Here is a 111,987-nt window from a genome sequence, read left to right as displayed (position 1 = left end):
GCGATCAGCCCGCCACCGCCCACCGGCACGAATATCGCGTCCAGCGGCCCTGGATGCTGGCGCAGAATCTCCATCGCCACGGTGCCCTGCCCGGCAATCGTGTGCGGATCATCGTAAGGGTGAATGTAGACGTAGCCTTTTTCGTCGACCAGTTTCAGCGAATACGCCAGGGCCTCTGGGAAAGAATCACCGTGCAGCACCACTTTGCCGCCACGGGAGCGCACGCCTTCGACCTTGATCTCCGGGGTGGTCTTGGGCATCACGATAGTGGCCTTGACCCCCAGCACCTTGGCCGCCAGGGCCAGGCCCTGGGCGTGATTGCCAGCCGAAGCAGTGACCACGCCGCGAGCGCGCTCTTCGGCCGTCAGTTGGGTCAGCTTGTTGTAAGCGCCGCGAATCTTGAAGGAAAACACCGGCTGCAAGTCTTCGCGCTTGAGCCAGACCTTGTTGCCCAACCGCTCGGAGAGCTGGCGGGCGGTCTGCAACGGAGTTTCTACGGCAACGTCATAAACGCGCGATGTGAGGATCTTCTTGACGTACTGTTCGAGCATCGGAAAGGCTCACTGAGCGGGTTGGGCAGGGCCAAGGAGTCTAACCCAGCGTTTGGCCGGGCGACCACACGAATGCAGAGGTTTTGTTAGGTTATACTCGCGCCCCTCTTTACTCCCCGCCCGTTCCGGAGCCCGCATGACCCAGGATCAACTCAAACAGGCAGTGGCCCAGGCCGCTGTCGATTTAATCCTTCCCAAACTCGACGACAAAAGCATCGTCGGTGTCGGCACCGGCTCCACCGCCAATTGCTTCATCGATGCGCTGGCCCGGCACAAAGGTGCGTTCGACGGTGCGGTGGCCAGTTCCGAAGCCACTGCTGCACGGCTCAAGGGGCACGGTATTCCGGTATATGAGCTGAACACAGTCAGCGACCTGGAGTTCTACGTCGACGGCGCTGATGAAAGCGACGAACACTTGAACCTGATCAAGGGCGGCGGTGCTGCCTTGACCCGCGAGAAGATCGTCGCGGCCGTGGCCAAGACCTTCATCTGCATCGCCGATGCCAGCAAATTGGTACCCGTCCTCGGCGCGTTCCCGTTGCCGGTGGAAGTGATTCCCATGGCCCGCAGCCACGTGGCCCGCGAACTGGTGAAACTGGGCGGCGACCCGGTGTACCGCGAAGGTGTGCTGACCGACAACGGCAACATCATCCTCGACGTGTTCAATATGCAGATCACCAACCCGGTGGAACTGGAGACACAGATCAATGCCATCGTCGGCGTGGTCACCAATGGTTTGTTTGCGGCGCGCCCGGCCGATGTGTTGCTGCTGGGTACTGCTGAAGGCGTGAAGACCCTCAAGGCGTGACGTGTAGGAGCGAGTTCGCTCCTACAGGGGGGCGGGCTTTTTGAACACGTAGAACAGGTTCGGCTCGCTGACCAGGTACAACGTACCCTCGTTATCCATCGCAATACCTTCGGCCTGGGGCACGCGTTTGCTCAGGCCATGGCGCCCGTTGAGCAGGGACAAACTGCTCAACGGGCGACCGTCGATATCCAGTTCCAAGACCAGGAATGACTCATCGGACAGCGCCAGCAAATGGCCGCTGCGCTCATTGTATTGCAGGCTCGACAGGTCACGGACAAACAGTCCGGCATCACGCTTGGGGTTGTTGATGACATGCACAGAGTAGGTTTTTTCCGGTTTGAAGTGGGGAAAGCCGTGTACCTCATAGATCAGCATCGGATCCCGTTCCTTGGCGACAAACAGCCGCTTGCCCACCGAATCGTACGCCAGGCCTTCGAAGCCCTTATTGCCGCCGAGGTGTACACCGATGGTCATTTGTTCGGCGTCGGCGGCATCGAGGAACTGTGTGCCTTCCTCCAGATGGATCTTGATCAGGCGCTGTTCACCCTCGTCACTGATGACGTAGATATCCTCGCTGATGAATTCTATTGCTTCGGCATCGCCAAACCCGATCAGCGGGATACGCCGCAGGAGCTTGCCATCCAGGGACAGTTCGATCAGCTCGGCATTCTTGTTGGTCACGGTAAACAAGCTATTGCGCACCGGATCATAGGTCAGTGCCGATACATCATCATCCAGGCCCTCGATGACCTGCGCTTGCAGAGTGACCCGGTAATCCGTCAGGCCAATAGATCGCGCATCGGCCGGATGGCGCCAGACCTGCCAGTTGAACCAGGCGCGTTCAAATAAACGAAATTGCTGCGCGGCCATCCCTGAGGCACCCAGGGCAATCAATAGAAGAATAAAAAAAATGGGTTTGGGGCGGGCAAATCGACGCATTAAGGTGGGCTCAAGGTTAGAACTGGCAAATAAATATCACACACTTCTGAATTTAAACTTAAACGCACCCAGGTACCCGGCGAATGCCGCCGATAGAGAAAAGTGGGCCGCAATCGCCTCTTACTTCTGCTTCTCAAACCGATAAAACAGGTTCGGTTCGCTGACTATGTACACCGTGCCATTCTCATCCATAGTCACCCCCTCCGCGCGTGGAATGGTTTTTTTCAGGCCGTTGAAACCACCCAGCAGCGTCATGAAACTGACTTGCTCGCCGCTTTCATCCAGCTCCAGCAGCAAATGAGAGTCAGCCGACAACGCCAGCATGTGGCCGGTACGCGAATCGACGCTCAGGGCCGAAAGGTTGCGCATATCGAGTTCGTCGCTGGGCTGTTTTTGCTTGTTGCCGGTCAGCGTCTGGCTGCCGTCGCTTTTCCAGGTGAACAAGGCCGGCGGACGCTCTTCTCCCAGCACCAACTGCTGGTTGCGCTTATCCCAGGCAATCGCCTCGAAGGCTTTGTTCTGGTCCTTGGATGGGCCAAGGTCATACGTTGGGAAGTCGGCAAAAGTCAGTTGCCGGGTGTTCGCATCAATCTTGACCAGGGTGAGGGTGTGCATGCGCTCATCCACAATGGCCATCACGCCATTCTCCATCACCGTCAGGCCTTCCGGGTTGCTCCAGCCCACCAGCGGCATCTTTCGCAGCACGTCACCTTGCAGGGTCAGTTCCACCAGGAACGGATTTTTGCCCATGACCGAGAACAAGGTTTTAGTCTGCGGGTTGTAGGCCAGGTCCGACGCTTCGTCCTTCTCCATGCCGGGCAGCAACTTGGCGTCAATCACGGCATGGTAGTCAGGGAGCCAGACACTTTCCTGGCGCTCGGCGGGGCTTTCGAAACGCTCAAGTATCCACAATGCGCCGCGGTCGTCCCAATGCATGGCCCAAGAAACGCCATAGATGATTACTCCGGCCAGAAACAGCCACGAATACCAACGCATGGCAAACCGGGAACGACGAGTGGGCTTTACGGAGGGAAGTGTCACGGCCATTGAGAGAGCTTTCCAGAAAGTCAGCTATAGGTGATAGCACAGGATCAACACCCCCGCGCAGGAGGCCGTCGATTATCCGGGTAGCGTGTGAAAAAAATGCAAAAAGATATGACGAGGAAATGATCGTTCCCACGCCGAGCATGGGAACGAGCGGAGTCGCGGGGGGGTTAGCGAACGCTGCTTTCGAAGCGGCTGACGCCCGGCAGTTCCAACACCACCTCGTCACCGACATTCAACGGCCCCACACCCACCGGCGTGCCGGTAAGGATCACGTCACCCGCCTGCAGCGAGAAGCAGCCGGCCATGTACTGGATCATCGGGATGATCGGGTTGAGCATGATCGCGCTATTACCATCCTGGCGCACTTCACCATTAATAGTCAGGCGAATGCCGATGTCCTTAAGGTCCGGGAAGGTGCTGCCCACCACGAAAGGGGCGATCACTGCCGCACCGTCGAACGACTTGGCGATTTCCCAAGGCAGACCCTTGGCCTTGAGTTCGGCCTGCTTGTCCCGCAAGGTCAAATCCAGGGCTGGGGCGAAACCGGAGATGGCATCCAACACCTCCTCACCGCTTGGCTTGGTGGACAGCGGCTTGCCGATCAATACCGCGATTTCCGCTTCGTAATGCACCGAACCGCGCTCGGTCGGAATAGCGAACCCCCCTTCCAGCGGCACCACGCAACTGCCCGGTTTGATGAACAGCAGGGGCTCGGTAGGCACCGGGTTGTCCAGCTCCTTGGCGTGTTCGGCGTAGTTACGCCCAATACACACCACTTTCCCCACTGGAAAGTGGATATTGGTCCCGTCGACATACTTGTGCTGATAGCTCATTGACCAACTCCTCTGGCGTAACCGTTAAACAGCGAAGATTTTGCCCGGGTTCATGATCCCGTTGGGGTCGAACACTGCCTTCACTGCTTTCATGTATTCAATTTCTACTGGCGAGCGGCTATAGCTCAGATAATCGCGCTTGGTCATGCCCACGCCATGTTCGGCGGAGATCGAACCGTTGTATTTCTCGACGGTTTCAAACACCCACTTGTTGACGGTGGCGCATTTGGCGAAGAACTCATCCTTGGACAGGTTATCCGGCTTGAGGATGTTCAAGTGCAGGTTACCGTCACCGATGTGGCCGAACCAGACGATTTCAAAGTCCGGATAATGTTCACCGACGATGGCGTCAATTTCCTTCAGGAATGCCGGCACTTTCGACACGGTGACCGAAATGTCGTTCTTGTATGGCGTCCAGTGGGAAATGGTCTCGGAGATGTATTCGCGCAACTTCCACAGATTATGCAGTTGGGTTTCGCTTTGGCTCATCACACCGTCCAGCACCCAGCCCTGCTCGACACAGTGCTCGAAAGTTTCCAGGGCGTGGTTGGCCACTTCCTCAGTGGTCGCTTCAAATTCCAGCAGCGCGTAAAACGGGCATTCAGACTCGAACGGGGCTGGCACGTCACCACGGGCGAGGACCTTGGCCAGGGCCTTGTCGGAGAAGAACTCGAAGGCTGTCAGGTCCAGCTTGCTCTGGAAGGCGTGCAGCACCGGCATGATCGAATCGAAGTCAGCGGTACCAAGCACCATGGCGGTGAGGTTTTTCGGCGCGCGGTCCAGACGCATAGTCGCCTCGACCACCAAGCCCAAAGTGCCCTCGGCGCCAATAAACAGCTGCCGCAGGTCGTAGCCGGTGGCGTTCTTGATCAGGTCTTTGTTCAGTTCCAGCAAATCCCCCTTGCCAGTGACTACTTTCATGCCGGCCACCCAGTTACGGGTCATGCCGTAGCGAATTACCTTGATTCCGCCGGCATTGGTGCCGATATTGCCGCCAATTTGGCTTGAACCGGACGATGCGAAGTCCACCGGGTAGTACAGGCCGTGTTCTTCAGCGACGTTCTGCAATTGCTTGGTGACAACACCCGGCTGGCACACGGCAGTGCGGTCGGTGAGGTTCACGTCGAGGATCTGGTTCATGTAATCGAACGACACCACCACCTCGCCATTGGCAGCAACGGCTGCAGCCGACAGACCGGTACGACCACCGGACGGCACCAATGCCACCTTGTGCTCATTGGCCCAACGGACAATGGCCTGCACCTGTTCGGTGGTCTTCGGGAAGACAATGGCGACGGGAGCCGGGGCGAAATGCTTGGTCCAATCCTTGCCGTAAGCATTCAGGGAGTCGGTGTCGGTGAGTACCTTGCCAGGCTCAACCAAGGTCTTCAGCTCATCAATCAGGGCAGGATGGGTCATTGACAGAACTCTCGAACAATTCATGGTCATCCTGAGAACGCTTCACGTCGCAGGAATGGGTGTTTAGCGGGGCACGTATGCTAGCATACCGCCCCCGCAGGACAGAGCCCAAGGGCGTTCTGCGGTGACGGCTTTCCTGCCGTCCGGGTCAGCTCTTGTGCACTGGTTCAGGGCACTAACTGCTCGATTCCCTGCCATTTTTCTCCGGGATACAGGTTTACGCAGATGAGCAAGACTTCTCTCGATAAGAGCAAGATCAAGTTCCTTCTTCTGGAAGGCGTCCACCCATCGGCCGTCGACGTCCTGAAGGCCGCCGGGTACACCAGCATTGAGTACATCACCAGTTCTCTGCCGGAAGCCCAGCTCAAGGAAAAGATCGCCGACGCGCACTTTATCGGCATTCGCTCCCGCACCCAGTTGACCGAAGAGATCTTCGATCACGCCAAGAAGCTCGTGGCTGTCGGCTGTTTCTGCATTGGCACCAACCAGGTTAACCTCAATGCAGCCCGCGAGCGCGGCATCGCGGTGTTCAACGCACCCTATTCCAACACCCGTTCCGTAGCGGAGCTGGTGCTGGCTGAAGCGATCCTGCTGCTGCGCGGCATCCCTGAGAAGAACGCTTCCTGCCACCGTGGCGGCTGGATCAAGAGCGCGGCCAACTCCTTCGAAATCCGTGGCAAAAAGCTGGGTATCGTCGGTTACGGCTCGATCGGCACGCAATTGTCTGTCCTGGCCGAAGGCCTGGGGATGCAGGTGTTCTTCTACGACACTCTCACCAAGCTGCCATTGGGCAACGCCACTCAAGTGTCCAGCTTGACCGAACTGCTGGGCATGTCGGACATCGTCACCTTGCACGTTCCGGAAACCGCTGAAACCCAGTGGATGATCGGCGAGAAGGAAATCCGCGCCATCAAGAAAGGCGGAATTCTGATCAACGCCGCGCGCGGCACCGTGGTGAAACTGGATGCCCTGGCCGACGCAATAAAGGACAAGCACCTGATCGGCGCCGCCATCGATGTGTTCCCGGTGGAGCCGCGCTCCAACGACGACATCTTCGAAAGCCCGCTGCGTGGCCTGGACAACGTGATCCTGACCCCGCACATCGGCGGTTCCACTGCTGAAGCCCAAGCCAACATCGGACTGGAAGTGGCGGAGAAACTGGTCAAGTACAGCGACAATGGTACGTCGGTGTCCTCGGTCAACTTCCCGGAAGTGGCACTGCCGGCTCACCCTGGCAAGCACCGCCTGCTGCACATCCACCAGAACATTCCGGGTGTGATGATGGAGATCAACAAGGTCTTCGCGGAAAACGGCATCAACATTTCCGGTCAGTTCCTGCAGACCAACGAGAAGGTCGGCTACGTGGTGATCGACGTCGACGCAGAATACTCGGACCTGGCGCAAGAGAAGCTGCAGCACATCAACGGCACCATTCGAAGCCGCGTACTGTTCTAGGAACCCGCGACACTGTAGGAGGGGTTTGCCCGCCAAAGACGCCAGCGATGACGCGGATATCCTGGATGAATGCGCCGCCCTTGGGATTTTCGCGAGCAAGCTCGCTCCTACAACAAGCAGATTAAAAAACGGGAACCCCGCAAAGGGTTCCCGTTTTTTTATTTCACATCAACCGTGATGACTTTCGAGGCTACAGTCGGGTTGAACTGCATGTGCAGTTTGTCACCCGCCACCAGTTGCAAGGTGTGCTTGCCCGGAGTGAGGGTCAGTTCGGTTTCGGTCTGGGCCTTGCCGTAGTGGATCACGGTGTCGGTGGCCGGGATAGGCAGGCTGGCGTCCGGCAGTGCTTTCTGGTCCACCAGCAGGTGGTGGTGGCCGGTGCCTGGGGCCTGGTCGGTGGCTGGCGCCAGCGTCAAACCTTCCATGCCGAACTTCACGGTGAACGTCTTATCCACGGTGGCGCCATCCTTCGGCGAGACGATGAACACCTTGGCATCTTCCGGGGGAGCGCTACGGGGGATGCCGTCGGCAGCAGTTGCCAGCATCGAAGCACCCAGCAACAGGCTGGCCAGCGTTGTACGACATAAGCTTGCACGAGACAAAAGGGCTTTCATTAACTTCTCCAGTTTTTCCGTGAAATATGTAGGGTTATGACAACTTAGTGACGAAACGTTGTCCAAGGCACTCAACACCATAGCAAAGCGGGCCTGAACAGCGCTTCGCTCATTCGAATTCTTTAGGAGTGACCATGCGGTTTCTGCCTGGCCTGTTACTTTTGCTTTCCCAGGTGAGCCCCTTGGCCCACGCCGAACTGATCGATGACGTCTTTGATCGCGGCGAGCTGCGTATCGCCCTGGAAGCCAACACGCCACCCTTCAACTTCAAGGAAGACGGCAAACTCGTAGGTTTCGAAGTGGAACTCGGTGAGCTGCTGGCCAAAGAAATGGATGTACGCACCTCCTTCCTCACCACCGATGACACCGACTTGCTGTCCGGTGTGGAAAGCGGCAAATACGATGTCGCGATCAACCATATTGCTCTGACTGCCGAGCTGCAGGATCGGTTCGATTTCAGTGAGCCTTATCGCCAGGCGCCAGACTTGGTCATAGCGTTTCAGAAGGGTAATCCGGCGTTCAAGACCAGCCTGGACAAGGCGCTGCAGCGGGTGAAGGCTGATGGCCGGCTGAAGGCGTTGTCGAATAAATGGCTGGAAGAGGACCGGAGCAAGCCGGTGGCCAAGGCTGAGTAAAGTTTCTCTGGGGCTCAAGTCCCACATTTGACGCATGTTGTCGACCCGCTGACGCCACCGTCATAGCGCCCCTATGCCCCGGCAGGCAGCGATGCATCAGGCTCCATTCCTTAGAACGGTTCGTTACCCCGCCGGCGAAACCAGCCTGTCAACGACAGGCGCTCGCGAGTGGCGGGCAGGACTTCGTGGGGCATTTCTCCCGACAGGAACACCACCAGGCACCCCCCTATTGGGACCACATCGTATTCAACGTTGCCCTTGAGGTACATGCGCAACTGGCCGCCGTGCTCGGGCAGCCAAGCCTCGTTCAGGTAGATCACCGCTGACACTATGCGCCGGTCATCGTCGCGAAAGCGGTCGACGTGCTTAAGGTAAAACGCCCCTGGCGGATACATCGCGAAGTGGCTTTCAAAGTCCTCCAGGCCCAGGAACAGGCCACGGTTCATCGACAACCGCAGGCTGTCCATCAACCCCAGATAAGTATCACAAATCGCCGCTTGGCCAGGCTCCAGCCACTGGATATGGTCCCCTCGAATCCCTTCCCGAACCTCCTGGAATGGCCCGCGCCCGACAGCCGCCGGCGCTAATTCACCTTCGGCGGCGCGTTTATGGCACTCAGCCGCCAATTCGAGGGTCAGAGCCTCGGGCAGGAAGATATTCTGCTGCGACCAGCCTTTCACGGCCAGGTCGTCGACGATGCTTAGCAGCAGCGGGTGATCGTAGGGTATTTGCATGGCGCGCATAGTATCCATACGCCTGTAAATACGACAGAGCCGCCGAGCGTCTGAATACACTTTAATCAGCTTACTGATGGGACTTCTCGACAAGTCCTACGCCCGACACGGACAATAGTGGCCGACTGACAGGAGTCCATATGCGTCGATTGTTTTTTTCCTTGCTGATGTTCTGCGTTTTGCCCGCCTGGGCAGACAGCCATGACCAGTTGTACGCGGTCGCCGGGTGGCCGGAGCAGCGCGCGCATTTCAATGACGCGTTGAGTGCTGCCCAGCAACGCTACCGCAACAGCTTGCCGCCCGCCGTGTACCAGGCGCTGGTGGACAACAGTAATAAACGCTTCGCGCCAAAAGCGATGGATCAGCGAGCCGCGACTCAGTTACGCAAGAACCTGACAGACCCAGTACCTGCCCTGGCATTTTTCCAATCGCCCCTGGGGCGCAAGGTTGTCGCCGCCGAGTTGCTGGCGACCCGTCGTGATCAACTGGCGAAAAATACCCAGGGACTGCCGCAGATGGAAGCGCAGGCCACCCGCAGCCTGATCATCGGTCACCTGGCCCAGGCGCTGCCCGCCCGTGAAGCCGGCGCGGAAGTCAGCCTGGCGATTGCCGGCGTGGCGGCCGACAGCTTGAGCCAGATGATTCCCGGCTTGCTCGGTAGCGGCCAGGCCCAAAGCATGCTGAATGGCCAGCGCGAGCGCTTGATGCAGCAGATCGGCAATGACCTGAACAACACGTTGTTGTATGTCTATCGGGACTTGTCCGACCCGGAGTTGGAAGAGTTCGCAACGTTTGCGGAATCGCCGGAGGGCAAGGCTTACTATCAGGCGGCGCTGGCGGCGATCCGCGCAGGGTTGGCGGTCGGCCAAAGTACCTCAAGCCTGGCACCCTGATTACCTGCCGCCGCTGCCGAGGCACGAGGCTGCGATGCGTGTCCGCAGGACCGCCCCCGGGGGTCGCTTCGCAACCCATCGCAGCCTCGTGCCTCGGCAGCGGCTACAAGTGGCCAGTGAGGAATTTGAAGTATTCCTGGCGGATCTCCAGAGTTTCATTGGCCAAATGATGCCGGCCCTTGGGCAACATCAATATCGGCGGCTGATCAAACTTCCCTCGCAGCACCTGCAAGTTGTGCTGCCAGTCCACCGTCATGTCCTCCTCCCCCTGCACAATCACCGGCCGCCGCGTGCTGCGCGGCGCGGCTTCTATACGCTTGATCCACCGCGCCAACGCTCCCACCCAGGCGGTAGGCAATTGCCGTGGCTGCAATGGGTCAGCCTCAAGGAACGGTTTGAATTGCGGGTCGTTGCTGTTATCGCTGAAACGTCGGGCGATCCCTTTGACGAAGGGCCTGAGCACGTGATAACTGAGCTGCGACCAACCCCAGGCACGCGGGCGAACCAAGGGTGACAACAGCAACGTCTTGCCCTGTGCCGGGCTGTCGGCGCCGTGGCTGAGCAGGTGATCGACCACAATCGCCCCGCCGGTACTTTGCCCGAACAGATGCCAGGGTTGCGGCAGTTGCAACGCCTTGGCCTGGGCAAACAACCCCTGCACCACATTCTGGTACACCGCAAAATCATCGATGCTCGCCCGTTCGCCACTGGACAGGCCATGGCCCGGCAAGTCGCAGGCAATCACCACGAACCCCTGCTCCAGCGCCCACGCCACCACATGACGGTACAACCCCATGTGGTCGTAGAAGCCGTGGAACATAAACAAAGTGGCCACCGGTTGCGGTGGCCACCAGACCTGGCTGACCACCTCGAACCCATCGACCTCAAAACGCCCCAGGCGGCTGATCACCGCTACCTTGCACTCGGGCAGGTCCAGGCCATAAAAACGCTGGTAGACCCGAGCCTCGGCCGAAAGCGGCTGCGCATCCACCAGGGGCCGCAAGCTTTCGCGTAGGTGATCAGGGTCAAAGGTAACGGGCATAAGAGGTTCCAGACTGAGGCTCATTGCACTGAACAGGTTTTATCGACCTGCGATATTCATCTGTCGGGGCAAGCATGGCAAGCTACGCGATCCTCGAGGACTGATCCAAATGCGACAGCCATACCGTACAACCCTGTTCGCCAGCTTGCTCGTGCTTATCTGCGCCGGCGTGCTGTGGATGGCGTATGACTGGTTCCAGGGACGTTATCTGCGGGTGTTCAGCGAGCACACGGCGGTATTTTCCGGAGACCTGCTGACACTGCCCCCGGACCTTGCCGGCCCCGGCCCCATTCGCCTGGTGCACTTCTGGGACCCGGCCTGCCCGTGCAACGTCGGCAACCAGCAGCACCTGGGCGAACTGATCGAACACTACGCGCCTCAGGGCGTCGAATTCTATGCGCTGCAAAAAGCCGGTAGCAGCGGCCAACTGCCTGAGAACCTGCGAGCGATGAAACCCCTCGCCGCCCTGCCCGGCGCCGAGCAAGTGCCTGCCAGCCCCGCGGTAGGTATCTGGGACCGCACCGGCAAGCTGGCGTATTTCGGGCCCTATAGCGAAGGGCTGAGCTGCAACTCCAGCAACAGCTTTATCGAACCGATCCTGCAAGCCCTGGAAAACAACCGCGAGGTCAATGCGACCCATACCCTGGCGGTGGGCTGCTATTGTTCGTGGCCGGAAGGATTGTAGATCGCCATCACTTATTGTAAGGAATCTTCATGAAGCGCGTCTTGCAGGTCCTCCTGGCTCTGGCAGTGCTGATCGCCCTCGGCGCCGGCTGGTATGTGTACAGCAAGCAGCCGACCCGTCAGGGCACGGTGACGCTGGCCCACCTGCAAGGCTCGGTCAGCGTGCGCTACGACGACCGTGGTGTACCGCACATTCGCGCCGAGAACGAGACCGACCTGTATCGCGCCCTCGGCTACGTGCATGCCCAAGACCGGCTGTTCCAGATGGAAATCATGCGTCGCCTGTCCCGTGGCGAGTTGGCCGAAGTGTTGGGGCCAAAGCTGCTGGAGACCGACAAATTGTTTCGCAGCCTGCGCATCCGTGAACGCGCCACTACCTATGTGGCCCGCATGGATCACCAGTCAGCCTCCTGGAAGGCCCTGCAAGCCTACCTGGACGGTATCAACCAGTATCAGGACAACCACGCCCGGCCCATGGAGTTCGATGTATTGGGCATCCCCAAGCGTGCGTTTACCGCTGAGGACACCATCAGCGTTGCCGGCTACCTGGCCTACAGCTTTGCCGCCGCCTTTCGCACCGAGCCATTGCTGACATACGTACGGGATCAGTTGGGCGACGATTACCTGAAGGTCTTCGACCTCGACTGGCAGCCCAAAGGCGGGCTGAACCTGACCACGGACGACTGGAAGGACCTGGGCGCCATCGCTGCCTTGAGCGCGCAGGCCCTGGCCGACAATGGCCTGCCGCAATACGAAGGCAGCAACGCCTGGGCTATCAGCGGCTCGCGTACCAAGAGCGGCAAGCCGCTGCTGGCGGGTGACCCACATATCCGCTTCTCGGTACCGTCGGTGTGGTACGAGGCGCAGTTGTCAGCACCCGGTTTTGAACTCTACGGCTATCACAATGCCTTGGTGCCGATGGCATTCCTGGGCCACAACCAGGATTTCGGCTGGAGCCTGACCATGTTCCAGAACGACGACGTCGACCTGATCGCCGAGAAAGTGAACCCGGACAACTCCAATCAGGTCTGGTACCACGGCCAATGGGTCGACATGACCCATAGCGAGCAGCAGATCGCCGTCAAGGGACAAGCCCCGGTGACCCTGGCCTTGCGCCAATCACCCCACGGCCCGATCATCAATGACGTGCTCGGCAAAAACGCCGGCAAGACGCCGATTGCCATGTGGTGGGCATTCCTCGAAACCGAGAATCCGATCCTTGAAGGTTTCTATCAACTCAATCGTGCCGACACCCTGGCCAAGGCTCGCAGCGCCGTGGCCAAGGTCCAAGCACCGGGGCTGAATATCGTCTGGGCCAATGCCAAGGGCGATATCGGCTGGTGGGCGGCAGCGCAGTTACCCATCCGCCCGGCAGGGGTCAACCCGGGTTTTATCCTCGACGGCAGTACCGCCCAGGCGGACAAACTCGGCTTCTACCCCTTCAGCGTCAACCCCCAGGAAGAGAACCCGGCGCGCGGTTATGTAGTGTCCGCCAATGCCCAACCTGTATCACCCAGTGGCATGGAGATCCCGGGTTATTACAACCTGTCGGATCGCGGCCAGCAGTTGAACGCACAGTTGAGCGACAACCCAGTGAAATGGGATGTGGACAACAGTCAGGCGTTGCAACTCGGCACCACCACCGCCTATGGCCCACGCCTGCTGGCGCCGCTGCTGCCGGTGCTGCGCGAGGAGGTGAAAGATCCCGCGCAATTGAAGCTGGTGGAACAACTGGCCGCCTGGAAAGGCGACTACCCGCTGGACGCTACCAGCGCCACGCTGTTCAACCAGTTCCTGTTCAACCTCACAGATGCGGTCTTTCTTCCCAAGCTGGGCGACGAGATGTTCAAGACCCTGCTCGGTACCCGCGTGATCGACGCTGCGCTACCACGCCTGGCTGCGTCCCCGGACTCGCCATGGTGGAACGGCCACCGTGCCGAAACCGTCAAGCTCGCCTGGGAAAACAGCCTGACGCACCTGAAAGCGACCTTCGGCGATGATCCGACACAATGGCAGTGGGGCAAGGCGCACACCCTGACCCACGGCCATCCCCTGGGCTCGCAGAAGCCGTTGGACCGGCTGTTTAATATCGGCCCGTTCGCCGCACCCGGTAGCCACGAAGTGCCAAACAACCTCTCCGCCGCCATCGGCCCGGCGCCATGGCCCGTCACCTATGGCCCGTCGACCCGAAGGCTGATCGACTTCGCCGACGCAGCCCACGCCCTGACCATCAACCCGGTGGGGCAAAGCGGTGTGCCGTTTGACAAGCATTACGGGGATCAGGCGCAAACCTACATTGAAGGTGGGTACGAGCAGGCGCACTTCACCGATGAGGAAGTGACAGCCAATACCCGCAGTACGCTCAAATTATTGCCGGCCCGGACACCGCAATAAAACCCGCTGCCAAGCTTCAGATCGGCGCCGCAAAATTCAACCTGAACTGTTGCGGCGTCACCCCCAAGCGACGGCTGAACACGCTGCGCATGTGCTGGGCATCGCGAAACCCGCATTGATAGGCCACTGTTTTCAGCGGTGCATGGCTGCTTTCGAGCATCACCCGCGCCGCATCCACCCGCGCCCGCTCGACAAACTCGGCCGGGGTGATGCGCGCCTCACGGGCAAACACCCGGGAGAAATTGCGCGCGCTCATGTTGGCGGCCTTGGCCAGGTCGGCGATGGTCAGGTCTCCCGTCAGGTTCGCCAACACGTACAGCTGCACCAATGCCACCGCCGAAGTCGATTCGGCGTGAGGCGTAAGGAATGGACTGAACTGCGACTGCCCGCCAGAGCGCTGGGTGAATACCACCAAGCGCTTGGCCACGCTGAGGGCTACTTCCGGCCCGTGATCCTGGGCCAGCAAATACAGCGACAGGTCGATGCCCGCCGTCACCCCGGCGGACGTGTAGAGGTTGCCATCCTGCACGTAGAGACGATCGGCTTCCACCCGAGCCAATGGACATAAATTTGCCAGTGCAGCGGCATCGCCCCAATGGGTGGTGACCGTGCGATTGTCCAGCAACCCGGCGCGGGCCAGCATGAAGGCGCCATTGCAGATCGAACCGAAGCGGTTGGCCCTCGCGCTGGCGTTGCGCAGCCAGTCATCGAACGCCCGGCCGAAATCCCGAAACGGCAGTTGCGGCCCCCCGGCTATCAGCAGCAAGTCATAAGGCTGCAAGGCTTCGCTGAAGTGCCGATGGGCCTGCAACGACAAGCCGTTGGAGCACGCCATGCTGCCGTGTTCCAGGCCAATCACCTGCAACTGGTAATGATCCTCTGGCGGCAGAAAACGGTTGGCCTCGCAGAACACATCCATGGGGCCGGTCACGTCCAGCGATTGGACGCCGGGGAAAATCAGGATGGCGACGGTTTTGCCCATAGGAAGCAAGCCTAGTGATGACCCTACAGAAAAGCCGCCAACATACCATCTGGCACGATGTGGCGGTACATTGGCCGGCATTGCACCCTCGCCACAGTGGTCCCTTCGCCGGCACGCGACCAGACTGGGCTCATCGGCGCCACCCCGGCGCTTCTTGAGGATCACGACCATGAGCAGCACCATCGCCGGCATCAACATCCCCGACAGCGCCTTGGCCAAGGCCACCACCGAATATATCCGCGACGTTGAATCCGATCTGCTGTACCACCACTCCCGCCGGGTGTTCCTGTTTGGCGCCTTGAGCGGTGAGCGTCAGCAATTGGCCTACAACCCGGAGCTGCTTTACGTCGGCGCGATGTTCCACGATCTGGGGCTGGTGGAAGGACACCGCAGCGATGAGGAGCGTTTTGAAGTGGATGGCGCCAATGCCGCCGCGGACTTCCTCAAGCCTTACGGGCTGAGTGACGACGATATCGAGCAGGTGTGGCTGTCCATCGCCCTGCACACCACGCCTGGCGTGCCCAAGCACCTGCGCCCGACTGTGGCGCTGGTGACCGCTGGCGTGGAAATGGACGTGCTGGGCATGGAGTACGAAGCCTTTACCCCCGTGCAGCGCGAAGCGGTGGTGCATGCACATCCACGGGGTGAAGGATTCAAGGAATGCATCATCTGCGCGTTTGCCGACGGCTTGCGCCATCGTCCGCAGACCACGTTTGGCAACGTGAAGACCGATGTACTGGTAGATCAAGAGCCAGGGTTCAAGCCGATGAACTTTGTCGAGGTGATTCGCCAGTCGCCGTGGGTGGCCTAGCGAGATCGTCCCCACGCTCTGCGTGGGAACGATCATCATCGTTAGACCGGTGCTTGCGCCCGACGCGCATCCGGCTGTTTCCAGCCGTCCGCCGCCGCTTCTTCGATCGCTTGCTGGATCGCTTTCTTGCGGCGCTCTTCGGCACGGCGGCTGAAGAACCATACCAGGAAGGTCACCAACGACACTGCCAACAGGATCAGGCTGGCCACAGCGTTGATCTCCGGCTTAACCCCCAGGCGCACCGCCGAGAAGACCTCCATCGGCAAGGTGGTCGAGCCCGGCCCCGACACAAAGCTGGCCAGTACCAAGTCATCCAGGGACAGGGCGAAGGACATCATCGCGCCGGCCGCCAACGACGGCGCAATCATCGGGATGGTAATCAGGAAGAACACCTTCCACGGCCGCGCCCCCAGGTCCATCGCCGCTTCTTCGATCGACAGGTCCAGCTCACGCAAGCGCGCCGACACCACCACCGCCACATACGCCGAACAGAACGTTGTGTGGGCGATCCAGATGGTGACAATGCCACGCTCCTGGGGCCAGCCGATCATCTGCGCCATGGCCACGAACAGCAGCAACAGCGACAGCCCAGTGATCACTTCAGGCATCACCAATGGCGCCGTCACCAGGCCACCGAACAGCGTACGGCCCTTGAACTGGCTGATGCGCGTCAGCACGAACGCCGCCAACGTACCCAGTGCCACCGCGGCCACCGCCGTGTAGCAGGCAATTTCCAGGGAGCGGGCCACCGAGCCCATCAATTGAGTGTTATCCAGCAGGCCGACGTACCACTTGATCGACCAGCCGCCCCATACCGTCACCAACTTGGATTCGTTGAACGAATAGATCACCAGGATCAGCATCGGCAGGTAGATGAACACCAACCCCACCACCAGCATGAAGCTTGAGAAACGAAAGCGCCTCATATCTTGCCCTCCATCTCTTTGGCTTGGCTGCGGTTGAACAAGATGATCGGCACAATCAGGATCGCCAGCATCACTACCGCCAGGGCAGAGGCCACCGGCCAGTCACGGTTGTTGAAGAATTCTTGCCACAGCACTTTACCGATCATGAGGGTTTCCGGACCGCCCAGCAGCTCCGGAATCACGAACTCGCCCACCACCGGGATAAACACCAGCATGCAGCCAGCGATGATGCCGTTCTTGGACAGCGGCACGGTGATTTTCCAGAAACTGTTGAAGGTACTCGAACCCAGGTCCGACGCCGCTTCCAGCAGGCTCTGGTCATGTTTGACCAGGTTGGCGTACAGCGGCAGGATCATGAATGGCAGGTAGGAGTAGACCACGCCGATATACACCGCGATGTTGGTGTTGAGGATCTGCAACGGCTCGTTGATCAGCCCCATGGACATCAGGAAACCGTTGAGCAAGCCGTTATTGCTCAGGATACCCATCCACGCATACACGCGGATCAGGATCGCCGTCCAGGTCGGCATCATGATCAGCAACACCAGCACGGTTTGCATTTCCTTGCGGGCACTGGCGATGGCGTAGGCCATCGGGTAGCCGATCAGCAGGCACAGCAGCGTGCTGAAAAATGCCATTTTCAGCGAGCCCAGGTACGCGGCGATGTACAACTCGTCGCCCGCCAGCAAACTGTAGTTGCCCAGGTTCAGCACCAGTTGCAGCTTCTGTTCAACGTAGGTGTAGATCTCGGTGTAAGGCGGGATTGCCACATCGGCTTCGGCAAAGCTGATCTTCAAGACAATGAAGAACGGCAACATGAAGAACAGGAACAACCAGAGAAAAGGGATCCCGATGACCACATGCCGGCCACCGGGGGTTATTCGTTGCAGTTGGCGTTTGAGCTTCTTCATGTTCATGAGCGAAGTACCACGCCGCTATCGTCTTCCCACCACACATAGACCTGGTCGCCCCAGGTCGGGCGTGCGCCACGGCGCTCGGCGTTGGCGACGAAGGACTGCACCAGCTTGCCATTGGGCAGTTCCACGTAGAACACCGAGTGCCCGCCAAGGTAGGCGATGTCGTGCACTTTGCCGCTGGACCAATTGTGTTCGCAGGTCGGCATCTCAGAGGTCACCAGCAGCTTTTCAGGGCGAATGGCGTAGGTCACCGACTTGTCTTCCACCGAAGTGGCGATGCCGTAACCCACGTAGATGTCTCGGTCCAGGTCGGCACACTTGAGCACCGCGTGACCTTCGGCGTCATCCACCACCTGGGTTTCGAAGATGTTGACGTTGCCGATGAACTCGCACACCAGGCGGCTGGTGGGCGTCTCGTAGATGTCGATCGGGCTGCCGATCTGGGCGATCCAGCCCAGGTGCATGATCGCAATGCGTTCGGCCATGGTCATGGCCTCTTCCTGGTCGTGAGTCACCATCACGCAGGTCACGCCGACGCGCTCGATGATTTCCACAAGTTCAAGCTGCATCTGCGAGCGCAGCTTCTTGTCCAGGGCGCCCATTGGCTCATCGAGCAGCAGCAGCTTCGGACGCTTGGCCAGGGAGCGTGCCAGGGCCACTCGCTGACGCTGGCCGCCAGACAGTTGGTGCGGCTTGCGCTTGGCGAACTGACTCATCTGTACCAGCTTGAGCATCTCGGCCACCCGGGCGTCGACTTCCGCCTTGGGAATCCTGTCCTGCTGCAGGCCAAAGGCGATGTTCTGGGCCACGGTCATGTGGGGGAACAAGGCGTAGGACTGAAACATCATATTGATCGGCCGCTCATAGGGCGGCATGTCGGTGATGTCTACACCGTCGAGGTAAATGCGTCCTTCCGTTGGGCGCTCGAAGCCTGCAAGCATGCGCAGCAAGGTGGATTTGCCCGAACCCGATCCACCAAGCAAGGCGAAGATCTCGCCTTTCTTGATTTCCAGGGACACATCGTCCACGGCAATCGTCTCGTCGAACTTCTTCGTGACCCGGTCGATTTTGACCAGCACCTTTTTCGGTGTCTGGTCGCCCTCGAGGGCTTTCTTATAGGCGCCGGAGGCAACTGCCATTTACGAAACTCCCAACAAAATTTGCAGGTCATCCACTGCGGACGAACCCTGGATAGTTTGAGCCTTGAGTCTTATTTGCCCGACTTGACCTTGGTCCAGCTGCGGGTCATCAAACGTTGCACCTTCGGGGGTAGCTCGCCGTTGACAAAAGTCCGGTCGAGAACCGCCTGCGGTGGGTAAACCGCTTCGTCGGTGCGTATCGACTGCTCCATCAGTTTGTCCGACCCCGGGTTAGGGTTGGCGTAACCGACGTAATCACTGACCTGAGCGATCACTTCAGGTTGCAGCAAATAGTTGATGAAGGCGTGGGCTTCCTTGACGTTGTCGGAATCCTTGGGGATCGCCAGCACATCAAACCAGAGGTTGCCGCCTTCCTTGGGAATCACGTAGGCGATGTTTATGCCCTTGCCCGCCTCGGCCGCACGAGCCTTGGCCTGGAACACATCCCCGGAGAACCCGGCGGCCACGCAGATGTTGCCATTGGCCAGGTCCGAGATGTATTTGGAGGAGTGGAAGTAGGTCACGTAAGGACGCACTTTCAATAATTTTTCTTCGGCCTTCTTGTAATCGGCCGGGTTCTGGCTGTTGGGGTCCAGGCCCATATAGTTGAGCACCGCCGGCAACATTTCATCGGCCGAATCCATAAAGGAGACGCCACAGCTGGACAGCTTCTTCATGTTTTCCGGCTCGAACAGCACGGCCCAGGAGTCGATCTTGTCCACGCCCAGTACTTCTTTGACTTTATCGACGTTGTAGCCAATGCCGTTGGTGCCCCACAGATAAGGCACAGCGTATTGGTTACCCGGATCGTTCTTTTCCAGGCGCTTGAGCAGCGCCGGGTCAAGGTTGGCGTAGTTGCTCAACTGCGCCCTGTCGATTTTCTGGAACGCCCCAGCCTTGATTTGCTTGCCGAGGAAGTGATTGGACGGCACCACCACGTCATAACCGGTATGGCCGGCCAGGAGTTTGCCTTCCAGGGTTTCGTTGGAATCGAACACGTCGTATACGGGCTTGATGCCGGTGGCCTTCTCAAAGTTGGCCAGTGTGTCGGGGCCGATATAGTCCGACCAGTTGTAAACATGCACGGTTGAAGCCGCTTGCACGTTGACTGCCAACGTAAGGCTTGCGCCTACCAGCAAGGCTTTGCGAAATAAGGAAATTGGCAAGTGGAGGTCCTCTCAAATAGTTGGGCCCAAGTTGTTGCCCGAATTGCAGGGCCGTTTGACCGCCCGACAACAAAACCGGCGCGCAACTTACCCTCGATAAACCGATCCGGCAAAACTTTATGTCATTTAATTATGTCGTTAACCACCGCGCGCGCCGTGGTGGTTAACGAACACTGCCTCAAACCGACTTATCTGCCCGATTTGATCTTGGTCCAACTACGCGTCAGTACCCGCAAGGTAGTGGGAGGCAGATCGCTGATGGCGTACAGCTTGGCCTTCACTTCATCCGTTGGATAGATGCTCGGGTCGCCCGAGATATCTTTGTTCACCAGCGGCGTGGCAGCCTTGTTACCGTTCGGGAAACGTACGCTGTTGGTGATTTCGGCCATGACGTTAGGCTCCATCAGGTAGTTCATGAACTGATAGGCAGCGTCGAGATTCTCGGCATCTTTAGGAATGGCAACCATGTCGTAGAAACTGCCTGCGCCTTCCTTGGGAATGACGTAAGACACTTTGACCTTGCCGCCGGCTTCAGCAGCACGGGATTTGGATTGTTCCACGTCGCCCGAGTAACCCACGGCGACGCAGATGTTGCCGTTGGCCAGGTCCGAGATGTACTTGGAGGAGTGGAAATAGCCCACCGAAGGGCGGATTTTGAGGAACAGCGCTTCGGCTTCAGCCAACTGCTTCTTGTCGGTGCTGTCGGTCGGGTAGCCCAGGTAATGCAGGGCCGCGGGAATCATTTCTGTCGGCGAGTCGAGGAAGCTCACGCCACAGCTTTTGAGTTTCGCGATGTTCTCGGGCTTGAACAGCACATCCCAAGAGTCGATCTTGTCGACGCCCAGCGCAGCCTTGACCTTGTCAGGGTTGTAGCCAATGCCGATGGTGCCCCACATGTAGGGAAACGCATGCTGGTTGCCCTTGTCACTGGCGTCGCCAACCGCCTTGAGCAGGTCGGCATCAAGGTTCTTCCAGTTCGGCAACTTGGACTTGTCCAGTTCCTGATAAACGCCGGCCTTGATCTGCTTGGCGAGGAAGTTGTTCGACGGAATGACGATGTCGTAACCGGACTTGCCTGCCAGCAACTTGGCTTCCAGGGTTTCGTTGCTGTCAAAAACGTCGTACACCACCTTGATACCGGACTCTTTTTCAAAGTTGGCAATGGTGTCCGGTGCGATGTAGTCGGACCAGTTATAGATGTGCAGCACTTTATTGTCGGCCTGTGCCGTGCCCGCCGCCATAGCACCCATCAAGGACAAGGCCAGGAGGGTCTTGCCAGCGGTCTTCAAACCTAATGCCTTCATTTGGTCATGCTCCAATTTTTTCTTTTTTTGGGCCACGTTCTTTATCTATAGATCTGCAATGTTCCGTGGCCGGTCGAAGGCCGACAAAACAGGGCGACAGTCTGGCAAGTTCAAGGGCCGGCTTTCAACCAAAGCACTCTTTTTTATCAATGCGTTTCTTTATCAATGTGCTTTATCACTGTGCTTTATCACTGCGCTTTTAGCACTGCCCGGCGGAGCGCCCGAAGGCGACTCCGATCTGAGCCTAGCACTTAGCCCTGCAACGCCGCCAAGGTCAGGTCCAGGCAGTGACGCGCCTTGGTCACCAACTCGTCAATCTCGGCCTTGCTGATCACCAGCGGCGGCGAAATGATCATGGTGTCACCCACGGCACGCATGATCAGGCCATTCTCGAAGCAGAAGGTGCGGCAGATCATGCCAACACCTTTGCCTTCGTAACGCTTGCGTGTCGCCTTGTCCTGTACCAGTTCAATCGCACCCAGCATGCCGACACCGCGCACTTCACCCACCAGTGGATGATCCGCCAGCTCACGTAGACGTTTCTGCAAATACGGTGCCGTTTCTTCCTGAACACGGCTGACGATTTTTTCATCGCGCATGATGCGGATGTTTTCCAGGGCTACCGCAGCGGCTACCGGGTGACCGGAATAGGTGAAGCCGTGGTTGAAATCGCCGCCTTCGTTGAGTACCGCTACCACTTCGTCACGTACGATCAAGCCACCCATCGGGATGTAACCGGAGGTCAGGCCCTTGGCGATGGTCATCATGTCGGGCGCAAGGTCGTAAAAATCGCTGCCGAACCATTCGCCGGTGCGACCGAAACCGCAGATCACTTCATCGGCGACAAACAGGATGTCGTACTTGGCAAGAATTTCCTTGATGCGCGGCCAGTAGCTGTCTGGCGGCACGATCACACCACCGGCGCCCTGGATCGGCTCGGCAATAAAGGCACCGACGTTGTCCACACCCAGTTCCAGAATCTTCTCTTCCAGTTGGTTGGCGGCCCAGATACCGAACGTTTCTGGGCTCATCTCGCCACCTTCGCCGAACCAGTACGGCTGGGCGATGTGGACGATGCCCGGGATCGGCAAGTCGCCCTGCTCGTGCATGTAGGTCATGCCGCCCAGGCTGGCGCCCGCCACAGTGGAGCCGTGATAGCCGTTCTTGCGGCTGATGATGGTTTTCTTGTTCGGCTGGCCTTTGATCGCCCAATAGTGGCGGACCATTCGCAGCATGGTGTCGTTGCCTTCGGAACCGGAACCGGTGAAAAACACATGGTTCATGCCTGCCGGGGCGATGTCGGAAATGGCCTTGGCCAGTTCCAATACCGGCGGGTGGGCGGTCTGGAAGAACAGGTTGTAGTAAGGCAGTTCTTTCATCTGCTTGGCGGCGGCGTCAGCCAGTTCATCGCGACCGTAGCCGATCGCCACGCACCACAGGCCAGCCATGCCGTCGAGGATCTTGTTGCCTTCGCTATCCCACAGATAAACGCCGTGGGCTTTGGTGATGATCCGGGGGCCTTTCTCTTTCAATTGCTTGAAGTCGCTGAACGGCGCCAGGTGGTGACCATTGCTCAAGGCTTGCCATTCACGGGTTTGCGGGTTGTTGCTGGACATACCAATCTCCTAAAATATTCAGGTGAGGGCGCGGCGCTTGGCCACCGCGCCCGGCGCATCAGACGGCAAAGAGCAGGAATTCCCGCTCCCACGAACTGATGACGCGCTTGAAGTTCTCATGCTCGGCCCGCTTGACCGCGACGTAGCCTGTGATGAATTTTTGACCCAGGTATTTCTCGATGGTCTTGCTGTTTTCCATCCGCTCCAGGGCGTCTTCGATAGTCAACGGCAGGCGCAGGTTGCGTCGTTCGTAACCACGGCCGACCACCGGCGCACTTGGGTTGATGCCTTCAACCATGCCGATGTAGCCGCACAGCAGGCTGGCGGCAATCGCCAGGTACGGGTTGGCGTCGGCGCCCGGCAGGCGGTTTTCCACCCGGCGGTTCTGTGGGCCGGCGTCCGGTACCCGCAGGCCGACGGTGCGGTTTTCTTCACCCCACTCCACGTTCACCGGTGCCGACGTGTCCGGCAGGAAGCGGCGGAACGAGTTGACGTTGGGGGCAAACAGCGGCAACAGCTCGGGAATGAACTTCTGCAGACCACCAATGTGGTGCAGGAACAGTTCGCTCTTGGTGCCGTCTTCATTAGAGAACACGTTCTTGCCCGTCGCGATATCAATAATGCTCTGGTGCAGGTGCATGGCGCTGCCGGGCTCGCCGGTCATGGGCTTGGCCATGAAGGTGGCCGCCACATCATGCTTGAGCGCCGCTTCACGCATGGTGCGCTTGAACACCAGGATCTGGTCGGCCAGGGACAGGGCATCACCGTGACGGAAGTTGATTTCCATCTGCGCCGTACCGTCCTCGTGGATCAGGGTGTCGAGGTCCAGCTCCTGCAGTTCACACCAGTCGTAAACGTCTTCGAACAGCGGGTCGAATTCGTTGGCTGCTTCTATAGAGAAAGATTGGCGACCGGTTTCCGGACGCCCGGAACGGCCAATCGGCGGTTGCAGCGGGAAGTCCGGGTCTTCGCAGCGCTTGGTCAGGTAAAACTCCATCTCCGGCGCCACGATGGGCTGCCAGCCTTTATCGGCGTAGAGCTTGAGGACCTTCTTGAGCACGTTGCGCGGCGACAGCTCGATGGGGTTGCCTTGCTTGTCGTAGGTGTCGTGGATCACCTGGGCCGTAGGTTCGATGGCCCAGGGCACGAGGAATACCGCGTTCTCGTCCGGGCGGCAGATCATGTCGATGTCGGCCGGGTCGAGCAGTTCGTAATAGATGTCGTCTTCGACATAGTCGCCGGTCACGGTCTGCAACAGAACGCTCTCGGGCAGGCGCATGCCTTTTTCGGCGATGAACTTGTTGGTCGGCGAGATCTTGCCCCGGGTGATGCCGGTGAGGTCGCCAATCATGCATTCGACTTCTGTGATCTTATGGTCTTTCAACCAATCGGTGAGCTGGTCGAGGTTGTTACTCATAAATGCCTCTGGGCTGGGTTTCCTGACATCCATTAAAGGTCAGGCGTTGGTTGACGCAGCATCCGCGTCGTTTTGTCGATCCGGGTAGGAGCTTACCTGCCATTTGCGATGACGTTGTACTCATCAAGCAAAACCCGTGCAGAATCACGAGCGGCACCCCGAATGGGGGCGGCTCTGCGAGCAGATGGGGATTGCAGGTGAGAAGGTGATCCGATAAAGACAATAGCGGCCAGGCCGTCAAGAATATTGGCCGGATCGAGCACTGGCGCCAGGGACGGAATTATCATTGACCTGCCCTTGGCAGCGATGGCCACTGCACGGACGCATTTGTCGCCACTGATGTGATAAGCATGCAAACCGACCTGTCTGGAGCAGGCGGTGACGCCGATTAACGGCAGGCGAGACATGAAGCACCCCGGTATTATTGCTGTTATGGGTTTAAATCGAGCTTAGCCTTGTTCATTTTTTTACACAACACCCCCGTAAAAAATACAACACGGCCCGCTCAAGCCTGCAAGATCCAAGCGCCTCATTCACAAGAAACCGCCCCAAAAAGCCTCAAAAATGCCCTCGTGGCGCTTTTTTAGGGCAAAAAAGGCCTCGCTTGACTTCGGCATGCCGTTCGGGTTGACTGAAACCCGAAGAGATCAATGATTGATATTTTTAACAACAAAGGTGTTGCATCATGTCGGTACCCCCGCGTGCCGTTCAGCTGAATGAAGCGAACGCGTTCCTTAAGGAACATCCTGAGGTTCTGTACGTTGACCTTCTAATTGCGGATATGAATGGTGTGGTGCGCGGCAAGCGCATCGAACGCACCAGCCTCCACAAGGTTTACGAGAAAGGCATCAACCTGCCGGCCTCTTTATTTGCCCTGGATATCAATGGCTCGACGGTGGAAAGCACCGGCCTGGGCCTGGACATCGGTGATGCTGACCGAATCTGTTATCCAATCCCCGACACCCTGTGCAATGAACCCTGGCAAAAGCGCCCAACCGCGCAGTTGCTGATGACCATGCACGAACTCGAAGGTGAACCTTTCTTCGCCGATCCTCGCGAAGTGTTGCGCCAAGTCGTAAGCAAGTTCGATGACCTCGGCCTGACCATCTGCGCCGCATTCGAGCTGGAGTTCTACCTGATTGACCAGGAGAACGTGAATGGCCGGCCACAACCACCGCGCTCGCCGATCTCCGGCAAACGCCCGCACTCGACACAGGTCTACCTGATCGACGACCTCGACGAATACGTCGACTGCCTCCAGGACATTCTGGAAGGTGCGAAAGAGCAAGGCATCCCTGCCGACGCCATCGTCAAGGAAAGCGCCCCGGCGCAGTTCGAAGTGAACCTGCACCACGTTGCCGACCCTATAAAGGCCTGCGACTACGCGGTACTGCTCAAGCGCTTGATCAAAAACATCGCCTACGACCATGAGATGGACACCACCTTCATGGCCAAGCCTTACCCAGGCCAGGCAGGCAACGGTTTACACGTACACATTTCGATCCTGGACAAGGACGGCAAGAACATCTTTGCCAGCGAGGATCCCGAGCAGAACGCCGCATTGCGTCACGCAATCGGCGGTGTGCTGGAGACCCTACCCGCCCAAATGGCGTTCCTGTGCCCCAACGTCAACTCCTACCGTCGTTTCGGTGCACAGTTCTATGTGCCGAATTCGCCGTGCTGGGGCCTGGACAACCGCACCGTGGCGATTCGTGTGCCGACCGGCTCTTCAGATGCCGTACGTATCGAACACCGCGTGGCCGGTGCCGATGCCAACCCGTATCTGCTGATGGCTTCGGTCCTGGCAGGCGTGCACCACGGCCTGACCAACAAGATCGAACCGGGTGCTCCGGTGGAAGGCAATAGCTACGAGCAGAACGAACAAAGCCTGCCGAACAACCTGCGCGATGCGTTGCGTGAGTTGGACGACAGTGAGGTGATGGCCAAGTACATCGATCCTAAATACATCGATATCTTCGTCGCCTGTAAGGAAAGTGAGCTGGAGGAGTTCGAACACTCCATCTCCGACCTTGAGTACAACTGGTACCTGCATACCGTGTAAGCGGTTGCAACAGTAAAAGGAACGCCGCAGGCTTTTGGCTTGCGGCGTTTTTTTATGGCTGTTGCAGGAGCGAGCTTGCTCGCGAAGAACTCAAGGGCGCTGCGTTTATCCTGGTTTCCCGCGTCATCGTTGACGACCCTCGCGAGCAAGCTTGCTTCTACATAGATCAAGGTATGGATCATCCCAAAGCTCTGCGTACAATGCCCGCAGCCCTGTAGGAGACTTCGATGACCCGTCCCGCCCCCCCTCGTAAACCCCGCGCTCGCAGCCAGGCCCGGATCGACGCGATCCTCGACGCGGCCCGCACCTTGCTGGCCGCCGAAGGCGTGGCCAGTTTGTCGATCTACGGCGTGGCTGAACGGGCACAGATTCCGCCGTCGTCGGTGTATCACTTCTTCGCCAGCGTACCGGCGCTGCTGGAGGCATTGACGGCTGACGTCCACGCCGCCTTCCGCGCAGCCATCCAGGCACCCATCGATCACCACGCACTCACACACTGGCGCGACCTCTCCTACGTGATCGAACAACGCATGCTCAACATCTACAGCAACGACGCCGCCGCCCGCCAGTTGATCCTCGCCCAGCATGGCCTCACCGAAGTCACCCAGGCTGACCGTCAACATGATCTGGAGTTGGGCGACCTGATGCTGGAGGTATTCAACCACCACTTCGAAGTCCCGACCCTGCCCAGCGATGTCGATGTGTTCGCCTTGGCCCTGGAGCTGAGCGACCGCGTCTATGCGCGCTCGGTGCATCAACACGGGCAAATTACCCCACGTATGGCCGAGGAAGGGATGCGGGTGTTTGATGCATATGTGGGGCTGTATCTGCCGGCGTTTTTGCCTAAGCGCGTGGTCTGATCGTTCCCACGCAGAGCATGGGAGCGATCAGTAGGCACTCACAACTTGGCGATCGAGACTTCGGTGGATTTCACGAAGGCAATCACTTCACTGCCGATCACCAACTCCAGCTCCTTGACTGAGCGGGTGGTGATGACAGAGGTGACGATACCCGATGCGGTCTGCACATCGATTTCCGACAGTACATCGCCTACGACGATTTCCTTGATGGTGCCTTTGAACTGGTTACGCACGTTGATGGCTTTAATGGTCATACGATTTCTCCTGGGGTCCAAATAGCTGCACGTTTCAAGCTTCACGCGGCAAGCAAAGCGTTCTGCTTCCCCTTGCAGCGTGAAGCTAAAAGCTTGCCGCTGTTTTTATTGCGCCCAACGCAATTGCGTAGGCAACGGTGAAACAGGTTCGGGTTCCGGCGGCGTGCCAGGTAGCGACAGCACACGGTTAAGCACTTCAGTTTCAAGGGCCGCCAGGCGATGGGAGCCACGGACTCGCGGACGTGGTAGTTCAACCTGCAGGTCGAGGCCGATTTCGCCGTCCTCGATCAGAATCACTCGGTCAGCAATAGCCACGGCTTCGCTGACGTCGTGGGTCACCAGCAATACGGTGAAACCGTGCTTCTGCCAGAGGTGCTCGATCAGTTGCTGCATCTCGATCCGGGTCAGGGCATCCAATGCTCCCAGCGGTTCGTCCAACAACAGCAAGCGGGGTTGATGAATCAAGGCGCGGGCCAGGGCTACGCGCTGCTTTTGACCACCGGATAAGGCGGCGGGCCATTCATTGGCGCGCTCGGCAAGGCCCACCGCTTCCAACGCCTCCAATGCCTTGGGCCGCCAGTTGCCCTTGAGGCCCAGACCCACGTTGTCGATGATTTTTTTCCACGGCAGCAGACGCGCTTCTTGAAACATCAGCCGTGTGTCTTCAGTGGCCTCACTCAGTGGCGCCGAACCAGCCAGCAATTCGCCGCCGCTGGCCTTATCCAAACCGGCCAACAGCCGCAGCAAGGTACTTTTGCCACAACCGCTACGGCCGACGACGGCGACGAATTGGCCTGCCGGAATGTGCAGGTCAATGTCCTTGAGCACTTCCCGTGTACCAAAAGACTTGCGCAACTTGCGTACCGCCAGCGGAATACCCCGCAGCAGGCGTGGAGGTTGTTGAGCGGTCATGCCGCACCTCCTTTATTCACTTGATAGGCAGGATGCCAACGCAACCAGACCCGCTCCAGGCCGCGAGCCGCCAGGTCAGCGAGTTTGCCGAGCACTGCGTACAACATGATCGCCAGGACCACGACGTCGGTTTGCAGGAATTCACGGGCGTTCATCGCCAGGTAGCCGATACCGGAGCTGGCGGAGATGGTTTCCGCGACGATCAAGGTCAACCACATGAAGCCCAAGGCAAAGCGCACGCCCACCAGGATCGAAGGCAAGGCGCCAGGCAGAATCACTTGGCGAAACAGACTGAAACCGGACAGGCCATAACTGCGGGCCATTTCCACCAGCGCCGGGTCGACGTTGCGAATGCCGTGATACGTGTTGAGATAGATCGGGAACAACGTGCCGAGGGCGACCAGGAATATCTTCGCCGTTTCATCGATGCCGAACCACAGGATCACCAGTGGAATCAGCGCCAGGTGCGGCACGTTACGGATCATCTGCACCGAGCTGTCCAGCAGGCGCTCGCCCCATTTCGACAGGCCGGTGATAAAGCCCAGGGCCAGGCCGATACCACCGCCGATGACAAAACCCAGGCCCGCGCGCCAGCCACTGATCGCCAGGTGCGTCCAGATTTCACCGCTGCGGACCAAGTTGATACCGGCCTCGATCACCGCACTGGGAGCGGGCAGGATACGCGTCGACAACCAGCCCGCCGACACCGACAACTGCCATACCGCCAACAACAGAATCGGCAACGCCCAAGGCGCCAGTCGATGGCTTAGCTTCTCAAGATTCATGGTGGCGCCTCAGCTCTGGGACGCAGCTTTGGGAAGAATATCGTTGGCTACCATCTCACCGAACGGGCTGACATACCCGGCGCCTTTCGGCAGTTCGGGACGCTCGACATCCAGGTGCGGGAACAGCAGTTCCGCCACCCGATACGACTCTTCCAGGTGTGGATAACCAGAGAAGATAAAGGTGTCGATGCCCAACTCCGCGTATTCCTTGACTCGTGCGGCCACAGTCGGCCCATCGCCCACCAGCGCCGTGCCCGCACCGCCGCGCACCAGGCCAACGCCGGCCCACAGGTTGGGGCTGACCTCCAGGTTGTCGCGGCTACCGCCGTGCAACGCAGCCATCCGTTGCTGGCCCACAGAATCGAAGCGCGCCAAGGAAGCCTGGGCGCGGGCGATGGTGTCGTCATCCAGGTGGGAAATCAGTTTGGCGGCCGCTTGCCAAGCTTCGTCGTTGGTCTCACGCACGATCACATGCAGGCGAATACCGAAGCGCACGGTGCGACCGAGCTTGGCAGCCTTGGCGCGCACCTGTTCGATTTTTTCCGCTACTGCTGCCGGAGGCTCGCCCCAGGTCAGGACCATTTCCACCTGTTCGGCTGCCAGGTCCTGGGCCGCTTCGGAGGACCCGCCGAAATACAGCGGCGGACGCGGTTGCTGGACCGGTGGATAAAGCAATTTGGCGCCTTTGACGCTGATGTGTTGACCGTCGTAATCCACGGTTTCGCCTTCCAGCACGCGACGCCAGATGCGAGTGAATTCCACCGAGGCCTGGTAGCGCTCTTCATGGCTCAGGAACAAGCCATCGCCGGCCAGTTCGTCCGGGTCGCCACCCGTCACCAGGTTGAACAGTGCCCGCCCGCCAGACAAGCGATCCAGGGTCGCCGCCTGACGCGCGGCCACCGTCGGGGAAATGATCCCGGGTCGCAGTGCGACAAGGAATTTCAGTCGCTGGGTCACGGGAATCAGCGACGCGGCCACCAACCAGGAGTCTTCGCAAGAACGCCCGGTGGGAATCAACACCCCGCCGAAGCCGAGGCGGTCAGCTGCCTGGGCCACTTGTTGCAAATAACCGTGGTCAACGGCGCGAGCGCCTTCGGTGGTACCAAGATAATGGCCATCGCCGTGGGTAGGCAGAAACCAGAAAATATTGAGGCTCATGGAGTTGTCTCCTGAAGAAGTCGGATTACGGCGCTTTGGCAACGGCGGCTGGCGGGGTCCAGATCACGCTCTTGATGTTCAAGGGTTTCGGGATCAATTTGAGTTGGTAGAAGCTGTCGGCGATCTTCTGTTGTGCCGCGACTACTTCCGGGGTCAGGAACAGCGCGCCGTAGCCCTGGCGTTTCACCGAGGTCAGGGTGATGTCGGCGGGCAGACCCAACAGCGGAGCGACCTGGGCGGTGACGTCTTCCGGGTTGGCCTTGGACCACTCCCCCACGGCACGCACCTCTTCCACCAGCGCCTTGATTACTTCCGGGTGGTTTTCGACGTAAGGCCTGGTGGCCAGGTAAAACTGATGGTTATCGGCGATGCCGGTACCGTCACGCAGGGTCCGGGCTTGCAGTTGCTTCTCGGCGGCGGCCTGGTACGGGTCCCAAATGACCCAGGCGTCGACACTGCCCCGCTCGAAGGCGGCACGGGCATCGGCGGGCGGCAGGAATACGGTCTGCACGTCGGTGTATTTCAGGCCGGCATCTTCTAGGGCGCGCACCAGCAGGTAATGTACGTTGGAGCCTTTGTTGAGGACGACTTTCTTGCCCTTGAGCTCTTGCACCGATTTGATCGGTGAGTCCTTGGGCACCAGGATCGCTTCACTGGTAGGCGCGGGTGGCTCATAGGCGACGTAGAGCAGATCGGCGCCGGCGGCCTGGGCGAATACCGGTGGGGTTTCGCCGGTGACACCGAAGTCGATAGAGCCGACGTTCAACCCTTCCAGTAACTGCGGGCCACCGGGAAATTCAGTCCATTGCACCTGCACGCCTTGCTCGGCCAGGCGCTTTTCCAGCGAACCCTTGGCCTTGAGCAGCACCAGGGTGCCGTATTTCTGATAACCGATCCGTAGGGTCTCGGCTGCTTGAGCTTGAACAATCGCACCGAAAGACACAGCCGCAGCAAAGAGTGCGACCAGGCTCCGACGCAAGATGACAGTGCGCATGGCGCTCTCCAAATGTGCGAGTAGGGTTTTGGCTGCACCTGCTTGGCCGTTGGCGGCTGAGTAAGGTGAGTACTTCTTGGGTTCGGGGTAAGGCTCAAATGCTCCAGCGAGCGCTCAACAAACGTTCATTCAACACATGGGGATCAAGGGGCTTGGGCCGGCGCGCCATGGCGCTGAAGAGCTGCTCCAGAGACTCGCTCAAGCGTTGCTCGAGGATCGGCACCAACTGCGCCTGGGCACTGCCTTCGCCGTAAGCGATCTGGCTGTCTTCGGCGAAAATCCCGTGGAGCAATTCCTGGGCTTTCAGCGCCGACAGCACCGGCTTCAAGGCGTAGTCCACCGCCAGCATGTGGGCGATGCTGCCGCCGGTGGCCATGGGCAATACCACTTTGTGGGCCAGGGCGCGCTCGGGCAACAGATCGAGAATAGTTTTCAGTGCACCGGAAAATGAGGCTTTATATACCGGCGTAGCAATCACCAGGCCATCGGCGTTTTCCACTTGCTGCAACAGATCAATGACCTTCGGGCTGTCGAAACGTGCATGCAACAAGTCTTCGGCCGGGAAGTCCCGTATCTGATAACTCACGACTTCCACGCCCTTGTGCTGCAACCAGCGCCGGGAATGCTCCAGCAAGACCCCGGAGCGAGAGCGCTGGCTAGGACTGCCACCAAGTGTTACGACCAGCATGTAGGAAATTCCTTGAGCAAGTGTCAGCGGTTCGCGGTGTGGCGATGGCGCTAAGGTTGAACAGACCTTATCAGCAGATTCATATATCTATAAATCTCATTTATTCATTTGTTTATTCTTTAAATGCATATATGGATATTCAATCGCCAAACGAAAAAAAAGGCCGTAAAAACGGCCTCAAACCCCCTGCTTTGGAAATACATAGTGCAAACCTGTAGGAGCGAGCTTGCTCGCGAAGAACCTGAGGGCGCCGCGTAAACCAGAAGCCCGCGTAATCGTTAACGACCTTCGCGAGCAAGCTCGCTCCTACAGGTGGTTAACGGCCCTCAACGGTTGGGTTGAGGTGTCAGCCGCAGGTACGGCTTCACCGCCCGATAGCCCTTTGGAAAGCGCTGCTTGATCTCTTCCTCATCCTTGAGCGACGGCACGATCACCACTTCATCACCGTCCTGCCAGTTAGCCGGCGTGGCGACTTTGTAGTTGTCGGTCAACTGCAGCGAGTCGATCACCCGCAGGATTTCGTGGAAATTGCGACCGGTACTGGCCGGGTAGGTAATGGTCAGGCGAATTTTTTTGTTCGGGTCGATCACGAACAGCGAGCGCACAGTGAGGGTGTCGTTGGCGTTCGGGTGGATCAAGTCGTACAGGTCAGAAACCTTGCGGTCGGCATCGGCAAGGATCGGGAAGTTGACGCTGGTGTTCTGGGTTTCGTTGATGTCTTCGATCCACTTGTGGTGCGAGTCCACCGGGTCTACCGACAGGGCGATGACCTTGACACCACGCCTGGCGAATTCGTCCTTGAGCTTGGCAGTGAAACCCAACTCGGTGGTGCATACAGGGGTAAAGTCCGCCGGGTGGGAAAACAGCACACCCCAGCTATCGCCCAGCCATTCGTGGAAACGAACCTTTCCGGCACTGGAGTCCTGCTCGAAGTCGGGGGCGATGTCGCCCAGTCTTAGGCTCATGGTGTAGCTCCTGATGAGTGCTTATGGATCCTACTGTGCCTGTGTGGGGAATAATTTAAAAAGAATAAATATCGATTTATTTAGACGATAAATGAATATAACAGTCTATTCGTGGGAGCGACGGACAGGCGCAGGCCACTATTCTCTACACGATACGAGAAGGCCCTAAGACGCTATAGGAAAGAGGCGCTGGTTTGCGGGGTTGAGCCCAGCGTGAGAAAAAATACGCAAAAAAAACCTCGCACAGAGCGAGGTTTTTTTTCAACTGGGCTTACAGGAAGCTGTAAGTGTAGTTGAAGATCAGGCGAGTCTGATCCTGGTCCTGAATACCGGTACCGTTGCCACGATAGGTACCGTGACGCAGCGTGGTACCAAAGCCTTTGAGCGCGCCCTCTTGAATGGTGTAGTCAACGCGCATGTCGCGTTCCCACTCGGACTGGTCGCTGCCGCCGTTCTTGGCTTTGATGTTGTCACCGCGCAGGTAAGCAATCGAGGCTTTCAAACCTGGAGCGCCCAATGCCGCGAAGTCATAGGAGTATTGACCGAAGGTGGTGTTCTCACCCGCACGCACGAAGGAGTTAACCATGCTATCGGTGAACAGGTAGAAGCTTGAACCACCGGCGCCTTCGTTACGACCATTGCCGTCGACAACGCTGCCCTGGTTCAACCAGACGAAACCGCCATCATCATTCACGCGCTGGTGACCCAGCAGGAACGCACTGCCACCCAAGGTGTAAGTGAACATGGCGCTCCAGGTCTTGTTATTAACCTCGCCAGCGTCCTTCGCGTAACCGCCGTTGTTGTTGAACTGATAGCCAGCCTGACCGTTCTTGCCGTCGGAGCTGCTGTCAAAGTAGCGCAGGTCGGTTTTGAACGACTGACCTTCGGTGATCGGGTAGACGTGAACCAGGCCCAGGAAGTGTTGCTTATAGAAGTCTTCCAGGTTGGCGTAGTAGTACTGCAGTGTCAGGTCTTTGGTGACTTTCCAGTCAGCGCCGCCAAAGCGGAACTTGTTGCTTTCCTGGGTCGCGCCGTTAACCGACAGGCCAGTGCTGTTGCTCGAAGCACGGCCAGTGGCATGCTCAAGTTGACCGGCATTGATGGTCACGTTGTCGATTTCTTTGGAGGTGATAGTGCCGCCTTCAAAGGTTTGTGGCAGCAGACGACCATCACTTGCGATCAGGATTGGCAGGTTCGGTGCCAGCGCGCCACCCAGGTGGGCCTCGGTCTTGGAGAAGCGGGCTTTCACGTTGGCACTCGCGCTGCTCCAGCTACTTTCGGCCGAGCCGTCGGTGTCGCTTGGAACAAAGGAGTTGCTGTCTGGGTGATGGCCACGGCCACCGTCCAGGTGAAGACCGACCAATGCTTGAGCATCAATACCAAAGCCAACCGTGCCTTGGGTGAAACCAGACTGGTAATTGAACTTCAGGCCTGTGGCCGTTTCGCGCTGGTCAGCTCCCCCGTCACGCTGATCATTATCAAAATACAGGGTCCGAGAACTCACGGATGCCTTGCTGTCTTCGATAAAGCCTGCTGCGCCAGCGTGCTGAGCCATCGCAGCTACCGTAATAGCCAGCGCCAATGTGGACTTCTTCATGTACCGCTCCTCTCGTTTCTAATTTTTGTAGTTCTTTGGTCCTGGTTCTAACGCCCCGGATCCACAGATGCGCGATTAGCGCCAGATAGTGACTGACAAGTCAATCGTAACCTTGCGTGTCTACTACCTTCGTCTAATCGCAGTGATTTAATCCTTGCAGGGTAATGAGTTTTTCATACGTCTAAAAAGAATTATTTCATCATTTTTCATACGATTAAGGAATAAGACTTTCCAAAAAACAGAAACCTATGAAAGGCAGCACCCATTCTTTGATTAATTCCTAAAGGGTATTTTTGGCCATTTTTTAGATCGTTTAGTGTGGTCGTACGTCTGCATACGTCACACACGATCAAAAAGGCGACGCCATCATGGCCAAACGCACATCCTCTCGTCAATTTGTTACAGTTTTTGTATCGCTAATAATTTCTTTTGCTGCACCGCGAGCCGATTTCACGATCGGCTGCCAAACCGGCATCGTTCCAGCAAAGTGGAAGGTTGCGAGGGTACTGTCGGACTATTCGGCGTATGTCACCGGGCAGCCATAAAGGCTGCCCGGCCAGGCAGCTGTCGAGATGCGCAGTTATAAGGTTTTTTCGAAGATCTTCGAGTTGCGCTGATAGTTGTACAACGAAGCTCGCGCCGACGGCAGGCGGTCCACACTGCTGGGCACAAACCCGCGCTCGCGGAACCAGTGGGCGGTACGCGTAGTGAGGACGAACAACGTCTTCAAACCCTGGGCCCGGGCCCGGGTTTCGATGCGTTCGAGCAACTCATCGCCGCGCCCGCCGTGGCGGTACTCGGGGTTGACCGCCAGGCAGGCCAGCTCCCCCGCATCCGAATCCGCGATCTGATACAGCGCTGCACAGGCGATGATCATCCCTTCGCGCTCAACAACACTGAACTGCTCGATCTCCCGCTCCAGCACCTCCCGGGAGCGACGCACCAGAACGCCCTGCTCTTCCAGCGGGCTGATCAGGTCCAGCAAGCCGCCGACGTCTTCAATCGCCGCTTCACGTACCAGCTCAAACTGCTCCTGGGCCACCAGCGTACCGCCGCCGTCCCGGGTGAACAATTCGGTGAGCAAGGCACCGTCTTCAACGTAACTGACGATATGGCTGCGTCCTACGCCGCCACGGCAAGCCTCGGCCGCTGCATCGAGCAATTCGGCCTGGTAGTTGTTGCCCAGGCGCTGCAAGTGCGCGGGCACCTGCTGTGGACGCAGCTCCCGCACCAGCCGCCCGCTTTCATCGATCAGGCCCAGGTCGGCGCCAAACAGCAGCAGCTTGTCCGCGCTCAGGTCGATGGCGGCGCGGGTGGCAACGTCTTCGCAGGCGAGGTTGAAGATCTCGCCGGTAGGCGAGTAACCCAACGGCGACAACAGCACAATGGAGCGCTCGTCCAACAGGCGATTGATACCCTTGCGGTCGACCCGGCGCACTTCGCCGGTGTGCTGGTAGTCGATGCCGTCGAGCACGCCGATAGGTCGTGCTGTCACCAGGTTGCCGCTGGTCACCCGCAAGCGTGAGCCCTGCATCGGCGAGGACGCCATGTCCATTGACAGCCGCGCCTCGATGGCGATGCGCAAGTGGCCGACCGCATCGATCACACACTCCAGGGTTTCGGCATCAGTAATGCGCAGGCCCTCATGGTAATGCGGGGTCAGGCCACGACCAGTGAGACGGGTTTCGATTTGCGGGCGCGAGCCATGGACCAGTACCAGCCGCACGCCAAGGCTGTGGAGCAGCACCAGGTCATGGACGATGTTGCCGAAGTTCGGGTGCTCAACACCATCGCCCGGCAGCATGACGACAAAAGTGCAGTCCCGGTGGGCATTGATGTAGGGCGAAGCGTGACGAAGCCAATTGACATATTCGGGCATAGAACCTGGGCCTGTAATAAAAAGCAGCCGAAAAAGGGTAGTCGTGAAAACGCACAGCGGGCTGATGGTTATCGTCGGAACAGGCTTGGCGACACGCTCGCTCTCCTTTTATGTACGGGATGGGTCGTGGTTAATTTATGCAGGTTTCAGGCAGTAATGCCCGATCAGTTCTCGCAATAGACGCACTGTAGGCGTCAAGCGTGACATTTCGAGGTACTCGCCAGGCTGGTGGGCACAGGCAATATCGCCGGGGCCGAGCACCAGGGTTTCGCAACCAAGGCCCTGAAGATAAGGTGCTTCGGTGCCAAACGCCACTGCTTCGGCACGATGCCCGGTAAGTCTTTCTGCGACTCGCACCAGTTCAGCGTCTTCGGGTTGCTCGAAGGCGGGCACTTCCGGGAACAGCGGCGCGTAATCAATCTTCACCTGATGTCGCTCGGCCAAGGGTTCCAGCTTCTGCCGGATAGCGGCCCGCAACACCTGGGGGTCCATGCCGGGCAAGGGCCGCAGGTCGAACTCCAGGGAGCACTGGCCGCAGATCCGGTTGGGGTTATCGCCGCCGTGGATGCAGCCAAAGTTCAGGGTCGGCTGAGGCACGCTGAATTGCGGGTTGCGATACTCACGCTGCCAGGCCAGGCGCAGGCCACGCAGTTCACCGATAGCATCGTGCATGGCTTCCAGGGCGCTGTGGCCCAGGCTTGGGTCGGACGAATGGCCGCTGCGCCCGAGGATGTCGATGCGCTCCATCATCACGCCCTTGTGCAAGCGGATTGGCTTGAGGCCCGTCGGTTCGCCGATCACTGCCGCGCGCCCCAAGGGGCGGCCGGCCTCGGCCAGCGCACGAGCGCCGGCCATGGAGCTTTCTTCGTCACACGTGGCAAGGATCAGCAGCGGTTGCTTGAAAGGCTGATCCAGCAATGGCTGTACGGCTTCAATCACCAGGGCGAAAAACCCCTTCATATCACAGCTGCCCAGGCCGACCCAGCGCCCATCCACCTCTGTCAGCTTGAGCGGATCGGTCTGCCACAACGCGCCGTCGTATGGCACGGTATCGCTATGCCCGGCGAGCACCAGGCCGCCAGGTCCGGTGCCAAAACTGGCCAACAGGTTGAACTTGCCGGGGCTGACTGTCTGGATGTCACAGGCAAAGCCCAAGTCCCCCAGCCAGGTGGCGAGCAAATCGATCACCGGGCGGTTGGATTGATCGAGCGACGCTTGGGTGCAACTGACCGAAGGCGCGGCAATCAGCGCAGCGAACTGATCTTTCATAGGCGGTAACGGCATGCGCAGCCTCTCAACTTCCCAAGTGAAGCCCATCATAGAGCCATCTGCATCGCACAATAAACCGTTGCGGCGCGTTGCCGGGCTCAGTCCTGTACACTGCACGGCCTTGGCAGCCACACATTTCCCCGGCTGCGCTCCCGATCCTGGATTTTCCGGCCATGCAGAAAGAAACCGAAATCAAACTCCGCGTTAGCCGCGAAACCCTCGCCGCGCTGCGTGAACACCCGTTACTGAAAAAACGCAACAAAAGTGGCTGGGAACGCCGTGAGTTGACGAACCAATACTTCGACACCCCCGAGCGCGATCTGGCCCAGGCCAAAGTCGCCCTGCGCCTGCGTAAAGACGGCGACGAAGTCATCCAGACCCTCAAGACCCGCGGCCAGAGCGTTGCCGGTTTGTCGGAACGTAATGAATACGACTGGAAACTGCCCAAAGCCAAACTCGACGTGAAGAAACTCGACGGCGAATGCTGGCCCGAGCAACTGGCCGAGCTGGACAAGAAGACCCTCAAGCCGATTTTTACCACCGACTTCGTCCGTGAACGCGCAGAAATCGCCTGGGGCCGTGGCAAAGCCAAGGTAGTGATCGAAGCCGCCCTGGACCTGGGCCAGGTGATTGCCGGCAAACAGAAAGAAGAAATCTGCGAACTGGAACTGGAACTGCGCGAAGGTGAGCCTGCCGCGTTGCTGGAACTGGCCGCTGAACTGGCTGCGACCCTGGCCCTGATGCCTTGCGATATCAGCAAGGCCGAGCGTGGTTATCGCCTGTTCGACGCCAACAGCTACTCCCTGAGCCTGCCGGCACCAGTGCTGCACGCTGAAGTGCCGTTGGACGATGCATTCGCGGCGGTAATGTGGCATCTGCTGGGCAGCAGCCAGCGCCTGGCTGAGCAATACCGTTTCAACGGCCACTGGCGCCTGCTGCAAGACTGGGTGGAAAACCTTGGCGAACTGCGTGCCCTGGTGGGCAGCCTTGGCCAGGCCGCTCCGCGTCAATCCACCAGCGAACTGCGCAGCGCACTGGATGCATTGCTGGAAGACTGGCGCCCGCTGGTCCAGGCCGGTGACGATGATGAAGACATTCGTAAAGCCGCACCGGAACAGTTCGCTGAAGAACTGAACGACGTGCGCTGGGGCCTGTTCTCACTGAACACTTCCCGCTGGCTGCTGGCTCGTGCCTGGACCGCAGACCGCAACGTACGTGGCAACCGCCAGGGTGCTGCGCAAATCGCCAACTGGCTGCCGCGCCTGCTGGCCGACGACGCCGTTGCCCTGCAACTGCCGCGCTACCAGCAACAGCCGGAAGACCTGGCCGAGCAACTGCCGCGTATCGAACGCATCCTGGCCTGGTTGCACCATGCACGCCAGGTGCTGGAGATCGCCGAGTTGGATCGTTTGTATGGCGAGCTGAACAAGCTGGCGCACCTGGCCAACCAGCCGATTACCGATGAGTCGCTGGATGCGCGGATGCATCAGGCGATTGCGGTTTATCAGAATCGCGCGTGGAAAACCCTGCTGCGCCTGTAATACCTGGGGCGAGGGCGATTGTCTCCCTCGCCCTCAGCGCAACACCGGCAAACTCGTGGTGGATTTGATTTCCGACAAGGCCACTATCGAGTTGACCTCTTGAATCCCCGGTACCATCGACAGCTTTTCGAAGAAAAACCGCTCATACGCCTCGATGTCCGACGTCACAATCCGCAGCAAAAAATCCACCGCCCCCATCAGCACAAAACACTCCAGCACTTCCGGAAAGCCGCGTATCGACTCGGTGAACTCGGTGAAGTTGGAACGGCCGTGGGCGTTGAGTTTGATCTCGGCGAAAATCTGCGTGTTGAGGCCGATTTTCTTGCGATCCAGCAGGGTTACCTGGCCACGAATCACCCCCTCCTCTTTCAGCCGCTGAATCCGCCGCCAACATGGCGATTGCGACAATCCAACCTGTTCAGCGATCTGCGCGCTGGAAAGCGAAGCGTCTTCCTGCAACAGCGCCAGGATGCGCCGGTCGTACACGTCCAACTCACTGTGCATAAAAACACCCGTCAATCATACTTTCTAGAATTGTATGATTCTCTTATAAGCCAATACGGGCTTTTTTAGATAAGAAATCTCCCGCACCGAATGTAAAAATTTCTCCAGCCAAATCCGGAGAATCATCATGCATGTCGTCGAAGCCGCCAGCCCCGCCCCACGCGTCGACGCCTGGGCCGTCAGCAATGCCCACTGCCAGGCGCATTATCAAATACTCGCCGAAGCTGAACCCGACGTGTTGTGCCGAGTGCTCAACTATTTTGCCCTGCAGTTCCTGGTACCCCAGCACATGAACATGCAGCGCGAAGACGACCTGCTGACTATCGATATCGTGATTGATGGCCTGAGCTGGCACCGGGCCCAAGTGATCGGTGAAAAACTTCGTAACCTGATCAGCGTGTGTTCGCTGGAACTGTGTCCGGCTGATGTTGCGCGGTCTCTGGCGGTGCAGACGGCCAGTCAGTAAAAGCCTGCAATAAACCCCGGAGGCTGAAGCTCAAGGGGTGACTAGCCTGAGGTCTACGCCTAACCGTTGCCCAGGAAAACCACCATGCCCGTTGCGCCAAATACCCAGGATCGCTGGCTGGAAATCCATCAGTTGCTGCCTGCCCTGATCGACCAGGGCCTGGTGCCCGTCGACATGAAAGTGCCAGTGAACAGCACGCTGCATCCGCTGGAATGCTTCGCCGGTGATGGGCAATCCCTTGAAGCCTTGACCGAATGGCTTGCCCGTTATGCCGGCCAGCCCTATCTGCGTATTGACCCATTGAAAATTGATGTTGCGACGGTAGTGCCGCTGATGTCCTACGCATTTGCCCAACGGCACAAGATCCTTGCCGTCGCGGTCGACGCCCACAGCGTCACGATTGCCAGCGCCCAACCGTATGTGAACAGTTGGGAGGCCGGGTTGGCCCAGGTGTTGAAACGCTCCATCAGGCGTGTGGTCGCCAATCCCCAGGATATTCAGCGCTGCACCGTGGAGTTTTACCGGCTGGCGAAATCGGTAAGCGGCGCCGCCCAAAGTGATCAAAAAAACCTTGGCGCCCCCAATATCGAGCAACTGCTCAACCTCGGCGCCAGCGATCAAGAACCCGACGCGAACGATGCGCACATCGTCAATATCGTCGACTGGTTACTGCAGTACGCCTTCGGCCAGCGGGCCAGCGATATCCATATTGAGCCCGGTCGCGATCAGGGCCGCGTACGTTTTCGCATTGATGGGCTGCTGCACGATGTCTATCAATTCCCGTCCCAGGTGACGATGGCGGTGGTCAGCCGCCTGAAAAGCCTCGGCCGGATGAACGTGGCAGAAAAACGCAAACCCCAGGACGGCCGGGTGAAAACCAAAAACCTGTCAGGCGGTGAAGTGGAGCTGCGTCTGTCGACCTTGCCTACGGCTTTCGGCGAAAAACTGGTGATGCGGATTTTCGACCCCCAGGTGCTGCACAAGGATTTCCAGCAACTGGGGCTCTCCAGCGATGACCTGCAACGCTGGCAATCCATGACTGGCCAGGCCAATGGCATCATCCTGGTCACCGGTCCCACCGGCTCGGGCAAAACCAGCACCCTTTACACCACCCTCAAGCAGTTGGCGACCCGGGAGGTCAACCTGTGCACCGTCGAAGACCCGATCGAGATGGTGGAGCCGGCCTTCAACCAGATGCAGGTCCAGCACAACATCGACCTGACCTTCGCCAGCGGCATCCGTGCCCTGATGCGCCAGGATCCAGACATCATCATGATCGGCGAAATTCGTGACCTGGAAACTGCAGAAATGGCGATCCAGGCCGCCCTGACCGGGCACTTGGTGCTGTCGACGCTGCACACCAACGACGCCCCCACTGCCATCAGCCGCTTGCTGGAACTGGGTATTCCCCATTACCTGATCAATGCGACGCTGCTGGGGGTGATGGCCCAGCGACTGGTCCGGCTGTTGTGCTCGCACTGCAAGCGCCCCGAGGCTTCGTTGGAAGAGGATTGGCTTGCCTTGACCCAACCTTGGTCTGTTTCGCGCCCCGTGCAGGTCCACCAAGCCACCGGCTGCCCGGAGTGCCGGGAAAGCGGCTACCGGGGACGGGCGGGGGTTTACGAAGTCATGCTGATGGATGACCGCTTAAAGGCGCTGATCGGCCCGAATACCGATCTACAGGCTCTGCGTCGTGAAGCACTGAAGAATGGAATGCACAGCTTGCGGCTGTCAGGCGCGCAGAAGGTGGCGCAAGGGCTGACCACGATAAAGGAAGTGCTGCGAGTGACGCCGCAGTGAAGCATGGCAACATCAGCACACTTAATCGGCAGGACGAGCGCAGGCTCAGTGAATGCACGACGTAGAGGGCGTCGGCGGCCCTCAAACGGCTTGATGCGGCCCCAGCCCTTATTTGTACACAGAGTAAACCGTTCTTATCTCTGGCAAGCCCGTTACAATCAGGCAAACCTAGCTTCAATGTCATCACCAGACAAGGAATCGTTATGCAGATCGGAACCGTACTGCTTCTTTTTGTAGGCTTGGCCGTCGCCATCCTCTTCATGGGTTTCAAGGTCGTACCACAGGGCTACCAGTGGACGGTCGAGCGCTTCGGCCGCTACACCAACACGCTCAAGCCAGGCCTGAACATCATCATTCCGGTCATGGACCGTATCGGTCGCAAGATCAACGTGATGGAAAGCGTGCTGGATATTCCACCCCAGGAAGTGATCACTGCCGACAACGCTACGGTGCAGATCGATGCCGTGTGTTTCTTCCAGGTCGTCAACACCGCCCAGGCCGCCTATGAAGTAAACAACCTCGAACATGCCATCCGCAACCTGCTGCAAACCAACATCCGTACCGTGCTCGGCTCCATGGAGCTGGATGCGATGCTCAGCCAGCGTGACGGTATCAACGAGAAGCTGCTGCGCACTGTCGATGAAGCAACCGCACCATGGGGTATCAAGATCACCCGTATCGAGATCAAGGACATCAGCCCGCCGGCCGATCTGATGGCGGCCATGTCTGGCCAGATGAAGGCCGAGCGGATCAAGCGCGCCCAGATCCTGGAAGCCGAAGGCCTGCGGGCCTCGGCCATCCTGACCGCCGAAGGCAAGAAACAGGCGCAGATTCTTGAAGCTGAAGGTAGCCGCCAGGCAGCGTTCCTTGAGTCTGAAGCCCGTGAACGCCAGGCGGAAGCTGAAGCCCGAGCCACCCAGGTGGTGTCCGAGGCAATCGCCAGCGGTAACGTACAGGCCGTGAACTACTTCGTTGCCCAGAAGTACATTGACGCCCTGGGCAAGCTGGCCTCGGCCAATAACAGCAAAGTGATCCTGATGCCGTTGGAAGCCAGCCAGGTGATCGGCGCAGTGGGCGGCATTGGCGAGATCGTCAAGGCAACCTTCGACAACAAGAAAGCCTGAGGCACCCGCCATGTGGGAATTCCTGCAGCATCTGTCGTTCTGGGACTGGTTGGCATTGGGCACCGTGCTGCTGATCCTTGAAGTGTTCGGGACCGGCGGCTACCTGTTGTGGATGGGTATTGCGGCAGCAGCAGTGGGCGTCATCAAGTTCCTGATTCCGGGACTTGGGCTGGAGTGGCAATTGCTGTTGTTCGCCGTGCTGTCGATCCTGACGGCCGTGTATTGGTGGAGGCGCCAGCGCAGTAGCGCCAAGGTCAGCGATCAGCCGGGATTGAACATGCGTGGCTCGGAGCTGGTCGGACGCACCTTTGTGGTGCATCAGGCGATTATCGAGGGCCGAGGAAAGATAAAAGTCGGCGATGGCGTATGGATGGTGACAGGTCCTGACGCGCCTATAGGCGCTCACGTCCGGGTCATTGGTCAAAACGGCGTGATATTGCAAGTCGAAACTGTTTAGTCGTCCATGGAACTAGCCTGGGTTATCTATAATCAAACCGTTCAGATAACCCAGTCGGAGTCACCCATCATGCGTCTCAAATATGCTGTCGCAACCCTTGCCGTGCTATCCCTTCCTGTCGGTTCAGCCATGGCCGACAGTTTCTGGCGTAACGTAATTTCGTCCGGCGCCACCACTGGCTCGACTTACCTGACCTTCAAAGACCACAAACTGGTGGTCGCCGCCCAAGACGACGCCGGCAGCTTCGTTGCCAGCGACGGCGGGATCCGGGGCCCATACCTGGAAGCGGCCATGCAGAAGGTGCGAGCCGACAACCCAGGCATGAAAGCCACCGACATGGAGTTGGCCAATGCCATCCTGGCGAAAAACGCCATTGCCTCCGAGTAAAATCGCCTCATGAAAAAATGCCGCTTTCAATAGCGGCTTTTTTTGCCCGCAGGATGACGATTAGTTCACAGGCGACAGGCTATATTCAGTCGCTTCGTGCAATCATGCCCGGCATTGATGTGCCTCTTTACTCATCGCCTATCTGAAATGGATGCCTTCATCGTCATGAGTCCACTGCCTTTTCTGCCGTTTTCCAAACCTGTCATTGATGAAGCCACCATCTCGGCGGTCGGTGATGTGCTGCGCTCTGGCTGGATCACCAGCGGGCCGAAAGTACAGGCGTTCGAAGCGCAGTTGTCGGAGTATTTTGGCGGCAGGCTGGTGCGTACCTTCAACTCGGGCACCTGCACCATGGAGATTGCCTTGCGCATCGCAGGCATCGGGCCAGGAGACGAAGTGATCACCACACCGATCTCTTGGGTCGCCACCGCCAACGTTATTCTCGAAGTAGGCGCCACGCCAGTGTTTGCCGATATCGACCCGGTGACCCGCAATATCGACCTGGCCCAGGTTGAGGCGGCCATCACACCCCGCACCAAGGCGATCATTGCGGTGTACCTGGCAGGCCTGCCGCTGGACATGCCAATGCTTTATGCACTGGCCAACAAGTACAACCTGCGTGTCGTCGAAGACGCCGCCCAAGCCCTGGGTTCCACCTGGAATGGCAAGCGCATCGGTGCCTCCGGCGATTTTGTGTCGTTCAGTTTCCAGGCCAACAAGAACGTCACATCCTCTGAAGGCGGCTGCCTGGTGTTGAACAATGCCGAAGAGGCACGCCTGGCGGAAAAGTATCGTCTGCAAGGCGTCACCCGCAGCGGTTTCGACGGCCTGGATGTAGACGTCCTGGGCGGCAAATTCAATATGACCGACATTGCGGCAGCCATCGGCCTGGGTCAGTTTGCCCACATCGAGACAATCACTGCCCATCGCCAGGCACTGGCCCAGCATTATTTCGAGTGCTTGGGCAGCGATTTTGAAGCGAAGTACGGTGCGCAACTACCGCCCGCGGATTTCGCAAACAGCAACTGGCACCTGTTTCAACTGGTGTTGCCGGAGCGTCAGGACGGGCTGCCGGCCCGCGCCACCTTCATGGAGCAGATGCAGGCCCATGGCGTAGGCATTGGCTATCACTACCCGCCTATTCACCTGCTGAGCCTGTATCGGGCACAGGGGTTCAAGGAAGGCATGTTCCCGGTGGCGGAAAAAGTCGGGCGTTTGATTGTGTCGTTGCCGATGTTTACGGCGATGACCAAGGCGGATGTGGAGCGAGCGGTAGCTGCGGTAAAAGCGGTATTGAAGCGCTGATCAAACTTTTGCGGGAGCCGGTTGCCGGCTCCCGCAGCAGGATCACTCGCCGATGGCAGCCTTGTAACCGGCAGCGTCCAGCAGTTTTTCCAGCTCAGCCGGGTTGCTTGGCTTGAGCTTGAAGATCCAGGCGCCGTAAGGGTCGGAGTTCAACAGCTCTGGCTCACCGCTCAAGGCTTCGTTCACCGCGATCACTTCGCCAGCAATGGGCGAGTAGATATCCGAAGCGGCCTTCACCGATTCAACCACGCCGGCCTGCTGAGTCGCCTCAAACACGTTGCCGACTTCGGTCAACTCAACGAACACCACATCCCCCAATGCTTCCTGGGCATGGTCCGAGATCCCGACGGTCACGGTGCCATCGGCTTCCAAACGGGCCCATTCGTGACTTTCGGCAAAACGCAGGTCGGCAGGGATATTGCTCATAGTCTGTGTCCTCAAGAAGAAATGTCAGCGGCCATTGGCCCGCCGGAAAAGATTAGATCAAGGTTTTGCCATGGCGCACGAAGGTCGGCTTGACCACTCGAACCGGGTACCACTTGCCGCGGATTTCCACTTCGGCCCGATCGGCAGTCGCCGTCGGTACACGCGCCAGGGCAATGGATTTGCTCAGCGTGGGAGAGAAACTACCACTGGTGATCTCTCCTTCGCCAACATTGGCGATACGAACCACCTGGTGAGCACGTAAAACCCCGCGCTCTTCCAGCACCAGCCCCACCAACTTGAGCTTCACCCCCGCCGCCCGCTCCGCTTCCAGGGCGGCGCGGCCGATGAAGTCGCGGCTGGCAGGTTCCCAGGCGATGCTCCAGGCCATATTGGCCGCCAACGGCGACACGGCCAGGTGAATATCCTGGCCATAGAGGTTCATGCCAGCCTCCAGCCTCAGGGTGTCGCGCGCGCCAAGGCCAATGGGCGAGATGCCAGCGCCAACCAAATCGTTGAAGAACGCCGGGGCTTGATCTGCGGGCAAGACAATTTCCAGGCCGTCCTCGCCGGTGTAGCCGGTGCGGGCAATGAACCAATCGCCGTCGGCCTGGCCTTCAAAGGGCTTGAGCTGATGAATCAAGGTGGCGCGGGATTGGGTCACCAGTTCGGCGATCTTTTGCCGGGCATGAGGGCCCTGAATAGCGAGCATGGCCAATTCGGACCGCTCGTGGAGCTGCACCTGATAGTTGCCGAGTTGAGCCTGCATCCATGCCATGTCCTGGTCGCGGGTGGCGGCATTGACCACCAACCGATAACCGCTTTCAGTGCGATAGACAATCATGTCGTCCACCACGCAGCCCTGCTCGTTGAGCATGGCGCTGTACAACGCTCGGCCGCAGCCGTGCAGACGGTCAACATCATTGGCCAGCAAATGCTGGAGCCATTCCTTGGCCTGGGGGCCTGTGACATCGATCACGGTCATATGAGATACATCGAACACACCGCAGTCACGTCGCACCTGATGGTGCTCTTCAACCTGCGAGCCGTAGTGCAGAGGCATATCCCAACCGCCAAAATCGACCATTTTCGCGCCGAGGGCGAGATGCAGGTCATACAGAGGCGTACGCTGTCCCATGGGTTTCTCCTTCCGGGCGTGGCGAAGATGCGGACGGTTGCCGTTCGGGATACACACCTTGAAATACAAGGCCTGCAGCCACGTTCAGCCACCGATCTGAAAGATGGACCGCACCGAATGCCGCGCATTGTAGCCGCAAGCCGTAGGACTGACACCTAACCGATGCGTTGAGCCGAACGTCGGATCAGTCCGACGACGGGCAACAGCCCCACCAACACCAGCGTCAGCGCCGGCAACGAGGCCCGCGCCCACTCCCCTTCACTGGTCATTTCAAAAATCCGTACTGCCAGCGTATCCCAGCCAAACGGGCGCATCAGCAGGGTGGCAGGCATTTCCTTGAGCACATCGACAAATACCAGCAGCGCCGCGCTCAAGGTCCCGGGCAGTAACAGCGGCAGATACACTTTGAAAAACAGTCGTGGACCGCTCACCCCCAGACTGCGGGCCGCTTCCGGCAAAGAGGGCCGGATTCGCGCGAGGCTATTCTCCAAAGGGCCGTAGGCTACCGCCATGAATCGCACCAAATACGCCAATAACAGTGCCCAGAGACTGCCCAGCAACAGCGGCTTGCCGGCCCCACCCAACCATCCCGACAGCGGGATCACCAATTCACGATCCAAGTAGCTGAACGCCAGCATGATCGACACGGCCAGCACCGATCCCGGCAAGGCGTAGCCCAGGTTGGCCAGGCTGATCCCGGAGCGAATGGCCCGGGTGGGCGCCAGGCGGTGGGCGAACGCCAGCACCAGCGCCACACTGACGGTGATCAGGGCGGCCATGCCTCCCAGGTAGAGGGTATGGACGATCAGGCCGGCGTAGCGCTCGTCCAGGTCGAACCGGCCGCGCTGCCAGAACCAGGCCACCAGTTGCAGTATCGGAATCACGAAGGCACAGGCAAAGACCAAGCCACACCAGCCACTGGCCGCTGCCGCCTTGAAACCATGCAGGTGGTACAACGCCTTGCCGCGAGGCCGCTCATTACTGGGCCGGCTGGCGCCTCGGGCGCGACGCTCGCCATACAGCACCAGCATCACCACCAACAGCAATAGGCTCGCCAGTTGCGCTGCGCTGGAAAGGCTGAAAAAGCCGTACCAGGTCTTGTAGATGGCGGTAGTGAACGTGTCGAAATTGAAGACCGAGACTGCGCCGAAGTCCGCCAGGGTCTCCATCAGTGCCAACGCGACGCCAGCGCCGATGGCGGGGCGCGCCATGGGCAAGGCCACGCGCCAGAAGGCCTGCCATGGCGATTGCCCCAACACTCGCGCCGCTTCCATCAAGCCTTTTCCCTGAGCCAGAAACGCCGTACGCGCCAACAAGTAGACGTAGGGGTAGAACACCAGCACCAAAACGATGATCACGCCGCTGGTAGACCGCACACGAGGCAGGCGCAAGCCCGTACCGAACCATTCGCGCATCAGGGTTTGCACCGGCCCGGAGAAGTCCAGCAGACCGACAAAGACAAACGCCAGGACATAAGCAGGAATGGCAAACGGCAACATCAGCGCCCAGTCCAACCAACGCCGACCGGGGAATTCGCAAAGACTGGTCAGCCAGGCCAGGCTGACGCCCAGTAATGTGACACCCACGCCGACGCCCAGCACCAGGGTCAGGGTGTTGCCCAGCAGGCGTGGCATCTGGGTGTCCCACAGGTGGGACCAGATCTGTTGGTCAATGGTCTGCCAGGACAGCAACAGAACGCTCAGCGGCAGCAGCACCAGGGCGGCGACGGTGAAGACCGGCAGGTACCAGCGGCGTTGGGCGGGGTGGGCCAAGAAACAACTCTCTCTAAAAATGATTGTGCCCACGCTCTGCGTGGGCACACGACCTGTGACGTTCTGCGCCACGCTTCACAGCGCGACGCAGAACGTTGAGGGCGGCATTCCCACGCAGGGCGCGGGAACGATCAACCCCATAGACACGGGGCGCAGTATAACGGGTGACTTAGTTCCAGCCAGCCCGATCCATCAGGCGAATGGCTTCAGCCTGACGTTTGCCGGCCACTTCGACCGGCAGGGTGTCGGCCACGAATTTGCCCCACCCCTTCACTTCTTCTGAAGGTTCTACCGCCGGGTTGGCTGGAAACTCCTGGTTCACGTCAGCAAAGATCTTCTGCGCCTCAGGCGTGGTCATCCACTCAACCAGGGCCTTCGCCGCTTCCGGGTGCGGTGCGTACTTGGTCAGGCCGATGCCTGACAGGTTGACGTGAACCCCACGGTCGCCCTGGTTCGGCCAGAACAGTTTGACTGCCAGGTCCGGCTTCTGCTTGTGCAAGCGACCGTAGTAGTACGTATTGACGATACCGACATCACACTGCCCGGCGTTGATGGCTTCCAACACGGAGACGTCATCGGAGAACACGTCGGTGGACAGATTGTTGACCCAACCCTTGACGATTTCTTCGGTTTTGTCCGCACCGTGGGTTTCGATCAAGGTCGCGGTCAACGACTGGTTGTAGACCTTCTTGGCTGTACGCAGGCACAAACGGCCTTCCCATTGCTTGTCAGCCAGGGCTTCATAGGTGGTCAGGTCGCCTGGCTTCACCCGGTCAGTGGAATAAGCGATGGTCCGCGCCCGCAGGCTAAGGCCGGTCCAGGCGTGGGCCGATGAGCGGTATTGCAGGGGAATGTTGGCGTCGATCACCTTGGAGGTGAATGGCTGCAGGATGCCCATTTGCTCGGCCTGCCAGAGGTTACCGGCGTCGACAGTCAGTAGCAGGTCGGCGGTGGCGTTTTCACCTTCGGCCTTGATCCGCTGCATCAGCGGCGCTTCCTTGTCGGTGATGAACTTGACTTGCACACCGGTCTTTTTGGTGTAGGCGTCGAATACGGGCTTGATCAGTTCGTCGATGCGCGAGGAGTAGACCACAACTTCATCGGCCGCCTGTACGGTGGTGGTGCCGATAAGGGTGAGTGCCAGAGCACTCAGGAGGCGCTTGGGTACCAACATGGGTGCGGTCTCTCGTAGCGAAATGAGCGCAAATGATAAGGACTCACATTTACCTTCTCAACCGAACACTCAGCGCAGGCGTTACGAGATGTTGCACCAGCGACTCAAGCCTTGGCCAGTGCCGGTAAATCCCCGGTCAACCCCAACGCTTGGCGTACAAACAGTGCCTTCGCCTCGGGCATTTGATCCACCACCTTCAACCCGGTATTGCGCAACCAACGCAACGGCAGTTGGTCGGCCTGAAATAACCGCTCAAACCCTTCCATCGCAGCCATCAGCGCCAGGTTGTGCGGCATGCGCCGACGCTCGTAGCGACTGAGCACCTTCACATCCGCCAGCCGCTCGCCCCGCTCGGACGCTTGCAACAGCACCTCGGCCAGCACCGCGGCATCGAGGAAGCCCAGGTTCACGCCCTGCCCCGCCAGCGGATGGATCACGTGGGCGGCATCGCCGATCAATGCCAGCCCTTCGGCCACATAACGTTTGGCGTGGCGCTGACGCAAGGGCACGCACAACCGTGGGTCGGCGCTCAAGACGGTACCCAGGCGGCCTTCAAAGGCGCGCTCCAGCTCACGACAGAAGCTTTCATCATCCAGCGCCATCAAGCGTTCAGACTCGCCGGGGGTGGTCGACCAGACGATGGAACACCAGTCTTCCTGCCCATCCCGCGAAAGCGGTAGAAATGCCAATGGACCATGATCGGTAAAACGCTGCCAGGCGGTCTTCTGATGCGGCTGGCTACTGCGCACGCTTGTGACGATGGCGTTATGCAGGTAATCCCACTCGCGGGTCGCTATGCCGGTCAGGCGACGCACCGCCGAGTTGGCACCGTCAGCCGCGATCACTAAAGGTGCGCGCAAGGTGCGGCCGTCGGCCAGGGTCAGCAGCCAGTCATCGCCGGAGCGGCGCATCTGCTCCAGGCGCGCATTGGCCAACAGGCCCAAGTCGCAGCCATGCAGGCGATCGAGCAAGGCGTCCTGAACCACACGATTTTCAACAATATGCCCCAACGCCTCGGCATGCACGCTGGCCGCCGAAAAGTGGATATGTCCAGTGCCACTGCCATCCCACACCTGCATTTCGCCATAGAGACTGGCGCGACGACCGAGGATGCCGTCCCACACACCCAGGCGCTCGAGAATACGCTGGCTGGCAGCCGACAAGGCGCTCACTCGCGGTTCGAACGGTGCATCACCGTCGAACGGCTTGACGCTCAACGGGCTGCCGTCGAGCAGCAGCACTTGCAGGCCGCTGCCTTGCAACGCCAGCGCCAGGGCACTTCCGACCATTCCGGCCCCGACAATCAGCAGATCTGCGCGCATGTCCATGCTTTAAGCCTTGTCTCGCGTGCGGCGTACGCCACAGGTAAAGGAATAAGTAAATCTTGAGGGCTGTTCAAACATCCGGGCGCGTGCCCAGGCCCATGGCTTGACGAGCGAACCAGCGCTTGGCCGGCGGGAGCAGATCCAGGCCCAGCAATCCCATATTACGGCCCATGGCCACCAGTGGCTGAGCGCTGCCAAACAGCCGCGTGACCTGATCGGAGAAGCCCACGGTCAGCTTCTGATCCAAACGCTGGCGCTCACGATAGGCCTGCAAGGTCGCCAGGTCTCCCGGCACCGCCGGCCCGGCCAATAGAGTCTCGGCCAGGGCATAGGCATCCCGCAGGGACAGGTTGAAACCCTGCCCGGCAATCGGGTGCAGGCTATGCGCCGCGTTACCCAGCACCACTAGATGTGAGCGCACCTGCTCCTCGGCTTCCACCAGGGTCAACGGGTACAAGTGACGGGCACCGACCTGCTTCAGGGTACCCAGGCGATAGCCGAATACGCCCTGCAATTCGTCGAGGAAACTGCGCTCATCCAGGCTGGCCAGGCGTTGGGCATCCATCCCGACACGAGTCCAGACCAACGCACAGCGGTTATCCGGTAGTGGTAACAAGGCCATCGGACCTTCATCGGTGAAGCGCTCGAAGGCCTCGCCGTTATGAGATTCGCTCGGGGTGATGTTGGCAATCAACGCGCTCTGGTTATAGGGCCGCTTTTTGACACCGATGCCCAATTGCTCCCGCAGACCGGAGCGGCCCCCATCGGCCAATACCGCAAGGTCGCATTCCAAAACGGTTTCGTCATTGAGGCCCAGGCGATAGCCGTCTACCAGAGGCTCCATGCGCGTGACTTCGGCCGGGCAGCGCCAACTGACCACGTCCTTGTCCAGGCCTTGCCACAGGCATTGGCCAAGCCAGGCGTTTTCCACCACATAGCCAAGCGCGGGAACACCCTCCTCCATGGCCGACAGCCGGGCAGTGGAAAAGCGTCCACGGTCCGACACGTGAATCTGCTTGATCGGCTCCGCGCGGCGGGAGATGTCCTGCCACACGCCCAAGCGCTGGTAGATCTGCCGGGCGCCGAATGATAATGCCGAGGAACGGGCGTCATAGCTCGGCTGGTAGCTGTCGCCGGGGGCAAAAGGCTCGATCAGCACGATCTTCCAGCCGCGAGCCTTAGCCCCGGCCTGCAACGCCAACGCCAGGCTGGCGCCTACCAGGCCGCCACCGATAATCGCCAGATTGACCCGGCTCATCGTGAGCCCGCCATCAGGGCTTCGATCTCGGCGACGGACTTGGGCACTCCACCGGTGAGCATTTCACAGCCTTGCTTGGTCACTACCACGTCGTCCTCGATGCGTACGCCAATGCCACGCCATTTCTTCGCCACGCTCTGGTTGTCCGGGGAAATGTAGATGCCGGGCTCCACGGTCAAGGCCATGCCGACTTCCAAAACCCGCCATTCACCGCCCACCTTGTACTCGCCCACATCATGCACATCCATTCCTAGCCAATGGCCGGCACGGTGCATGTAGAACGTCTTGTAGGCTTCACTGGTAATCAACTCGCCCACATCGCCCTTCAGCAACCCCAGCTTCACCAACCCGGCGGTGATGACTTGCACTGTCGCCTCATGGGCCTGATTCCAGTGTTTGTTCGGCGCAATCTGGGCAAAAGCCGCTTCCTGCGACGCCAATACCACTTCGTAGATGGCCTTCTGTTCTGCGGAAAACTTACCGTTGACCGGCCAGGTACGGGTGATATCGCTGGCGTAGCAGTCGATCTCGCAGCCGGCATCGATCAGCACCAGGTCGCCATCCTTGAGCACCGCGTCATTCTGCTGGTAATGCAGGATGCAACTGTTGCGCCCCGAAGCGACGATCGAACCATAGGCCGGCATCTTCGCCCCACCCTTGCGAAACTCATAATCGAGCTCCGCTTCCAGACTGAACTCATGCAAACCGGCGCGACTTGCCTGCATGGCTCGCACATGAGCCGCGCAAGAAATCCGTGCGGCTTCGCGCATCACCTTCACTTCTGCCGCCGACTTATACAGGCGCATGTCATGAAGCAGGTGATCCAGGGCAACAAATTCGTTCGGTGGCTGGGCGCCCAGATGGGCCTTGGAGCGGATCACGTTGATCCATTCCATCAGGTGCCGGTCGAATTCGGCATTGCTGCCCATGGCCGAATACACCCGGTCGCGACCTTCTATCAGGCCAGGAAGGATGTCGTCGATATCGGTGATGGGAAAGGCATCGTCGGCGCCAAAACTACGAATCGCGCCTTCGGTGCCGGCCCGCAGGCCGTCCCACAATTCGCGCTCGGCATTGCGTTCGCGGCAGAACAGCACGTATTCGCCATGCTGGCGACCGGGCATCAGCACGATCACTGCTTCGGGTTCGGGGAAACCGCTCAGGTACTGGAAATCGCTGTCCTGGCGGTAGACGTGCTCAACGTCGCGGTTGCGAATCGCAACTGCAGCAGCCGGCAGGATGGCGATGCTGTTGGGTTCCATCTGCGCCATGAGCGCCTTGCGGCGACGGGTGTATTCCGCTTTCGGGATATGGATCATGGGCAGATGGGCATCCTTTCTCAGTGCAGCGACGGCTTGGGTGCTACTGGCTCAACCGATTTACGGGTCTCGGTGAACAGCAGCAGCGGCGCGACGCGCAGGTATTCCATGACTTCCATGTAGTCGCTTTCGCCGTCTTCGGACTCTTCAAGGGCGTCTTGCACCTGAGAGATGGCGGCGAGGTCTTGCAGCACTTCCTTGGCGTCAGTGCTCAATTCCAGGCCGGCGGAGTTCACGCCAAAACCGTGGAGGAAACCCTGGCACCACTGGCCCAGTGCAGCGGCGCGCTCGGTGAGCGGCGCGTCATCGGTAGGCAGTAGCAGGACAACGGTCACATCGTCGCCAGTCAGTTCGCCTTTGACCATCTCCTGCAAACCGATAAGAGCGTTGCGAACGTTATCTAGTGGCTCGGTTTCCAGCAGCTCAGCCACATCGGCCAACCAGTTATCGGCATCAAACCCGACACCGGTACAACTGCGGCCCAGCAACACACCGTGAAGCTCGGCGGGCGAGCAAGGATGACCGCTGGAACTCAGCAGTTTGGAAAAAGCGTCGTACGGGGAATTCTGAATAGGCATGGTGAGCTAGGCGCCAGGCGGCGCAATGTCTAGAATGAAGCGCTGTATCCTAGCATCGGCAGACGTACCAAGACTATCGAGGGCGTCAGATCGTTTATCCAGCAGTTGCCATTCATCAGACAAAACCAGTGGAACCCAATGGAAGACACCGACCTGCAAGCGCTGATGGCCAGACTCGAATTGCTAATTAACCGGGTCGAGCAACTAAAGAGTCAAAATGGACTCCTATTAGCTCAGGAAAAGACCTGGCGCGAGGAACGCGCGCACCTCATTGAAAAAAACGAAATCGCCCGGCGTAAGGTCGAATCGATGATTTCGCGCCTGAAGGCCCTGGAGCAAGACTCATGAGTTCAAGCAATAGCGTCACCGTGCAGATTCTCGACAAAGAATATTCGATCATCTGCCCACAGGAAGAACGCAGTAACCTGGTGAGCGCCGCGCGCTACCTGGATGGCAAGATGCGCGAAATCCGCAGCAGCGGCAAAGTGATCGGTGCTGATCGGATTGCCGTGATGGCCGCCCTGAATATCACCCACGATTTACTGCATAAGCAGGAACTCCCGGACGTGCAGGCCAGCGGGTCGACCCGTGAGCAAGTGCGTGACCTGCTGGAACGCGTTGACCTGGTGCTTTCCAGCGACACAGAGCAACCCAAGGGCTGATTGCCGCGCCTGTTTGGGGTATACTCGCCCCACTCCCTGGCGTGCTTGCCAGTCGGCGATGTCCCTGAGCCGATTCGCACTACCCTGGAAGTTGCACGTTGGGCTGGTGTGCATGTCCGCTAGACGGAAAGCCTTAAAGCCTACTGCTTCTTCCACCTTGAACTTTCGGGTTCAAGGGCTAAGTCGACAGCGGTTCTGTCGGGGAGCCTGATTCCCTATCCAATGCCAGTCTCTTGACTGGCATTGTTTTATCACTTGCAAAAAGCCGACACCCATGACCGAGCCTGCGCCGCTTTCCCGCCCGCAACTTCGACGCATGTTGCGCAAAGCCCGCCGAGCCCTCACGCCCAGCGAGCAGCGCCGGGCCGCCCATGGCCTGTATCGGCAACTGGCACAGCACCCGCTGTTTCGCCGGGCCAACCATATCGCTCTATATCTACCGACGGACGGTGAAATCGATCCGCGCCTGCTGCTGCGAGCCGCCCAGCGTCGGGGCAAGGCCACTTACCTGCCGGTACTCAGCGCGTGGCCACGGACCAAGATGGTGTTCCAGCGGGTGCGCCCAGGGGAAAAGCTGACCCCCAATCGTTTTCGCATTCTTGAACCACGGATCAATGTCACACGGCAACGCAAGCTGTGGGCATTGGACCTGGTGCTGTTACCGCTGGTGGGGTTCGATGACACGGGTGGACGACTAGGGATGGGTGGCGGCTTCTATGACCGCAGCCTGGCGTACCTGGCGCGCAGAAAAACCTGGCGCAAGCCGAGGCTGTTGGGCCTGGCCCATGAATGTCAAAAAGTCGAACGCCTGGCGCAGGCAAGCTGGGATGTACCACTTGAAGGTACGGTCACCGATAGGCATTGGTATATTGCAGAGGGGGCGCCGTCAGAATAGACGGCACCAAAGTAGCTTCAACGCTTGAAGAGTTGTGGCGGCTGCTGTGCAAGTTCAACGGGGGCATCCGTCTTGTTTGTCCACAAGCTCTGCGCATAGCCGGTGGTCACGACACCCAGACCAAACAAAATAACCAAAATCCATAGTAAATCCGGTTTGCGTTGCATCGATTGCCCCCCTTCAGGCATCTCGTACACGATGACAGCAACGTTCCTAAGTAGTCCGTTGTAGCTGCGTCAAGCTTAAAATCCCGGCATTCTGCGTTAACGTGAACCAACACGCAAACCTTGACGTCAACCGACTGTCGGTTTGTCGTGTAATTGTCAGGCAACTTGCCCAACCCCCTTTTTGAGGAGCCAAAACATGGCCTATTGGCTGATGAAATCCGAGCCCGATGAACTGTCCATCATGGGTCTGGAAAAGCTCGGCGAAGCACGTTGGGATGGGGTGCGTAATTATCAGGCACGCAACTTCCTGAGGGCGATGGCGGTGGGCGACGAATTCTTCTTCTACCACTCCAGTTGCCCGGAGCCTGGGGTTGCCGGGATCGGAAAAATCGTCGAGGCAGCCTATCCGGATCCGACGGCGCTGGAGCCTGACAGCCATTACTTCGACGCCAAGGCCAGCCCCGAGAAAAACCCATGGAGCGCAATCAATGTTGCCCACGTCGAGACATTTCCCAAGGTGCTGGGATTGGGTTATCTGAAACAACAGACCGCACTCGCCGAATGGCCCCTGGTACAAAAAGGTAGCCGCCTCTCGGTGATGCCAGTCACCGCTGAACAGTGGGGCGCCATACTCGAGCTGCGTTAATGGGCAAGCTTGTTCGCGAAGAGGTTTCGGTTCGCCTGTCCGCCGCGAGGCTTGCGCCTGGAAGCCGTTTTTCCGGTACTGCTGGCCCGTCCCAGGAAAAGCCTGGCCTCAGGATTGGGTAATACCCTCACACACACACCTGGCCGAACGGCCAGTCGTGCTTGGTTGCCGATCTTGGCAGAATGATTTTTTCGAGCACACCGCCTCGACCTCTGCGGCCAACACCCCCAAAAAGGACAGGCCCCCGTGCCTCAGCCAACCTCTGCCTACGTTCCTGCAATTGATGGCTTACGTGCCATCGCCGTTCTCAGCGTGCTCGTCTTTCATCTCGACTTTCTGGACCTGCTGCCTGGGGGCTTCACCGGCGTAGACATGTTTTTCGTGATATCCGGCTATGTGATCAGCCAATCCCTCAGCGCACGGAGCAAGCTGGGATTTGGCGCTTACCTGATGGACTTTTATCGCCGCCGCCTGCTGCGTATCCTGCCCGCGCTACTGACGGTCCTGTGTGTCAGCTTTGTTGTCTCGGCGATGTTCATGCCGCAATTCTGGCTCAGCGAGTTGATCAATCGCACTGGGCTGGCAGCGTTCTTTGGCCTGAGTAATTTCGTACTGGCCTGGAACAACGACACTTATTTTTCTCCGAGCGCAGAACTCAACCCTTACCTGCATACGTGGTCGCTGGGCGTCGAAGAGCAGTTCTACATCATCTTTCCAGCGCTTTACTTTCTCTGGCTTCGTTACCGGCAACATAGTTTTTTGGTCCGGGCCGCACTCCCGGTCATGGCATTGGCCTCCCTGACCATCAGCGCATGGCTGACACGCACTGAACCGCTCTCTGCGTTCTACCTGCTCCCCGGCCGATTCTGGGAGTTGGCAGCCGGCGCCTTGCTCTTCCAGGCCATTGGTAACCGACGCTTTTCACCTGCCTGGGCATGCCTTGGGCCCTTCATGCTGGCGATCGGCTTTACGTTGGTACTGGCCGGCTTCCTGTTCGCCGAACGCAATCAGTTCCCTTTCCCCTGGGCGCTGGCAACAGTTCTCGGAACCTTACTGCTGATTGCGACGGTGGTATTGCAAACCCCAGGCTCACCCTCCCTGGCGCAACGCCTGCTCCAATCTCGCCTGGTGACCTACCTGGGACGGCTGTCCTATTCGCTCTACCTCTGGCATTGGCCTGTAGCCGTGCTCTTGCGCTGGACAACAGGGCTGGAGCTGCTCGTCGTACAACTGGCCTATCCTCTCCTGGTTGTTGCCCTCGCGGCAGCCTCCTACCATTGGATTGAAACACCTGTCCGTACTGGCAGGTCAGCCTTGCAACGCCGTGCCTGGGTCACTTGCGCATCCAGTTTCGCGGCAGTCGGCCTGCTCTGGTGGGGAGCGCTGTGGGTCGCGAACAACCCCGACCAACTTTCACTCAGCCAGACGCGCGACACCTATACCTGGTATGCCTACAAGCATTATCCGAGAGAGGACATCAACCCAATTGAGGACCCACGGCTGAAAGGGCGACAGCTCTTTGTTATCGGCGACTCCCATACCGCTGCATACCGTACCCTTTTGAAAATCGTATCGATGAAACTGGGCATCACGGTGGTGGAATACGAACGAGGTGGCTGTGGGGTTGTCAGTCTCATTGCCGCAGACCCCGCCCAGTGTGCCGAGGCGAGGGAAGTCGACTTGCTGGATATCGAAGCCCGGGCCAAACCTGGGGATATCGTCTTTCTCGCCTCTCTACGGATGCCAGAACTTGCCAGCCGAGACTGGAAGCGCGACGAGGAATTGGTGCTCAATGAGGCGCTGGCCGAGTTAAGTACCGAGCACATTCAGGCCGCCCGAACCTCCGCCAATGCCATCCTGACGCGACTGGAAGCAACCGGGGTCTATCTTCTGATTGATGCGCCTAAACCCTTGTTCAAGGCAGCGCCCAATCGCTGTTCAGACTGGTTCAACCGGATGAATCCCGTTTGTGCGCCTGGCCTGACTATGGAGCGCACGCAGCTTGAACGCCTGCGCGCGCCACAAATGAGTCTCCTGGACCTATTAAAACGTAAGCATCCCGCTCTTACGGTGTGGGACCCGTTACCTCTACTTTGCCCCGGCCAAACCTGCTCGGCCTACGACGATAGCGGCGCCCCCTTGTATTTCGACTCCAACCACCTCAGCGGTCATGGCAACCGCATTCTGGAACCTTCGTTGACGCAAGCCCTGCTGGCGATCTGGCGCAACACCCCTGTGCGGCGCCAGGCCCCTACTGAATGATCAGGTTGTTGAACAGCAAGTCATCAACGATCGGCTTGCCGGTCTCATCGCTCATCACTTGCTGGGTCTGTTTCAGGGCTTCCTGGCGCAGTTTTTCCTTGGCGTCGACATTGTTCATGGTCTCGGTGGTCTGTTGGGCAAACAACGCCACCAGTTGATTACGAATCAACGGCTCGTTGTCCTTGACCGCCTTGGCTGCTTGCGGACCAGCCACTCGCAAGGCGATATCAGCCTTATACACCCTGAGTTTCGGGCTGCCATCCAGGCCGTAGTTACCGACGAGCGGCGGGGTCAAGCTGATATAGCTGACCTTCGGCACGTCACCTTCCTTGGCCTCTTCGGCCTGGACAGCCATCGGCAGGGCCAGGGCCAGCATCAACACGATCCACGCTTTCACAGTTCATTCCTCGATTCAATTGCCCGGTAGCATAACGTCGACAAGCCTGGGCACAGGCTTATGGCGACTCATCAGGACGGGCCATGCTCGTTGACCCGTCGGCACACACACCTACACTTATCGGCCACTACGCCAAAAGGAATAGCCCGATGAAAGCTGTGCTGTGCAAAGCCTTCGGCCCCGCCGAAACCCTGGTACTGGAAGACGTCGAGAGCCCAGCGATCAAGAAGAACGAGATCCTGCTGAACGTACATGCCGCCGGAGTCAACTTTCCGGACACCCTGATCATCGAAGGCAAATACCAGTTCAAGCCGCCCTTTCCGTTCTCGCCGGGCGGTGAAGCGGCAGGCGTAATCAGCGAAATCGGAGAAAAAATCAGTCATCTGAACGTCGGTGATCGGGTCATGGCCCTGACGGGCTGGGGCAGCTTTGCCGAGCAGGTCGCAGTGCCGGGCTATAACGTACTGCCGATCCCGCCAAGTATGGACTTCAACACTGCCGCAGCCTTCAGCATGACCTACGGCACTTCGATGCACGCCCTGAAACAGCGCGGCCACCTGCAAGCGGGTGAAACCCTGCTGGTACTGGGAGCGTCCGGTGGTGTCGGCCTGGCTGCCGTAGAAATTGGCAAGGCGATGGGGGCACGTGTCATTGCCGCCGCCAGCAGCGCCGAAAAGCTCGAGGTCGCCAAGGCCGCTGGCGCTGATGAGCTGATCAACTACAGCGACACCAGCCTCAAGGACGAAGTCAAGCGCCTGACCGATGGCAACGGCGCTGACGTTATCTACGACCCGGTAGGCGGTGACCTGTTTGACCAAGCCATCCGCGCTATCGCCTGGAACGGTCGGCTGCTGGTGGTAGGCTTTGCCAGCGGACGTATTGCGCAACTGCCGGTGAATCTGGCGCTGCTCAAGGGGGCTGCAGTGGTCGGGGTGTTCTGGGGTTCGTTCGCCCAGCGCCAACCTCAAGACAATGCCGCGAACTTCCAGCAACTGTTCAGTTGGTATGCCGAGGGCAAGTTGAAGCCCTTGGTGTCGCAACTGTACCCGCTCGATAAGGCCGCACAGGCAATCAATGACCTGGGCCAGCGCAAGGCGGTCGGCAAGGTGGTCGTCCAGGTCAGATAACTTGAAATGCGATCAGCGTGGGAGAGGTGCTCTTCAGCACCCATTGCGCCTCCAACTTACCTATTAGCGACATGTTCGCAAAAGAACATATAATTGCTCCAATTTCCTGTACTGCGGATAAGAGGCAGTGCTATTTTCGGTAACGAAACTGTAACATTCGTATCCGCAGTCAAAATAAGAAATTTGGAGCTCTTGAATGTTTGCTTTCTTCCGCCCAGCCGCACATCAGGCGCCCCTGCCTGAGGAAAAAATAGACAGTACCTATCGACGACTGCGCTGGCAGATCTTCGCGGGTATATTCTTCGGTTATGCTGGCTACTACCTGCTGCGCAAAAACTTCTCCCTGGCCATGCCGTACCTGATTGACGAGGGTTACACCCGCGGTCAGTTGGGCCTGGCGATGTCAGCGATTGCAATTGCCTACGGCTTGTCCAAGTTCCTCATGGGCCTGGTGTCCGACCGCTCCAACCCGCGCTACTTCCTGCCCTTCGGCCTGCTGGTGTCCGCCGGAGTGATGTTCATTTTCGGTTTCGCACCTTGGGCGACGTCCAGCGTGACCATGATGTTCATTTTGTTGTTCATTAACGGCTGGGCCCAGGGCATGGGCTGGCCGCCAAGTGGACGGACCATGGTGCATTGGTGGTCGCAGAAGGAACGCGGCGGCGTAGTGTCGGTGTGGAACGTGGCGCATAACGTCGGCGGCGGGCTGATCGGCCCGCTGTTCCTGCTGGGCATGGCCTTATTCAACGACTGGCACGCGGCATTCTACGTCCCGGCCACCGTGGCTCTGCTAGTGGCGGCCTTTGCCTTCATCACCATGCGCGATACCCCACAATCGGTAGGCCTGCCGCCAATCGAGCAGTACAAAAATGATTACCCGGAAGGCTACGACGCCAGCCACGAGGACGAATTCAGCGCCAAGGAAATCTTCGTCAAGTACGTGCTGCGCAACAAAATGCTCTGGTACATCGCCTTCGCCAACGTCTTTGTCTATCTGCTGCGCTATGGCGTGCTGGACTGGGCGCCGACTTATTTGAAAGAAGCCAAGCACTTCGACGTCGATAAAACGTCCTGGGCCTATTTCCTCTACGAGTGGGCGGGGATCCCGGGCACGCTGCTGTGCGGCTGGATGTCGGACAAGATCTTCCGTGGCAACCGTGGCCTGACCGGCATCGTATTTATGGCCCTGGTGACTGTTGCGACTCTGGTGTACTGGCTCAATCCGCCGGGCAACCCGATGGTCGACATGATCGCGCTGTTCTCAATTGGCTTCCTGATCTACGGCCCGGTGATGCTGATCGGCCTGCAGGCGCTGGAATTGGTACCGAAGAAAGCCGCGGGTACCGCCGCAGGCTTTACCGGCCTGTTCGGCTATCTGGGTGGTTCGGTAGCGGCCAGTGCAGCCATGGGCTACACGGTCGACCATTTCGGCTGGGATGGTGGTTTTGTCCTGCTGGTCGGTGCGTGTTTGCTGGCGATTGCCTTCTTGATTCCAACCTTGTGGCACACCAATAGCGTCAGCGCTGCGCGTTAATCGCAGGCGCCGTTTTTGAAACATCGCTTGAGCCGCGCCTCCAGATTTTTATCTGGCATGGCGTGGCTGCGCAGGGCGTTGATGGTCTGCTCGACATAATCGCGAGTGGTTCCATAACGCCCGCAAGCACTTTCAAATACCTGGTTCAGCACACTGTCGGGCAAATTGCCGGCGTAACTGGGCAGGTGCCGTTCCAATACAAATCCCAACGCCTGCACCTGACTGCCATCTTCAAGACGGCAACTGAGCCAGTGTGGTCGATAGGATGGATAAGGCATTTCGCGACGCCACAGGGCGTAAAGCGAGGCTTCCAATTGTTCTTCCGGCAAACGGTAGGCAAACCCGCTGCAAGAGCCACCACGATCCAGGCCAAACACCAGGCCCGGTAACTCCGGTGTGCCCCGGTGTTCGTGAGACCACAGGTACAAGCCGCGATGATAACCATGGACCCGCGCCCGCACCCGCTCTGCCGCCGAACACTCGGGGCGCCAGATCAGCGAACCATACGCAAACAGCCAGACCGGGCCACCCTTGTGCCGGCCCATTGCGGCCTGCATTGAGCTCATTAACTGTTCGTGAGTGAGTTGCGGCCCAAGGTCTAGCCGCGGAGGGTAAGCCAATTGCAAAAGATCGGATTCAATGGCGGTCATGACAAATCGCTTCGGTCTCCCGTCTGTTACCAGCTGTAAGCGACTTTACCGTAATAGAGCGCACCGCTGTAACCGTACAGCGAAAAAGAGTTATAGGCCAAGTTGCCACTAATGATAAAAATTAAATGCCCATAAAGGACCAGGAAACATAAGAACCAGCGACCCACTCATCAGGATTGAGCGGTTCAATTTCGGTACCTTCAGCGACCGTTCAGCCTTTGTGGCGGTTGATCCTTCAAAATAGACAGCAGTCACGACCTACTTAGCCGACAACCTACCGACTATCGAGGTCGCACCATGAAATATCGACTTTTAGGCCTGCTGCTTCTAGCGCAGGCCACCACCGCCCTGGCCGTCGAAGCACCCATTGCGGATGAAAAAGGCTTCTGGTATGCCCAGACCAGCGTCTATACCCGGCACTTCTCACAAGACTCGGATCACAACAACAACCAGAACCTGATTGGCCTGGAGCGCAATGAAGCTTCGGGACTGGTATATGGCGGGGCGACATTTCGCAACTCGTTCAGCCAGCGCTCGTACTATGCCTACGCCGGCAAACGTTATGACATGACTGACTATCCGGTGTACTTGAAGCTGACTGGTGGGGTGATCCAGGGCTATCGCGGCAAATACCGCGACAAGATCCCACTGAACCGCTTTGGCGTGGCACCGGTGATCATTCCTTCAGTGGGCGCCCACTATGGGCCCGTGAGCGCGGAGTTGGTACTGCTGGGATTCAATGCGGCGATGGTAACCACGGGCGTACGGTTCTGATACTCCAGAACCAGGCGCCCCCATCGCTCTTACTAGAGGGATGTCACGGTCTTGGGGCATAGGCAAACACATCGGCGCGCATCTGGTGCGCATCCATGCCGGCGGTGACCAGCGCATCCAGGGTGGCATAGATCATTGCCGGCGAACCACTGGCGTAGACGTGTACGGATTTGAGATCGCTGATGTCTTCGCACACCGCCTCATGCAACATCCCACAGCGCCCCTCCCAACCGCACAAATCGCTCACCACCTTGTGCAGGTACAGGTTAGGCAACTGCTTCCATTGCTCCCAATGCTCAAGCTGGTAGAAGTCCTCGGGACGACGTACGCCCCAATACAGATGCACCGGGTGTTTGAAGCCGCTCGCTCGACAGTGCTCGATCAGGCTGTGCATCTGTGCCATGCCGGTCCCGGCTGCGATCAACACCAGCGGTCTATCCGGCAATTGCGCCAGATGAGTATCGCCAAACGGCAGTTCGACACGGGCCATCTGGCTACGCTGCAAATATTCGATCAGACTCCGGGCGCTGTCTTCGCGCACCAGCACATGCAACTCCAGCTCACGCCCGCCGTGGGGCGCAGAGGCCAGGGAGAACGCCGATTTCTCACCGTTCTCCCGCTCGATCATCAGGTACTGGCCAGCGTGGTATCGCACGGCCTTACCGGCCGGCGCACGCAGGCGCACGCGCCACACATCACCACCGACTTCCACACACTCCGTCAGTTGGCAGGACAACTTGCGCACCGGCAACTCCCCCGGCGCCAGCACGCCGTCCCACAAGACAATGCAGTCCTCCAGCGGTTCGGCGATGCAGGTATAGAATTCGCCATGGTCACGCACCTCACCGGCCTGCTGTACCCGGCCTTCCACCAGCAACGCCGCACACACATGGCATACGCCGTTGCGGCAGGCCTGGGGGCATTCATAGCCCAGGCGCCGGGCTCCTTCGAGGATCCGCTCGCCGGGCACAAGCTCAAGCACCGCACCGGAGGGCTGCAGGGTTACACGCATCAATCTATTCCTAATTCATTCCAGAGCGCATCGATACGGGCGCTCACCGCCTCGTCCTTGACGATCACCCGACCCCACTCGCGGGTGGTTTCACCCGGCCATTTATGGGTGGCGTCCAGCCCCATCTTCGACCCCAGGCCTGATACCGGCGAGGCGAAGTCGAGGTAATCGATTGGCGTGTTGTCGATCATTACCGTATCGCGCTTGGGATCCATGCGCGTGGTGATGGCCCAGATCACGTCGTTCCAGTCCCGGGCGTTGATGTCATCGTCGGTGACGATAACGAACTTGGTGTACATGAACTGTCGCAAAAACGACCAGACACCCAGCATGACGCGCTTGGCATGGCCAGGATACGACTTCTTCATGGTCACAATGGCCATGCGGTACGAGCAGCCTTCGGGCGGCAGGTAGAAGTCGGTGATCTCCGGGAATTGTTTCTGCAGGATCGGCACGAACACTTCATTGAGCGCCACGCCGAGAATCGCCGGTTCATCCGGCGGACGGCCGGTGTAGGTACTGTGGTAGATCGGCTTGATCCGGTGGGTAATGCGCTCGACGGTGAACACCGGGAAGCTGTCGACTTCGTTGTAATAGCCGGTATGGTCGCCATAGGGCCCTTCATCGGCCATTTCACCCGGATGAATCACGCCTTCGAGGATGATTTCGGCGGTGGCTGGCACTTGCAGATCGTTGCCGCGGCATTTCACCAACTCAGTGCGGTTGCCACGCAACAGGCCGGCGAAGGCGTATTCGGAGAGGCTATCGGGCACCGGGGTAACGGCGCCGAGGATGGTCGCCGGGTCAGCCCCGAGGGCCACGGACACAGGGAACGGTTTGCCGGGGTGTTTTTCGCACCATTCGCGAAAGTCCAGGGCGCCGCCACGGTGGCTCAACCAGCGCATGATGACCTTGTTGCGACCAATCACTTGCTGGCGGTAGATGCCGAGGTTCTGGCGGTCCTTGTTCGGGCCCTTGGTGACAGTCAGGCCCCAAGTGATCAGCGGTCCGACATCGCCGGGCCAGCATGTCTGCACCGGCAACATGCCAAGGTCGACATCATCGCCTTCGATAACCACTTCCTGGCACACCGCGTCCTTGACCACCTTGGGGGCCATGGCAATGATCTTGCGGAAGATCGGCAGCTTCGACCAGGCGTCCTTCAGGCCTTTGGGCGGCTCGGGCTCCTTGAGGAAGGCCAGCAGCTTACCAATTTCCCGCAGTTCGCTGACCGCCTCCGCACCCATGCCAAAGGCCACGCGCTCGGGGGTTCCGAACAGGTTGCCAAGCACCGGGATATCAAAGCCCACCGGGTTCTCGAACAGCAGCGCCGGGCCTTTGTTACGCAAAGTGCGGTCGCAAATCTCAGTCATTTCCAGGACCGGGGAAATCGGCACCTGGATACGTTTCAACTCTCCGCGCTGCTCAAGTTGCTGCACGAAATCCCGAAGATCCTTGAATTTCATTAACCATGCCACCCGTAAAATAGGCGTACATCCTACCTGCTCTTACGGCTGCTGGCAGCTTATTGAGCACTGCGGCTGGCGACACAATGCTATTGCGCGCAGCCGTCAATGTCTCTTCGAGCAAGGGAGGTCATTAATCTTATGGTCTTAAGGTACGAATGGAGGCGAGCGCAGTCGCACTCATCTTTTTTGTTTCTTGACTGACACGCGCAGTGCCCAGTCCTGTTTTTCCAAATACAAAAAAAATGGCACCCCGAGGGGTGCCATTTTTCTGACCCAAGAAGTCGCGTTACTTGCGCTTCATCGACAAGAAAAACTCGTCGTTGGTCTTGGTGGTCTTCAGCTTGTCGATCAGGAACTCGATGGCAGCTACTTCATCCATCGGGTGCAGCAGCTTGCGCAGGATCCACATGCGCTGCAGTTCGTCGTCCGCCGTCAGCAACTCTTCGCGGCGGGTGCCGGAACGGTTGATGTTGATGGCCGGGAACACACGCTTCTCAGCGATACGGCGATCCAAAGGCAGTTCCATGTTACCGGTACCTTTGAATTCTTCGTAGATCACCTCATCCATCTTCGAGCCGGTTTCAACCAGCGCAGTAGCAATGATGGTCAGCGAGCCGCCTTCCTCGATGTTCCGCGCGGCACCGAAGAAACGCTTCGGTTTCTCCAGGGCGTGGGCATCGACACCACCGGTCAATACCTTGCCGGAGCTCGGGATCACGGTGTTGTAGGCACGGGCCAGACGGGTAATGGAGTCGAGCAGGATCACCACGTCTTTCTTGTGTTCGACCAGGCGCTTGGCCTTTTCGATGACCATTTCGGCAACCTGCACGTGGCGGGTTGGCGGCTCATCGAACGTCGAGGCAACCACTTCGCCGCGCACGGTGCGCTGCATTTCGGTCACTTCTTCCGGACGTTCATCGATCAGCAGCACGATCAGATGAACTTCAGGATTGTTACGAGCGATGTTCGCTGCAATGTTCTGCAGCATGATGGTCTTACCGGCTTTCGGCGGCGCAACGATCAGGCCGCGCTGGCCTTTACCGATCGGGGCGCACAGGTCGATGACACGACCGGTCAAGTCTTCAGTGGAGCCGTTACCGGCTTCCATCTTCATGCGCACGGTCGGGAACAACGGCGTCAGGTTCTCGAAGAGAATCTTGTTTTTCGCGTTTTCGGGACGATCGAAGTTGATCGTATCGACCTTGAGCAGGGCGAAATAACGCTCGCCTTCCTTCGGAGGGCGGATCTTGCCAACGATGGTGTCACCGGTGCGCAAGTTGAAGCGACGGATCTGGCTCGGCGAGACGTAGATATCGTCTGGACCGGCAAGATAGGAGGCGTCTGCAGAGCGGAGAAAGCCGAAGCCGTCCTGGAGAATCTCCAGCACGCCATCACCGGAAATTTCCTCGCCGCTTTTCGCGTGCTTTTTCAGCAGGGAGAAAATCACGTCCTGCTTGCGCGAACGGGCCATATTTTCTATGCCCATCTGTTCGGCCAATTCGAGCAGTTCGGTAATCGGCTTTTGCTTGAGTTCAGTCAGATTCATATAGGAATGACGTAATCATTTATGGAGGGGGGAAATTAAGCTTTTGGCTTAATGAGGCCGCGCCGCAGAGAAGGCGACAGGATCGCGTACTAATCGAAAAGGAATGCGTCGGCGACGGCTTGCAGGGGGCAGTGGAGAAACCAGTGCGGGGCCGAATGTACCACCTGAGTTTCAGAGCGTCTAGCCCTGATTCACGAAAAAACCCCGCGATTGGCGGGGCTTTTTTGACGACGCTTAGATGTTGGCGTCGAGAAATGCAGCCAGTTGCGACTTCGACAGTGCGCCGACCTTGGTGGCTTCGACGTTGCCGTTCTTGAACAACATCAGCGTCGGAATGCCACGCACACCATGCTTGGCCGGGGTTTCCTGGTTTTCGTCGATGTTCAGCTTGGCAATGGTCAGCTTGCCTTTGTAAGTCTCGGCGATTTCGTCCAGAACCGGAGCAATCATCTTGCATGGACCGCACCATTCAGCCCAGTAGTCGACCAATACAGCGCCTTCGGCCTTCAGTACTTCGGCCTCAAAGCTAGCGTCGCTAACGTGTTTGATAAGATCGCTGCTCATGGAAGTCTCCAGGTTGTAAGCAAAAAAAACGTTGCCCATCATAGCCGCCCTTCCTTCGTTCAGGAAGCCGCCTCTGATTGACTCTTGCTATGGACTCCCATCAGTTTGGTTATGAATCGTCTCAAGGTGAGGCGGGAGTGACAAAAGTAATGCCGGTACGCAACGCCGCATTACGCACATGTTCCTGCATGGTTTTTTGCGCAGCGCTACTGGTGCGCCTTGCCAGGGCCCGGAGGATCTTGCGGTGTTCCTGCCAAGTCTCCATGGCCCGCTCCGGCCGGATGAACGGTAGCTTCTGACTCTCCAGAAACACCTCGGCGCTGGCGCTGAGAATGCTGACCATCGCCTGATTGCCGCTGGCCAGCAGGATGTGCTGATGAAACTCGAAGTCCAACCGGGCCGCCGCCTCAAAATCCCCCGCCTTGAGCTCCCGGCGCATGGCCTCGACATTGTCCTCCAGAAAATCCAACTCATCGGTGCCCAGCATCACCGCCGCCAGCCCCGCCGCGAAGCCTTCCAGGGCGTAGCGCAACTGGAAAATATCCAAGGGCGTGGCCTGGGACGCGAAAGGCCACGCCGTGGTGACAAGGGCCGGTGACGCCCGTTCCTGTACGAACACACCCTTGCCAGGCTGAACACTGACCACCCCCAGTGCACTGAGCGAAGACAAGGCCTCGCGCAAGGACGCTCGGCTTACCCCCAATTGCAGCGCCAGGTCGCGCTGGGAAGGCAACGCATCACCTGGCCCGAAGCCCTGCTCCTTGATCAGTTTGCGGATGGCTTGCAGGGCCGCTTCCGGTACGGCTTGGGCGATGGAGTTCATAAAAAACTCGAGGTTCCAGTCAACTGAGCGGCTAGTTGTAAAGCTATTCGCGGCAGGCGGCAAGCCACGCCCCAAAGGGGCTCTCGAGGTTTTGGCAACGCTCGAAAAAGGTGCAGGTGCCGACAACACTGTTCAGACCAGTAAGACCGCCGAAGCTCAACGAATTCCGGCCTTGCAGGTGATTTACAGGACAATGGCATGGCCTGTGCACTGGCAGAAATCAAAAGATCCCTTCACCCGTTTCGGAGAGTTGCCATGACCCAGCGTTGCAGCACCTTGCTCACTGCCCTGCTTGCCAGCCTGATGCTGCTGGGCCAGGCGCCCGCCCAAGCCAATGGCCTGGACGATATCGTCGCCCGTGGCACCCTCAAGGTGGCTGTGCCCCAGGACTTCCCTCCATTCGGCTCGGTCGGCCCGGACATGAAACCTCGCGGCCTGGACATCGACACCGCAAAACTGCTGGCCGATCAACTCAAGGTCAAGCTCGAGCTGACCCCAGTCAACAGCACCAACCGCATTCCGTTCCTGACCACTGGCAAGGTCGACCTGGTGATTTCCAGCCTGGGCAAGAATGCCGAGCGGGAAAAGGTCATTGACTTCTCCAACGCCTACGCTCCGTTCTACCTTGCGGTGTTCGGCCCGCCGGACGCACCTGTCAGCACCCTCGACGACCTCAAGGGCAAGACCATCAGCGTGACCCGTGGCGCCATCGAAGACATCGAGCTGAGCGCCGTTGCGCCAAAAGACGCCACGATCAAGCGTTTTGAAGATAACAACTCGACCATCGCCGCCTACCTGGCCGGCCAGGTAGACCTGATTGCCAGCGGCAACGTGGTGATGGTGGCGATCAGCGAGCGTAACCCCAAGCGCGTGCCAGCGCTGAAAGTGAAGCTCAAGGACTCTCCCGTCTACGTCGGCGTAAACAAGAGCGAGCCGGCATTGCTGGATAAGGTCAATCAGATTCTTATCGCCGCCAAAGCCGACGGCAGCCTGGAAAAGAACGCATTACTGTGGCTCAAAGAGCCGCTGCCCGCTGATCTCTGATCGCGGCTACGGAGCTGACTCATGGCTTATAACTTCGACTTTGTGCCGGTCCTGGCCAATACCGACCTGTTGCTGCGCGGTGCACTGTTCACCCTGGAACTGACCGCTATCGGTGCCGCGCTGGGTGTGGCACTGGGGATCGTTGGCGCAGGCGTGCGGGCCTGGAAGATCCAGCCGTTGTGCTGGATCTTCGGGGTATATGTCGAGTTGATCCGCAACACGCCATTTCTGGTGCAGTTGTTCTTCATCTTCTTCGGCTTGCCATCCCTCGGCGTGCAGATTTCCGAGTGGCAGGCGGCGGTGCTGGCAATGGTGATCAATCTGGGAGCCTACTCCACCGAAATTATCCGCGCCGGAATCCAGGCCATTCCTCGCGGACAGCTGGAAGCCGCTGCCGCGCTGGCGATGACGCGCCTCGAAGCGTTCCGCCATGTGGTGCTGCTGCCGGCGCTGGGTAAAGTCTGGCCGGCGCTGAGCAGCCAGATCATCATCGTGATGCTCGGCTCGGCGGTCTGCTCACAGATTGCTACTGAAGAGTTGAGTTTTGCCGCCAACTTCATCCAGTCGCGCAACTTCCGCGCCTTTGAAACCTATGCCCTGACCACTCTGGTGTATCTGTGCATGGCGCTATTGATCCGCCAGTTGCTCAATTGGATCGGCCGCCGTTATGTGATGAGGAACAGCCCATGAGTGACTTTTCCTTCTGGGACATCGTGCGCAATCTGCTGACCGGTTTGCAGTGGACCTTATTGTTGTCACTGGTGGCGTTTATCGGGGGTGGCCTGATCGGCTTGCTGGTGATGACGATGCGTATCAGCACCCGATCTTTACCGCGCAATGTCGCGCGCACCTATATCGAACTGTTCCAAGGCACGCCGCTATTGATGCAGTTGTTCCTGGTGTTCTTCGGCATCGCCTTGCTGGGGATCGATATTTCGCCCTGGCTGGCGGCCGCGCTGGCCTTGACCCTGTTTACCAGCGCCTACCTGGCCGAGATCTGGCGTGGCTGCGTCGACTCCATCGCCCACGGCCAATGGGAAGCCTCGGCGAGCCTGGCACTGACCCCTTACGAACAACTGCGCCACGTGATCCTGCCCCAAGCCTTGCGCATTGCTGTAGCGCCCACCGTGGGTTTCTCGGTGCAGGTGGTCAAGGGCACCGCCGTGACCTCGATCATCGGCTTCACCGAGCTGACTAAAACCGGCGGCATGCTCGCCAACGCCACCTTCGAACCGTTCATGGTCTATGGCCTGGTGGCGCTCGGTTACTTCCTGCTCTGCTACCCCTTGTCCCTCAGTGCGCGCTTTCTGGAAAGGAGACTGCATGCCTCTGCTTAGAATTTCCGCCTTGCATAAGTATTACGGCGATCACCATGTACTCAAGGGCATCGACCTGAGCGTCGAAGAAGGCCAGGTGGTGGCGATTGTCGGCCGCAGCGGCTCGGGCAAATCTACCTTGCTGCGCACCCTCAATGGCCTGGAGTCGATCAATGATGGGGTAATCGAGGTCGATGGAGAATACCTCGACGCCGCCCGCGCCGACCTGCGCAACCTGCGGCAGAAAGTCGGGATGGTGTTTCAACAGTTCAACCTGTTCCCGCACCTGACGGTGGGTGAAAACGTCATGCTTGCGCCGCAAATCGTGCAGAAAGTGCCGAAGGCCAAAGCGGCACAACTGGCGCGGCAGATGTTGGAACGCGTGGGGCTTGCCGAGAAGTTCGACGCCTTCCCCGATCGTTTATCCGGCGGCCAGCAGCAACGGGTGGCTATCGCCCGTGCATTGGCGATGTCACCCAAGGTTTTGCTGTGCGATGAAATCACCTCGGCCCTGGACCCGGAATTGGTCAATGAAGTGCTCAGCGTGGTCCGCAAACTGGCCAAGGAGGGCATGACCCTGATCATGGTCACTCACGAGATGCGCTTTGCCCGGGAGGTCGGCGACAAGTTGGTGTTCATGCACCAAGGCAAGGTACATGAAGTCGGTGATCCCAAGGTGCTGTTTGCCAATCCCAAAACCCCCGAGTTCGCCAATTTCATTGGTTCGGTGCAACAACCGGACTGACCAGTTCGAAACGACCCAGCCCCTCCAGCAGTGTCTCGTTGCGCACCGCCAGGGCTGCAGCGGGCAGTTCGGTGTCGATATCCACCTGGACCGTCAACCGACGCCCCACCAGCGGTATCCCTGCCGCACGGGCCTGCAGCGCCTGGCCAGGCGACAGCCGCCCGCTGCCGGACTTGCCTGGCACATGTGCAACCGTCCACTCGACGGCACGCCCATCCATCCGGGCGTGTTTGAGGCTCAGGAAAAAGCGCCCCTGAGGCCCGAATCGAAAGCCCTGGCCGCCCGCCGACGCACCGGTAAAGCGCAATGCCATTGGCGAGGGGGCTTTGCAGATGACGTTCAGGTGCAGAGTACGCGTGCCCAGGAATATTGATGTTCTTTCGACAGGCCTGACGCTACGGATAACCCCATAGTCGATATGGGGTTGGCTCACCGACAGCAGACAATTCTCGGCGCGCGCGTCATGGGCCATCAGCGCCACGAAGAGCAACAGCCAGGTCAAAAGCCCCAAGTGCAGGTTTTCAGGCTTACCGGACATGACACACCGCCGAAGTGGTTTCATAGAGTTTGTCATCGTCAGGCTCGACCTCGGAATTGAGGTGCAGCAGGCAGGTGGAAGAGTCCGGCAGTGAAACCTGCAAGCTTTGCAGCTCGTTGACGTTGCTCAGAAAGATCATGCCCTCGCCTGCCACGCTGGTCAGAAAGCCGTTGTCCTTGCCGAATACCGAAGCCCCCTGCGGCAAGGGACGACCTTGCTGATCGTGCGCCTGGAGCAATACGCGGCGAACTTTGACAACATCGAAATCCACAGTATTGAAGGACCCCCGACCTGCGCTGAGCACTTTTGTCCCGTTTTTCAAGTCGATGCGCTTGGGCAGGGATCGGGTCTGTACTTCGATACGGCTAGGGGTATAAGCCGGCAAGCCGGCAATCACCGCTTGCCCACGAAAGTCGGTCCAGACCGGACCTTGCGGGGTATCGACCTTGGCGGACCCGATATCGCCCACCGAGACGATGCCGAAGGTGTCCTGGACGGTATAGGGTGAGAACGTCAGGCCATGCTCATGGGCCACGACACCGCCTTGCAATTGCCCTGAGTAGCTGGTGCTCAATGGATCACGACTGATGCCCAGCCCGACTCGGGTATACCGCGGCATCACATTTACCTGGCCCCGAACCGATTGCTCCCGGCCCCTGAGATCCCGTTCGACGCCTACCTCATAATTCACATAGTCGTTGACCCATTCACTGAGCCCCGCGCCGGTATTGAGCTTGTCGCCCCGGCGACTGGCATAGGTGGTCACGCGACGGCCCCCTCCCAGGGGAACACTGAGCTGCAGGCGCACGGACACACCATTGTCCTGCGACATATCACGCCTTCTTCCGGCGAGAGCCGTGTCATGGACCGGCCGCGCACCACCCACTTGTGAGTCGGCGACCAATGCCACGGTGGTGGCGCCGAACGACTTGGTCCACGAGGCAAAGACGTGCTCAACCGATCGCCCGTCAAATTGTGAACTGCGGGTATAACCTAGGGAGAAGCCGCCCAGCGCGGGATCCACCCAGCTGAAGCCTGCCGTGTACTGGTTTTTGAAATGCGAATCCAGGTCGTCCACCCTCGATGACTGTCCCGCGTCAAGTACTTCGCGATAGCCGCGAGTCTGGGAAGTTGCGCTAAGGCTCAGGTCACTGTTGGCGTGCAACGGGCTGCTCAGGGAGAGTGTACTGCGCGATCCGGACACCCCATGGCGGTCGTCACGGGACAGGGTGTGACGTGCGCCCACGGCAACCCGCTGGAAAAACACACTGCTCAGGTTGCCGCCTGCCGCGTGATAGTCATCGGTACTTAACAAACCGAAGCCCATCGACGCCTCACGCCCCACCCCCCAGGTTCCGCTGCCCATGGCCACCACTGGAGACTGCGCACCATCGATTGAAGTCTCGCGTACCTTGCCCATGGAGAAGTAATAACCAGGCGTCACTGGCGCAACGCCGCCAAAAGACGCCGCCGGCACGACAAAGCTGCGCTTGGCGCCCCACCTATCAATCACGCTGACTTCAAGATCGCTGGTGCCGTTAAACAACGACAACCCCGTCAGCCGGAAAGGGCCTTCAGGTACCAGGGTGCTATGAATCATCACCCCCGACTGGCGCACCTCTATACGCGACTGGCTCTGGGCCAGGCCTTCAACCACCACATCGTTGCTGCCCGCCAGCGTTCGCGACTGGCCATCGGGCGACAATTGGAAACCGGACAACTGGATGCCGCCAAACAGCGGGTTATTGCTGGATAGCTGGCCCACCTGGAAAGTCGATTGCAAGGCGGCGATATCCCGCTGAGCATAGGCATGCAGATGCTCGGTACGGGACTCGCCATTGTCGGATACATAGAACTGGCGACTGCGAACAATCCAGTCACCAAGGTTGAAGCCGGCCTCGGTGTAGGCAGATGCAAATCGGCTGGGGCCACCCCGGGAGCGGGTATCGAAACCCAGAACGTCATAATTGAACAAGGCCGCGGCTCCACCCTGGGAAGAGTCTCCCGCCTCCCATTGGGGCTCACGCAATGACTGCGTCGGCACCACCAGCGAAACTTCATCTCTACCGGGATGCAACCGCAGCACTGTCGCCGCGAATGTGCCGAGAAAGTCATGACAGGCCTGGTCAGGTGTGATGCCTTCACGAATAATCCCGGAGGGCTTCACCAGGCCGGCCTTTTCCAGCAACCCCGGGGTGAAACACAACTGGCCCTGCTGGTCGAACCGTGCATCCACCAGCCCGACCGGGTTCCCGTTGACCCGTAACCCCACCACCTGGACACCTTCGCGAAAACGCGGCGCACGGCGCAAGTAGTCAGAGATCTTCGTATCAATACCGTAGGCAGTCAGTGCAGCCAGGTCAAAGCCTTCCCCCAACGCCATGGCAGACGCCAGGCCAGGCAACCCCCAGAGCACCGCCAGCCCCATGAGAAGCGTGGGTCGACAGGGCACAACAACACAGGCGCTGACATCCGACAGGTTCTTCGTTTTTGTCATGAACCGATCAAGCCCCATCGACAATGATCGGGGCTTGGTAGTCCTCAACCGAAAACCCATAGACCGTGGCCGGCTGAATCACTACCGAAATCACGCCGTCCAGGGGGCCGTCGACCGCCGCAGCCAGGGCTTCACCCGGCAAAATGTAGGTACGTGGCAACGTGGCCAGGCGCATATGTGGAAGCAGTTGCACATCCAGCGCCAGGCGAACCACATAAGCACTGTCGTTATGAACCGTAAGGTGCCCTCCAACCCGCCTCCATTTGAGTAGTTCCCAAGGTGTGTGGTGCCGAGGCAAACCCTGCGGATGCAGGATCAGCGGCAGATTCTGCCGAAGAGTGATACCGATGGTCGTACCGCCTGCGGCGCGCGCCTGGGGAATACCTTCAAAAGACACGCGCTTCAACCGTTGGGTCTTGAGCGGTGCTTTCAAGGTACTGATGAAACGAACCAGTTGGGTCTCACCCGCTTCTACACGGGCGATAGGTGGCGTGACAATCAACAACGGCTCCAAGTCCTCAGGTACGTTTTCAACCACCGAATGAAGAAGGGCCGGCTTCGCATCGGTATTCTTGATGTTGATTGTTGCTTCCCCATCTTCTTCATAAAGAATAACTACAGTGGTTTCCGGCTGCATGCCGTCTGCCACTGCAATATTGGAAAAACACAGACACAAACTTGCTCCCCACAACAGCCCCATCTTTATTCCAGAAAGACCACTCACCCAATTCCCCCATACCGCTAATAGTCAAGCGCCCATACAGAAAAGCAGTCGACAGGAAACAAATACGGGTTAACTCCGCTCCATTTCAATATCGACTGCTTTTCAATCCTTTAGATGTAACTCAATACGAGCGTGGCACGCCCATCTAGGGAAATGTCACGACTGAGATCCAGATCCCGGGACTTGTTGATCACGGCCTTCACCGCAATAACGCCCGTCAATTGAGAGATCGACGCTGGGGTAATGGTTGCAGTATTACGCCACGAATACTGGCGAGGTGATTGGGCGACTTTGCCATCGCTGCCCTGCCAGGCGCCGGTGCTGGTGCGCATGATTGGATACAGCGTTACGCCGGACGACCGTAGGTCTTTAAGCGTGACCGAATAGCCGCCGGTGCGCCTGGTACCCACGGCGCCCAACCCGAAGTTCTGCGCTTCGCTGAAACCTGCACCCAGGACTCCTGGCACCTTGCTACCCGATTGCAGGTCGGTAAAGGTCAACCCGAACTTGGCCGGCGTGGTGCCACAATTGACGGCCAGTGAAGTGGTTCTCTCCTCCCGCGGATTGAAAGCCGTCTGGGACAGCTCACCCGCGCGAATCGTGCCATAGTCGATGATGCCACTCCCAACCAGGCTGAGGTTACAGGCAGCAGGTGTGATCGTGCCCCGGACGACTAACTGTGCACTGGTTGTTGCTTGGGCACTCAGAGTTACCGCCAGACAAACAACGCCCATAGCCAAACCAAATATTTTCGTCATGTTCAACCTGTCACTAAAAATTATCAGGTGTATTGATTATCGCCCGGGCAATTCCAACAGCCCTACAAACATTCATCCTTGACATAAAAGCCATAAACAAATAGCACCAAGGCAACATTGCCGGGTGACAGTCTCTCTCGTTAAGACACCCAGAAAACATAGGACAGCGCCTGAACTACTGTCAGAGTAGTAAAACTCTAATGTCGCCTTTCCTCGACTGACAGGTAGTCTTAAATAACAAACTGATCAAAACAAGTGACTCTATTATGTAGGAGCATTCAAAAAAGCAATTTGCATATAAATCTCTCACTATTTCTCATGCACTCTTGGAGTTAATCGCAAAGTGCACAGAGAACAGCCCTATATTTCCCACAAAACTTGTTCCCGGACACCAGTAGGTAAATTCCCCGAACACTACGCGTTGGCGTCAGCCGTTGATCGTGGCACGATGGCGAGGTTATCGACCGAGACCCCCTAACCATGTCGCAATCCCAAGCCAAGAATCTGTCCTTGATCGCCGCCATCGACCTGGGCTCCAACAGCTTTCACATGGTCGTGGCCAAGGCCCAGAACGGCGAGATCCGCATTCTCGAACGGCTCGGCGAAAAAGTGCAGTTGGCTGCCGGGATCAACGATGAGCGCCAACTCAATGAAGAGTCCATGCAGCGCGGGCTTGATTGCCTGAAGCGCTTTGCCCAGTTGATCAATGGCATGCCTCAAGGTGCCGTGCGCATTGTCGGCACTAACGCACTGCGCGAAGCCCGTAACCGTGGCGAATTCATCCGCCGTGCCGAAGTAATCCTCGGACACCCGGTGGAAGTCATCTCCGGTCGTGAAGAAGCGCGCCTGATCTACCTCGGCGTATCCCACACCCTGGCCACCACCCCAGGCAAACGCCTGGTGGCGGACATCGGCGGCGGCAGTACCGAGTTCATCATTGGCCAGCGCTTCGAACCGCTGCTGCGCGAAAGCCTGCAGATGGGCTGCGTCAGCTACACCCAGCGCTATTTCAAGGACGGCAAGATCACCCCGGCCCGCTATGCCCAGGCTTATACGGCTGCGCGGCTGGAAATCATGAGTATCGAGCACGCCCTGCACCGCCTGACGTGGGATGAGGCTATCGGCTCGTCCGGCACCATCCGCGCCATTGGCCTGGCGCTCAAGGCCGGTGGCCACGGCACGGGCGAAGTGAATGCCGAAGGGCTGGCCTGGCTCAAGCGCAAGCTGTTCAAATTGGGTGACGCCGAGAAAATCGATTTCGACGGCATCAAGCCGGACCGGCGTGCGATCTTCCCCGCCGGCCTGGCGATCCTCGAAGCGATCTTCGATGCCCTCGAACTGCAACGCATGGACCACTGCGACGGCGCACTGCGCGAAGGCGTGCTGTATGACCTGCTGGGTCGTCATCACCACGAAGACGTCCGTGAGCGCACTCTCAGCTCATTGATGGAGCGCTACCACGTCGACCTGGAACAAGCGGCGCGGGTCGAGCGCAAGGCGCTGCACGCCTTCGACCAGGTAGCCGAGGACTGGGACCTGGAAAACGGTGTCTGGCGTGAACTGCTAGGCTGGGCGGCCAAGGTTCATGAGGTGGGCCTGGACATCGCCCACTACCATTACCACAAACACGGCGCCTACTTGATCGAACACTCGGACCTGGCCGGTTTCTCCAGGGAGGACCAGCAAATGCTTGCGCTGCTGGTGCGCGGCCACCGCCGCAATATCCCCAGGGACAAATTCGCCGAGTTCGGCGACGAAGGCATCAAGCTGATCCGTCTGTGCGTGCTGCTGCGCTTCGCTATTCTGTTCCACCACATTCGCGGTACCCAGGAAATGCCCCAGGTGACCTTACGCGCCCATGGCGACAGTCTGGATGTGGTGTTCCCGAAGAACTGGCTGGATGAGAACCAACTGACCCAGGCGGATTTCGCTCAAGAAGCCGAGTGGCTGACACGGGTGGGGTTCAGCCTGAATTTGCGCTGATACGGCCTACTGTCGATCGTTCCCGCGCAAAGCGTGGGAACGATCAAGCTGGCTTTTAGTTCACCGTCAGGATCGGGCTACCCAACCGCTCCAGCAACGTCGCCTGGGCACTGCGCGGGTTCTGGTTGCCGGTCGGCGTATTACGCATGTAACGGCCGTCCGACTGCAGGCTCCAACTGTGGGTGTTATCGGTGAGATAACTCTCCAGCTCTTTCTTGACCCGCACAATCAACTTCTTGCCTTCCACCGGGAAACAGGTCTCCACCCGCTTGTCGAGGTTACGCTCCATCCAGTCGGCACTGGAGAGGAACATCTGCTCCTCGCCCCCGTTAAGGAAGTAGAACACCCGCGTGTGCTCCAGGAAGCGACCGATGATCGAGCGCACGTGGATGTTATGCGAGACCCCGGAGATTCCCGGCCGCAGGCAGCACATGCCGCGCACCACCAGGTCGATACGCACGCCGGACTGGCTGGCCTTGTACAGCGCACGGATGATTTTCGGATCAGTCAGCGAGTTGAACTTGGCAATGATATGCGCCGGCTTGCCCTCGAGGGCGAACTGGGTTTCCCGGGCAATCATGTCGAGCATGCCCTTCTTGAGAGTGAACGGCGCGTGCAGCAGTTTCTTCATGCGCAAGGTCTTGCCCATGCCGATCAACTGGCTGAACAACTTGCCGACGTCTTCACACAAGGCGTCATCGGAGGTCAGCAGGCTGTAGTCGGTGTAAAGCTTGGCGTTGCCGGCATGGTAGTTGCCGGTGCCCAAGTGAGCGTAACGCACGATCTCACCGGCTTCCCGGCGCAGGATCAACATCATCTTGGCGTGGGTCTTGAAACCGACCACGCCGTAGATCACCACCGCACCGGCCGCTTGCAGGCGACTGGCCAGTTGCAGGTTGGACTCTTCGTCGAAACGGGCGCGCAATTCGATCACCACCGTGACTTCCTTGCCGTTACGCGCCGCGTCTACCAGCGCATCAACGATTTCCGAGTTGGCGCCGCTGCGGTACAGGGTCTGGCGCACGGCCAGAACGTGCGGGTCCTTGGCGGCCTGGCGCAGCAGGTCGACTACCGGCGTGAACGACTCGAACGGGTGCAGCAGCAAGATATCCTGCTTGCTGACCACGCTGAAAATGTTCTCGCTGTTTTGCAGCAATTTCGGGATCTGCGGGGTAAACGGGGTGTATTGCAGCTCCGGGTGGCTGTCCAGGCCGGTAATGCTGAACAGGCGTGTCAGGTTCACCGGGCCGTTGACCTGGTACAGCTCGGTCTCACCCAAGTTGAATTGCTTGAGCAAGTAATCGGACAAGTGTTTCGGGCATGTGTCCGCCACTTCCAGGCGAACCGCATCGCCGTAGCGACGGGAGAACAATTCACCGCGCAAAGCGCGGGCCAAGTCTTCCACGTCTTCGGAGTCCAGGGCCAGGTCGGCGTTACGGGTCAGGCGGAACTGGTAGCAGCCCTTGACCTTCATGCCCTGGAACAGATCATCGGCATGAGCATGGATCATCGACGACAGGAATACATAATTATCGCCCGCGCCCCCTACCTCTTCCGGTACCTTGATGATCCGTGGCAACAGACGCGGTGCCGGGATGATCGCCAGGCCCGAGTCGCGACCGAAGGCATCAATGCCTTCCAGCTCGACAATGAAGTTCAGGCTCTTGTTCACCAGCAACGGGAACGGGTGAGTCGGGTCGAGGCCGATCGGGGTGATGATCGGTGCGATCTCGTCGCGGAAATAACGACGCACCCAGGTCTTGATCTTGGCGGTCCAATGGCGGCGACGGATGAAGCGGACCTGATGCTTTTCCAGTTCCGGCAACAGAATGTCGTTGAGGATCGCGTATTGACGATCCACATGGCCGTGTACCAGCTCACTGATACGCGCCAAGGCCTGATGCGGTTGCAGGCCGTCGGCACCCGCCTGTTCACGGGCAAAGGTAATCTGTTTCTTGAGACCGGCGACGCGAATCTCGAAGAACTCGTCCAGGTTGCTGGAGAAGATCAGCAGGAACTTCAGCCGCTCCAGCAAGGGATAGGACTCATCCAGCGCCTGTTCCAGCACGCGGATGTTGAATTGCAGTTGCGACAGCTCGCGGTGGATGTACAGGCTGCTGTCATCCAGGTTGGGAGTCGCGATCGCCGGCACCACCACAGGGGCCTCGACCGCCACGACAGGCGGTGCTGGCTCCAACTCCGGAGGGGTTTCGCTGGCTTGTTCAACCACCGGCTGAGCGTCTTTTACGGCAACTTCTGAGAGTCCTTCGGTATTCATCGAGTGTTCCTGTGAGGGCTATTGTTGCTCTCTAAGCAATTGGGCGGCGCGGGCGGCAAAGTAGGTGAGGATGCCATCAGCACCCGCACGTTTAAAGGCTGTCAGGGATTCAAGGATCACCCCTTCATTCAACCAACCATTCTCGATGGCGGCCATGTGCATGGCGTATTCACCGCTAACTTGATAGACAAAGGTCGGCACCTTGAATTCCTCCTTGACCCGATAAAGGATGTCCAGGTACGGCATGCCGGGCTTGACCATCACCATATCGGCCCCTTCGGCCAGGTCCGCCGCCACTTCGTGCAAGGCTTCATGGCTGTTGGCCGGGTCCATCTGGTACGAGGCCTTATTGGCCTTGCCCAGGTTCAGGGCCGAACCCACCGCATCCCGGAACGGGCCGTAGTAGGCGCTGGCGTACTTGGCCGAGTAAGCCATGATCCGCACATTGACGTGGCCGGCCAGTTCCAGGGCCTCGCGAATCGCCTGGATGCGGCCGTCCATCATGTCCGACGGCGCGACCACCTGGGCGCCCGCAGCCGCATGGGACAAGGCCTGCTTGACCAGCGCATCGACGGTGATGTCGTTCTGAACATAACCGTCTTCGTCGAGAATCCCATCCTGCCCGTGGGTGGTGAACGGGTCCAGGGCCACGTCGGTGATCACCCCCAACTCAGGGAAACGCTCGCGCAAGGCACGGGTGGCACGCTGGGCAATACCGTTCGGGTTCCAGGCTTGCGCAGCGTCCAGGGACTTGAGTTCACAAGGCGTGACCGGGAACAGTGCCAAGGCCGGAATTCCCAGTTCGACCCAGTTCGCCGCCTCTACCAAGAGCAGATCAATGGTCAAGCGTTCTACACCCGGCATCGATGCCACCGCTTCCCGGCGATTTTCACCATCCAACACAAAAACCGGCAGGATAAGATCATCCACCGTCAGGACGTTTTCACGAACCAGGCGACGAGAAAAATCATCACGACGATTGCGGCGCAGGCGGGTGGCGGGAAACAGACGATTGGCGGGGGTGAAGCTCACGGCAGACTCCTGAGCTCGGCTTGACGGGCGAGCGTGACAGTTATAAGCGGTCATTATGACGAAGGAATTACAGTTGTGCTTAGCTCATACAACGGCATGCAACCTGTCGTCGCATTCCCGGTTTCTGTAGGAATTGTTCACTTCACGACACATTTCGATACTTTCATGAAAGTCCACGAAGGCGTAGGCTGCGCGTTCATTTCGCCAGCACCCAGACAATGCTCCAACAATTCCTGCATGACTTTGGCTACTTTGCTCTTTTCCTGGGCACGTTCTTCGAAGGCGAAACCATTTTGGTCCTCGCAGGCTTCTTGGCGTTCCGCGGATATATGGATATCAACCTGGTGGTGGTCGTGGCTTTTTTCGGCAGCTACGCCGGTGACCAACTGTGGTATTTCCTGGGGCGCAAGCATGGTCGCAAGCTGCTGGCACGCAAGCCGCGCTGGCAATTGCTGGGAGACCGGGCCCTGGAGCATATCCGCAAGCACCCGGACATCTGGGTGTTGAGCTTCCGTTTTGTCTACGGTCTACGCACGGTGATGCCGGTGGCGATTGGGCTTTCTGGTTATCCGCCCGCGCGCTATTTGCTCCTCAACGGCATCGGCGCGGCCATTTGGGCTGCCGCGCTGGGGGCCGCCGCCTACCATTTCGGCGCAGTGCTCGAAAGCATGCTGGGCAGCATCAAGAAATACGAGTTGTGGGTGCTGGGCGCCTTGCTGGTATTGGGCCTGGGCTTGTGGCTGCGTCGGCGCATCAAGAATGCCCGCTTGACGCGCCAGGCCTGTGCCGATGAAAAAGCCCGGGTGGCTGCAGAGCAACAATCCGAGCAAAAGTGAGAGGCTACGACGCTAGTCGAGTCAGCCGGTCTCTGCAGCAGTAGAGGCCGAAGACGCTAAACAGACTGTAACTGACCAGGCCCAGCCAGCCCAACGCACTGGCCGACCATAAGCCGACCAGCGGCGCCAGCCACACTAACGGCACGTTCAATACCAGGCGCAATAACTCGGCCTTTAGCGCCCACGGCCGATTCTCCAGTGCCACCCCCAGGGTAAACAAACCTAAAACCATCGCACTCCAGCCCAACATCAGGGCGGCGGTTGGCAACCCTTCGCCAACATTCATCAAATAGCTGCCAAAGGCCACATAAGCGGCGAATTGAAGAGCGATGTAAAGCTGCTGCCGAGCGTCCAGAGGCACTTCAAACTTGCGGAACTGGCTCAGGTCCGGCTTGGCCAGTGGGTACTTTGCCGCCACATCCGCCGGTCGCCAACCAGTGCGCATGAACCAGATACGCAGCTTGTCCCACTTGCTTTCAGTACGCCGCGCATCGCTCCACAACTGTGCATAAAACTGCAGGTTGGCCCACAGCGGATTCCAACTGGCCAGCGGCGTGGTCACACCAAAGATGACGGGCTCATTTTCGTCTTCTTCCTGGAACGAACCAAACAGCCGGTCCCAAAAAATGAACACTCCGCCGTAGTTGCGATCCATGTAGAGAGCGTTCTGTGCATGGTGAGCCCGATGATTGGACGGTGTGACGAAGAACCGCTCGAGCCAGCCCAGCTTGGGCACATGGCGGGTATGAACCCAGAATTGATACAGCAAGTTGAGCGACGCGACGCTGATAAACACCACCAACGGCACACCGAGCACGGCCAGAGGCAGGTAGAAGACCCAGCTCAGGAGAAAACCAGTACTGGTCTGGCGCAGGGCGGTGGTGAGATTGTAGTCCTCGCTCTGGTGATGCACCGAATGGGCGGCCCAGAGGATGTTGCGTTCGTGGCCGAAGCGGTGCAGCCAGTAGTAGCAGAAGTCGTAGAAGATAAAGGCGAATACCCAAGTCCAGATACTTTGGGCCGACAGCTCGATCAGCGCCAGGTGCTTGAGGGCGAAGGCATAGGTCAGTAGCCCCACGCCTTTGGTCAACAGCCCGGTGGTGGTAGATAGCACGCCGGTGCTGAGGCTGTTGATGGCGTCCGCCACCCGGTAGTTGCGCTCACCACGCCAACGGTCGGCCAGCAGTTCGACCACGATCAAGGCAATGAAAAACGGTACCGCGTAAGGCACGAAGTCCATGGGCAAGTCCGATCAATTTTTGTTACATCAAGATTAGGTGTTACGGCTGGATATCCCATTGGCAATGAGTGACAAATAAGTAGACATTTAACGCCATGAATCAGGAGAAATGCCCATGAGCAAAAAAATTGCAGTGATCCTTTCCGGCTGTGGCGTATATGACGGTGCAGAGATCCATGAAAGCGTGATCACCCTGCTGCGCCTGGATCAGCGCGGCGCTCAGGTCCAGTGCTTTGCCCCCGACATTGCGCAACTGCATGTAATCAACCACTTGACCGGCGAAGAGATGCCCGAATCGCGCAACGTGCTGGTGGAGTCGGCGCGGATTGCCCGGGGCGCCGTGAAGGACATTCGTGAGGCCCACGCCGAGGACTTTGACGCGCTGATCGTACCTGGCGGCTTTGGCGCTGCAAAAAACCTGTCGAACTTCGCCGTCGAAGGCGCCGGGTGCAGCGTCAACCCGCAGGTGCTGGCGCTGGCCGAGGCCTTTGCCGAAGCGGGCAAGCCCGTGGGATTGATCTGCATATCCCCGGCCCTGGCGGCGAAAATCTACGGCCCTGGCGTGACGTGCACCATTGGCAACGACGCCGATACAGCGGCGGCCATGGATAAAATGGGCGCGACCCACCAGGAATGCACTGTTGATGAGATCGTCGAAGATAAGGCCCGCAAGCTGGTAAGCACCCCGGCGTACATGTTGGGCAAGAACATCAGCGAGGTTGCATCCGGGATCAACAAACTCGTGGATCGGGTGCTGGAGCTGACCCACGAGAACGATTAATCGGCACGCATCAACTTGGTCAGAATCCGATCCAAGGCATTGGCAAACGCCTGCTTTTCCTTCTCCCCATGAGGCGGCGGGCCACCACCCATCTGGCCCTGCTCGCGCAGATCAGTGAACAGGTTGCGCACCGCCAGCCGTTCACTCATGTTCTGCGGACTGAATTCCTTGCCCCGAGGATCGAGCACTGTCACGCCGTTTTTCACCAGGCGATCGGCCAGAGGAACGTCGCTGCAAATCACCAACTCACCGGGCATGGCATGCTCGACGAGGTAGTCGTCAGCGGCGTCCGGGCCGCTGGGCACCACAATCAACTTCACACACGAAAAACCCGGCTTGATCTGGCTCTGACCCGCCACCAACACCACCTCGAATTGGCGCTTCAGGGCGAACTTCACCACCTGGTCCTTCGCGGCCCGGGGGCAAGCATCAGCATCGATCCAGACTCGCATGGTTATGCCGCCACCCGGCGTTTCTCAGCCAACCGACTACGGCCATACAGCACCACAATCGCCAGAATCGCCACGGCCTGGGCGCTCAACGAATAGGCGTCCGCGTGGATCCCCAGCCAATCGAAGTCAAAGAACGCCACCGGCCGCGTGCCGAAGATGCCGGCTTCCTGCAATGCCTTGACGCCATGACCGGCGAACACCACAGACAGCGCGCACAACAGCGCCGCGTTGATGCCGAAGAACAATGCCAACGGCAGCTTCGCCGAACCCCGCAGGATCACCCAGGCCAGGCCCACCAACAGTACCAACGCCGTGGCTCCGCCCGCGAGTACCGCGTTGTGCCCGGCAGTCCCGGCCTGCAACCAAAGGGTTTCGTAAAACAGGATCACTTCGAACAGTTCGCGGTAGACCGAAAAGAACGCCAGCATTGCAAAACCGAAACGCCCACCGCCGCCCACCAGACTGCTCTTGATGTAGTCCTGCCAGGCTGCCGCGTGGCGCCGGTCGTGCATCCATACCCCGAGCCACAGCACCATGACACTGGCAAACAGCGCCGTGCAGCCTTCCAGCAATTCGCGCTGGGCACCGCTGACATCAATCACATAAGCCGCCAAGGCCCAGGTCGCCAGACCCGCCAACAGCGCCAGGCCCCAACCGACGTTGACGCTGCGCACCGCCGATTGCTGGCCGGTGTTACGCAAGAAGGCAAGGATCGCCGCCAACACCAGAATCGCTTCCAGGCCTTCGCGCAGCAAAATCAACAGGCCGGAGATATAGCTCAAGGACCAGCTCAGGCCATCACTGCCCAACAGATCCGCAGACTCCTTGAGCTTGCCCTTGGCCGCGTCCAGGCGTTGCTCCACCTGTTCAATCGGCAAGCCATCCTGCAACGACTGCCGGTAGGCCATCAGGGCCTTTTCGGTGTCTTTGCGCACGTTGGCGTCGACGTTATCCAGGGAGCTTTCAACCAGCTCGAAACCTTCCAGATAGGCGGCCACCGACAAGTCGTAGGCCTGTTCGTGATCACCGTTGCGAAACGCGGCGAGGCTTTTGTCCAGAGTCGTCGCGGTGTAATCAAGCAGCTGCGCAGGGCCACGCTTGACCTGCGGCGGCTGCGCCCGCTGTGCGCGGAAGGTCGCGATGGCCTCGGGACCTTGCGCCGCCAGCACTTCGTTGGGCGTCTGGCGTGCCAGATCAGCGAGGTTGAAGATTTTTTCGCTTTTCGCAGCAGCCGGGTCAGCGGTGAAACTGGCGATATAGGTGGCTAGGTCCCAACGCTGACGGTCGTCCAGTTGATCGGCGAAAGATGGCATGTCCGTGCCTTCGACGCCCAACCCAAGGGTGTTGTAGATCGCGTAGAGGCTCAAGCGATCCAGGCGCGCGGCATCCCGCAGGTTGGCCGGTGGCGGTGTCAGGCCGACGCCTGCGGGGCCATCACCGGCGCCTGCTTCACCGTGGCACACTGAGCAGTGCTGGGCATACAGTGGCGCACCACGAGTCGGGTCCGGGGTAATTGCCGGAGCTTGGCTGACCTCATAGGCCACTGCCAGCTTGGCCCCCAATTGTCGGGCCTGATGAGCCACCGTCGCACCGTCCTCGCGGGCTTTCACAGCGACGAGCAGTTCATCGACGCCTTTCACCAACTCAGCTCGCTCAGGCTTTTGCGCAAGCTCGCCCATCAGCCCCTGCAACACCCCAAGAAACTCCACCTGCTCACGGTATTCAGAATCGTCGATGACCTTGCCCGCCTCCACCGTCGACGGGTAATCGGCACCGATGTAGTCCAACAGGTGCAGGGCCTGGGGTGCGCCTTCGGCGGTGGCTGCCAGCAAGTTGAAGCTGCACGACACCAACGCAGGCAACAGCAGCCAGGCGAGGAAACGGGAAGGGCCAGTCATGAATGAATCTCAAATGGAAATACGAAGTAACACATTGTTAAACGTTAAAGGGTTTGACTCAAGTCGTTAGTGACTTGGCGTTTGGAACATCGGGACATAAGGGCGCAGGAGGTAGTGGCAGGGTGGCGGACTTGGGCCGGATCAAAATGCGCGCGCTGGCTTGCCTGCGCCCACATTTTGATCCGGGGTCTTCAGTCAGGCCGTTGCGCGGTGCATGCTGGCCAGGAAGCCCGCCGCCCCCACAAACAGCCCGGCAAACGTGCGGTTCATGCGTTTTTGCTGCTTGGGTGTACGTAACAACCGCAGCACTTTCGACGCCAGGCCCGTGTAGCCGGCCATGACGATCATATCGACGCAGATCATCGTCGCACCCAGGATCAGGTATTGGATCAGCAGCGGCGCCTGAGGATTCACGAACTGCGGCAGCACCGCCAGCATGAACACCACGGCCTTGGGGTTGCTGGCGTTGACCAGGAAACCTCGAAACATCATGGCCAACGGCTTGCCGATGGGGCGAATCGCCCCATCATCGGAGAGGTCGGTTGGCAGCGCGCGCCACTGTTTGATCGCAAGGTAAACCAGATAGGCCACGCCGAACCATTTGATCGCATAGAAGGCCGTCGAAGATGTCGCAAGAATCGCCCCCAGGCCACCGGCGACCACGGCAATTTGCAGCGCCAGGCCCAGTTGCAGGCCCAGGGCGTTCCAGTAACCGCGCAGGAAACCGTATTGCAGGCCGCTGGACATCGAGGCGATGGCACCGGCACCAGGAGAGAGACTGATGATCCAACTGGCGAGAAAAAAGGCCAGCCATGTGTCGAGCGCCATTACATACCTCGGAACAAATTCGTTGTTAAGCACTAAGCTAACTCCGAGACCCGAGGGCTGGCTATCGAATTTTCATTGCAGGAGCAGGTACGCTTGGTTCCTGCGCCTACAAAAGCACGTCCGTGCCGCGCCAACGACGCACCGAGCGCTGGAAGAACAGGCTGTTGGGCACTTGCACCATCACACTGCCCGTTCCCGCCTCTTCCACCTCAATCAACGTGGTGTACAGCAAGTTGATCGCCACCACTCGGCCTTTGACGCCGGGTTTATCGACAGTGTCCACCAGCTCGACCACATCCCCGAGACGAAACGGCCCGACGGTAAAGATCAGAATCGCGCACAGCAGGTTGGACAGCACCGACCACATTGCGAAGAACGCCACTGCCGCGACCGCGACAAATCCTGACAGGGCCGTCCATAACACAGTGGCGGAAACCCCCAGACGCCCCAGCACGAAGATCAGCGCACTGCCCATGATCACCCAGCGCAGCCCCCCACGCAGCGGCATCAACAATTGTGGCGGGAACGGATAACGCTCCCCGAGACGGGTCAGGCACTTGGCGACAAAACGCTGGGCAAGATAGCCGCCCAGCAGGATCAACAGGATTTGCACGCCGGTCCACACGGGGCCGACCCATTGTGCCGGCAACGGCAGTTGTAGGGCTTCCATCAGGACAGCGCCTCCAGCTCAGCTTGCAAGGACTCCAACAACTCAAGGGCTTCCATCCAGGTTTCCTCCAGCTGCGCCTCGCGGACCTTGAGTTTGGCCTGCTCAGCCAGCAAGTCCCGCAGTTCGTCCTTGCGCGCCGCTTCGTACACGGCACTGTCGCCGAGGCTGGTTTCGATCTTCGCCAGTTTCTCGTGGACTTTACCCAGCTCAGCTTCCAGCTTGTCGGCTTCGCGCTTGTGGGGCGCCAGCTGCTGGCGCAGTGCGGCGGCGGCTTGGCGCTGGGCCTTCTTGTCAGTCTTATCGAGGTTGACCGGGGCGCTGTTGACTGGCGCGTGGCGCAGACGATAGTCCGTCAGCCAACGCGCGTAGTCTTCCAGGTCACCGTCAAACTCCTCGACTTTGCCATCAGCCACCAACAGGAAGTTGTCGGTCGTGCTCTTGAGCAAGTGCCGATCGTGAGACACCACCAGCACCGCACCAGTGAATTCCTGCAGGGCCATGGTCAACGCCAGGCGCATTTCCAGGTCAAGGTGGTTGGTGGGTTCGTCGAGCAGCAACAGGTTCGGCCGACCCCAGGCAATCAGCGCCAGGGCCAGGCGGGCCTTTTCGCCACCGGAGAAGTTCAATACCGGCTCGTCAATGCGCGCGCCACGGAAGTCGAAACCACCCAGGAAGTCCCGCAGGATCTGCTCGCGTTCGGTGGGGGCCAGGCGTTGCAAGTGCAGCAGCGGGCTGGCCTTGGAGTCGAGGGAGTCCAACTGGTGCTGGGCGAAGTAGCCCACCACCAAGTTCTCACCGCGTACCAGGCGACCGGCCAGGGGCTGCAATTCACCCGATAGGTTTTTGATCAGCGTCGACTTGCCGGCGCCGTTGGGGCCAAGCAGGCCGATCCGCGCACCCGGAGTGAGTTGCAACTTGACCTTCTCCAGCACGGCCTTGTCGCCGTAGCCCAGGCGAGCATCGGACAGGTCAAGCAACGGACTGGAGATTTTCAGCGACTCGCGGAACACGAAATCGAATGGAGAATCGACGTGGGCTGCCGACAGCTCTTCCATGCGCTCCAGGGCCTTGATCCGGCTCTGAGCCTGGCGGGCCTTGGTGGCCTGGGCCTTGAATCGGGCGATATAGCTTTCCATGTGCGCCCGTTGCGCCTGCTGCTTCTCGTAAGCCTGTTGCTGCTGGGCCAGGCGTTCGGCCCGGGCGCGTTCGAAAGCGCTGTAGCCACCGCGATAGAGAGTGATTTTTTTCTGTTCGACGTGAGCGATGTTGTCTACCACCGCGTCGAGGAAGTCCCGGTCGTGGGAAATCAACAACAAAGTGCCGGGATAGCTTTTCAGGAAGTCTTCCAGCCACAGGATCGCATCGAGGTCCAAGTGGTTGGTCGGCTCATCGAGCAGCAACAGGTCCGAGGGGCACATCAGCGCCTGGGCCAGGTTCAGGCGCATACGCCAGCCACCGGAGAAGTCGGCGACCGGGCGATCCATCTGTTCGTTGGTAAAACCAAGACCGGCGAGCATCTTGCGGGCGCGGGCATCGGCAGTGTAGCCATCGGCACTGTCGAGCTCGGCGTGCAGGCGGGCCTGGGCGGCACCATCCTGGTCTTTCTCGGCCTGCGCCAGGTCATGTTGCACCTGGCGCAGGCGCAAGTCGCCATCGAGCACGTAGTCGATCGCAATGCGGTCCAGGGTGTCGATCTCCTGGCGCATATGCGCGATGCGCCAGTCAGCCGGCATCAGGCAATCCCCGGAGTCGGGGGTCAACTCACCCAAAAGCAAGGCGAACAATGTGGATTTTCCGGCGCCGTTGGCACCAATCAGGCCAGCTTTGTGACCGGCGTGCAGGGTCAGCTCGGCATCTTCAAGAAGACGTTGCGGGCCACGCTGTAATGTTAGGCTTTGAAGTCGGATCATAATGGCGGCGGAGTCTACCAGCTTCGTTGACCGCTGGCTTGGGTAGGAATATGTGCACTGACCTGTGGAGCTTTGCCCTCTCGACTTACGCCCGCCCGGGCGTGGAGAACACTTGCCTGCGATTGCAGGAGCAAGGGGCTGATGTGTGCCTGTTGCTCTGCGGGTTATGGCTGGAGCAGCAAGGTGTGGCACCTGAACCTGCACGCGTGCTGGCACTGCGGCAGATCGCAGGTCCTTGGCAGGACGAGGTGGTGGAGCCGCTGCGACGAGTGCGCAAGCAATGGCGAGCAATGGCGCAACATAATGCCGGGCTGGATGCATTACGCGAGCAGGTCAAAGCCTTGGAGCTGGAAGCCGAGCGGCAGTTGCTGCTGTGTCTGGAGACCCGGGCGCAGGAATGGCCAACGGGTGAGGCAACGTATCAAGGTACGTGGCTTGAAGGGCTGACAACTGAAGCCGCCAACCTTGACCACGACGCGCTGCATCAGCTGCGCGTCGTGGTCACCGGCACTTAGGAAGCGCTGGTTGGGCTGGTGCTTGCAGCCGGTGCAGGGGTGCTGCTGGCCGGTACGGTGGGCGCTGTAGTACTGGCAGCAGCAGGGGTCGCCGCAGTAGCTGGCTTGGCAGCGGGAGCCGCAGGCTTTGCAGCCGGAGCTTTGGCAGCAGGCTTGGCCGCTGGTTTTGCGGCAGGCTTGGCAACGGTAGGCTTAACGGCGGGCTTGGCAGCAGCGGTTTTAACGGCCGGCTTTGCAGCAGGCTTGGCAACTGCTTTAGCGGCAGCTGGCTTGGCGGCTGGCTTGGCAGCAGCGGTTTTAGCAGCAGGCTTGGCAACTGCTTTAGCGGCAGCCGGCTTGGCGGCTGGCTTGGCAGCAGCGGTTTTAGCAGCCGGTTTTGCAGCGGGCTTGGCAACTGCTTTAGCGGCAGCTGGTTTGGCCGCTGGTTTTGCAGCAGGGGTTTTAGCAGCCGGTCTGGCAGCAGGCTTGGCAACTGCTTTAGCCGCAGTTGGCTTGGCTGCTGGTTTGGCTACAGCGGTTTTAGCAGCCGGTTTTGCAGCAGGCTTGGCAACTGCTTTAGCGGCGGCCGGCCTTGCGGCTGGTTTTGCGGCGGCCGTTTTAGCGGCAGGTCTTGCAACAGGCTTGGCAACTGCTTTAGCGGCGGCAGGTTTGGCAGCAGCGGTTTTAGCGGCAGGCTTCACTGCAGATTTCGCTGCTGGTTTGGCGGTGCTGGCGGCGGCCTTTTTCACGGCCGGCTTAGCAACTGGTTTCGTCGATGCTTTGGCCGCAGGCTTGACCGCAGCTTTTGCAGGCGCCTTGGTTGCCACTGCTTTGCTGGCTGGTTTTTTCGCCGCACTCGCAGCCGTTTTAACCGGTGCTCGGGAGCTCAGTACCTTGCCAACGGCTTCTTTCACACGACCAACACCCTGGGCCAGTTTCAGGCTCTCTTGAGCATCGCGCTTGAGCTGTAGAATGTAGGTGCGGGTTTCGGATTGGCGATTCTTGAGGGCGTCGAGCAAGTCCTCAAGTTCTTTGACTGCGCCTTTGGCCTTGGCTTGTGCCTTGGTTTTACCTGCGCTTGCTGCGCCTTGCAGTTTGACACGGGAGTTATGCAGTTTTTCCTGAGCCTTGCCGCGTTGTTTTTCCAACTTGGCGAGCAACTTCTCAGCATCAGCCAAGGCTTGGGAACAAGCGCTTTCCAAATGCTCGAGCAGGCTGCCCGAGAGCTGTTGGAGCAAGTGCAACGGGGTATTTACAGGCTTCTGTTTGGCCGACATGGTTTACCTCCTGGCTGACGTGGGTGCGGCTCATACTAGCCCTCTGCTCTTACCGCCGCTAGGGCATGTTGACAGTATCGAACGCCTAGCGTTGCACTGCATAGAAATTCTTATCGATATAACGAAAGTCCACTCCAGTTTTTACGCATTCACGCTGGCATAATCCATCGCACTTTCGGCTGGAGAACACCCATGTCGCGTTACCTTTTTTTAGTTTTTTGTTTGTCGTTTTCAGTCGCCAGTGCGAGCGAGAAAACCGCCTCCAAAGACAATCACGACCTAGCCTACAGTGTGGGCGCGAGCCTGGGTGAACGCCTGCGCCAGGAGGTTCCCGACCTGCAAATCCAGGCATTGGTCGACGGCCTCAAACAGGCCTACCAAGGCGAACCCCTGGCCTTGGACGATGCACGCATCAAGCAGATCCTGGCCCAGCACGAAGCACAAGCCGCAATCGCCGATCAACTCCCGCAGAGTGAAAAGGCCCTCCTTGCCGAACAACAATTTTTATCCACGGAAAAAGCCAGGAGCGGTGTGCGCGAATTGGCCGATGGGATCTTGTTGACCGAACAGGTTCCCGGCAACGGAAAAAAACCGGCGGCCAATGATCGGGTTCAGGTGACGTATGTTGGGCGGTTACCCGATGGGGCGATCTTTGACCAGAGCAAACAACCGCAGTGGTTTCGTCTTGGCAGCGTGATCAGTGGCTGGCGCAGCGCATTGCAACAGATGCCGGTCGGCGCAAAATGGCGCCTGGTGATTCCATCTGCCCAGGCCTATGGCGCTGACGGGGCTGGTGAACTGATCCCGCCCTACACGCCTTTGGTATTCGAGATCGAGTTGCTCGGCGTGAGTCGCTAGCCAAACAAAAACGGTGCGCCATGCGCACCGTTTTTTTGTCTTGCCGCAGCCCATCAGGCCTGTGCTGCGGACTCCTCCTTGTGGGCGTTGTGCAGCACTTCGATCAGGCAATCTTCCAGCTCGAAACGCTCATGGAGCAAGCCACCCAACTCCTTGAATTTCGCCGCAACGCATTCGCCCTTGTCACATAGATCGGTGAATGCCAGGAGTTTCTCGGTAATGACATCAATGCGCGGGTAAATGGTTTCGGCCAAGTCCAGACCACGCTGATCGTCGAAGGCCTCGGCTTCCTTGGTCAGTTGCTCGTAGACACCAAAATGGCCGGCAGATATGTAATCCACCAACACTTCACAGAACTCTTGCAGCGGCTTGCGATTCTCGGCCAGCGCTTCGGGCTTGGCGCCGAGAGCATCAAAGGCCCGAACCAGTTCGTGACGCGCCGTCAACCAACCATCGATCAGTTTGTGCACACCACCCCAGCGTTCCTGAGCATTCTGACAACCTTCCAGCATGATGATCTCTCTTCCCTTATGGGCGCTGCCGCCCTCTGCCCGTGCAACGCCTCAAACATTAAAGCGGTTACCGGACAAAGTCGCATAAACAGACGGTTTCAATAACGCGTGCGAGCCAGATTATGCCCGCACGACTATGGCTTCAAGGTACGCAGGAGAGAAAGTTCATACAAGTGTTTAATCCCATCCTAATAATCTGCGTCCTCGATTCAGTGCTTCACCGGGTGAAAACGCTGGCTGAACACCAACCGCGAGAACTGTGCGGCCCCAAGGGTCAGCATCCCAATGAAGAACAGCAAACTCCACTCGGGAAGGCTCAGGTCAAACAGCGTCCAGTTGATCTCCACACAGTCAAAACCGCCCTGAAATGCCCGTTTCAGAGCCTCCAGGAACGACAAGTCCGCGATCATATGCTGCAAGCTGGGCCAACAGTTGGGCAGTTGATCCTCCGGAATATTTTGCAACAACACCTGACGCAGCGCAGTAATAGCTCCGAGTAACGTACAGCCCATGCTAGCTCCCCCGTACAGATAGATTCCGTGACGCGTGGGGCCATGCACCGCTGCTGCCAGGTTGATCAAAGTAAAGATAGCCAGGAAGACCCGTTGCACCAGGCACAGGAAGCAAGGACGCAACAGGGCTCCATACTCCAAGTAAAAGGATGCGCCCAAAGTCAGCGCACCGGCCATAAACGCCAGAAGGAACAAGGAGCGTGAGGGGGCCAAAGACATTGTTTATCCGCAACGCAAGAGATAGGTAGTTACGGTAGAGGAAAGGCCTTACCCCTTTCAATACGCGCCGGAGCAGACGATTCCGCGAAAACGTAGGGATATCCCGTCAGAACCGAGAGGATTGAGCCTAAGTCTATGTCGGACTTTACCGGCAAGTCGTTTTATTCGCACCTATCGGAGATATTGAAGGGTTGGACCAGACAATTCTGAAACAACCCCCCATGGTTTCCTACATCAAACCCGCGTCGGCACCGGAAGCGGCGAAGCCAGCAAGCGCTTATCCAGCAGCCCCAAACCCTCTTGGAACAATTGATTGCTGCGTTCGGTATCTCCCAACTGCGCCAGCAAGCGCGCCAGCTCGGCGCAGGCCTCGGGGTTTCGTTGAACCTGCAAGCTGCTTTCCAGGTAGTCCCGTGCCTTACCCCACAAGCTGTTTTGCAGGCTGAGTCGGCCCAGGGTCAGCAGCAGGCTCGCATCGCCTGGGTGGTCCTTGAGCCAGCCCTCGGCAAATTTCAATTGCCGTGCTGGATCACTGCCGCGCAGCAACCCATAGAGCCTGATCAAGTGGCTGTCATAGCCGCGCTTGATCGCACCGCGCAGCACTTCTTCGGCCTTGGCGTCTGCACCTAACTGACGCAATTGCTCCGCATAGGCGAGCACCAGAGCAGGCTCCTGCCGCTGGGCGGAAGTCAATTGTTGCCAGGCGCGCTCAAGGGATTGCTGGCCAGCCTCACCTTGCTCTTCACGCTGGGCAGCAAGGCTCAGGTTTTCGCCCCAGGCCCGGCGCTCAAGGTCTGCCAGCTCGCTGGCAGGCAACACTTTGTCCTTGCGCAGCTCTGGTAACAGCCGAACGACCGAGGGCCAATCACCACGCTGCTGATGCAACCGCTGCAATTGACGCAGCACTTGAGCATTATGTGGATGACGTTCGTGCATGGCCTGCAGGGTAGCCAGCGCACCGTCTGTGTCCCCACGATCCATTTGCAATTGTGCGTGGCTCAACGCCACTGCCAATTCGGCCTGAGGCTGTCGTTCAAGGGCACGCTCCAGCAAGCCGTCAGATTCTTCATAACGCCCCTGCTCGTTGGCCGCCCGGGCGGCACCGAGGTAATACAACAGCGGTTGGCGCTCTGCCTCGGCGGCACGGTGCAAGTGGCGCTCGGCACTGGCCCAGCGGCCTTCGGCAAGGTCCATCTGGCCTTGCTCGATGGCGATCTGGACCCGACGGCTACGGTTGCGTCGCGACCACGGGTTAACCACACCACCGGAAGTTGTCACCAGGCTCAGCAACACCCGGACCAGGTAAATCACCAGGCCAATGACAAACAGCGCCACCAGGGTCGACCATAGCCCGGACTCGTAATGCAGCACATGGGGATAGGTAATCAACACGTAGCCCGTGTGTTTCGAGATGCCCACACTCAATGCCAGGGCGATTGCAATCGCCAGCACGAGGATCACATAGAAACGCTTCATCGGCTTTACTCCTTGGTCGCCGGCGTGCCAGCGGAAGCCTTGGCTTCGTCGGCAGACAGATGACGACGTTCAAGGTAAGCCTGCACGGCAGCCAAGCTCGCGGCCAGGTCCGGTGTCACCACAGAGACGGCCTTGGGCTCCAGCTCGGCAAGCCGGGCCAGCATGGCCTGGCTTTGCGGATTGTCCTGATTGAAGTTGTCCTGCAGGACGCTACGAGCCTCACCCAAAGAGCGGGTGTATACCGCCGGCTCGCCATTGAGGGCAGCCCATTGCGCCTGCTCCAGCGCCAGGCTCAGGGCCAGGCGTACCTGGTTCAGGCCTTGGCCTGCGAGCAGCGGACGAATGTTGTCATCGGGATTGAAGTTGATGCGGAAATAACGGGAGATCTGCTCCCACCATTGGCTCCAGCGGCTTTCAGTATCAGTGGTTGGGCGACCTGCCTGGGGGGCATCCTGAAGCTGATACTCGGGCGAGTTGGCAGCCAGCTGTACTACCTGGTCGCGCAGGGCCGCCAGTTGCAGGTACAGGCCGGTGCGATCCGGTTGCTCGACACTGCGCAATGCCGCAAGGCTCTTGGCCAACTGTTCACGGGCGGCATAGGAGCCTGGATCACTCTGTTCACGGAGAATCTCATCGGCACCCTGGACCAGCGCCTGGGCGCTGTTGATGTCTTGCAAGGCCGACAGACGCAGGCTGGCCAGGCGCAGCAAGTGCTCGGCTTCAGCCAGGCGCCAATCCTGGCGGCTGGCGCCGAGTACGGTTTCCAGCCGCAGGTTCAAACGTTGCTGATCGCCCTGCAATTGCGCGACCAGGCGGCGGCGCTCTTCCAGTTCATCGGCACCCGGCAATTGCGCCAGGCGTGCCGCCAACTGTTGCTGGCCTTGCTTGAGACCTTGGGATTGATCGTCCAGGGTTTGCACCTGCCCCAACTGCTGCTGGGTACTCGCTTGCAGGGCCCGGACCTGCCAGATCCCCCAGCCACCAGCCGCAATACCTGCGGCACCGAGCAACAAGGCCACGATCACCAGGCCGTTGCCACGGCGTGGAGCAGTGACCGGTGCCTCAACAGGCGCATCAAGCGCGGGCTGAGCTTCATCTTTAGGCAAGGCTGTTTCGCTCACGTATCCATCCTTTGCGTTTTAGAGAGTGGGCTCATCAAGACTGCGTAGCGCCACTAACAAAGCCGCGGCACTGGCACCGCGACAATCCACAACTTTATTTGCACCCGCGGCACGCGCCATCTCGGCGACTCGCGGGCTGGGCACGAACAAGGGTAGCTGTGCCACCTGCGGCCAATCCAGGCCAGCCAACACTTGCAGATGTAAAAACCCCTGCCCACTGCTGACCACCAGGCCGTTCAAGCGTTCCACCTCGATGCGCTGCGTCAATTCACCAGGAGCGTATGCCGGCAGAAAGCGTCGGTACAGCTCCAGATAATCGACACTAGCACCTAGATCGCGCAAGCGCTCGGCCAGCAACTCTCGCCCGCCGTCACCGCGCAGGATCAACACCCGAGCGCCAGGGCATGCAATAGCGTCGCGCAACCTTGGTAAATCAAGCAAGGCTTCGCTGTCATCGCCGTCTTGAGGACAACTGACGTCAAAGCCTTGATCGGCCAATACCTGCGCCGTCGCCGCGCCCACACTGAACCATGGTTGAGAGGGCACTTGATCAAGCCGCTGCAGGGCAAGACGTGCTGCAGGCTTGCTCACCGTGATCACGGCACAGTATCGATCCAGATCACGAAAAACCGCCTCTTGCTCAGTGGTGGCAGGCAACGCTTCGATTCCCAGCAAGGGCAGGCTGCTGCTGAAAACACCTTCCTCGGACAATGTCGTCGCCAGGGCCGCCGACTCCTCGGCAGGCCGCGTCAGCAGCAAGCGCCAACCGGTCACTGCGGGCCGGCCTCACTGTAGACTTTCTGCAGAATGGCGCCGGCGCCTTTTTCCAGCAGTTCTTGCGCCACCTGGACACCCAGGCGAGTCGCGTCGCTCTGTGGCCCGCGAATTTCTGCGGTGAGCAGCGTTCCACCCTCCGGATCACCCACCAGGCCACGCAGCCAGAGGTTATCGCCCTCAAGCACGGCATAGCAGGCGATCGGTACTTGGCAGCCGCCATTGAGGTGCTTGTTCAGAGCCCGCTCGGCGGTGACGCGCACTGCGGTGTCATAGTGATCAAGGGGCTTGAGCAGTGCATGAATCTCGCTGTCGGCCGTTCGGCATTCGATCCCGACCGCGCCCTGCCCGCCCGCGGGCAGGCTGTCTTCGACGCTGATGGCCGAAGTGATGCGGTCTTCGAAGCCCAAGCGAATCAAACCCGCCGCCGCCAGGATGATCGCATCATATTCACCAGCATCCAGCTTGGCCAGGCGAGTGTTGACGTTGCCTCGCAAGAAGCGGATTTGCAGGTCTGGACGCTGGGTCAGCAATTGGGCCTGGCGACGCAGGCTGGAGGTGCCGACGATACTCCCCAGCGGCAATTCGCCCAGGGAGGTGTAGGTATTGGAAACGAACGCATCGCGCGGGTCTTCACGCTCGCAGATACAAAACAGACCGAGGCCTTGAGGGAAATCCATCGGCACGTCTTTCATCGAGTGCACAGCGATGTCGGCATCGTTCTCCAGCAGGGCAGTTTCCAGTTCTTTGACGAACAGGCCCTTGCCACCAATTTTCGACAACGGCGAGTCAAGCAGCTTGTCACCGCGACTGACCATGGGCACCAGGGACACCTTGAGACCGGGATGAGCCTGCTCTAGACGTGCTTTAACGTATTCGGCCTGCCATAAGGCCAAGGCACTTTTACGGGTGGCGATGCGGATTTCGCGAGAGGACATGGATCAATCCGTACTGAATAGATACGGCAGATAATAACAGCTCAAGCAAATACGCTTTGATTTGAATCAGCAAGTGTGAGGCCTCCCTGGCCTCATCGCACCGGGATATGGGATGTTGAGCCATCGCAACCTTTGAGCTAAAGCTGCTGCATCATCTTGCGCACACCCGCGACATGGCGCCGGCTGACGATCAAGGCATCGCCATTGAGCCCTTTCAGGAATAGCTGGAAGTGCCCAAGCGGCGTGCGTTGCAGGCGCTCGATACGTTCACGGGCCACCAGCGCATTGCGATGGATGCGCACAAAGCGGTCGCCGAATTCGTCTTCCAGGGCCTTGAGCGGCTCATCGAGCAGTACTTCACCAGCCTCGTGACGCAAGGTCACATACTTGTGATCAGCAATAAAGTAGACCACCTGGTCCAGAGGGATCAGCTCGATACCCTTGCGGGTGCGGGCACTGATATGGCTGCGTGGTCCGTTACCGCCTTGCGCCGCGGGCTGAGTAAGGGCGGCGAGCTGGATGCGATTGGGCCGCTCGGCCTTTTTCAGCGCCTTGAGCAAAACGTCGGCGCTTACCGGCTTGACCAGGTAACTGACACCGCTTGCCTCCAGGGCCTGCGGGGAAAACTCATCCTGGGAGGCACACAGTACCAACGCGGGCGGCGACTCGCGCTCACTCAAGCGGGCGGCAACCTGCAGGCCATCAAGGCCCGGTATGCGGATATCAAGCAGCACGACATCCGGCTTCAGGCTGTCAATCAAGGTCAATGCCTCGTCACCACTGGTGGCGCTCGGTTCAAGGACACTGTATCCCTCGAGTTCGCTGACCATACGGCTCAGTCGCTCGCGGGCTTGGGGTTCGTCATCAACGATCAGGACATTCATATTGCGCTGGATTCCTGCGTGAGTCTCGCACAAGGATAGCGTAGACAGGTGCGGTGACTTCCGTCACGGCGATCCACGCTAAGACTAGCGTGAGCGGCAAAAAGTGCCCCAAGAGCGGCACCAATATTTACCCGGACCTGTTCAATACCGCCTAGAACCCGATGCCATGGGGCATCGTCGTAGGGTTTGCTGATACACAATACGAACACCCCTCTCTTCTTTAATGGATAGCCTGGAGTTCGACCTCACTACCTGACAGTGGTGCATTGCACAACGGCTCGCGTCTTTTGTCAGTACAACTGCCTATCTGTGCAACTGTAGACGCTCACGAAGACGATATTGCTCAATCGTCAAATATCGTTTCAATAAACACCCTTTGTTTACCTCAAGGATCAACCGCGTTAAACCCCTCGTTCAGCCCTGGCTCCAGTCTCTTCCCGGACGAGGCCGGCGGCAAGGCACTTAGCCACTCCGCAGAGAAATAAAAATGCCGGCAAGCCATGGCATCGCCTCCAAGGCCAACCCTGTTATTATCGGCGGCACACTTTCATGCCCTCTTTCAGCAGATCACGAGCGAATCCATGAGCACCGACAAGACCAACCAGTCCTGGGGCGGCCGCTTCAGTGAGCCCGTCGACGCCTTCGTCGCGCGCTTCACCGCCTCCGTCAACTTCGACCAGCGCCTCTATCGCCACGACATCATGGGCTCCATCGCCCACGCCACCATGCTGGCCAAGGTCGGCGTGCTGACCGACGCCGAGCGCGACAGCATCATCGACGGCCTGGCCACCATCCGTGGCGAAATCGAAGCCGGCACCTTTGACTGGCGCGTCGACCTGGAAGACGTGCACATGAATATCGAGGCCCGCCTCACCGATCGCATCGGCGTAACCGGCAAGAAATTACACACCGGTCGCAGCCGTAACGACCAGGTGGCCACCGATATCCGCCTGTGGCTGCGCGATGAAGTAGACCTGATCCTGAGCGAAATCACCCGACTGCAGAAAGGTTTGCTGGAGCAGGCCGAGCGTGAGTCAGGCACCATCATGCCCGGCTTCACCCACCTGCAGACTGCACAGCCGGTGACCTTCGGCCACCATTTGCTGGCCTGGTTTGAAATGCTCAGCCGCGACTACGAGCGCCTGGTGGACTGCCGCAAACGCGCCAACCGCATGCCTTTGGGCAGTGCCGCACTGGCCGGCACCACCTACCCGATCGACCGCGAATACACCGCGCAACTGCTGGGCTTCGATGCCGTGGGCGGCAACTCGCTGGACGGCGTGTCAGACCGTGACTTCGCCATCGAATTCTGCGCTGCGGCCAGCATCGCGATGATGCACTTGTCGCGCTTCTCCGAAGAGCTGGTGCTGTGGACCAGTGCGCAGTTCCAGTTCATCGACCTGCCAGACCGCTTCTGCACCGGTAGCTCGATCATGCCGCAAAAGAAAAACCCCGACGTTCCGGAGCTGGTACGCGGCAAGAGCGGCCGCGTATTCGGTGCGCTGATGGGCCTGCTGACCCTGATGAAAGGCCAACCCCTGGCCTACAACAAGGACAACCAGGAAGACAAGGAACCGCTGTTTGATGCCGCCGATACCCTGCGCGACTCGCTGCGGGCCTTTGCCGACATGATCCCGGCGATCAAGCCCAAGCACGCCATCATGCGTGAAGCGGCCCTGCGCGGCTTCTCCACCGCGACGGACCTCGCCGACTACCTGGTGCGCCGTGGCCTGCCGTTCCGTGACTGCCACGAAATCGTTGGCCATGCCGTGAAATACGGCGTGGACAACAGCAAGGACCTGGCGGAAATGAGCCTGGAAGAACTGCGTCAGTTCAGTGACCAGATCGAACAGGATGTGTTTGCGGTGCTGACCCTTGAGGGTTCGGTAAATGCCCGCAACCACGTGGGCGGGACTGCCCCGGTGCAAGTCAAGGCCGCTGTGGCCCGTGGCCAGGCACTGCTGGCCAGCCGCTAAACGCCTCGCAGGCAAGCCCGCTCTCACATTGGAATGCATTCTCTTGTGGGAGCGGGCTTGCCCGCGATAGCGTCATCAGCGCCACTGACTTTCTACTTTTTAGCTGCAATCATCGCCAAAAAAGCCGGCATCGCCGCGTCCCTGTCCGCTGCCACTCGCTGGGCATTGGGTAACGTATGCAGGCGCTCCAACAGTGCCTTGACCGATGGCAATTCGGCCAACAGATCCAGGCCAAACAACTTCTCACCCACGGCGCAGGCCAGACTCACGCTGTACATAAAGTACAGGTCCGCAATGGTGAAACTGTCTCCAGCCACGTAGGGCGCAAACTTGCCATGTCGCCCCAGCGCAGCGACACCCAGCAATAATTCAGCCTTGGACTTGTCCTTGATCGCCTGCGGTACCGGCATGCCAAAGAACGCTTCGCCATAGCAGGCACGCGCCGGCAACTCGATGTACAACTCGATTTCCCTGCACAACGCCAGCACCTGGGCACGCTGGAATGGGTCACTCGGCAGTAGCGGAACGCCGCTCTGAGTCTGTTCGATATATTCGAGGATGACGCTGGTTTCGTTGATGAATCCCTGCGCGACACCCAGCACCGGCACCTTGCCTCGTGGGCTCACAGCCAGAGCTTCGGGAGTTTGACCCGCGTAAAAAGGCACCTCTTCAAAGGGCAGCCCTTTCTCCAGCAGCGCCAGCTTGACCATGTTGTAGTAGTTGCTGACCGAAAATCCATAAAGCTTGAGCATCGCAAAGCCTCCAGGCCGTGTACGGGGTTGGCAGTGCTTGTTATAGAACGTCCGGCCATACCTGACCAGCAGCATCACCCTACTGAATGGGGGTAGACTGGCGCCCTTTCCTTCAGGAGCCTGCCATGAGCGAGCCAACCGATATCGACAACGACGAAGAAGAGTTCGCCGAGACCACCTTGATCGCAGCGATCGAAAACCAGATCGAAAACGACAACCCGCCAGCCGCCCAGGCCACGTTCAACAAGCTGACCCTGGTGGGTTACGAGCGCGAAGATATCCTGCAGATGATGGCCCACGTGCTGGCCATCGAGATTGACGCGCTGCTCGAAGAAGACCGAGCCTTCAATACCGAGTGGTATGAAACTGCCTTGCGCGCCCTGCCAGAGTTACCGCCTGAAAAGCAGTAAGTACTACCCCTGCAGGAGCGAGCTTGCTCGCGAAGAACCAGAGGCGCCGCGTTAAACCAGGCATCCCGCATTATCATTGACGCCTTTCGCGAGCACGCTCGCTTCTACACACTGGACAGCCAGGCTAAGTGCGTTCACCTTATGGCAGCTAGCGCCTAAAAATTCCTAGAAAGTCTGGAGTCCTTATGTCGTATACCCCTGAGTTGGTTGCCGAACTGGAAATCCTTGCACTCTTCAACCTGGGGAGCTCCCAGGAGGGTCTGAAAGTTCATCAGACCGCTGCGCCCACTGCCATTGCTGCTGCCCGGCGCCTATTTGATAAAGACTTGATCGACCAACCCGACGGTGGCTACCTGACCAGCCTTGGCCGGGACGCTGCCGAACACGCTCAAAGCCTGCTAACCATTCTGACTACCCGCAAAGAAGCCGCCTGACACCGCGTCTCGCCCGCGGAATCCCTTTTCATGGATTCCGCGGGCATTCCTGCGCCGCAATAAATTCTGACACCAAAAATAAATTCCCTTTAATCGTCCTACGCTACTGACTGTAAACTCCTACACGGCTGCCCATGTCGGGCCCTGCGAGCCACCGAGTTCCACATGACCCGCATCCACGAAATCCGCCCCGACCTGGACGAGGGCATCGACCGCAAGGTGCTGGCTCAACTGCGCGCGCGATTTCTAGCCCTTAATGAAGGGCGCATAGCCCGGGCCATTGAGGGGCTGACCCCGCGTCAGCAGAGCGTGTTGTCGCTGCTGCCGCTGTTTTTTCACGTCAACCACCCACTGTTGCCTGGTTACGTTTCCGGCAGCACGCCAGCCGGGCTGTCGAATTTCGAACCCGACGCCCACGTGCTGGCCGAAGCCCAGCGCCTGACCCGCTCCTTCTCCTACAAAGCCCGCCACGGCAACCCGCCACACCCCATTCATGGTCTGTTTCTGATGGGCAGCCTGGGCACCCTGGCACAAGCGGACCACAGCGACATGGACGTGTGGGTGTGCCATGCCGCCGACTTGAGCGAGAACGAACTGGCCGAGCTGCGCAAAAAATGCCAACTGCTGGAAGCCTGGGCCCTGAGCATGGGCGCCGAAGCGCATTTTTTCTTGATTGAGCCGACTCGGTTTGTCCAGGGCGAGCGCGACGCTCAACTCAGCTCCGACGATTGCGGTACAACCCAACATTACCTATTGCTGGACGAGTTCTATCGCACCGCCCTCTGGCTTGGCGGACGTACGCCAATCTGGTGGCTGGTACCGGTTTATGAAGAAACCCGCTACGTCGAATTTACCCACGCGCTGATATCCAAACGTTTTATCCGCGCCGATGAAACCCTCGACCTCGGTCACCTGGCTCATATCCCGCCAGGGGAATTTATCGGCGCCGGCCTGTGGCAGTTGTTCAAGGGCATCGAGTCTCCATACAAGTCGGTGCTCAAACTGCTGCTGACTGAGGTCTACGCCAGCGAACATCCGAACGTGCAGTGCTTGAGCCTGCGCTTCAAGCACGCGGTGTTCGCCAACCAACTGGACCTGGACGAACTGGACCCGTATATCGTGGTCTACCGCCGCATCGAGGAATACCTCAAGGCCCGCAATGAGCCGGAGCGCCTGGAGCTGGTGCGGCGCAGCCTGTATCTGAAAGTGAACCGCAAACTCAGCGCCGGCCAACGCACCCTGGGTTGGCAACGTCTACTGCTGGAGCGCCTGGCCAACGAGTGGGGCTGGGATCAGCGGCAATTGGCCCTGCTCGATAGCCGCAGCCAGTGGAAAGTCCGCCAGGTCGCCTCCGAACGCCGGGCCCTGGTCAACGAGCTCAACTACAGCTATCGCTTCCTGACTCAGTTTGCCCGCACCGAACAGACCGTCAGCCTGATTAACAAGCGTGACCTCAATGTGCTCGGCCGGCGCCTGTATGCAGCCTTTGAACGCAAGGCTGACAAGATCGAGTTCATCAACCCGGGCATTGCCCCAGACCTGGCCGAAGACACACTGACCCTGGTCCACTCGCCCAACCGCAAGGAGCCCGGTCAACACTATTGGGGCCTGTATAACGGCAGCCTGACAGCCCTTGAGTGGGAGCACTTTGCGCCGATCAAGCGCAGCCGCGATCTGCTGGAAATGCTCGCCTGGTGCCATCGCAACGGTGTGATCGACAGCAGCACCCGCCTCGCTTTGCACCCAGGCACCAGCGACATGACCGAGTTCGAGCTGTTCAACCTGCTGGGCAGCCTGCAGCAAACCATCGCCCTGCCCCTGGCCAGCGTTGAAGAAAAGTATCTGCTGCGCACGGCAGTACCCAACGAAGTACTGTTGCTGGTCAACGTCGGCGTCGACCCGCTCAAGCATCACCGCGACCTGAATATCGTGATGACCACTGAACGCACCGACTCCTTGAGTTACGCAGGTGTACGGGAAAACCTGGTGCTGACTCTGGACCAAGTCACCCTCAACAGCTGGAATGAGGTGATAGTCAGCCGCTACGACGGCCCCCATGCACTGCTCGATTGCCTACGGGGCTATTTGAACCAGTTGCCACCTACTCAGTTACCACGGCTGCGGGTGCGCTGCTTCTGTCATAACCGTGCGCAATTCATTGCCCAACGAGTGGAAGATATTTTCGATACCGCGCAAAACCTGTTGCTCGGCCAGCTCAATCATCGCTACCTGCTTCAGGTGCAACAGCACTATCACGTGATGGAGTTGGCACCTGGGCAAACTACCCATGTGTCCCTGGCCAGCCAACAGGCGCTGATCGACTACCTCAGCGAGGATTTGGCCGGCTACAGTCCACTGCATCTGGACGCCATGGCCCTGGAAGACCATGACTTGGCATTGCTGCTACCCATGGGCCTGCCCGACTGTGTGCAGGTGTTCTACCGGACCCACGAGACCTTCGCCGAACTGTACGTGCTCGACGAATTCAACGCCCTTTGGCAACAGCGCCTGCCGTTTCATGACGAGCAAAGCCTGTTAGTGCCGTTGCAGCGCTTCCTGCAGTCGATCATTTACCACCGTGACGCGCGCTCGCCCCTGGATCCACAACAACCGCTGGGCACGCTACAAACCTTGTATTACCAGCTTTTGCCATCAGGCAGTGGCGGTGCACGCCGGGCCGAACCGCGCCCCGCACCGCAGGCCCCGGCCAATAAACCGCTCTATGACGTACAGGCAATCATCAGCAAAAACGCCCCGGGCCAAGGGGGCATCACCCTGTACTGCAATCAGCGGGAGTTTTCCGAGTTGGAATTTGGCGACCAGCTGTTTGCAGCGGTCGCTCAAGAGATCATCGGGCAGCGTCGGGAGACCGAGCACTACCGTTGCTACATCACCGACCTGGACCTGTCCGGCCTGCTCGGTGACGTTCAAAGCCCGAGCAGTTTGTACCTGCGCTACAAGGCCGAACTGGAGCAGTCGCTCAATGAGGCACTGAGCCAGGTTTAGAGGGTGAACGGGCCGCCGTCTTTGGGTTGGCCATCGACACTGAGCAGTTCCAGCTTCAGGGTCTTGCCACCAGGCGCTGGCCAGTCGATGTGCTGACCGACTTGCAGGCCCAGCAAAGCACTGCCGACTGGCGCCAGGATCGAGATCTTGCCTTCGTCGGCATTCGCGTCCTTGGGGTACACCAGGGTCAGGTGATAGTCCTTGCCACTGCCTTGCTCACGGCAATGCACGCTGGAGTTCATGGTCACGACAGTTGCGGGCACTTCATCGTGGCCAACCACTTCTTCGGCACGGTCGAGTTCGTGCTGCAGGGCTTCGACGCCAGGTGAGGCCTCGCCTACACGGTCGATCAGTTGCTCAAGACGCTGCACGTCGAGACGGGTGAGGATGATGGAAGGTGCGGTCATGATTCAGGCAGACTCCTTTTTTCTGCACAAAAAAAGCAAAACCCCGCCAGGAAAAGGCGGGGTTCTCACGGACCTCGATGGGTTGAGGTGTACCCGGACACTAACACAGCGTCACAAATAAACAAGATGGGCTCAGGCGTTGGCCCTGCGCTGCTCGGCCTCGGCGCAGATCACCCGGCGCCGGGCGTCGTCGGCAGAACGCCATTCACGGATGTCTTCCACGTGACGGAAGCAGCCGAGACAGACTTTCTGCTCATCCAGCCGACATAAACTGATACAAGGTGACGGCACCGCCGAGCTGACATTGCTGAATAACGGCTTGGGCGGGCGTACGCAAACGGGCTCTGTCACGATCAGATCTCGTCGAAGTCCAGCTCGACGCCGGCCTGTTCCAAGGTGATGCGTTCCAGCATTTCACCCAACTGCTCTTCGGTCTTGTCGCACATCCACTGACCGCTTTCGTCGCTGTAGTCGAAGTGAAAACCACCGGAACGCGCTGCCAGCCAGAGCTGTCGCAACGGCTCCTGACGGCTGAAGATCAACTGACTGCCATTGTCGAACTTGACAGTCAGCACACCGGCCGAGTTTTCCTGGTCCAGATCCAGGCCACTGTCATCGAAGATATCTTCCAGCGCTTGCTGGGTCGCATCCACCAAATCGTGAAAACGGGCTTCGGTCAAACTCATTGTGGGAACCTCGAAAAGTGTCTGATCACGTTCAAGCGCCGCACCATACGGACGTGTCATGATGATTGCAAAGGATACCGATTTCATCACCAGCAGCCGCATGAAATATCCCTGATTTACGTAGGCCACTTCACGACAAACTCGGCAAAGCCCCGCCGGACGGGTTCCCCGGCGCATAGGCAAGCTGGCGGGTGGTCGGTATACTCGGACGCAATTAATGCTTATTCAAGGATTTCGCCATGAAGCGCCTGATCTCTTCCCTTGCTGCGCTCGTCGCGGTCGCTTGTCTCGTTAGTGCCTGTGGTCAAAAAGGCCCGCTGTACCTGCCCGATGACAGCAAAGACCCGAATGAACAGGCGCAATCGTCGCAAAAAGCGCACAAGCACGACACTTTCTAAGGGAAACCCATGGACGCTTTTAACTACCGGGACGGCGAGCTGTTCGCGGAAGGTGTCGCGCTGTCCGCGATTGCCGAGCGCTTTGGCACCCCAACCTATGTGTACTCCCGAGCCCACATCGAAGCGCAATACCGTGCTTATGCCGATGCACTGGACGGCACGCCACACCTGGTGTGCTACGCAGTCAAGGCCAACTCCAACCTGGGCGTGCTCAATGTCCTGGCGCGTCTTGGCGCCGGTTTCGACATCGTGTCCCGAGGCGAACTGGAGCGTGTGCTGGCCGCTGGCGGCAAGGCGGACAAGATCGTGTTCTCCGGCGTCGGCAAAAGCCGTGAAGACATGCGTCGCGCCCTGGAAGTCGGCGTACATTGCTTCAACGTCGAGTCCACCGACGAGCTGGAGCGCCTGCAAGTAGTGGCCGCCGAACTGGGCGTTCGCGCGCCGATCTCCCTGCGAGTCAACCCGGATGTCGATGCGGGCACTCACCCATACATCTCCACCGGCCTCAAAGAGAACAAGTTCGGCATCGCCATCGCTGATGCCGAAGACGTCTACATTCGCGCCGCCCAACTGCCAAACCTGGAAGTCTTGGGTGTCGACTGCCATATCGGCTCGCAACTGACCAGCCTGCCACCGTTCCTGGATGCCCTCGATCGCCTGCTGGGGTTGATCGACCGCCTCGCAGAGTGCGGCATCTATCTGCATCACATCGACCTCGGTGGGGGTGTCGGCGTGCGTTATCGCGATGAGGAGCCGCCACTGGTGGCTGACTACATCAAGGCGGTGCGCGAGCGCATTGAAGGCCGTGACCTGGCGCTGCTGTTCGAGCCGGGCCGCTATATCGTCGCCAACGCCGGCGTGCTGCTGACCCAGGTCGAGTACCTCAAGCATACCGAGCACAAGGATTTCGCCATCGTCGACGCGGCGATGAATGATCTGATTCGCCCGGCGTTGTACCAGGCCTGGATGAATGTCACCGCCGTGCGCCCGCGCGAGGGTGCTGGCCGCAACTACGACATCGTCGGCCCGATCTGCGAGACCGGCGACTTCCTGGCCAAGGAGCGTCAATTGGCCCTGGAAGAAGGCGACCTGCTGGCGGTGCATTCGGCGGGTGCCTATGGGTTTGTCATGAGTTCCAACTACAACACCCGCGGGCGTACCGCCGAGGTGTTGGTGGACGGTGATCAAGCATTTGAAGTGCGTCGCCGCGAGACGGTAGCCGAGTTGTTTGCTGGCGAAAGCCTGCTGCCGGAGTAAGGTCATGCTGCTGCGTTTTACCAAGATGCACGGCCTGGGCAATGACTTCATGGTCCTCGACCTGGTCAGCCAGCACGCGCACATCCTGCCCAAGCATGCCAAACAATGGGGCGACCGCCACACCGGCATTGGCTTCGACCAACTGCTGCTGGTGGAAGCACCGAGCAACCCGGACGTGGATTTCCGTTACCGGATCTTCAACTCCGACGGCTCTGAAGTGGAGCAATGCGGCAACGGTGCCCGCTGCTTCGCCCGCTTTGTCCTGGACAAGCGCCTGACCGCCAAGCGGCAGATTCGCGTCGAGACCAAGAGCGGCATCATTGAGCTGGATATCCGCAGCGACGGCCAGATCAGCGTCAATATGGGCGCGCCTCGACTGGCCCCCGCAGATATCCCGTTCCAGGCTGACGAACAGGCGCTGAGTTACCCGGTGGTCGTGGACGACCAGACCGTCGAACTGGCGGCCCTGTCCATGGGCAACCCCCATGCGGTGCTGCGAGTCAATGACATCAACAACGCACCGGTCCGTGAACTGGGGCCGAAGATCGAACACCACCCGCGCTTTCCGGCACGGGTCAACGTCGGGTTCCTGCAGGTCATCGACCGTTCCCGCGCGCAGTTGCGCGTATGGGAACGTGGTGCCGGGGAAACCCAGGCGTGCGGCACGGGCGCTTGCGCCGCTGCCGTGGCCGCGATCAGCCAGGGGTGGATGGATTCGCCGCTATTGATCGACCTGCCCGGCGGACGCCTGTCCATCGAGTGGGCAGGCCCAGGCCAACCGGTGATGATGACCGGGCCGGCCATGCGTGTATACGAAGGACAGGTCCGTCTATGAGAGAGCCAACCCAATGACCGATAAGCCTCAGGTACCTGCTCCAAAGCCCGACGATTCTCCTTGCGAAAACCTGGAGGCGGCGGCCGTCGCCGCTTACCTGGAAGCTAATCCGGACTTCTTCGTCGAACATGAAGAACTGCTGCCGGCCTTGCGCATCCCCCATCAGCGCGGTGACACCGTGTCCCTGGTGGAGCGGCAGATGAAAATCCTGCGTGAGCGCAATATCGAGATGCGCCACCGGCTCTCGCAGCTGATGGACGTCGCTCGCGACAACGATCGCCTGTTCGACAAGACCCGTCGCCTGGTCCTCAGCCTGATGGACGCCACCACCCTGGAAGACGCGGTGATTGCCGTCGAAGACAGCCTGCGCCAGGACTTCCAGGTGCCTTTTGTCAGCCTGATTCTGTTCAGTGATAAACCGATGCCGGTAGGCCGCTGGGTCAGCGACAACGACGCGCAAACTGCCATTGGCGGCCTGCTGTCCGAAGGCAAGACCATCAGCGGCACCTTGCGCGAGCATGAACTGGACTTTCTGTTTGGCGAAGAACAGCGCAAGCAGATCGGCTCCACCGCCGTGGTCGCCCTCAGCCACCAAGGTCTGCACGGCGTCCTCGCCATCGCCAGCCGTGACCCGCAGCACTACAAGAGTTCGGTGGGTACGCTGTTTTTGAGCTACATCGCTGAAGTGCTGGGCCGTGTCCTGCCACGCTTCACCACCGCTCTGCGCGCGGTGCGTTAACCATGGAGCGACAACTGGACGCCTACTGCGCTCACCTGCGCAGCGAGCGCCAGGTGTCTGTTCATACCCTGGACGCCTATCGACGGGACCTGAACAAGGTCCTGGGGTTTTGCGAGAAACAACAGATCAGCAGTTGGAAAGCCCTGGACATTCAGGGCCTGCGCAGCCTGATCGCCCGCCTGCACCAGCAAGGCCAATCGTCCCGCAGCCTGGCGCGCCTGCTGTCGGCGGTGCGCGGCCTCTATCACTACCTGAACCGCGAAGGCCTGTGCGACCACGACCCAGCCAACGGCCTGGCCCCGCCCAAGGGCGAACGGCGCCTGCCCAAGACCCTCGATACCGACCGCGCCCTGCAATTGCTTGAGGGGGCGGTAGAGGACGATTTCCTCGCCCATCGCGACCAGGCGATCCTCGAACTGTTTTATTCCTCGGGGCTGCGCCTGTCGGAACTGACCAGTCTGAATCTGGATCAACTGGACCTGGCGGATGGCTTGGTGCAAGTGCTCGGCAAAGGCAGCAAGACCCGCGTATTGCCGGTCGGCAAAAAAGCCCGGGAAGCCTTGCTGGTGTGGTTGCCACTACGGGCCCTGAGCAATCCGGCCGATGATGCGGTGTTTGTCAGCCAACAGGGCCGGCGATTGGGGCCACGCGCCATTCAGCTGCGGGTCAAGGCCGCCGGCGCGCGCGAACTGGGGCAAAACCTGCATCCGCACATGCTCAGACACTCCTTTGCCAGCCACTTGCTGGAGTCCTCCCAAGACTTGCGAGCGGTGCAGGAGTTGCTCGGCCACTCCGACATCAAGACCACGCAGATCTATACCCACCTGGACTTCCAGCACTTGGCGACGGTATATGACAGCGCCCATCCACGGGCCAAACGCATCAAAGGCGGCGACTCATGAGCATCAAGCTGATCACTTTCGACCTGGACGATACGCTTTGGGATAACGTGCCTGTCATCGTCAGTGCCGAAGCGTCAATGCGCCAATGGCTGGCTACCCACGCGCCGTTGGTGGGTGAGCTGCCGCTGGAGCACTTCGCTACTCTTCGCCAACAGGTTTTGCAACGCTATCCCGAGCTCAAGTACCGCATTAGCCTGTTGCGCCACCGGGTGCTGCTGCATGCCTTCGAAGAGGCCGGGTACGTACAACCCCGGGCCACGGAAATGGCGGACGTGTGCTTTGAAGCATTCATTCACGCTCGGCACCAGCTCACCGTATTTCCCGAGGCAGAGCCGATGCTGAAAGCCCTGGGGCATCACTACATGCTGGGTGTCATCACCAACGGCAATGCCGACGTGCAGCGCGTTGGCCTGGCGGATTACTTCAAGTTCGCCCTTCGCGCCGAAGATATCGGCATCGCCAAGCCGGATGCGCGATTATTCCAGGAAGCGCTGCAACGCGGTGGAGTGGACGCCAGCGCGGCCGTGCATATTGGCGATCACCCAGGAGATGACATCACCGGAGCCCAGCAGGCGGGGCTTCGGGCGGTGTGGTTCAACCCGGCGGGCAAGGTTTGGGAGGCTGAACAGCTGCCGGATGCCGAGATTCACAGCCTGACCGAATTGCCCGAGCTGCTCGCCCGCTGGAACAACCTGCCATAACCCTGTAGCCGAAGCACGAGGCTGCGATAAGGGCCGCAGGA

The 111,987-nt window shown here is 59.1% G+C and carries 110 protein-coding genes, 1 other RNA gene and 2 pseudogenes (1 of these 113 only partly in view); 45 read left to right on the top strand and 68 right to left on the bottom strand.

The annotated features are described in order from the left end of the window. Positions 1-551, bottom strand: the start of a protein-coding gene (gene ilvA, locus GIR22_RS04510) for a threonine ammonia-lyase, biosynthetic (protein WP_154742154.1). Its footprint begins 964 nt before the window's first position; the window shows 551 of its 1,515 coding nt (coding positions 1-551); it begins with the start codon at positions 549-551; the stop codon falls past the left edge of the window. A gap of 136 nt (positions 552-687) precedes the next feature. Between ilvA and rpiA the strand changes: the two genes are divergently transcribed. Then, positions 688-1,359, top strand: a complete 672-nt coding sequence (rpiA, locus tag GIR22_RS04505; RefSeq protein ID WP_131697546.1) for a ribose-5-phosphate isomerase RpiA — start codon at positions 688-690, stop codon at positions 1,357-1,359. A gap of 21 nt (positions 1,360-1,380) precedes the next feature. Here the strand turns inward: rpiA and GIR22_RS04500 are convergent, their stop codons facing one another. The 4 genes from GIR22_RS04500 to GIR22_RS04485 form a co-directional block, all read right to left on the bottom strand. After that, on the bottom strand, positions 1,381-2,298 hold the full coding sequence (locus GIR22_RS04500) for an SdiA-regulated domain-containing protein (protein ID WP_154742153.1): 918 nt from the start codon (positions 2,296-2,298) through the stop codon (positions 1,381-1,383). A gap of 120 nt (positions 2,299-2,418) precedes the next feature. Beyond that, the gene (locus GIR22_RS04495) at positions 2,419-3,345 is read right to left on the bottom strand and encodes an SdiA-regulated domain-containing protein (RefSeq protein WP_154742152.1); all 927 of its coding nucleotides are present in this window, start codon (positions 3,343-3,345) and stop codon (positions 2,419-2,421) included. A gap of 167 nt (positions 3,346-3,512) precedes the next feature. Further along, the gene (locus GIR22_RS04490; RefSeq protein WP_154742151.1) at positions 3,513-4,178 is read right to left on the bottom strand and encodes a fumarylacetoacetate hydrolase family protein; all 666 of its coding nucleotides are present in this window, start codon (positions 4,176-4,178) and stop codon (positions 3,513-3,515) included. 24 nt (positions 4,179-4,202) lie between these two features. Then, a complete protein-coding gene (locus GIR22_RS04485; RefSeq protein WP_154742150.1) occupies positions 4,203-5,597 on the bottom strand; it encodes an FAD-binding oxidoreductase in 1,395 nt (464 codons plus the stop codon). 225 nt (positions 5,598-5,822) lie between these two features. Here GIR22_RS04485 and serA point away from each other — a divergent pair, with 225 nt between their 5' ends. Beyond that, complete coding sequence (gene serA, locus GIR22_RS04480) at positions 5,823-7,052, top strand: phosphoglycerate dehydrogenase (RefSeq protein WP_154742149.1); 1,230 nt, start codon at positions 5,823-5,825, stop codon at positions 7,050-7,052. Between the two features lie 158 nt (positions 7,053-7,210). Here serA and GIR22_RS04475 read toward each other — a convergent pair whose 3' ends face one another. After that, positions 7,211-7,666, bottom strand: a complete 456-nt coding sequence (locus GIR22_RS04475) for a DUF4399 domain-containing protein (RefSeq protein ID WP_154742148.1) — start codon at positions 7,664-7,666, stop codon at positions 7,211-7,213. Positions 7,667-7,800: 134 nt separating this feature from the next. Between GIR22_RS04475 and GIR22_RS04470 the strand changes: the two genes are divergently transcribed. Further along, positions 7,801-8,301 (top strand): transporter substrate-binding domain-containing protein, encoded by a 501-nt coding sequence (locus GIR22_RS04470; protein WP_154742147.1) that lies wholly within the window; start codon positions 7,801-7,803, stop codon positions 8,299-8,301. A 110-nt stretch (positions 8,302-8,411) separates the two neighbouring features. On the opposite strand, the gene GIR22_RS04465 is transcribed toward GIR22_RS04470, so the two are convergent. Further along, on the bottom strand, positions 8,412-9,044 hold the full coding sequence (locus GIR22_RS04465; RefSeq protein ID WP_154742146.1) for a 2OG-Fe(II) oxygenase: 633 nt from the start codon (positions 9,042-9,044) through the stop codon (positions 8,412-8,414). 131 nt (positions 9,045-9,175) lie between these two features. On the opposite strand from GIR22_RS04465, the gene GIR22_RS04460 reads away from it, so the two are divergent. Then, a complete protein-coding gene (locus GIR22_RS04460; protein WP_154742145.1) occupies positions 9,176-9,928 on the top strand; it encodes a DUF2059 domain-containing protein in 753 nt (250 codons plus the stop codon). Positions 9,929-10,031: 103 nt separating this feature from the next. Here the strand turns inward: GIR22_RS04460 and bipL are convergent, their stop codons facing one another. After that, positions 10,032-10,970 carry a phospholipase BipL gene (bipL, locus tag GIR22_RS04455; protein WP_154742144.1) on the bottom strand — a complete coding sequence of 313 codons (939 nt, stop codon included), beginning with the start codon at positions 10,968-10,970 and terminating at the stop codon, positions 10,032-10,034. Between the two features lie 109 nt (positions 10,971-11,079). Between bipL and GIR22_RS04450 the strand changes: the two genes are divergently transcribed. Together GIR22_RS04450 and GIR22_RS04445 are read left to right on the top strand one after the other, a co-directional pair. Next, positions 11,080-11,655, top strand: coding sequence for a DUF6436 domain-containing protein (locus GIR22_RS04450; RefSeq protein ID WP_154742143.1), 576 nt, complete (start codon positions 11,080-11,082; stop codon positions 11,653-11,655). A 29-nt stretch (positions 11,656-11,684) separates the two neighbouring features. Further along, entirely contained in the window at positions 11,685-14,048 is a 2,364-nt protein-coding gene (locus tag GIR22_RS04445) for a penicillin acylase family protein (protein WP_154742142.1), read from the top strand. A 16-nt stretch (positions 14,049-14,064) separates the two neighbouring features. On the opposite strand, the gene GIR22_RS04440 is transcribed toward GIR22_RS04445, so the two are convergent. Continuing rightward, the gene (locus GIR22_RS04440) at positions 14,065-15,030 is read right to left on the bottom strand and encodes a GlxA family transcriptional regulator (RefSeq protein WP_154742141.1); all 966 of its coding nucleotides are present in this window, start codon (positions 15,028-15,030) and stop codon (positions 14,065-14,067) included. A gap of 169 nt (positions 15,031-15,199) precedes the next feature. Here GIR22_RS04440 and GIR22_RS04435 point away from each other — a divergent pair, with 169 nt between their 5' ends. Further along, positions 15,200-15,841 (top strand): HD domain-containing protein, encoded by a 642-nt coding sequence (locus tag GIR22_RS04435; RefSeq protein WP_154742140.1) that lies wholly within the window; start codon positions 15,200-15,202, stop codon positions 15,839-15,841. Between the two features lie 41 nt (positions 15,842-15,882). Here the strand turns inward: GIR22_RS04435 and GIR22_RS04430 are convergent, their stop codons facing one another. The 8 genes and pseudogenes from GIR22_RS04430 to GIR22_RS04395 all read right to left on the bottom strand — a co-directional run. Then, entirely contained in the window at positions 15,883-16,767 is an 885-nt protein-coding gene (locus GIR22_RS04430; protein ID WP_154742139.1) for an ABC transporter permease subunit, read from the bottom strand. Further along, positions 16,764-17,684 carry an ABC transporter permease subunit gene (locus GIR22_RS04425; RefSeq protein WP_154742138.1) on the bottom strand — a complete coding sequence of 307 codons (921 nt, stop codon included), beginning with the start codon at positions 17,682-17,684 and terminating at the stop codon, positions 16,764-16,766. Before GIR22_RS04425 ends, GIR22_RS04430 begins: the two co-directional genes overlap by 4 nt. Next, positions 17,681-18,823 (bottom strand): ABC transporter ATP-binding protein, encoded by a 1,143-nt coding sequence (locus tag GIR22_RS04420; RefSeq protein WP_154742137.1) that lies wholly within the window; start codon positions 18,821-18,823, stop codon positions 17,681-17,683. Before GIR22_RS04420 ends, GIR22_RS04425 begins: the two co-directional genes overlap by 4 nt. 71 nt (positions 18,824-18,894) lie before the next feature. Further along, on the bottom strand, positions 18,895-19,989 hold the full coding sequence (locus tag GIR22_RS04415; RefSeq protein ID WP_154742136.1) for a polyamine ABC transporter substrate-binding protein: 1,095 nt from the start codon (positions 19,987-19,989) through the stop codon (positions 18,895-18,897). Positions 19,990-20,177: 188 nt separating this feature from the next. Next, the gene (locus GIR22_RS04410; RefSeq protein WP_178122084.1) at positions 20,178-21,293 is read right to left on the bottom strand and encodes a polyamine ABC transporter substrate-binding protein; all 1,116 of its coding nucleotides are present in this window, start codon (positions 21,291-21,293) and stop codon (positions 20,178-20,180) included. Positions 21,294-21,544: 251 nt separating this feature from the next. Beyond that, positions 21,545-22,909: an aspartate aminotransferase family protein gene (locus tag GIR22_RS04405; RefSeq protein ID WP_154742135.1), complete on the bottom strand. Its 1,365-nt coding sequence runs from the start codon at positions 22,907-22,909 to the stop codon at positions 21,545-21,547. A gap of 58 nt (positions 22,910-22,967) precedes the next feature. Beyond that, on the bottom strand, positions 22,968-24,326 hold the full coding sequence (locus GIR22_RS04400) for a glutamine synthetase family protein (protein ID WP_154742134.1): 1,359 nt from the start codon (positions 24,324-24,326) through the stop codon (positions 22,968-22,970). 134 nt (positions 24,327-24,460) lie between these two features. After that, positions 24,461-24,733 (bottom strand): annotated as a pseudogene (locus GIR22_RS04395) (gamma-glutamyl-gamma-aminobutyrate hydrolase family protein); the annotation flags it as partial. Between the two features lie 278 nt (positions 24,734-25,011). Here GIR22_RS04395 and GIR22_RS04390 point away from each other — a divergent pair. Beyond that, positions 25,012-26,388, top strand: coding sequence for a glutamine synthetase family protein (locus GIR22_RS04390; RefSeq protein WP_154742132.1), 1,377 nt, complete (start codon positions 25,012-25,014; stop codon positions 26,386-26,388). Positions 26,389-26,615: 227 nt separating this feature from the next. Continuing rightward, positions 26,616-27,248 carry a TetR/AcrR family transcriptional regulator gene (locus GIR22_RS04385; protein WP_154742131.1) on the top strand — a complete coding sequence of 211 codons (633 nt, stop codon included), beginning with the start codon at positions 26,616-26,618 and terminating at the stop codon, positions 27,246-27,248. A gap of 38 nt (positions 27,249-27,286) precedes the next feature. Here GIR22_RS04385 and GIR22_RS04380 read toward each other — a convergent pair whose 3' ends face one another. From GIR22_RS04380 to GIR22_RS04345, 8 genes are all read right to left on the bottom strand, one after another. Then, positions 27,287-27,502 (bottom strand): TOBE domain-containing protein, encoded by a 216-nt coding sequence (locus tag GIR22_RS04380; protein ID WP_003176783.1) that lies wholly within the window; start codon positions 27,500-27,502, stop codon positions 27,287-27,289. Positions 27,503-27,607: 105 nt separating this feature from the next. Beyond that, complete coding sequence (ssuB, locus tag GIR22_RS04375) at positions 27,608-28,414, bottom strand: aliphatic sulfonates ABC transporter ATP-binding protein (protein ID WP_154742130.1); 807 nt, start codon at positions 28,412-28,414, stop codon at positions 27,608-27,610. After that, entirely contained in the window at positions 28,411-29,199 is a 789-nt protein-coding gene (gene ssuC / locus GIR22_RS04370) for an aliphatic sulfonate ABC transporter permease SsuC (RefSeq protein WP_154742129.1), read from the bottom strand. Before ssuC ends, ssuB begins: the two co-directional genes overlap by 4 nt. 9 nt (positions 29,200-29,208) lie before the next feature. Further along, positions 29,209-30,357, bottom strand: a complete 1,149-nt coding sequence (gene ssuD, locus GIR22_RS04365; protein ID WP_154742128.1) for an FMNH2-dependent alkanesulfonate monooxygenase — start codon at positions 30,355-30,357, stop codon at positions 29,209-29,211. A gap of 25 nt (positions 30,358-30,382) precedes the next feature. Then, on the bottom strand, positions 30,383-31,351 hold the full coding sequence (locus GIR22_RS04360; protein WP_154742127.1) for a sulfonate ABC transporter substrate-binding protein: 969 nt from the start codon (positions 31,349-31,351) through the stop codon (positions 30,383-30,385). A gap of 94 nt (positions 31,352-31,445) precedes the next feature. Continuing rightward, a complete protein-coding gene (gene ssuE / locus GIR22_RS04355; RefSeq protein WP_154742126.1) occupies positions 31,446-32,039 on the bottom strand; it encodes an NADPH-dependent FMN reductase in 594 nt (197 codons plus the stop codon). Between the two features lie 326 nt (positions 32,040-32,365). Further along, positions 32,366-33,004, bottom strand: coding sequence for a peroxiredoxin (locus GIR22_RS04350; protein WP_154742125.1), 639 nt, complete (start codon positions 33,002-33,004; stop codon positions 32,366-32,368). Positions 33,005-33,275: 271 nt separating this feature from the next. Then, positions 33,276-34,601: an OprD family outer membrane porin gene (locus tag GIR22_RS04345; protein ID WP_154742124.1), complete on the bottom strand. Its 1,326-nt coding sequence runs from the start codon at positions 34,599-34,601 to the stop codon at positions 33,276-33,278. 368 nt (positions 34,602-34,969) lie between these two features. On the opposite strand from GIR22_RS04345, the pseudogene tauA reads away from it, so the two are divergent. Continuing rightward, positions 34,970-35,089: pseudogene (gene tauA, locus GIR22_RS26275) on the top strand (taurine ABC transporter substrate-binding protein); the annotation flags it as partial. A gap of 92 nt (positions 35,090-35,181) precedes the next feature. On the opposite strand, the gene argA reads toward tauA, so the two are convergent. Together argA and argE are read right to left on the bottom strand one after the other, a co-directional pair. Continuing rightward, positions 35,182-36,480, bottom strand: a complete 1,299-nt coding sequence (gene argA / locus GIR22_RS04340) for an amino-acid N-acetyltransferase (RefSeq protein WP_154742123.1) — start codon at positions 36,478-36,480, stop codon at positions 35,182-35,184. 135 nt (positions 36,481-36,615) lie between these two features. Continuing rightward, positions 36,616-37,764 (bottom strand): acetylornithine deacetylase, encoded by a 1,149-nt coding sequence (gene argE, locus GIR22_RS04335; RefSeq protein WP_154742122.1) that lies wholly within the window; start codon positions 37,762-37,764, stop codon positions 36,616-36,618. Positions 37,765-37,922: 158 nt separating this feature from the next. On the opposite strand from argE, the gene GIR22_RS04330 reads away from it, so the two are divergent. Next, complete coding sequence (locus tag GIR22_RS04330) at positions 37,923-39,290, top strand: CYTH domain-containing protein (RefSeq protein WP_154742121.1); 1,368 nt, start codon at positions 37,923-37,925, stop codon at positions 39,288-39,290. A gap of 33 nt (positions 39,291-39,323) precedes the next feature. Here the strand turns inward: GIR22_RS04330 and GIR22_RS04325 are convergent, their stop codons facing one another. Beyond that, positions 39,324-39,794 (bottom strand): Lrp/AsnC family transcriptional regulator, encoded by a 471-nt coding sequence (locus GIR22_RS04325; RefSeq protein WP_154742120.1) that lies wholly within the window; start codon positions 39,792-39,794, stop codon positions 39,324-39,326. A gap of 127 nt (positions 39,795-39,921) precedes the next feature. On the opposite strand from GIR22_RS04325, the gene GIR22_RS04320 reads away from it, so the two are divergent. From GIR22_RS04320 to GIR22_RS04295, 6 genes are all read left to right on the top strand, one after another. Then, the gene (locus tag GIR22_RS04320) at positions 39,922-40,260 is read left to right on the top strand and encodes a hypothetical protein (RefSeq protein ID WP_154742119.1); all 339 of its coding nucleotides are present in this window, start codon (positions 39,922-39,924) and stop codon (positions 40,258-40,260) included. Between the two features lie 84 nt (positions 40,261-40,344). After that, a complete protein-coding gene (gene tfpB, locus GIR22_RS04315) occupies positions 40,345-42,060 on the top strand; it encodes a type IV pilus assembly ATPase TfpB (protein ID WP_154742118.1) in 1,716 nt (571 codons plus the stop codon). A 203-nt stretch (positions 42,061-42,263) separates the two neighbouring features. Then, positions 42,264-43,184 (top strand): SPFH domain-containing protein, encoded by a 921-nt coding sequence (locus GIR22_RS04310; protein ID WP_154742117.1) that lies wholly within the window; start codon positions 42,264-42,266, stop codon positions 43,182-43,184. A 10-nt stretch (positions 43,185-43,194) separates the two neighbouring features. After that, positions 43,195-43,641 (top strand): NfeD family protein, encoded by a 447-nt coding sequence (locus GIR22_RS04305; protein WP_154742116.1) that lies wholly within the window; start codon positions 43,195-43,197, stop codon positions 43,639-43,641. Between the two features lie 69 nt (positions 43,642-43,710). Further along, entirely contained in the window at positions 43,711-44,028 is a 318-nt protein-coding gene (locus GIR22_RS04300) for a DUF2388 domain-containing protein (RefSeq protein ID WP_154742115.1), read from the top strand. A gap of 165 nt (positions 44,029-44,193) precedes the next feature. Further along, on the top strand, positions 44,194-45,333 hold the full coding sequence (locus GIR22_RS04295; protein ID WP_154742114.1) for a DegT/DnrJ/EryC1/StrS family aminotransferase: 1,140 nt from the start codon (positions 44,194-44,196) through the stop codon (positions 45,331-45,333). A gap of 42 nt (positions 45,334-45,375) precedes the next feature. Here the strand turns inward: GIR22_RS04295 and gcvH are convergent, their stop codons facing one another. The 8 genes from gcvH to GIR22_RS04255 all read right to left on the bottom strand — a co-directional run bounded on the left by gcvH (position 45,376) and on the right by GIR22_RS04255 (position 54,320). Next, entirely contained in the window at positions 45,376-45,759 is a 384-nt protein-coding gene (gene gcvH / locus GIR22_RS04290; protein WP_154742113.1) for a glycine cleavage system protein GcvH, read from the bottom strand. Positions 45,760-45,811: 52 nt separating this feature from the next. Beyond that, the gene (gene gcvT, locus GIR22_RS04285) at positions 45,812-46,894 is read right to left on the bottom strand and encodes a glycine cleavage system aminomethyltransferase GcvT (protein WP_154742112.1); all 1,083 of its coding nucleotides are present in this window, start codon (positions 46,892-46,894) and stop codon (positions 45,812-45,814) included. A gap of 155 nt (positions 46,895-47,049) precedes the next feature. Next, positions 47,050-48,666, bottom strand: coding sequence for an ABC transporter permease (locus tag GIR22_RS04280; RefSeq protein ID WP_154742111.1), 1,617 nt, complete (start codon positions 48,664-48,666; stop codon positions 47,050-47,052). Positions 48,667-48,835: 169 nt separating this feature from the next. Continuing rightward, entirely contained in the window at positions 48,836-49,840 is a 1,005-nt protein-coding gene (locus GIR22_RS04275; protein WP_154742110.1) for an extracellular solute-binding protein, read from the bottom strand. A gap of 104 nt (positions 49,841-49,944) precedes the next feature. Further along, positions 49,945-51,162 (bottom strand): 2-octaprenyl-3-methyl-6-methoxy-1,4-benzoquinol hydroxylase, encoded by a 1,218-nt coding sequence (locus tag GIR22_RS04270; RefSeq protein WP_178122093.1) that lies wholly within the window; start codon positions 51,160-51,162, stop codon positions 49,945-49,947. Positions 51,163-51,235: 73 nt separating this feature from the next. Continuing rightward, positions 51,236-52,423: a 2-octaprenyl-6-methoxyphenyl hydroxylase gene (gene ubiH / locus GIR22_RS04265; protein WP_154742108.1), complete on the bottom strand. Its 1,188-nt coding sequence runs from the start codon at positions 52,421-52,423 to the stop codon at positions 51,236-51,238. After that, complete coding sequence (gene pepP / locus GIR22_RS04260; RefSeq protein WP_154742107.1) at positions 52,420-53,742, bottom strand: Xaa-Pro aminopeptidase; 1,323 nt, start codon at positions 53,740-53,742, stop codon at positions 52,420-52,422. The genes ubiH and pepP overlap by 4 nt, the downstream gene beginning before the upstream one ends. 20 nt (positions 53,743-53,762) lie before the next feature. After that, complete coding sequence (locus GIR22_RS04255; RefSeq protein ID WP_154742106.1) at positions 53,763-54,320, bottom strand: YecA/YgfB family protein; 558 nt, start codon at positions 54,318-54,320, stop codon at positions 53,763-53,765. A 138-nt stretch (positions 54,321-54,458) separates the two neighbouring features. On the opposite strand from GIR22_RS04255, the gene GIR22_RS04250 reads away from it, so the two are divergent. From GIR22_RS04250 to GIR22_RS04235, 4 genes are all read left to right on the top strand, one after another. After that, complete coding sequence (locus tag GIR22_RS04250) at positions 54,459-54,668, top strand: TIGR02449 family protein (protein WP_003213954.1); 210 nt, start codon at positions 54,459-54,461, stop codon at positions 54,666-54,668. Next, on the top strand, positions 54,665-54,982 hold the full coding sequence (locus GIR22_RS04245; RefSeq protein ID WP_154742105.1) for a cell division protein ZapA: 318 nt from the start codon (positions 54,665-54,667) through the stop codon (positions 54,980-54,982). The genes GIR22_RS04250 and GIR22_RS04245 overlap by 4 nt, the downstream gene beginning before the upstream one ends. 30 nt (positions 54,983-55,012) lie before the next feature. Next, a non-coding RNA gene (ssrS, locus tag GIR22_RS04240) (6S RNA) lies at positions 55,013-55,191 on the top strand. Between the two features lie 65 nt (positions 55,192-55,256). Continuing rightward, the gene (locus tag GIR22_RS04235) at positions 55,257-55,877 is read left to right on the top strand and encodes a 5-formyltetrahydrofolate cyclo-ligase (RefSeq protein WP_154742104.1); all 621 of its coding nucleotides are present in this window, start codon (positions 55,257-55,259) and stop codon (positions 55,875-55,877) included. 17 nt (positions 55,878-55,894) lie between these two features. Here the strand turns inward: GIR22_RS04235 and GIR22_RS25925 are convergent, their stop codons facing one another. Further along, a complete protein-coding gene (locus GIR22_RS25925; RefSeq protein ID WP_178122083.1) occupies positions 55,895-56,044 on the bottom strand; it encodes a hypothetical protein in 150 nt (49 codons plus the stop codon). A gap of 196 nt (positions 56,045-56,240) precedes the next feature. On the opposite strand from GIR22_RS25925, the gene GIR22_RS04230 reads away from it, so the two are divergent. Next, the gene (locus GIR22_RS04230; RefSeq protein WP_154742103.1) at positions 56,241-56,690 is read left to right on the top strand and encodes an EVE domain-containing protein; all 450 of its coding nucleotides are present in this window, start codon (positions 56,241-56,243) and stop codon (positions 56,688-56,690) included. Positions 56,691-56,936: 246 nt separating this feature from the next. After that, positions 56,937-58,952, top strand: a complete 2,016-nt coding sequence (locus GIR22_RS26650; protein ID WP_178122082.1) for an SGNH hydrolase domain-containing protein — start codon at positions 56,937-56,939, stop codon at positions 58,950-58,952. On the opposite strand, the gene GIR22_RS04220 is transcribed toward GIR22_RS26650, so the two are convergent. Further along, positions 58,942-59,349, bottom strand: coding sequence for a flagellar basal body-associated FliL family protein (locus GIR22_RS04220; protein ID WP_178122081.1), 408 nt, complete (start codon positions 59,347-59,349; stop codon positions 58,942-58,944). The two genes, GIR22_RS26650 and GIR22_RS04220, sit on opposite strands and share 11 nt — an antisense overlap. Before the next feature lie 149 nt (positions 59,350-59,498). Between GIR22_RS04220 and GIR22_RS04215 the strand changes: the two genes are divergently transcribed. Continuing rightward, complete coding sequence (locus tag GIR22_RS04215) at positions 59,499-60,476, top strand: NADPH:quinone oxidoreductase family protein (RefSeq protein WP_154742102.1); 978 nt, start codon at positions 59,499-59,501, stop codon at positions 60,474-60,476. A gap of 196 nt (positions 60,477-60,672) precedes the next feature. Further along, a complete protein-coding gene (gene glpT / locus GIR22_RS04210; protein ID WP_154742101.1) occupies positions 60,673-62,010 on the top strand; it encodes a glycerol-3-phosphate transporter in 1,338 nt (445 codons plus the stop codon). Here the strand turns inward: glpT and GIR22_RS04205 are convergent. Continuing rightward, a complete protein-coding gene (locus tag GIR22_RS04205) occupies positions 62,007-62,660 on the bottom strand; it encodes a gamma-glutamylcyclotransferase (protein WP_154742100.1) in 654 nt (217 codons plus the stop codon). The genes glpT and GIR22_RS04205 overlap by 4 nt on opposite strands. Positions 62,661-62,957: 297 nt before the next feature. On the opposite strand from GIR22_RS04205, the gene GIR22_RS04200 reads away from it, so the two are divergent. Further along, on the top strand, positions 62,958-63,434 hold the full coding sequence (locus GIR22_RS04200) for a sn-glycerol-3-phosphate transporter (protein WP_154742099.1): 477 nt from the start codon (positions 62,958-62,960) through the stop codon (positions 63,432-63,434). 43 nt (positions 63,435-63,477) lie between these two features. Here the strand turns inward: GIR22_RS04200 and GIR22_RS04195 are convergent, their stop codons facing one another. From GIR22_RS04195 to GIR22_RS04175, 5 genes are all read right to left on the bottom strand, one after another. Continuing rightward, entirely contained in the window at positions 63,478-64,446 is a 969-nt protein-coding gene (locus tag GIR22_RS04195; protein ID WP_154742098.1) for a CDP-6-deoxy-delta-3,4-glucoseen reductase, read from the bottom strand. Further along, complete coding sequence (ubiD, locus tag GIR22_RS04190; protein WP_154742097.1) at positions 64,446-65,912, bottom strand: 4-hydroxy-3-polyprenylbenzoate decarboxylase; 1,467 nt, start codon at positions 65,910-65,912, stop codon at positions 64,446-64,448. The genes GIR22_RS04195 and ubiD overlap by 1 nt, the downstream gene beginning before the upstream one ends. Before the next feature lie 289 nt (positions 65,913-66,201). Then, entirely contained in the window at positions 66,202-67,461 is a 1,260-nt protein-coding gene (gene rho, locus GIR22_RS04185) for a transcription termination factor Rho (protein ID WP_017845130.1), read from the bottom strand. 234 nt (positions 67,462-67,695) lie between these two features. Beyond that, positions 67,696-68,025 carry a thioredoxin TrxA gene (gene trxA / locus GIR22_RS04180; protein WP_065831897.1) on the bottom strand — a complete coding sequence of 110 codons (330 nt, stop codon included), beginning with the start codon at positions 68,023-68,025 and terminating at the stop codon, positions 67,696-67,698. A 121-nt stretch (positions 68,026-68,146) separates the two neighbouring features. Further along, entirely contained in the window at positions 68,147-68,848 is a 702-nt protein-coding gene (locus GIR22_RS04175) for a FadR/GntR family transcriptional regulator (RefSeq protein WP_154742096.1), read from the bottom strand. Between the two features lie 255 nt (positions 68,849-69,103). Here GIR22_RS04175 and GIR22_RS04170 point away from each other — a divergent pair, with 255 nt between their 5' ends. The 4 genes from GIR22_RS04170 to GIR22_RS04155 are packed head-to-tail and all read left to right on the top strand — an operon-like array spanning position 69,104 to position 71,953. Further along, a complete protein-coding gene (locus GIR22_RS04170; protein ID WP_154742095.1) occupies positions 69,104-69,892 on the top strand; it encodes a transporter substrate-binding domain-containing protein in 789 nt (262 codons plus the stop codon). A gap of 21 nt (positions 69,893-69,913) precedes the next feature. After that, the gene (locus GIR22_RS04165) at positions 69,914-70,582 is read left to right on the top strand and encodes an amino acid ABC transporter permease (RefSeq protein WP_154742094.1); all 669 of its coding nucleotides are present in this window, start codon (positions 69,914-69,916) and stop codon (positions 70,580-70,582) included. Beyond that, positions 70,579-71,229 carry an amino acid ABC transporter permease gene (locus GIR22_RS04160; RefSeq protein ID WP_154742093.1) on the top strand — a complete coding sequence of 217 codons (651 nt, stop codon included), beginning with the start codon at positions 70,579-70,581 and terminating at the stop codon, positions 71,227-71,229. Before GIR22_RS04165 ends, GIR22_RS04160 begins: the two co-directional genes overlap by 4 nt. After that, positions 71,216-71,953, top strand: a complete 738-nt coding sequence (locus tag GIR22_RS04155; protein WP_154742092.1) for an amino acid ABC transporter ATP-binding protein — start codon at positions 71,216-71,218, stop codon at positions 71,951-71,953. The genes GIR22_RS04160 and GIR22_RS04155 overlap by 14 nt, the downstream gene beginning before the upstream one ends. Here the strand turns inward: GIR22_RS04155 and GIR22_RS04150 are convergent. From GIR22_RS04150 to GIR22_RS04135, 4 genes are all read right to left on the bottom strand, one after another. Further along, positions 71,925-72,491 (bottom strand): DUF1120 domain-containing protein, encoded by a 567-nt coding sequence (locus GIR22_RS04150; protein WP_154742091.1) that lies wholly within the window; start codon positions 72,489-72,491, stop codon positions 71,925-71,927. The two genes, GIR22_RS04155 and GIR22_RS04150, sit on opposite strands and share 29 nt — an antisense overlap. Beyond that, entirely contained in the window at positions 72,481-74,919 is a 2,439-nt protein-coding gene (locus GIR22_RS04145) for a fimbria/pilus outer membrane usher protein (RefSeq protein ID WP_154742265.1), read from the bottom strand. The genes GIR22_RS04150 and GIR22_RS04145 overlap by 11 nt, the downstream gene beginning before the upstream one ends. A gap of 76 nt (positions 74,920-74,995) precedes the next feature. After that, the gene (locus GIR22_RS04140; RefSeq protein WP_154742090.1) at positions 74,996-75,688 is read right to left on the bottom strand and encodes a fimbria/pilus chaperone family protein; all 693 of its coding nucleotides are present in this window, start codon (positions 75,686-75,688) and stop codon (positions 74,996-74,998) included. Between the two features lie 134 nt (positions 75,689-75,822). Next, positions 75,823-76,470, bottom strand: a complete 648-nt coding sequence (locus GIR22_RS04135; protein WP_154742089.1) for a DUF1120 domain-containing protein — start codon at positions 76,468-76,470, stop codon at positions 75,823-75,825. Positions 76,471-76,950: 480 nt separating this feature from the next. On the opposite strand from GIR22_RS04135, the gene ppx reads away from it, so the two are divergent. After that, on the top strand, positions 76,951-78,453 hold the full coding sequence (ppx, locus tag GIR22_RS04130; RefSeq protein WP_154742088.1) for an exopolyphosphatase: 1,503 nt from the start codon (positions 76,951-76,953) through the stop codon (positions 78,451-78,453). 55 nt (positions 78,454-78,508) lie between these two features. Here ppx and ppk1 read toward each other — a convergent pair whose 3' ends face one another. Beyond that, the gene (ppk1, locus tag GIR22_RS04125; protein ID WP_154742087.1) at positions 78,509-80,731 is read right to left on the bottom strand and encodes a polyphosphate kinase 1; all 2,223 of its coding nucleotides are present in this window, start codon (positions 80,729-80,731) and stop codon (positions 78,509-78,511) included. An 18-nt stretch (positions 80,732-80,749) separates the two neighbouring features. Beyond that, a complete protein-coding gene (hemB, locus tag GIR22_RS04120; protein ID WP_178122080.1) occupies positions 80,750-81,763 on the bottom strand; it encodes a porphobilinogen synthase in 1,014 nt (337 codons plus the stop codon). A gap of 218 nt (positions 81,764-81,981) precedes the next feature. Between hemB and GIR22_RS04115 the strand changes: the two genes are divergently transcribed. Beyond that, positions 81,982-82,599 carry a DedA family protein gene (locus GIR22_RS04115; protein WP_154742085.1) on the top strand — a complete coding sequence of 206 codons (618 nt, stop codon included), beginning with the start codon at positions 81,982-81,984 and terminating at the stop codon, positions 82,597-82,599. Between the two features lie 4 nt (positions 82,600-82,603). Here the strand turns inward: GIR22_RS04115 and GIR22_RS04110 are convergent, their stop codons facing one another. Continuing rightward, positions 82,604-83,839, bottom strand: a complete 1,236-nt coding sequence (locus GIR22_RS04110; RefSeq protein ID WP_154742084.1) for a sterol desaturase family protein — start codon at positions 83,837-83,839, stop codon at positions 82,604-82,606. Between the two features lie 115 nt (positions 83,840-83,954). Between GIR22_RS04110 and elbB the strand changes: the two genes are divergently transcribed. After that, entirely contained in the window at positions 83,955-84,620 is a 666-nt protein-coding gene (elbB, locus tag GIR22_RS04105; RefSeq protein WP_154742083.1) for an isoprenoid biosynthesis glyoxalase ElbB, read from the top strand. Here the strand turns inward: elbB and GIR22_RS04100 are convergent. From GIR22_RS04100 to abc-f, 5 genes are all read right to left on the bottom strand, one after another. Then, positions 84,617-85,072, bottom strand: a complete 456-nt coding sequence (locus tag GIR22_RS04100) for a YaiI/YqxD family protein (protein WP_154742082.1) — start codon at positions 85,070-85,072, stop codon at positions 84,617-84,619. The genes elbB and GIR22_RS04100 overlap by 4 nt on opposite strands. A gap of 2 nt (positions 85,073-85,074) precedes the next feature. Next, entirely contained in the window at positions 85,075-86,970 is a 1,896-nt protein-coding gene (locus GIR22_RS04095; protein WP_154742081.1) for a cytochrome c/FTR1 family iron permease, read from the bottom strand. A gap of 195 nt (positions 86,971-87,165) precedes the next feature. Next, complete coding sequence (locus GIR22_RS04090; RefSeq protein WP_154742080.1) at positions 87,166-87,798, bottom strand: LysE family transporter; 633 nt, start codon at positions 87,796-87,798, stop codon at positions 87,166-87,168. 106 nt (positions 87,799-87,904) lie between these two features. After that, positions 87,905-88,468 carry a mechanosensitive ion channel family protein gene (locus tag GIR22_RS04085; RefSeq protein WP_154742079.1) on the bottom strand — a complete coding sequence of 188 codons (564 nt, stop codon included), beginning with the start codon at positions 88,466-88,468 and terminating at the stop codon, positions 87,905-87,907. Then, positions 88,468-90,378 (bottom strand): ribosomal protection-like ABC-F family protein, encoded by a 1,911-nt coding sequence (abc-f, locus tag GIR22_RS04080; RefSeq protein WP_154742078.1) that lies wholly within the window; start codon positions 90,376-90,378, stop codon positions 88,468-88,470. Before abc-f ends, GIR22_RS04085 begins: the two co-directional genes overlap by 1 nt. A gap of 50 nt (positions 90,379-90,428) precedes the next feature. Between abc-f and GIR22_RS04075 the strand changes: the two genes are divergently transcribed. After that, positions 90,429-90,893 (top strand): TIGR02444 family protein, encoded by a 465-nt coding sequence (locus tag GIR22_RS04075; RefSeq protein WP_154742077.1) that lies wholly within the window; start codon positions 90,429-90,431, stop codon positions 90,891-90,893. Here GIR22_RS04075 and GIR22_RS04070 read toward each other — a convergent pair. Beyond that, positions 90,890-92,149, bottom strand: coding sequence for an AlgP family protein (locus GIR22_RS04070; protein ID WP_154742076.1), 1,260 nt, complete (start codon positions 92,147-92,149; stop codon positions 90,890-90,892). The genes GIR22_RS04075 and GIR22_RS04070 overlap by 4 nt on opposite strands. 192 nt (positions 92,150-92,341) lie before the next feature. Here GIR22_RS04070 and GIR22_RS04065 point away from each other — a divergent pair, with 192 nt between their 5' ends. Continuing rightward, on the top strand, positions 92,342-93,007 hold the full coding sequence (locus tag GIR22_RS04065; protein ID WP_154742075.1) for an FKBP-type peptidyl-prolyl cis-trans isomerase: 666 nt from the start codon (positions 92,342-92,344) through the stop codon (positions 93,005-93,007). Between the two features lie 53 nt (positions 93,008-93,060). Here the strand turns inward: GIR22_RS04065 and rsd are convergent, their stop codons facing one another. The 7 genes from rsd to GIR22_RS04030 all read right to left on the bottom strand — a co-directional run bounded on the left by rsd (position 93,061) and on the right by GIR22_RS04030 (position 99,443). Beyond that, entirely contained in the window at positions 93,061-93,519 is a 459-nt protein-coding gene (rsd, locus tag GIR22_RS04060; RefSeq protein WP_154742074.1) for a sigma D regulator, read from the bottom strand. 209 nt (positions 93,520-93,728) lie between these two features. Further along, entirely contained in the window at positions 93,729-94,250 is a 522-nt protein-coding gene (locus tag GIR22_RS04055) for a disulfide bond formation protein B (RefSeq protein WP_154742073.1), read from the bottom strand. A 234-nt stretch (positions 94,251-94,484) separates the two neighbouring features. Further along, complete coding sequence (locus tag GIR22_RS04050) at positions 94,485-95,726, bottom strand: heme biosynthesis protein HemY (protein ID WP_154742072.1); 1,242 nt, start codon at positions 95,724-95,726, stop codon at positions 94,485-94,487. 5 nt (positions 95,727-95,731) lie between these two features. Beyond that, complete coding sequence (locus GIR22_RS04045) at positions 95,732-96,847, bottom strand: uroporphyrinogen-III C-methyltransferase (protein WP_178122079.1); 1,116 nt, start codon at positions 96,845-96,847, stop codon at positions 95,732-95,734. A gap of 18 nt (positions 96,848-96,865) precedes the next feature. Next, positions 96,866-97,621: a uroporphyrinogen-III synthase gene (locus tag GIR22_RS04040; RefSeq protein WP_178122078.1), complete on the bottom strand. Its 756-nt coding sequence runs from the start codon at positions 97,619-97,621 to the stop codon at positions 96,866-96,868. Continuing rightward, positions 97,618-98,559: a hydroxymethylbilane synthase gene (gene hemC / locus GIR22_RS04035; protein ID WP_154742071.1), complete on the bottom strand. Its 942-nt coding sequence runs from the start codon at positions 98,557-98,559 to the stop codon at positions 97,618-97,620. The genes GIR22_RS04040 and hemC overlap by 4 nt, the downstream gene beginning before the upstream one ends. 137 nt (positions 98,560-98,696) lie before the next feature. Next, on the bottom strand, positions 98,697-99,443 hold the full coding sequence (locus tag GIR22_RS04030) for a LytR/AlgR family response regulator transcription factor (RefSeq protein ID WP_154742070.1): 747 nt from the start codon (positions 99,441-99,443) through the stop codon (positions 98,697-98,699). Positions 99,444-100,024: 581 nt separating this feature from the next. On the opposite strand from GIR22_RS04030, the gene argH reads away from it, so the two are divergent. Next, entirely contained in the window at positions 100,025-101,419 is a 1,395-nt protein-coding gene (gene argH / locus GIR22_RS04025; RefSeq protein ID WP_154742069.1) for an argininosuccinate lyase, read from the top strand. Positions 101,420-101,511: 92 nt separating this feature from the next. Here the strand turns inward: argH and GIR22_RS04020 are convergent, their stop codons facing one another. Continuing rightward, the gene (locus GIR22_RS04020) at positions 101,512-102,171 is read right to left on the bottom strand and encodes a glutathione S-transferase family protein (RefSeq protein WP_154742068.1); all 660 of its coding nucleotides are present in this window, start codon (positions 102,169-102,171) and stop codon (positions 101,512-101,514) included. Between the two features lie 125 nt (positions 102,172-102,296). On the opposite strand from GIR22_RS04020, the gene GIR22_RS04015 reads away from it, so the two are divergent. From GIR22_RS04015 to GIR22_RS04005, 3 genes are all read left to right on the top strand, one after another. Continuing rightward, positions 102,297-102,581, top strand: coding sequence for a hypothetical protein (locus tag GIR22_RS04015; RefSeq protein ID WP_154742067.1), 285 nt, complete (start codon positions 102,297-102,299; stop codon positions 102,579-102,581). Between the two features lie 185 nt (positions 102,582-102,766). Further along, entirely contained in the window at positions 102,767-103,015 is a 249-nt protein-coding gene (locus tag GIR22_RS04010) for a TIGR02647 family protein (protein WP_154742066.1), read from the top strand. Positions 103,016-103,180: 165 nt separating this feature from the next. Then, complete coding sequence (locus GIR22_RS04005) at positions 103,181-106,021, top strand: class I adenylate cyclase (RefSeq protein WP_154742065.1); 2,841 nt, start codon at positions 103,181-103,183, stop codon at positions 106,019-106,021. Here the strand turns inward: GIR22_RS04005 and rnk are convergent. The 3 genes from rnk to cyaY form a co-directional block, all read right to left on the bottom strand. After that, positions 106,018-106,428: a nucleoside diphosphate kinase regulator gene (rnk, locus tag GIR22_RS04000; RefSeq protein ID WP_154742064.1), complete on the bottom strand. Its 411-nt coding sequence runs from the start codon at positions 106,426-106,428 to the stop codon at positions 106,018-106,020. The genes GIR22_RS04005 and rnk overlap by 4 nt on opposite strands. A gap of 132 nt (positions 106,429-106,560) precedes the next feature. Continuing rightward, positions 106,561-106,779 carry a DUF1289 domain-containing protein gene (locus GIR22_RS03995; RefSeq protein WP_178122077.1) on the bottom strand — a complete coding sequence of 73 codons (219 nt, stop codon included), beginning with the start codon at positions 106,777-106,779 and terminating at the stop codon, positions 106,561-106,563. A gap of 2 nt (positions 106,780-106,781) precedes the next feature. Continuing rightward, a complete protein-coding gene (gene cyaY, locus GIR22_RS03990) occupies positions 106,782-107,114 on the bottom strand; it encodes an iron donor protein CyaY (RefSeq protein WP_154742062.1) in 333 nt (110 codons plus the stop codon). A gap of 239 nt (positions 107,115-107,353) precedes the next feature. On the opposite strand from cyaY, the gene lptM reads away from it, so the two are divergent. From lptM to GIR22_RS03960, 6 genes are read left to right on the top strand one after another with little or no spacing between them, the layout of a single operon-like run. Beyond that, the gene (gene lptM / locus GIR22_RS03985) at positions 107,354-107,512 is read left to right on the top strand and encodes an LPS translocon maturation chaperone LptM (RefSeq protein WP_154742061.1); all 159 of its coding nucleotides are present in this window, start codon (positions 107,354-107,356) and stop codon (positions 107,510-107,512) included. Positions 107,513-107,521: 9 nt separating this feature from the next. Continuing rightward, positions 107,522-108,769, top strand: a complete 1,248-nt coding sequence (lysA, locus tag GIR22_RS03980) for a diaminopimelate decarboxylase (protein WP_154742060.1) — start codon at positions 107,522-107,524, stop codon at positions 108,767-108,769. A gap of 4 nt (positions 108,770-108,773) precedes the next feature. Then, positions 108,774-109,604 (top strand): diaminopimelate epimerase, encoded by an 831-nt coding sequence (dapF, locus tag GIR22_RS03975; protein WP_154742059.1) that lies wholly within the window; start codon positions 108,774-108,776, stop codon positions 109,602-109,604. 13 nt (positions 109,605-109,617) lie between these two features. Next, a complete protein-coding gene (locus tag GIR22_RS03970; RefSeq protein WP_154742058.1) occupies positions 109,618-110,343 on the top strand; it encodes a DUF484 family protein in 726 nt (241 codons plus the stop codon). 2 nt (positions 110,344-110,345) lie between these two features. After that, positions 110,346-111,245 (top strand): tyrosine recombinase XerC, encoded by a 900-nt coding sequence (gene xerC, locus GIR22_RS03965; protein ID WP_154742057.1) that lies wholly within the window; start codon positions 110,346-110,348, stop codon positions 111,243-111,245. Then, on the top strand, positions 111,242-111,946 hold the full coding sequence (locus GIR22_RS03960) for an HAD family hydrolase (RefSeq protein ID WP_154742056.1): 705 nt from the start codon (positions 111,242-111,244) through the stop codon (positions 111,944-111,946). The genes xerC and GIR22_RS03960 overlap by 4 nt, the downstream gene beginning before the upstream one ends. Positions 111,947-111,987 lie beyond the last annotated feature (41 nt).

The organism is Pseudomonas karstica, from assembly GCF_009707515.1.
GTDB lineage: Bacteria > Pseudomonadota > Gammaproteobacteria > Pseudomonadales > Pseudomonadaceae > Aquipseudomonas > Aquipseudomonas karstica.
This window is presented reverse-complemented; position numbering and strand designations above follow the sequence as displayed.

What these genes read in the sequence shown, in the direction of transcription:
- rpiA (WP_131697546.1), top strand. Translation starts at nt 688, where the DNA reads ATGACCCAGGATCAACTCAAACAGGCAGTGGCCCAGGCCGCTGTCGAT.
- GIR22_RS04500 (WP_154742153.1), bottom strand. Translation starts at nt 2,298, where the DNA reads ATGCGTCGATTTGCCCGCCCCAAACCCATTTTTTTTATTCTTCTATTG.
- GIR22_RS04495 (WP_154742152.1), bottom strand. Translation starts at nt 3,345, where the DNA reads ATGGCCGTGACACTTCCCTCCGTAAAGCCCACTCGTCGTTCCCGGTTT.
- GIR22_RS04490 (WP_154742151.1), bottom strand. Translation starts at nt 4,178, where the DNA reads ATGAGCTATCAGCACAAGTATGTCGACGGGACCAATATCCACTTTCCA.
- GIR22_RS04485 (WP_154742150.1), bottom strand. Translation starts at nt 5,597, where the DNA reads ATGACCCATCCTGCCCTGATTGATGAGCTGAAGACCTTGGTTGAGCCT.
- serA (WP_154742149.1), top strand. Translation starts at nt 5,823, where the DNA reads ATGAGCAAGACTTCTCTCGATAAGAGCAAGATCAAGTTCCTTCTTCTG.
- GIR22_RS04475 (WP_154742148.1), bottom strand. Translation starts at nt 7,666, where the DNA reads ATGAAAGCCCTTTTGTCTCGTGCAAGCTTATGTCGTACAACGCTGGCC.
- GIR22_RS04470 (WP_154742147.1), top strand. Translation starts at nt 7,801, where the DNA reads ATGCGGTTTCTGCCTGGCCTGTTACTTTTGCTTTCCCAGGTGAGCCCC.
- GIR22_RS04465 (WP_154742146.1), bottom strand. Translation starts at nt 9,044, where the DNA reads ATGCGCGCCATGCAAATACCCTACGATCACCCGCTGCTGCTAAGCATC.
- GIR22_RS04460 (WP_154742145.1), top strand. Translation starts at nt 9,176, where the DNA reads ATGCGTCGATTGTTTTTTTCCTTGCTGATGTTCTGCGTTTTGCCCGCC.
- bipL (WP_154742144.1), bottom strand. Translation starts at nt 10,970, where the DNA reads ATGCCCGTTACCTTTGACCCTGATCACCTACGCGAAAGCTTGCGGCCC.
- GIR22_RS04450 (WP_154742143.1), top strand. Translation starts at nt 11,080, where the DNA reads ATGCGACAGCCATACCGTACAACCCTGTTCGCCAGCTTGCTCGTGCTT.
- GIR22_RS04445 (WP_154742142.1), top strand. Translation starts at nt 11,685, where the DNA reads ATGAAGCGCGTCTTGCAGGTCCTCCTGGCTCTGGCAGTGCTGATCGCC.
- GIR22_RS04440 (WP_154742141.1), bottom strand. Translation starts at nt 15,030, where the DNA reads ATGGGCAAAACCGTCGCCATCCTGATTTTCCCCGGCGTCCAATCGCTG.
- GIR22_RS04435 (WP_154742140.1), top strand. Translation starts at nt 15,200, where the DNA reads ATGAGCAGCACCATCGCCGGCATCAACATCCCCGACAGCGCCTTGGCC.
- GIR22_RS04430 (WP_154742139.1), bottom strand. Translation starts at nt 16,767, where the DNA reads ATGAGGCGCTTTCGTTTCTCAAGCTTCATGCTGGTGGTGGGGTTGGTG.
- GIR22_RS04425 (WP_154742138.1), bottom strand. Translation starts at nt 17,684, where the DNA reads ATGAACATGAAGAAGCTCAAACGCCAACTGCAACGAATAACCCCCGGT.
- GIR22_RS04420 (WP_154742137.1), bottom strand. Translation starts at nt 18,823, where the DNA reads ATGGCAGTTGCCTCCGGCGCCTATAAGAAAGCCCTCGAGGGCGACCAG.
- GIR22_RS04410 (WP_178122084.1), bottom strand. Translation starts at nt 21,293, where the DNA reads ATGAAGGCATTAGGTTTGAAGACCGCTGGCAAGACCCTCCTGGCCTTG.
- GIR22_RS04405 (WP_154742135.1), bottom strand. Translation starts at nt 22,909, where the DNA reads ATGTCCAGCAACAACCCGCAAACCCGTGAATGGCAAGCCTTGAGCAAT.
- GIR22_RS04400 (WP_154742134.1), bottom strand. Translation starts at nt 24,326, where the DNA reads ATGAGTAACAACCTCGACCAGCTCACCGATTGGTTGAAAGACCATAAG.
- GIR22_RS04390 (WP_154742132.1), top strand. Translation starts at nt 25,012, where the DNA reads ATGTCGGTACCCCCGCGTGCCGTTCAGCTGAATGAAGCGAACGCGTTC.
- GIR22_RS04385 (WP_154742131.1), top strand. Translation starts at nt 26,616, where the DNA reads ATGACCCGTCCCGCCCCCCCTCGTAAACCCCGCGCTCGCAGCCAGGCC.
- GIR22_RS04380 (WP_003176783.1), bottom strand. Translation starts at nt 27,502, where the DNA reads ATGACCATTAAAGCCATCAACGTGCGTAACCAGTTCAAAGGCACCATC.
- ssuB (WP_154742130.1), bottom strand. Translation starts at nt 28,414, where the DNA reads ATGACCGCTCAACAACCTCCACGCCTGCTGCGGGGTATTCCGCTGGCG.
- ssuC (WP_154742129.1), bottom strand. Translation starts at nt 29,199, where the DNA reads ATGAATCTTGAGAAGCTAAGCCATCGACTGGCGCCTTGGGCGTTGCCG.
- ssuD (WP_154742128.1), bottom strand. Translation starts at nt 30,357, where the DNA reads ATGAGCCTCAATATTTTCTGGTTTCTGCCTACCCACGGCGATGGCCAT.
- GIR22_RS04360 (WP_154742127.1), bottom strand. Translation starts at nt 31,351, where the DNA reads ATGCGCACTGTCATCTTGCGTCGGAGCCTGGTCGCACTCTTTGCTGCG.
- ssuE (WP_154742126.1), bottom strand. Translation starts at nt 32,039, where the DNA reads ATGCTGGTCGTAACACTTGGTGGCAGTCCTAGCCAGCGCTCTCGCTCC.
- GIR22_RS04350 (WP_154742125.1), bottom strand. Translation starts at nt 33,004, where the DNA reads ATGAGCCTAAGACTGGGCGACATCGCCCCCGACTTCGAGCAGGACTCC.
- GIR22_RS04345 (WP_154742124.1), bottom strand. Translation starts at nt 34,601, where the DNA reads ATGAAGAAGTCCACATTGGCGCTGGCTATTACGGTAGCTGCGATGGCT.
- argA (WP_154742123.1), bottom strand. Translation starts at nt 36,480, where the DNA reads ATGCCCGAATATGTCAATTGGCTTCGTCACGCTTCGCCCTACATCAAT.
- argE (WP_154742122.1), bottom strand. Translation starts at nt 37,764, where the DNA reads ATGCCGTTACCGCCTATGAAAGATCAGTTCGCTGCGCTGATTGCCGCG.
- GIR22_RS04330 (WP_154742121.1), top strand. Translation starts at nt 37,923, where the DNA reads ATGCAGAAAGAAACCGAAATCAAACTCCGCGTTAGCCGCGAAACCCTC.
- GIR22_RS04325 (WP_154742120.1), bottom strand. Translation starts at nt 39,794, where the DNA reads ATGCACAGTGAGTTGGACGTGTACGACCGGCGCATCCTGGCGCTGTTG.
- GIR22_RS04320 (WP_154742119.1), top strand. Translation starts at nt 39,922, where the DNA reads ATGCATGTCGTCGAAGCCGCCAGCCCCGCCCCACGCGTCGACGCCTGG.
- tfpB (WP_154742118.1), top strand. Translation starts at nt 40,345, where the DNA reads ATGCCCGTTGCGCCAAATACCCAGGATCGCTGGCTGGAAATCCATCAG.
- GIR22_RS04310 (WP_154742117.1), top strand. Translation starts at nt 42,264, where the DNA reads ATGCAGATCGGAACCGTACTGCTTCTTTTTGTAGGCTTGGCCGTCGCC.
- GIR22_RS04305 (WP_154742116.1), top strand. Translation starts at nt 43,195, where the DNA reads ATGTGGGAATTCCTGCAGCATCTGTCGTTCTGGGACTGGTTGGCATTG.
- GIR22_RS04300 (WP_154742115.1), top strand. Translation starts at nt 43,711, where the DNA reads ATGCGTCTCAAATATGCTGTCGCAACCCTTGCCGTGCTATCCCTTCCT.
- GIR22_RS04295 (WP_154742114.1), top strand. Translation starts at nt 44,194, where the DNA reads ATGAGTCCACTGCCTTTTCTGCCGTTTTCCAAACCTGTCATTGATGAA.
- gcvH (WP_154742113.1), bottom strand. Translation starts at nt 45,759, where the DNA reads ATGAGCAATATCCCTGCCGACCTGCGTTTTGCCGAAAGTCACGAATGG.
- gcvT (WP_154742112.1), bottom strand. Translation starts at nt 46,894, where the DNA reads ATGGGACAGCGTACGCCTCTGTATGACCTGCATCTCGCCCTCGGCGCG.
- GIR22_RS04275 (WP_154742110.1), bottom strand. Translation starts at nt 49,840, where the DNA reads ATGTTGGTACCCAAGCGCCTCCTGAGTGCTCTGGCACTCACCCTTATC.
- GIR22_RS04270 (WP_178122093.1), bottom strand. Translation starts at nt 51,162, where the DNA reads ATGCGCGCAGATCTGCTGATTGTCGGGGCCGGAATGGTCGGAAGTGCC.
- ubiH (WP_154742108.1), bottom strand. Translation starts at nt 52,423, where the DNA reads ATGAGCCGGGTCAATCTGGCGATTATCGGTGGCGGCCTGGTAGGCGCC.
- pepP (WP_154742107.1), bottom strand. Translation starts at nt 53,742, where the DNA reads ATGATCCATATCCCGAAAGCGGAATACACCCGTCGCCGCAAGGCGCTC.
- GIR22_RS04255 (WP_154742106.1), bottom strand. Translation starts at nt 54,320, where the DNA reads ATGCCTATTCAGAATTCCCCGTACGACGCTTTTTCCAAACTGCTGAGT.
- GIR22_RS04250 (WP_003213954.1), top strand. Translation starts at nt 54,459, where the DNA reads ATGGAAGACACCGACCTGCAAGCGCTGATGGCCAGACTCGAATTGCTA.
- GIR22_RS04245 (WP_154742105.1), top strand. Translation starts at nt 54,665, where the DNA reads ATGAGTTCAAGCAATAGCGTCACCGTGCAGATTCTCGACAAAGAATAT.
- GIR22_RS04235 (WP_154742104.1), top strand. Translation starts at nt 55,257, where the DNA reads ATGACCGAGCCTGCGCCGCTTTCCCGCCCGCAACTTCGACGCATGTTG.
- GIR22_RS25925 (WP_178122083.1), bottom strand. Translation starts at nt 56,044, where the DNA reads ATGCAACGCAAACCGGATTTACTATGGATTTTGGTTATTTTGTTTGGT.
- GIR22_RS04230 (WP_154742103.1), top strand. Translation starts at nt 56,241, where the DNA reads ATGGCCTATTGGCTGATGAAATCCGAGCCCGATGAACTGTCCATCATG.
- GIR22_RS04215 (WP_154742102.1), top strand. Translation starts at nt 59,499, where the DNA reads ATGAAAGCTGTGCTGTGCAAAGCCTTCGGCCCCGCCGAAACCCTGGTA.
- glpT (WP_154742101.1), top strand. Translation starts at nt 60,673, where the DNA reads ATGTTTGCTTTCTTCCGCCCAGCCGCACATCAGGCGCCCCTGCCTGAG.
- GIR22_RS04205 (WP_154742100.1), bottom strand. Translation starts at nt 62,660, where the DNA reads ATGACCGCCATTGAATCCGATCTTTTGCAATTGGCTTACCCTCCGCGG.
- GIR22_RS04200 (WP_154742099.1), top strand. Translation starts at nt 62,958, where the DNA reads ATGAAATATCGACTTTTAGGCCTGCTGCTTCTAGCGCAGGCCACCACC.
- GIR22_RS04195 (WP_154742098.1), bottom strand. Translation starts at nt 64,446, where the DNA reads ATGCGTGTAACCCTGCAGCCCTCCGGTGCGGTGCTTGAGCTTGTGCCC.
- ubiD (WP_154742097.1), bottom strand. Translation starts at nt 65,912, where the DNA reads ATGAAATTCAAGGATCTTCGGGATTTCGTGCAGCAACTTGAGCAGCGC.
- rho (WP_017845130.1), bottom strand. Translation starts at nt 67,461, where the DNA reads ATGAATCTGACTGAACTCAAGCAAAAGCCGATTACCGAACTGCTCGAA.
- trxA (WP_065831897.1), bottom strand. Translation starts at nt 68,025, where the DNA reads ATGAGCAGCGATCTTATCAAACACGTTAGCGACGCTAGCTTTGAGGCC.
- GIR22_RS04175 (WP_154742096.1), bottom strand. Translation starts at nt 68,848, where the DNA reads ATGAACTCCATCGCCCAAGCCGTACCGGAAGCGGCCCTGCAAGCCATC.
- GIR22_RS04170 (WP_154742095.1), top strand. Translation starts at nt 69,104, where the DNA reads ATGACCCAGCGTTGCAGCACCTTGCTCACTGCCCTGCTTGCCAGCCTG.
- GIR22_RS04165 (WP_154742094.1), top strand. Translation starts at nt 69,914, where the DNA reads ATGGCTTATAACTTCGACTTTGTGCCGGTCCTGGCCAATACCGACCTG.
- GIR22_RS04160 (WP_154742093.1), top strand. Translation starts at nt 70,579, where the DNA reads ATGAGTGACTTTTCCTTCTGGGACATCGTGCGCAATCTGCTGACCGGT.
- GIR22_RS04155 (WP_154742092.1), top strand. Translation starts at nt 71,216, where the DNA reads ATGCCTCTGCTTAGAATTTCCGCCTTGCATAAGTATTACGGCGATCAC.
- GIR22_RS04150 (WP_154742091.1), bottom strand. Translation starts at nt 72,491, where the DNA reads ATGTCCGGTAAGCCTGAAAACCTGCACTTGGGGCTTTTGACCTGGCTG.
- GIR22_RS04145 (WP_154742265.1), bottom strand. Translation starts at nt 74,919, where the DNA reads ATGGGGCTGGCGGTGCTCTGGGGGTTGCCTGGCCTGGCGTCTGCCATG.
- GIR22_RS04140 (WP_154742090.1), bottom strand. Translation starts at nt 75,688, where the DNA reads ATGGGGCTGTTGTGGGGAGCAAGTTTGTGTCTGTGTTTTTCCAATATT.
- GIR22_RS04135 (WP_154742089.1), bottom strand. Translation starts at nt 76,470, where the DNA reads ATGACGAAAATATTTGGTTTGGCTATGGGCGTTGTTTGTCTGGCGGTA.
- ppx (WP_154742088.1), top strand. Translation starts at nt 76,951, where the DNA reads ATGTCGCAATCCCAAGCCAAGAATCTGTCCTTGATCGCCGCCATCGAC.
- ppk1 (WP_154742087.1), bottom strand. Translation starts at nt 80,731, where the DNA reads ATGAATACCGAAGGACTCTCAGAAGTTGCCGTAAAAGACGCTCAGCCG.
- GIR22_RS04115 (WP_154742085.1), top strand. Translation starts at nt 81,982, where the DNA reads ATGCTCCAACAATTCCTGCATGACTTTGGCTACTTTGCTCTTTTCCTG.
- GIR22_RS04110 (WP_154742084.1), bottom strand. Translation starts at nt 83,839, where the DNA reads ATGGACTTCGTGCCTTACGCGGTACCGTTTTTCATTGCCTTGATCGTG.
- elbB (WP_154742083.1), top strand. Translation starts at nt 83,955, where the DNA reads ATGAGCAAAAAAATTGCAGTGATCCTTTCCGGCTGTGGCGTATATGAC.
- GIR22_RS04100 (WP_154742082.1), bottom strand. Translation starts at nt 85,072, where the DNA reads ATGCGAGTCTGGATCGATGCTGATGCTTGCCCCCGGGCCGCGAAGGAC.
- GIR22_RS04095 (WP_154742081.1), bottom strand. Translation starts at nt 86,970, where the DNA reads ATGACTGGCCCTTCCCGTTTCCTCGCCTGGCTGCTGTTGCCTGCGTTG.
- GIR22_RS04090 (WP_154742080.1), bottom strand. Translation starts at nt 87,798, where the DNA reads ATGGCGCTCGACACATGGCTGGCCTTTTTTCTCGCCAGTTGGATCATC.
- GIR22_RS04085 (WP_154742079.1), bottom strand. Translation starts at nt 88,468, where the DNA reads ATGGAAGCCCTACAACTGCCGTTGCCGGCACAATGGGTCGGCCCCGTG.
- abc-f (WP_154742078.1), bottom strand. Translation starts at nt 90,378, where the DNA reads ATGATCCGACTTCAAAGCCTAACATTACAGCGTGGCCCGCAACGTCTT.
- GIR22_RS04075 (WP_154742077.1), top strand. Translation starts at nt 90,429, where the DNA reads ATGTGCACTGACCTGTGGAGCTTTGCCCTCTCGACTTACGCCCGCCCG.
- GIR22_RS04070 (WP_154742076.1), bottom strand. Translation starts at nt 92,149, where the DNA reads ATGTCGGCCAAACAGAAGCCTGTAAATACCCCGTTGCACTTGCTCCAA.
- GIR22_RS04065 (WP_154742075.1), top strand. Translation starts at nt 92,342, where the DNA reads ATGTCGCGTTACCTTTTTTTAGTTTTTTGTTTGTCGTTTTCAGTCGCC.
- rsd (WP_154742074.1), bottom strand. Translation starts at nt 93,519, where the DNA reads ATGCTGGAAGGTTGTCAGAATGCTCAGGAACGCTGGGGTGGTGTGCAC.
- GIR22_RS04055 (WP_154742073.1), bottom strand. Translation starts at nt 94,250, where the DNA reads ATGTCTTTGGCCCCCTCACGCTCCTTGTTCCTTCTGGCGTTTATGGCC.
- GIR22_RS04050 (WP_154742072.1), bottom strand. Translation starts at nt 95,726, where the DNA reads ATGAAGCGTTTCTATGTGATCCTCGTGCTGGCGATTGCAATCGCCCTG.
- hemC (WP_154742071.1), bottom strand. Translation starts at nt 98,559, where the DNA reads ATGTCCTCTCGCGAAATCCGCATCGCCACCCGTAAAAGTGCCTTGGCC.
- GIR22_RS04030 (WP_154742070.1), bottom strand. Translation starts at nt 99,443, where the DNA reads ATGAATGTCCTGATCGTTGATGACGAACCCCAAGCCCGCGAGCGACTG.
- argH (WP_154742069.1), top strand. Translation starts at nt 100,025, where the DNA reads ATGAGCACCGACAAGACCAACCAGTCCTGGGGCGGCCGCTTCAGTGAG.
- GIR22_RS04020 (WP_154742068.1), bottom strand. Translation starts at nt 102,171, where the DNA reads ATGCTCAAGCTTTATGGATTTTCGGTCAGCAACTACTACAACATGGTC.
- GIR22_RS04015 (WP_154742067.1), top strand. Translation starts at nt 102,297, where the DNA reads ATGAGCGAGCCAACCGATATCGACAACGACGAAGAAGAGTTCGCCGAG.
- GIR22_RS04010 (WP_154742066.1), top strand. Translation starts at nt 102,767, where the DNA reads ATGTCGTATACCCCTGAGTTGGTTGCCGAACTGGAAATCCTTGCACTC.
- GIR22_RS04005 (WP_154742065.1), top strand. Translation starts at nt 103,181, where the DNA reads ATGACCCGCATCCACGAAATCCGCCCCGACCTGGACGAGGGCATCGAC.
- rnk (WP_154742064.1), bottom strand. Translation starts at nt 106,428, where the DNA reads ATGACCGCACCTTCCATCATCCTCACCCGTCTCGACGTGCAGCGTCTT.
- cyaY (WP_154742062.1), bottom strand. Translation starts at nt 107,114, where the DNA reads ATGAGTTTGACCGAAGCCCGTTTTCACGATTTGGTGGATGCGACCCAG.
- lptM (WP_154742061.1), top strand. Translation starts at nt 107,354, where the DNA reads ATGAAGCGCCTGATCTCTTCCCTTGCTGCGCTCGTCGCGGTCGCTTGT.
- lysA (WP_154742060.1), top strand. Translation starts at nt 107,522, where the DNA reads ATGGACGCTTTTAACTACCGGGACGGCGAGCTGTTCGCGGAAGGTGTC.
- dapF (WP_154742059.1), top strand. Translation starts at nt 108,774, where the DNA reads ATGCTGCTGCGTTTTACCAAGATGCACGGCCTGGGCAATGACTTCATG.
- GIR22_RS03970 (WP_154742058.1), top strand. Translation starts at nt 109,618, where the DNA reads ATGACCGATAAGCCTCAGGTACCTGCTCCAAAGCCCGACGATTCTCCT.
- xerC (WP_154742057.1), top strand. Translation starts at nt 110,346, where the DNA reads ATGGAGCGACAACTGGACGCCTACTGCGCTCACCTGCGCAGCGAGCGC.
- GIR22_RS03960 (WP_154742056.1), top strand. Translation starts at nt 111,242, where the DNA reads ATGAGCATCAAGCTGATCACTTTCGACCTGGACGATACGCTTTGGGAT.